This is a genomic window from Streptomyces sp. NPDC002793 (assembly GCF_040295485.1).
Lineage (GTDB): Bacteria > Actinomycetota > Actinomycetes > Streptomycetales > Streptomycetaceae > Streptomyces.
The window spans coordinates 1-115,343 of the sequence record NZ_JBEOVL010000014.1 but is presented as its reverse complement, the minus strand read 5'-3'; the positions used below and the strand labels follow the sequence as shown (position 1 = coordinate 115,343).

At 70.9% G+C, this 115,343-nt stretch carries 95 protein-coding genes and 2 pseudogenes (1 of these 97 running past the window's edge); 65 read left to right on the top strand and 32 right to left on the bottom strand.

The window, feature by feature from the left end:
* Nucleotides 1-1,737, bottom strand: partial view of an FG-GAP-like repeat-containing protein gene (locus tag ABT001_RS16335; protein WP_351277438.1) — the 5' portion only. The gene continues 1,431 nt to the left of window position 1, outside the view; 1,737 of the gene's 3,168 nt are visible here — the first part of the coding sequence; the start codon lies at nucleotides 1,735-1,737; its stop codon lies off the left edge, out of view.
* Nucleotides 1,738-2,262: 525 nt separating this feature from the next.
* Between ABT001_RS16335 and ABT001_RS16330 the strand changes: the two genes are divergently transcribed.
* Both ABT001_RS16330 and ABT001_RS16325 read left to right on the top strand, forming a co-directional pair.
* Nucleotides 2,263-10,017 (top strand): polymorphic toxin-type HINT domain-containing protein, encoded by a 7,755-nt coding sequence (locus ABT001_RS16330; RefSeq protein WP_351277436.1) that lies wholly within the window; start codon nucleotides 2,263-2,265, stop codon nucleotides 10,015-10,017.
* A gap of 11 nt (nucleotides 10,018-10,028) precedes the next feature.
* Nucleotides 10,029-10,667, top strand: coding sequence for a hypothetical protein (locus tag ABT001_RS16325; protein WP_351277434.1), 639 nt, complete (start codon nucleotides 10,029-10,031; stop codon nucleotides 10,665-10,667).
* A gap of 203 nt (nucleotides 10,668-10,870) precedes the next feature.
* Here ABT001_RS16325 and ABT001_RS16320 read toward each other — a convergent pair whose 3' ends face one another.
* The 6 genes from ABT001_RS16320 to ABT001_RS16295 form a co-directional block, all read right to left on the bottom strand.
* Nucleotides 10,871-12,175, bottom strand: coding sequence for a tyrosine-type recombinase/integrase (locus ABT001_RS16320; RefSeq protein ID WP_351277431.1), 1,305 nt, complete (start codon nucleotides 12,173-12,175; stop codon nucleotides 10,871-10,873).
* Nucleotides 12,175-12,399 (bottom strand): helix-turn-helix domain-containing protein, encoded by a 225-nt coding sequence (locus ABT001_RS16315; protein WP_351277429.1) that lies wholly within the window; start codon nucleotides 12,397-12,399, stop codon nucleotides 12,175-12,177. Before ABT001_RS16315 ends, ABT001_RS16320 begins: the two co-directional genes overlap by 1 nt.
* On the bottom strand, nucleotides 12,399-13,844 hold the full coding sequence (locus ABT001_RS16310) for a replication initiator (protein ID WP_351277426.1): 1,446 nt from the start codon (nucleotides 13,842-13,844) through the stop codon (nucleotides 12,399-12,401). The genes ABT001_RS16315 and ABT001_RS16310 overlap by 1 nt, the downstream gene beginning before the upstream one ends.
* Nucleotides 13,845-13,995: 151 nt before the next feature.
* The gene (locus tag ABT001_RS16305; RefSeq protein WP_351277423.1) at nucleotides 13,996-14,754 is read right to left on the bottom strand and encodes a DUF2637 domain-containing protein; all 759 of its coding nucleotides are present in this window, start codon (nucleotides 14,752-14,754) and stop codon (nucleotides 13,996-13,998) included.
* Between the two features lie 36 nt (nucleotides 14,755-14,790).
* Entirely contained in the window at nucleotides 14,791-15,183 is a 393-nt protein-coding gene (locus ABT001_RS16300) for a hypothetical protein (RefSeq protein WP_351277421.1), read from the bottom strand.
* Nucleotides 15,184-15,515: 332 nt separating this feature from the next.
* Nucleotides 15,516-16,718, bottom strand: a complete 1,203-nt coding sequence (locus tag ABT001_RS16295; RefSeq protein ID WP_502967474.1) for an NsdA family TPR-like regulatory protein — start codon at nucleotides 16,716-16,718, stop codon at nucleotides 15,516-15,518.
* Nucleotides 16,719-16,827: 109 nt separating this feature from the next.
* Here ABT001_RS16295 and ABT001_RS16285 point away from each other — a divergent pair, with 109 nt between their 5' ends.
* The 5 genes from ABT001_RS16285 (at nucleotide 16,828) to ABT001_RS16265 (ending at nucleotide 19,904) form a co-directional block, all read left to right on the top strand.
* Nucleotides 16,828-17,169, top strand: coding sequence for a hypothetical protein (locus tag ABT001_RS16285; RefSeq protein WP_351277418.1), 342 nt, complete (start codon nucleotides 16,828-16,830; stop codon nucleotides 17,167-17,169).
* Between the two features lie 483 nt (nucleotides 17,170-17,652).
* A complete protein-coding gene (locus tag ABT001_RS16280) occupies nucleotides 17,653-18,108 on the top strand; it encodes a hypothetical protein (protein ID WP_351277416.1) in 456 nt (151 codons plus the stop codon).
* On the top strand, nucleotides 18,059-18,538 hold the full coding sequence (locus ABT001_RS16275; protein ID WP_351277414.1) for a hypothetical protein: 480 nt from the start codon (nucleotides 18,059-18,061) through the stop codon (nucleotides 18,536-18,538). Before ABT001_RS16280 ends, ABT001_RS16275 begins: the two co-directional genes overlap by 50 nt.
* A 524-nt stretch (nucleotides 18,539-19,062) precedes the next feature.
* Nucleotides 19,063-19,482, top strand: a complete 420-nt coding sequence (locus ABT001_RS16270; protein ID WP_351277412.1) for a hypothetical protein — start codon at nucleotides 19,063-19,065, stop codon at nucleotides 19,480-19,482.
* 2 nt (nucleotides 19,483-19,484) lie between these two features.
* Nucleotides 19,485-19,904, top strand: a complete 420-nt coding sequence (locus tag ABT001_RS16265; protein WP_351277410.1) for an Imm10 family immunity protein — start codon at nucleotides 19,485-19,487, stop codon at nucleotides 19,902-19,904.
* A 115-nt stretch (nucleotides 19,905-20,019) separates the two neighbouring features.
* Here the strand turns inward: ABT001_RS16265 and ABT001_RS16260 are convergent.
* A pseudogene (locus ABT001_RS16260) lies at nucleotides 20,020-21,284 on the bottom strand (tyrosine-type recombinase/integrase).
* Between the two features lie 939 nt (nucleotides 21,285-22,223).
* On the opposite strand from ABT001_RS16260, the gene ABT001_RS16250 reads away from it, so the two are divergent.
* Together ABT001_RS16250 and ABT001_RS16245 are read left to right on the top strand one after the other, a co-directional pair.
* The gene (locus ABT001_RS16250; protein WP_351277407.1) at nucleotides 22,224-22,616 is read left to right on the top strand and encodes a hypothetical protein; all 393 of its coding nucleotides are present in this window, start codon (nucleotides 22,224-22,226) and stop codon (nucleotides 22,614-22,616) included.
* Between the two features lie 504 nt (nucleotides 22,617-23,120).
* Complete coding sequence (locus tag ABT001_RS16245; protein WP_351277405.1) at nucleotides 23,121-24,470, top strand: tetratricopeptide repeat protein; 1,350 nt, start codon at nucleotides 23,121-23,123, stop codon at nucleotides 24,468-24,470.
* Nucleotides 24,471-24,665: 195 nt separating this feature from the next.
* On the opposite strand, the gene ABT001_RS16240 is transcribed toward ABT001_RS16245, so the two are convergent.
* From ABT001_RS16240 to ABT001_RS16230, 3 genes are all read right to left on the bottom strand, one after another.
* The gene (locus tag ABT001_RS16240; protein WP_351277402.1) at nucleotides 24,666-25,844 is read right to left on the bottom strand and encodes a hypothetical protein; all 1,179 of its coding nucleotides are present in this window, start codon (nucleotides 25,842-25,844) and stop codon (nucleotides 24,666-24,668) included.
* A 156-nt stretch (nucleotides 25,845-26,000) separates the two neighbouring features.
* Nucleotides 26,001-26,219, bottom strand: coding sequence for a DUF397 domain-containing protein (locus ABT001_RS16235; RefSeq protein WP_351277399.1), 219 nt, complete (start codon nucleotides 26,217-26,219; stop codon nucleotides 26,001-26,003).
* Nucleotides 26,220-26,233: 14 nt separating this feature from the next.
* Entirely contained in the window at nucleotides 26,234-27,082 is an 849-nt protein-coding gene (locus ABT001_RS16230; RefSeq protein WP_351277595.1) for a helix-turn-helix domain-containing protein, read from the bottom strand.
* A 225-nt stretch (nucleotides 27,083-27,307) separates the two neighbouring features.
* On the opposite strand from ABT001_RS16230, the gene ABT001_RS16225 reads away from it, so the two are divergent.
* The 3 genes from ABT001_RS16225 to ABT001_RS16215 all read left to right on the top strand — a co-directional run bounded on the left by ABT001_RS16225 (nucleotide 27,308) and on the right by ABT001_RS16215 (nucleotide 29,247).
* Nucleotides 27,308-27,787 (top strand): ATP-binding protein, encoded by a 480-nt coding sequence (locus tag ABT001_RS16225; RefSeq protein ID WP_351277396.1) that lies wholly within the window; start codon nucleotides 27,308-27,310, stop codon nucleotides 27,785-27,787.
* Between the two features lie 60 nt (nucleotides 27,788-27,847).
* Nucleotides 27,848-28,255, top strand: a complete 408-nt coding sequence (locus ABT001_RS16220) for a hypothetical protein (protein WP_351277394.1) — start codon at nucleotides 27,848-27,850, stop codon at nucleotides 28,253-28,255.
* Between the two features lie 167 nt (nucleotides 28,256-28,422).
* Nucleotides 28,423-29,247 carry a hypothetical protein gene (locus ABT001_RS16215; protein WP_351277392.1) on the top strand — a complete coding sequence of 275 codons (825 nt, stop codon included), beginning with the start codon at nucleotides 28,423-28,425 and terminating at the stop codon, nucleotides 29,245-29,247.
* A gap of 67 nt (nucleotides 29,248-29,314) precedes the next feature.
* Here ABT001_RS16215 and ABT001_RS16210 read toward each other — a convergent pair whose 3' ends face one another.
* Nucleotides 29,315-29,782 carry an HIT family protein gene (locus tag ABT001_RS16210; RefSeq protein ID WP_351277390.1) on the bottom strand — a complete coding sequence of 156 codons (468 nt, stop codon included), beginning with the start codon at nucleotides 29,780-29,782 and terminating at the stop codon, nucleotides 29,315-29,317.
* 225 nt (nucleotides 29,783-30,007) lie between these two features.
* Between ABT001_RS16210 and glmS the strand changes: the two genes are divergently transcribed.
* From glmS to ABT001_RS16170, 8 genes are all read left to right on the top strand, one after another.
* Nucleotides 30,008-31,855 carry a glutamine--fructose-6-phosphate transaminase (isomerizing) gene (gene glmS / locus ABT001_RS16205; protein ID WP_351277387.1) on the top strand — a complete coding sequence of 616 codons (1,848 nt, stop codon included), beginning with the start codon at nucleotides 30,008-30,010 and terminating at the stop codon, nucleotides 31,853-31,855.
* Nucleotides 31,856-31,897: 42 nt separating this feature from the next.
* The gene (locus ABT001_RS16200) at nucleotides 31,898-32,266 is read left to right on the top strand and encodes a holo-ACP synthase (RefSeq protein WP_327122262.1); all 369 of its coding nucleotides are present in this window, start codon (nucleotides 31,898-31,900) and stop codon (nucleotides 32,264-32,266) included.
* Nucleotides 32,267-32,270: 4 nt separating this feature from the next.
* Nucleotides 32,271-33,716, top strand: a complete 1,446-nt coding sequence (locus tag ABT001_RS16195) for an NAD(P)H-hydrate dehydratase (protein WP_351277385.1) — start codon at nucleotides 32,271-32,273, stop codon at nucleotides 33,714-33,716.
* A 38-nt stretch (nucleotides 33,717-33,754) separates the two neighbouring features.
* Nucleotides 33,755-34,141 carry a DUF488 domain-containing protein gene (locus ABT001_RS16190; protein ID WP_351277383.1) on the top strand — a complete coding sequence of 129 codons (387 nt, stop codon included), beginning with the start codon at nucleotides 33,755-33,757 and terminating at the stop codon, nucleotides 34,139-34,141.
* 60 nt (nucleotides 34,142-34,201) lie between these two features.
* Nucleotides 34,202-35,356 (top strand): alanine racemase, encoded by a 1,155-nt coding sequence (alr, locus tag ABT001_RS16185; RefSeq protein WP_351277380.1) that lies wholly within the window; start codon nucleotides 34,202-34,204, stop codon nucleotides 35,354-35,356.
* Nucleotides 35,357-35,408: 52 nt separating this feature from the next.
* Nucleotides 35,409-36,635, top strand: coding sequence for an alpha/beta fold hydrolase (locus ABT001_RS16180; RefSeq protein WP_351277378.1), 1,227 nt, complete (start codon nucleotides 35,409-35,411; stop codon nucleotides 36,633-36,635).
* A gap of 19 nt (nucleotides 36,636-36,654) precedes the next feature.
* The gene (gene tsaE / locus ABT001_RS16175; RefSeq protein ID WP_351277375.1) at nucleotides 36,655-37,188 is read left to right on the top strand and encodes a tRNA (adenosine(37)-N6)-threonylcarbamoyltransferase complex ATPase subunit type 1 TsaE; all 534 of its coding nucleotides are present in this window, start codon (nucleotides 36,655-36,657) and stop codon (nucleotides 37,186-37,188) included.
* 194 nt (nucleotides 37,189-37,382) lie between these two features.
* On the top strand, nucleotides 37,383-37,568 hold the full coding sequence (locus tag ABT001_RS16170) for a hypothetical protein (RefSeq protein ID WP_351277373.1): 186 nt from the start codon (nucleotides 37,383-37,385) through the stop codon (nucleotides 37,566-37,568).
* Between the two features lie 47 nt (nucleotides 37,569-37,615).
* Here ABT001_RS16170 and ABT001_RS16165 read toward each other — a convergent pair whose 3' ends face one another.
* Entirely contained in the window at nucleotides 37,616-38,155 is a 540-nt protein-coding gene (locus ABT001_RS16165) for a hypothetical protein (RefSeq protein ID WP_351277592.1), read from the bottom strand.
* A 206-nt stretch (nucleotides 38,156-38,361) separates the two neighbouring features.
* On the opposite strand from ABT001_RS16165, the gene tsaB reads away from it, so the two are divergent.
* From tsaB to ABT001_RS16130, 7 genes are all read left to right on the top strand, one after another.
* Complete coding sequence (gene tsaB, locus ABT001_RS16160) at nucleotides 38,362-39,009, top strand: tRNA (adenosine(37)-N6)-threonylcarbamoyltransferase complex dimerization subunit type 1 TsaB (RefSeq protein ID WP_351277590.1); 648 nt, start codon at nucleotides 38,362-38,364, stop codon at nucleotides 39,007-39,009.
* The gene (rimI, locus tag ABT001_RS16155; protein ID WP_351277370.1) at nucleotides 39,006-39,497 is read left to right on the top strand and encodes a ribosomal protein S18-alanine N-acetyltransferase; all 492 of its coding nucleotides are present in this window, start codon (nucleotides 39,006-39,008) and stop codon (nucleotides 39,495-39,497) included. The genes tsaB and rimI overlap by 4 nt, the downstream gene beginning before the upstream one ends.
* A complete protein-coding gene (gene tsaD, locus ABT001_RS16150) occupies nucleotides 39,497-40,597 on the top strand; it encodes a tRNA (adenosine(37)-N6)-threonylcarbamoyltransferase complex transferase subunit TsaD (RefSeq protein WP_351277367.1) in 1,101 nt (366 codons plus the stop codon). The genes rimI and tsaD overlap by 1 nt, the downstream gene beginning before the upstream one ends.
* Nucleotides 40,594-40,863: a hypothetical protein gene (locus tag ABT001_RS16145; RefSeq protein ID WP_351277364.1), complete on the top strand. Its 270-nt coding sequence runs from the start codon at nucleotides 40,594-40,596 to the stop codon at nucleotides 40,861-40,863. Before tsaD ends, ABT001_RS16145 begins: the two co-directional genes overlap by 4 nt.
* Nucleotides 40,864-40,964: 101 nt before the next feature.
* Complete coding sequence (locus ABT001_RS16140; RefSeq protein WP_351277361.1) at nucleotides 40,965-41,426, top strand: VOC family protein; 462 nt, start codon at nucleotides 40,965-40,967, stop codon at nucleotides 41,424-41,426.
* Nucleotides 41,427-41,513: 87 nt separating this feature from the next.
* Nucleotides 41,514-41,786, top strand: coding sequence for a DUF1876 domain-containing protein (locus tag ABT001_RS16135; protein ID WP_351277358.1), 273 nt, complete (start codon nucleotides 41,514-41,516; stop codon nucleotides 41,784-41,786).
* A gap of 58 nt (nucleotides 41,787-41,844) precedes the next feature.
* The gene (locus ABT001_RS16130; protein ID WP_351277356.1) at nucleotides 41,845-42,495 is read left to right on the top strand and encodes a hypothetical protein; all 651 of its coding nucleotides are present in this window, start codon (nucleotides 41,845-41,847) and stop codon (nucleotides 42,493-42,495) included.
* On the opposite strand, the gene ABT001_RS16125 is transcribed toward ABT001_RS16130, so the two are convergent.
* Nucleotides 42,496-43,719: a THUMP-like domain-containing protein gene (locus ABT001_RS16125; RefSeq protein ID WP_351277353.1), complete on the bottom strand. Its 1,224-nt coding sequence runs from the start codon at nucleotides 43,717-43,719 to the stop codon at nucleotides 42,496-42,498.
* 90 nt (nucleotides 43,720-43,809) lie between these two features.
* Between ABT001_RS16125 and ABT001_RS16120 the strand changes: the two genes are divergently transcribed.
* From ABT001_RS16120 to groL, 3 genes are all read left to right on the top strand, one after another.
* On the top strand, nucleotides 43,810-44,769 hold the full coding sequence (locus tag ABT001_RS16120) for a polysaccharide deacetylase family protein (protein WP_351277351.1): 960 nt from the start codon (nucleotides 43,810-43,812) through the stop codon (nucleotides 44,767-44,769).
* 301 nt (nucleotides 44,770-45,070) lie between these two features.
* Nucleotides 45,071-45,379: a co-chaperone GroES gene (groES, locus tag ABT001_RS16115; RefSeq protein WP_003966899.1), complete on the top strand. Its 309-nt coding sequence runs from the start codon at nucleotides 45,071-45,073 to the stop codon at nucleotides 45,377-45,379.
* Nucleotides 45,380-45,476: 97 nt separating this feature from the next.
* On the top strand, nucleotides 45,477-47,102 hold the full coding sequence (groL, locus tag ABT001_RS16110) for a chaperonin GroEL (protein ID WP_351277348.1): 1,626 nt from the start codon (nucleotides 45,477-45,479) through the stop codon (nucleotides 47,100-47,102).
* Between the two features lie 77 nt (nucleotides 47,103-47,179).
* Here groL and ABT001_RS16105 read toward each other — a convergent pair whose 3' ends face one another.
* Both ABT001_RS16105 and ABT001_RS16100 read right to left on the bottom strand, forming a co-directional pair.
* Nucleotides 47,180-47,953, bottom strand: coding sequence for an SDR family NAD(P)-dependent oxidoreductase (locus ABT001_RS16105; RefSeq protein ID WP_351277345.1), 774 nt, complete (start codon nucleotides 47,951-47,953; stop codon nucleotides 47,180-47,182).
* 78 nt (nucleotides 47,954-48,031) lie between these two features.
* Nucleotides 48,032-48,712, bottom strand: coding sequence for an MOSC domain-containing protein (locus ABT001_RS16100; protein WP_351277343.1), 681 nt, complete (start codon nucleotides 48,710-48,712; stop codon nucleotides 48,032-48,034).
* Between the two features lie 82 nt (nucleotides 48,713-48,794).
* Here ABT001_RS16100 and ABT001_RS16095 point away from each other — a divergent pair, with 82 nt between their 5' ends.
* A complete protein-coding gene (locus tag ABT001_RS16095; RefSeq protein WP_351277341.1) occupies nucleotides 48,795-49,685 on the top strand; it encodes a LysR family transcriptional regulator in 891 nt (296 codons plus the stop codon).
* Between the two features lie 96 nt (nucleotides 49,686-49,781).
* Here the strand turns inward: ABT001_RS16095 and ABT001_RS16090 are convergent, their stop codons facing one another.
* Entirely contained in the window at nucleotides 49,782-50,111 is a 330-nt protein-coding gene (locus tag ABT001_RS16090; protein ID WP_351277339.1) for a WhiB family transcriptional regulator, read from the bottom strand.
* 423 nt (nucleotides 50,112-50,534) lie between these two features.
* On the opposite strand from ABT001_RS16090, the gene ABT001_RS16085 reads away from it, so the two are divergent.
* From ABT001_RS16085 to ABT001_RS16070, 4 genes are all read left to right on the top strand, one after another.
* Nucleotides 50,535-51,146: a response regulator transcription factor gene (locus tag ABT001_RS16085; RefSeq protein ID WP_003948568.1), complete on the top strand. Its 612-nt coding sequence runs from the start codon at nucleotides 50,535-50,537 to the stop codon at nucleotides 51,144-51,146.
* 428 nt (nucleotides 51,147-51,574) lie between these two features.
* Nucleotides 51,575-52,150 (top strand): sigma-70 family RNA polymerase sigma factor, encoded by a 576-nt coding sequence (locus tag ABT001_RS16080; RefSeq protein ID WP_103514145.1) that lies wholly within the window; start codon nucleotides 51,575-51,577, stop codon nucleotides 52,148-52,150.
* Nucleotides 52,151-52,275: 125 nt separating this feature from the next.
* On the top strand, nucleotides 52,276-53,778 hold the full coding sequence (gene guaB / locus ABT001_RS16075) for an IMP dehydrogenase (RefSeq protein ID WP_351277336.1): 1,503 nt from the start codon (nucleotides 52,276-52,278) through the stop codon (nucleotides 53,776-53,778).
* Nucleotides 53,779-53,882: 104 nt separating this feature from the next.
* Nucleotides 53,883-55,007: a GuaB3 family IMP dehydrogenase-related protein gene (locus ABT001_RS16070; RefSeq protein WP_351277333.1), complete on the top strand. Its 1,125-nt coding sequence runs from the start codon at nucleotides 53,883-53,885 to the stop codon at nucleotides 55,005-55,007.
* A 69-nt stretch (nucleotides 55,008-55,076) separates the two neighbouring features.
* Here the strand turns inward: ABT001_RS16070 and ABT001_RS16065 are convergent, their stop codons facing one another.
* Nucleotides 55,077-55,712 (bottom strand): hypothetical protein, encoded by a 636-nt coding sequence (locus ABT001_RS16065; protein ID WP_351277330.1) that lies wholly within the window; start codon nucleotides 55,710-55,712, stop codon nucleotides 55,077-55,079.
* Between the two features lie 113 nt (nucleotides 55,713-55,825).
* Nucleotides 55,826-57,088 (bottom strand): nucleotide sugar dehydrogenase, encoded by a 1,263-nt coding sequence (locus tag ABT001_RS16060; protein WP_351277328.1) that lies wholly within the window; start codon nucleotides 57,086-57,088, stop codon nucleotides 55,826-55,828.
* A gap of 253 nt (nucleotides 57,089-57,341) precedes the next feature.
* Here ABT001_RS16060 and ABT001_RS16055 point away from each other — a divergent pair, with 253 nt between their 5' ends.
* The 6 genes from ABT001_RS16055 to ABT001_RS16030 all read left to right on the top strand — a co-directional run bounded on the left by ABT001_RS16055 (nucleotide 57,342) and on the right by ABT001_RS16030 (nucleotide 69,930).
* Nucleotides 57,342-59,048, top strand: coding sequence for a glycerol-3-phosphate dehydrogenase/oxidase (locus ABT001_RS16055; protein WP_351277325.1), 1,707 nt, complete (start codon nucleotides 57,342-57,344; stop codon nucleotides 59,046-59,048).
* Between the two features lie 341 nt (nucleotides 59,049-59,389).
* Entirely contained in the window at nucleotides 59,390-61,486 is a 2,097-nt protein-coding gene (locus ABT001_RS16050) for a protein kinase domain-containing protein (RefSeq protein WP_351277322.1), read from the top strand.
* Between the two features lie 192 nt (nucleotides 61,487-61,678).
* On the top strand, nucleotides 61,679-64,414 hold the full coding sequence (locus ABT001_RS16045; protein ID WP_351277587.1) for a serine/threonine kinase C-terminal domain-containing protein: 2,736 nt from the start codon (nucleotides 61,679-61,681) through the stop codon (nucleotides 64,412-64,414).
* A 117-nt stretch (nucleotides 64,415-64,531) separates the two neighbouring features.
* Nucleotides 64,532-66,214 (top strand): serine/threonine-protein kinase, encoded by a 1,683-nt coding sequence (locus tag ABT001_RS16040; protein WP_351277319.1) that lies wholly within the window; start codon nucleotides 64,532-64,534, stop codon nucleotides 66,212-66,214.
* Nucleotides 66,215-66,407: 193 nt separating this feature from the next.
* Nucleotides 66,408-68,045 carry a succinic semialdehyde dehydrogenase gene (locus ABT001_RS16035; RefSeq protein WP_351277317.1) on the top strand — a complete coding sequence of 546 codons (1,638 nt, stop codon included), beginning with the start codon at nucleotides 66,408-66,410 and terminating at the stop codon, nucleotides 68,043-68,045.
* Nucleotides 68,046-68,091: 46 nt separating this feature from the next.
* A complete protein-coding gene (locus tag ABT001_RS16030; RefSeq protein ID WP_351277315.1) occupies nucleotides 68,092-69,930 on the top strand; it encodes a GMC oxidoreductase in 1,839 nt (612 codons plus the stop codon).
* A 175-nt stretch (nucleotides 69,931-70,105) separates the two neighbouring features.
* On the opposite strand, the gene ABT001_RS16025 is transcribed toward ABT001_RS16030, so the two are convergent.
* Together ABT001_RS16025 and ABT001_RS16020 are read right to left on the bottom strand one after the other, a co-directional pair.
* Nucleotides 70,106-71,125, bottom strand: coding sequence for an LAETG motif-containing sortase-dependent surface protein (locus ABT001_RS16025; protein ID WP_351277312.1), 1,020 nt, complete (start codon nucleotides 71,123-71,125; stop codon nucleotides 70,106-70,108).
* Nucleotides 71,126-71,584: 459 nt separating this feature from the next.
* Nucleotides 71,585-71,887, bottom strand: a complete 303-nt coding sequence (locus tag ABT001_RS16020) for a chorismate mutase (protein WP_351277310.1) — start codon at nucleotides 71,885-71,887, stop codon at nucleotides 71,585-71,587.
* 314 nt (nucleotides 71,888-72,201) lie between these two features.
* Between ABT001_RS16020 and guaA the strand changes: the two genes are divergently transcribed.
* The 5 genes from guaA (at nucleotide 72,202) to ABT001_RS15995 (ending at nucleotide 78,112) form a co-directional block, all read left to right on the top strand.
* Nucleotides 72,202-73,788, top strand: coding sequence for a glutamine-hydrolyzing GMP synthase (gene guaA, locus ABT001_RS16015; RefSeq protein ID WP_351277307.1), 1,587 nt, complete (start codon nucleotides 72,202-72,204; stop codon nucleotides 73,786-73,788).
* Nucleotides 73,789-73,961: 173 nt separating this feature from the next.
* A complete protein-coding gene (locus tag ABT001_RS16010) occupies nucleotides 73,962-74,717 on the top strand; it encodes an SAM-dependent methyltransferase (protein WP_351277305.1) in 756 nt (251 codons plus the stop codon).
* A 129-nt stretch (nucleotides 74,718-74,846) separates the two neighbouring features.
* Complete coding sequence (locus ABT001_RS16005; RefSeq protein WP_351277302.1) at nucleotides 74,847-76,115, top strand: hypothetical protein; 1,269 nt, start codon at nucleotides 74,847-74,849, stop codon at nucleotides 76,113-76,115.
* A gap of 75 nt (nucleotides 76,116-76,190) precedes the next feature.
* On the top strand, nucleotides 76,191-76,697 hold the full coding sequence (locus ABT001_RS16000; RefSeq protein WP_351277299.1) for a DoxX family protein: 507 nt from the start codon (nucleotides 76,191-76,193) through the stop codon (nucleotides 76,695-76,697).
* Between the two features lie 128 nt (nucleotides 76,698-76,825).
* The gene (locus tag ABT001_RS15995; RefSeq protein WP_351277296.1) at nucleotides 76,826-78,112 is read left to right on the top strand and encodes an LPXTG cell wall anchor domain-containing protein; all 1,287 of its coding nucleotides are present in this window, start codon (nucleotides 76,826-76,828) and stop codon (nucleotides 78,110-78,112) included.
* Nucleotides 78,113-78,149: 37 nt separating this feature from the next.
* Here the strand turns inward: ABT001_RS15995 and ABT001_RS15990 are convergent, their stop codons facing one another.
* On the bottom strand, nucleotides 78,150-78,398 hold the full coding sequence (locus ABT001_RS15990; RefSeq protein WP_351277293.1) for a hypothetical protein: 249 nt from the start codon (nucleotides 78,396-78,398) through the stop codon (nucleotides 78,150-78,152).
* A complete protein-coding gene (locus ABT001_RS15985) occupies nucleotides 78,385-79,725 on the bottom strand; it encodes a PspC domain-containing protein (RefSeq protein WP_351277290.1) in 1,341 nt (446 codons plus the stop codon). The genes ABT001_RS15990 and ABT001_RS15985 overlap by 14 nt, the downstream gene beginning before the upstream one ends.
* A gap of 168 nt (nucleotides 79,726-79,893) precedes the next feature.
* Between ABT001_RS15985 and ABT001_RS15980 the strand changes: the two genes are divergently transcribed.
* Entirely contained in the window at nucleotides 79,894-81,180 is a 1,287-nt protein-coding gene (locus ABT001_RS15980) for a PspC domain-containing protein (protein WP_351277287.1), read from the top strand.
* Nucleotides 81,177-81,872: a LuxR C-terminal-related transcriptional regulator gene (locus ABT001_RS15975; protein ID WP_103516958.1), complete on the top strand. Its 696-nt coding sequence runs from the start codon at nucleotides 81,177-81,179 to the stop codon at nucleotides 81,870-81,872. Before ABT001_RS15980 ends, ABT001_RS15975 begins: the two co-directional genes overlap by 4 nt.
* A 47-nt stretch (nucleotides 81,873-81,919) precedes the next feature.
* Here the strand turns inward: ABT001_RS15975 and ABT001_RS15970 are convergent, their stop codons facing one another.
* A complete protein-coding gene (locus ABT001_RS15970) occupies nucleotides 81,920-82,978 on the bottom strand; it encodes a C40 family peptidase (RefSeq protein ID WP_351277284.1) in 1,059 nt (352 codons plus the stop codon).
* A 354-nt stretch (nucleotides 82,979-83,332) separates the two neighbouring features.
* Between ABT001_RS15970 and ABT001_RS15965 the strand changes: the two genes are divergently transcribed.
* On the top strand, nucleotides 83,333-83,686 hold the full coding sequence (locus ABT001_RS15965; protein ID WP_351277281.1) for a hypothetical protein: 354 nt from the start codon (nucleotides 83,333-83,335) through the stop codon (nucleotides 83,684-83,686).
* A gap of 61 nt (nucleotides 83,687-83,747) precedes the next feature.
* Here ABT001_RS15965 and ABT001_RS15960 read toward each other — a convergent pair whose 3' ends face one another.
* Entirely contained in the window at nucleotides 83,748-84,917 is a 1,170-nt protein-coding gene (locus tag ABT001_RS15960; protein WP_351277278.1) for a C40 family peptidase, read from the bottom strand.
* Nucleotides 84,918-85,367: 450 nt separating this feature from the next.
* Here ABT001_RS15960 and pcrA point away from each other — a divergent pair, with 450 nt between their 5' ends.
* On the top strand, nucleotides 85,368-87,806 hold the full coding sequence (pcrA, locus tag ABT001_RS15955) for a DNA helicase PcrA (RefSeq protein ID WP_351277276.1): 2,439 nt from the start codon (nucleotides 85,368-85,370) through the stop codon (nucleotides 87,804-87,806).
* Between the two features lie 66 nt (nucleotides 87,807-87,872).
* Here the strand turns inward: pcrA and ABT001_RS15950 are convergent, their stop codons facing one another.
* Entirely contained in the window at nucleotides 87,873-89,480 is a 1,608-nt protein-coding gene (locus ABT001_RS15950; RefSeq protein WP_351277273.1) for a M23 family metallopeptidase, read from the bottom strand.
* A 218-nt stretch (nucleotides 89,481-89,698) separates the two neighbouring features.
* Nucleotides 89,699-90,604: an esterase/lipase family protein gene (locus ABT001_RS15945; RefSeq protein WP_351277270.1), complete on the bottom strand. Its 906-nt coding sequence runs from the start codon at nucleotides 90,602-90,604 to the stop codon at nucleotides 89,699-89,701.
* Between the two features lie 338 nt (nucleotides 90,605-90,942).
* On the opposite strand from ABT001_RS15945, the gene icmB reads away from it, so the two are divergent.
* On the top strand, nucleotides 90,943-91,356 hold the full coding sequence (gene icmB / locus ABT001_RS15940) for a coenzyme B12-dependent isobutyryl CoA mutase small subunit (RefSeq protein ID WP_351277267.1): 414 nt from the start codon (nucleotides 90,943-90,945) through the stop codon (nucleotides 91,354-91,356).
* A 26-nt stretch (nucleotides 91,357-91,382) separates the two neighbouring features.
* On the opposite strand, the gene ABT001_RS15935 is transcribed toward icmB, so the two are convergent.
* Together ABT001_RS15935 and ABT001_RS15930 are read right to left on the bottom strand one after the other, a co-directional pair.
* Entirely contained in the window at nucleotides 91,383-93,095 is a 1,713-nt protein-coding gene (locus ABT001_RS15935) for a DUF5691 domain-containing protein (RefSeq protein WP_351277264.1), read from the bottom strand.
* 111 nt (nucleotides 93,096-93,206) lie between these two features.
* Complete coding sequence (locus ABT001_RS15930) at nucleotides 93,207-94,277, bottom strand: SWIM zinc finger family protein (RefSeq protein ID WP_502967473.1); 1,071 nt, start codon at nucleotides 94,275-94,277, stop codon at nucleotides 93,207-93,209.
* Nucleotides 94,278-94,626: 349 nt separating this feature from the next.
* On the opposite strand from ABT001_RS15930, the gene ABT001_RS15925 reads away from it, so the two are divergent.
* From ABT001_RS15925 to sucD, 5 genes are all read left to right on the top strand, one after another.
* Nucleotides 94,627-95,739 (top strand): ATP-binding protein, encoded by a 1,113-nt coding sequence (locus tag ABT001_RS15925; protein ID WP_351277259.1) that lies wholly within the window; start codon nucleotides 94,627-94,629, stop codon nucleotides 95,737-95,739.
* Nucleotides 95,736-98,048 carry a DUF5682 family protein gene (locus ABT001_RS15920; RefSeq protein ID WP_351277256.1) on the top strand — a complete coding sequence of 771 codons (2,313 nt, stop codon included), beginning with the start codon at nucleotides 95,736-95,738 and terminating at the stop codon, nucleotides 98,046-98,048. The genes ABT001_RS15925 and ABT001_RS15920 overlap by 4 nt, the downstream gene beginning before the upstream one ends.
* Nucleotides 98,049-98,086: 38 nt before the next feature.
* Nucleotides 98,087-99,355, top strand: a complete 1,269-nt coding sequence (locus ABT001_RS15915) for a VWA domain-containing protein (RefSeq protein WP_351277254.1) — start codon at nucleotides 98,087-98,089, stop codon at nucleotides 99,353-99,355.
* Nucleotides 99,356-99,626: 271 nt separating this feature from the next.
* Nucleotides 99,627-100,808 (top strand): ADP-forming succinate--CoA ligase subunit beta, encoded by a 1,182-nt coding sequence (gene sucC, locus ABT001_RS15910; protein ID WP_351277252.1) that lies wholly within the window; start codon nucleotides 99,627-99,629, stop codon nucleotides 100,806-100,808.
* 21 nt (nucleotides 100,809-100,829) lie between these two features.
* Nucleotides 100,830-101,714 carry a succinate--CoA ligase subunit alpha gene (gene sucD, locus ABT001_RS15905; protein ID WP_351277250.1) on the top strand — a complete coding sequence of 295 codons (885 nt, stop codon included), beginning with the start codon at nucleotides 100,830-100,832 and terminating at the stop codon, nucleotides 101,712-101,714.
* Nucleotides 101,715-101,813: 99 nt separating this feature from the next.
* Here sucD and ABT001_RS15900 read toward each other — a convergent pair whose 3' ends face one another.
* Nucleotides 101,814-103,103 (bottom strand): helix-turn-helix domain-containing protein, encoded by a 1,290-nt coding sequence (locus ABT001_RS15900; protein WP_351277248.1) that lies wholly within the window; start codon nucleotides 103,101-103,103, stop codon nucleotides 101,814-101,816.
* Nucleotides 103,104-103,234: 131 nt separating this feature from the next.
* Here ABT001_RS15900 and ABT001_RS15895 point away from each other — a divergent pair, with 131 nt between their 5' ends.
* Nucleotides 103,235-104,929, top strand: a complete 1,695-nt coding sequence (locus ABT001_RS15895; RefSeq protein WP_351277584.1) for a cell division protein PerM — start codon at nucleotides 103,235-103,237, stop codon at nucleotides 104,927-104,929.
* Nucleotides 104,930-105,002: 73 nt separating this feature from the next.
* Here ABT001_RS15895 and ABT001_RS15890 read toward each other — a convergent pair whose 3' ends face one another.
* A complete protein-coding gene (locus ABT001_RS15890; RefSeq protein WP_351277245.1) occupies nucleotides 105,003-105,950 on the bottom strand; it encodes a hypothetical protein in 948 nt (315 codons plus the stop codon).
* 238 nt (nucleotides 105,951-106,188) lie between these two features.
* Here ABT001_RS15890 and purN point away from each other — a divergent pair, with 238 nt between their 5' ends.
* From purN to ABT001_RS15875, 3 genes are all read left to right on the top strand, one after another.
* A complete protein-coding gene (purN, locus tag ABT001_RS15885; protein ID WP_351277243.1) occupies nucleotides 106,189-106,845 on the top strand; it encodes a phosphoribosylglycinamide formyltransferase in 657 nt (218 codons plus the stop codon).
* Nucleotides 106,832-108,403 carry a bifunctional phosphoribosylaminoimidazolecarboxamide formyltransferase/IMP cyclohydrolase gene (purH, locus tag ABT001_RS15880; protein ID WP_351277241.1) on the top strand — a complete coding sequence of 524 codons (1,572 nt, stop codon included), beginning with the start codon at nucleotides 106,832-106,834 and terminating at the stop codon, nucleotides 108,401-108,403. The genes purN and purH overlap by 14 nt, the downstream gene beginning before the upstream one ends.
* A 94-nt stretch (nucleotides 108,404-108,497) precedes the next feature.
* Complete coding sequence (locus ABT001_RS15875) at nucleotides 108,498-110,045, top strand: DUF2079 domain-containing protein (protein ID WP_351277238.1); 1,548 nt, start codon at nucleotides 108,498-108,500, stop codon at nucleotides 110,043-110,045.
* 64 nt (nucleotides 110,046-110,109) lie between these two features.
* On the opposite strand, the gene ABT001_RS15870 is transcribed toward ABT001_RS15875, so the two are convergent.
* The gene (locus ABT001_RS15870; protein ID WP_351277236.1) at nucleotides 110,110-110,853 is read right to left on the bottom strand and encodes an RDD family protein; all 744 of its coding nucleotides are present in this window, start codon (nucleotides 110,851-110,853) and stop codon (nucleotides 110,110-110,112) included.
* A 238-nt stretch (nucleotides 110,854-111,091) separates the two neighbouring features.
* On the opposite strand from ABT001_RS15870, the gene ABT001_RS15865 reads away from it, so the two are divergent.
* The 5 genes and pseudogenes from ABT001_RS15865 to ABT001_RS15845 form a co-directional block, all read left to right on the top strand.
* Nucleotides 111,092-111,970: a bifunctional methylenetetrahydrofolate dehydrogenase/methenyltetrahydrofolate cyclohydrolase gene (locus ABT001_RS15865; protein WP_351277234.1), complete on the top strand. Its 879-nt coding sequence runs from the start codon at nucleotides 111,092-111,094 to the stop codon at nucleotides 111,968-111,970.
* 23 nt (nucleotides 111,971-111,993) lie between these two features.
* Nucleotides 111,994-112,572, top strand: coding sequence for a DUF3017 domain-containing protein (locus ABT001_RS15860; protein ID WP_351277231.1), 579 nt, complete (start codon nucleotides 111,994-111,996; stop codon nucleotides 112,570-112,572).
* A gap of 422 nt (nucleotides 112,573-112,994) precedes the next feature.
* A complete protein-coding gene (locus ABT001_RS15855; protein ID WP_351277228.1) occupies nucleotides 112,995-114,068 on the top strand; it encodes a helix-turn-helix domain-containing protein in 1,074 nt (357 codons plus the stop codon).
* A gap of 176 nt (nucleotides 114,069-114,244) precedes the next feature.
* Complete coding sequence (locus ABT001_RS15850) at nucleotides 114,245-115,234, top strand: malate dehydrogenase (protein WP_351277227.1); 990 nt, start codon at nucleotides 114,245-114,247, stop codon at nucleotides 115,232-115,234.
* Between the two features lie 22 nt (nucleotides 115,235-115,256).
* Nucleotides 115,257-115,343: pseudogene (locus ABT001_RS15845) on the top strand (DUF5926 family protein); the annotation flags it as partial.

Sequence of the window (115,343 nt, the reverse complement as noted above, 5' to 3'; positions counted from 1 at the left end):
GAAGCGCAGCTTGGAGAGGTTCTTGTCCGGGTCGGTCGCCGTCGCGGAGAGCACGATGTTCGTCTTGGCGACGGGCCGGCTGGACGGCGCGGCCAGGCAGGCGCCGCCAGGGGTGGTGGTGCCCGCGGTGGGCTCGTTCGGCTTGCGGTTGTAGTCCACATCGAGCTCGGCCGATGTGGCGCGGAACTTGCGCCAGGTGTAGGAATCGCCCTCGGCGTCGGCCTGCATTCCCAGGGTGAGCGTCGACGCGCCGGCGTTGGCCGCGTACTGGGCACCGGACTTCACGTTCCACAGTACGTACTCGTCGGAGCAGGTGCTGTTGTAGCCGTGGGCGAACGACTTCGTCTGCAGCAGCGATGACCAGCTCGGCTGCTTCTTCCAGGTGGTGCCCGACGAGATCGCCCCGGTGCGGTACAGGTGGAACTGGCGGGCATCGCACGACCAGGAGTGGTTGTTCAGCACCTTGAAGCTCGCCGAGGTGATGGTGGCGCCCTTCAGACTGCTGGAGAAGCCCATCCGCCAGAAAGACCGGGCCGTGCCTCTGGTCTCGCTCTCGTAACCGACGCGGGCATCGGATGTGCCGGAGCTGAAGTTGGTGCCGTTGTAGAAGCTGCTGTTCGGGTACGGCTTGTACGCGACCGTCCAGGCCGTCCAACCGCGCTGGATCGACGGATCGATGAACAGCGGGTAGCGGGCGTCGTCTCTCTTCAGGAGGCCGGTGGCGCCCATGTCCAGGCTGAGGCGGACGCCGCCTTCCTCCTCGGTCAGGCTGGTCTCCAACGGGCTGCTCCGCGCGCCCGGCTCGACGCCGGTCAGACCCGAAAGCCCCAGCACCTCCTCAGCGCTTCCCACCGAGGTGCGGGCCTCGGTGCCCGGCTCCAGGTCGGGGTCCTTGCCGGAGGAGTCCCAGGCGAACGGGGTCGGCACGGAACCGATCTCCCGGCCCTTCTTCGAGTCGAACACGCGGACCGTGTCGGTGGTGGGGTCATGCTCGAACTCGGCTGTCGCGGAACGCAGTCCGAAGGTCAGCGTCTCCAGGGCCTCGTTCTGTGCCGCCTCGGGCGTCTTGACGATCAGCAGTTGTGCGAAGCCGCCTTCCTCACGGGCGACCAACAGCAGGTCCACGCCCTCGAAGACCTCCTCGTACAGCGCCCGGGCGCCGTCGAGCACCGGCTCGGGCAGAGTGCCGGGCCAGGTGTAGGCCACGGTGTGGCCGCTCAGCTCGACCTCGGCCAGCACGCTGTCCTCGGCCGTCGGCGTGGACCGGGGGGCGTCACGGTCGGCTCGTTCCTTGCGGCTGCCGGCCGAGAAACGGACCGGAACCACGGCGTTCACCGGGACGATGCCGTCCTTGGTACGGCGCAGCTCCGTGTCGATCTCCGCCCACTCGCCGTCGGCGTTCTTCGCCCGCTGCGGGGTGGCATGGATCCGCTGGCGCATTTTCCCGTCGGGCAGCGCCCAGGTGAGCGTGGTGGCGGTGGTGGCCTCCTCGACGAGGACCTTCTTGCCGGTGCGGCGGGCCGCGGCTGCGGCCTCCTCGTGGGTACGGGGGTGATCACCGGCCGGTGACGCCTTCGTGCTGCCCCCCTGGGCCTGCGACGCGGCGTTCTCGTCGCCCGGCCAGCCGATGAACCACGGCAGCAGGGATGCGGTGAGCGCGGCCACGAGCAGGCCGAGGGTGACGGACAGCCGTGCGCGGCTACGCACGAACGGTCTGAGCAGGCGTGGCACGGTCACTGAGCTTCTCCGAGGGGGACCGAACGGATGGGCGGGGGGTCGACAGAGGTCTGGTCCGCGCTCCACCGGCCGCGGACACATGCGCCCGCACGATCGCATGTGCTCGCGGCAACTGCCTAGGTAAAGAAATTTATCGATCCGTGATCGAAGCGCAGCGTAATGAGGCGAGAAGGCCAAACCTTGGACCATGGATGCTTGATTGGGGAGAAAAGCTCTGACATTAAGGAGATTGTGTGAAACTCCCGCTCCTGACCGTCTGGTGGAAACGGTTCCCGTTCATCCCGTGGTGAAGATCACTTCTCGCGCCCGCCGGTCACTCTGTGTTCCTTGATCATTCCCTCTGCGTGTCGCAAGATTCCCGGCGCGTGCGCTCAAGTCGAGCGTGCTGCGCGGCAATTCACAGTTCCGCTGTTCTTTGCGCAAGGTGGGAGTCGACGCATGCGTGCAGCAGGTCCGGGGTCCTGGTGGGGGCTCGGCCGGCCGGCCTCGGCCGGTAGGAGTCGGCAGAGACGCCGCCAACTCCGCATGACGGTGGTCGTCTCGTTGGCGTCGGCGCTCACCTGGAGCAGCCTGTCGCTGGAGGCCGCGGCCATCCCGCCGAAGCCGCGCGAGGAGATGGCGGTCGAGCTCCCCGATCTGCCGGAGAGCGAGCGGACCGAGCAGGACGACAGCGCCGAGACGCGTCTGACGACCGCGCCCGAGGTGCCGACCACCCCCTACGCCCCCGTGGCCGTGGAGGCGTGGACACCGGGCGTGGGCACGGCCGACCTGACGGAGGTGCAGCCGGGGAAGTCGGTCCCGGTCGACAACGTGCCGACGGTCTCCCTCGGAGTGCCCGAGGACGGCGACCCGGCCGCGCTGGCCGGCAAGTGGACCGTCGACCTGAAGGCGCCGGCGGACTCACAGACCGCCGACGTCGACGGGCTGCTGATGGAGATCACCCCGCCCGCCACCGCCGACCCTGCGGCCGAGGTCACCGTCGGGGTCGACTACACCTCGTTCGCCGACCTGTACGGACCGCAGGCAGCCGACCGGTTCGGCGTCGTCCTGCTGCCCAACTGCGTCATCGACGCGCCGACCGAGGGCGAGTGCGCCCCCGAGCCGTCGGCCGAGGAGCCGACGGAGGGCGCGGCGGCGGCGATGCAGCCGCTGGCCAGCGAGATCGAAGTGGTCCACCCGAAGACCACCGCCAAGGCGCGTGCCGCCGAGGGCGGGTCCACGGGGACCCGTCGCGTGGTCTCCGCGGGCATCCCCGTCTCCGAACTCCTGGGCGTGGATGCCGGCTCCGAGGCGTCCGGTCAAGCACGGGCGTCCGCGGCGGACGGGCCCGGCTCCCGTGCGGTCGGCGTGCTGGACACCGGAGCGTCGGCGGCAGGCGACTTCACCGCCACCCCGCTGCAGTCGTCCGGCGCCTGGGCGTCCGGTTCGTCCTCCGGTGCGTTCACCTACGGCTACCAGGTCCAGGTGCCCGAGGCGCCCGGCGGCCTGACCCCGAAGGTGGGACTGTCCTACTCGTCCCAGTCGGTGGACGGCCGGACCTCGTCCACGAACAACCAGGCCTCCTGGATCGGCGACGGCTGGGACTACAACGCCGGCTCCATCACCCGTACCTACGCCTCCTGTCGTGAGGACGCCAAGAAGGCGGGCGCCAACAACGCCACCCACAAGACGGGTGACATGTGTTGGGGTTCGGACAACGCCACGCTGACGCTGGGCGGGGCCACGACGGAGCTCGTCTGGGACGCGGACCAGAAGCAGTGGTTCACGGCCAACGGCGACGGCTCCACGATCCAGGTCGTCAAGGACACCGAGAACACCAAGAGCGCCAACGGCGCTGCCGACGGCGAGTACTGGATCGTCACCACCACGGACGGAACCAAGTACCACTTCGGTATGCACAAGCTGCCGGGCTGGTCCGAGGGCGACGCCGTCACCAACTCGGCCCTCACCGTGCCGGTGTTCGGGAACCACGCCGACGAGCCCTGCTACAAGGCCGGCGACTGGAAGGGCTCCGAGTGCAGGCAGGCCTGGCGGTGGAACCTCGACTACGTCGAGGACGTCCACGAGAACGCCATGTCCCTGTGGTGGAAGAAGGACACCAACTACTACGCGAAGAACTTCAACTGGAAGGCCCCGGTCAAGTACGACCGCGACGGCTACCTCGCCCACATCGACTACGGCCAGCGCAAGGACAGCATCTTCGGCGCCGAGGCTCCCGGCCGCGTCCTCTTCACCGTCGACGAGCGCTGCTACACCGAAGGCTCCCTGGAGTGCAGCGACGCGAACTTCACCTCCAAGGACCCCGGTAAGTACCGCATCTGGTACGACACCCCCGCCGACCTGCGATGCGCGTCCGGCAAGATGTGCTGGAACGCGGCGCCGTCCTTCTGGTCCACCAAGCGCCTGGACTCGATCCAGACGTCCGCGCAGCGGCGCACCGGCACCGACGCCCGCCAGGTCGTGGACCGCTACCAGCTCAAGCAGTCCTTCCCCGTCCTGCGCACCGGTCCGAACACCGCCCTGTGGCTGGAGTCGGTCACCCGCACCGGTTACGCCCAGAAGGGTTCCACCGACGCGAGCGTGACGCTGAACCCGGTCCGGTTCGAACCGAACGTGGACGACATGCCGAACCGCGTGATGCGGGGGGACCAGGACCCGCGCCCGGGCTTCTCCCGGTTGCGCATCGGCCGTGTGATCAGCGAGTACGGCGGCGAGACCGTCGTCACCTACAAGCAGCCGGAAGGCCAGTGCGCCACCGGCCAGGACCTGCCGGGCAAGTCCGAGAAGGACGCGCTGAAGAGCAACACACGCCTGTGCTACCCCTCCTTCTGGCACCCGGACCCGGAGAAGGAGGACATCGACTGGTTCCAGAAGTACGTGGTCCAGGAGATAGAGGAACTCCCCAACGTCGACGGCGCCTACGCGACCAGCACGAAGTACGACTACGGCACCGCCGGCTGGAAGATGGCCGAGCAGGAGTTCACGAAGAAGTCGACGCGGACGTACTCCCAGTTCGCGGGCTTCGACCGGGTCGCCGTGGTCACGGGCGCCGACGACCCGGCGATCGGCAGTAAGCGGACCAAGGCCGTCACACGGTACTTCCGCGGCATGGGCGACAGCGTGTCCGTCAAGGACACGGCCGGCGCGCACATCGCGTACGACCGCGAGCCGTTCGCCGGGCGCATAGCCGAGGAGCTCACCTACGCCGAGGCCACCGACGCCGACACCGCCTGGCTGACCCGCTCAGTCACCGTTCCGGAAGCCACCGAACTGGCCTCCCGTAAACGGGGCGACGGGCTGGACCCGCTGAAGGCCTGGCGGGTCACCGAACCCCGCCAGCTCGCCTACAGCAAGGACGGCGACGGCGACGTCCGGACGTCGGAGACGAAGACCACCTACGAGGCGAAGTACGGCCTGCCGGTCCGGGTCGAGACCCTCGAGGACAAGGCCGACCCGGGCCTCGTCGGCGACGTCTCCTGCACCGCGCTGGAGTACGTCCACCACACGGGCAAGAACCTCATCGGCCTGACCAAGCAGACCCTGAGCACCGCCACCACGTGCGCCACGGCAGACTTCACCTCGACCACGAAGCTCGCCTCCGGCTCCCGTACCGCCTACGACGGAGGTGAGTACGGCGCCGCACTGACCGGCTCCACCCGTGGACTGGTCACCCGGACCTGGTCGCTGAAGGCCGACGGCTCAGGCTTCCAGTCCGACGGGACCGTCGAGTTCGACTCCCGCGGCCGTGTGGTGAAGGCCACCGACCCGGACAACAAGTCGTCGACCACGACCTACCGCATGGAGGGCGGTCAGACGTTCGGCGTCACCGAGACGAACTCCCTCGGACACAGCTCCGTCCAGGAGATCGAGCCCGGCCGTGGCACCGCCACGAAGAGCACCGACGCCAACAACCATGTCACCCAGTCCATGTTCGACCCGTTGGGTCGGCTCGTCGAGTCCTGGGGCCCGGGCCGCAGCTCGTCGTCGTCCTCCGTGCCGGACTTCGCTGCCGAATACCACATCCCCGAGGTCGATCCCGAGGAACCGGACCGCCTCCCGCCCTACGTGGTCACCAAGACGCGCGGGCACGAGAACCGCGTCGAGTCCTCCGTCACCGTCTACGACGGCCTGGGCCGGGAACGGCAGACCCAGGAGGAGGCGACCGGCGGCGGCCGGCTGATCACCGACACCCTGTACAACAGCTCGGGCGAGGTCTGGCAGACCAACAACGCCTACCTGGCAACCGGCGAGCCGAGCGGCCAGCTCTTCACCCCGCTCGCCGAGACCGCCGTGCCGAACGCGACCCGCTACACCTACGACGGTCTGGGCCGCGTACTGAAGGAGCTGCCGGTCCTGAACGGCAGTGCGATGCAGGCGCGTTCGACCAACTACGAGTACGGCGCCGACTGGTCCACGGTCATCAACCCCTCCGGCGCGGCCTCCTACCGCGTCCGGACCGACTCGATGGGCCGCACCACCCAGGTCGACACCTTCACCGACGCCGAACGCACCGAGTACACCTCGGTGAAGTACGAGTTCGACGACCTCGGACAGCTCGTGAAGGCGTACAGCGCACAGGACTCCGCACGCACCTGGACCTGGAAGTACGACCAGCGCGGCCGGATGGTCTCCGCGACCGACCCGGACGCCGGCACCACCACGACGACGTACGACCACCGCGACCGGCCCCTCACCACGACCAACGCGCGCGGGGTCACCGTCTGGACCAAGTACGACGAGCTGTCCCGGCCCACGGAACAGCGTCTCGACGGCTCCGCCGGCGACGTGGTCGCCCGGAGCACGTACGACACGGCGCCGGGTGGCAAGGGCCTGCCGGCCGGCTCGGTACGGGTCACGGACGGCCAGGAGTACACGATGTCGGTCGGCGGATACACCGCCGACTACCAGCCCCGCTCCACCACGCTGTCGCTGCCGGACGCCCTCGCCACCACCTGGGGCCTGCAGAAGTCGTACACCTCCACGTACAACTACAGCGACACCGGCCTCCTCCTGGACGGCACGATCCCCGCGGCGGGGGCGTTCGACAGCGAGAAGCTGGTCGTCCGCTACAACGAGGAGGGCCTGCCGCTCTCCGTCTCCGGCAAGGACTGGTACGGCTCCGAGGCCGCGTACTCCCCGTACGGCCAGCTGCTGCGCTCCACGCTGGGTGCCCAGCCCCACCGGGTGTGGTCCTTCTCCAGCTTCGACGACGCCTCCGGAGCACTCACCGACCAGCAGGTGTACCGCGAGCAGAACGGCGACACCGCGGTGGTCGCCGGCAAACTCGCCTCCCACCGGTCGTACTGGTACGACGACGCGGGCAACGTCACCGGCATCCGGGAGCGCTCGACCGGCATCCAGGAACGCCAGTGCTTCACCTACGACCCGATCGGCCAGCTCACCGAGGCGTGGACCTCCGCCGACCTCGACCACTGCGTCGACGGCCCGGTCAAGGACGACGGCGCCCTCAACGTGACCGCCGGCCCGGACGACTCCGGTTACTGGCAGCAGTACGAGTACGACCTGCTCGGCAACCGCAAGAAGCTCACCGAGAAGGACCTCACCGGCGCCACCGCCAAGGACGCGGTGACGACCTACGCCTACGGCAAGGCGGACGGCTCCCAGCCGCACACCCTGACCAAGGTGACCAAGAAGTACACCACCCCGGCCGGCGCCCAGGTCACCGCGGAGGCGGAGCGGCTCTACGAGCTCACGGGTGAGACCAAGCAGGTGACCTCGCTGGGCAACGGCGACACCCAGGAGCTCAGCTGGACCTGGGACGGCCAGGTGGAACGTCTCAGCGGCGAGGGCGGCGGCGGCAAGTCCTCCTACGTCGGCCTCGCCGACAAGTGCCTGGACCTGAGCGGCGGCAAGGCGGCGGAGAACACGCCGGTCAACCTGCACTCCTGCAACGGTTCGACCGCGCAGAAGTGGTCCTTCCAGGAGGCGCCGGGTCAGTCGGACCCGGACCTGGGCACCATGACCGTCTACGACGAGAAGTGGTGCATCGAGCCCGGCTCGCCCTCGGCGGGCTCCGGCCTCCAGCTCCACGCGTGCGACGGCTCGGCCAACCAGAAGATCAAGCGCAACGCGTCAGGCCAACTGGTCCACGTCGAGACCGCTCTGTGCATCGCGGTCAAGGACGGTGCGACCGCCAACGGCACGTCCACCGTCCTCGCCACCTGCGCGGCCTCCTCGGCGGCGCAGAAGTGGGAGGCGCAGGACGAGACCCGTTACGTCTACGGGCCGGACGGCAGCCGTCTGCTGACCGTGCAGGGCAAGCAGGCCACGCTGCATGTGGGGGAGACCGAGGTCACCACACAGGCGGCGGGCAAGCTGGTCTCCACGCACCGCAGTTACGGTGCGCCGGGCGGCAGTGTGCTGCGTTACCAGTACGGCTACAGCAGCACGAGCACGCTGGTCGCGCAGGTCGGTGACCATCAGGGCAGCACGTATGCCGAGGTCGCGATGACCGACGGCATGCCGGTGCGGATCCGTAAGCAGGACCCGTTCGGCAACGAGCGTGGCGCGTCCACGTCCGGTGCGGGCCGGCAGACGCATGCGGCGTTCCTGGGCATGACCCCGGACGACGCCTCCGGCTACACACAGCTGGGTGCCCGTATGTACGACCCGGCTGTGGGGCGCTTCCTGTCCGCGGACCCGGTGCTGGACCTCGCGGACCCGATGCAGGCCAACGGGTACGCCTACGCCCACAACAACCCGGTGACGCTGTCCGACCCGACGGGTCTGGCGGTCTCCCTGACGGCGTCGGAGACGGCGGCGGCTCTGGCCGGGGCGGGATTGTCGCAGGCCATGGTGGACCAGGCACAGTCGATCATGGGCAAGTCCGTCACCTCTGTGATCCTGTCGGCCGCCGGGGACGCACTGTGGGGCCTGATCGGCGGCGGCGACGTCATGGGCTGCTTCGGAGGCAGCGTGATGTCCTGCATCAACATGGTCATCGGCGCGGTTCCCTTGGGCAAGCTCGCTCGGATTCCCTCCCTCGTCAAGGCCGTTCACCGCACGTTCAACGCCATCCAGGCGCTCAACAAGGCGAAGAAGAAGGCCGAGGCGGTTCTCGCCGCGGCGAAGGCCGCGCAGCAGAAGGCGCTCGCGGCGAAGAAGGCGGCGATCGAGAAGGCCAAGAAGGCGGCACAGGCCGCGAAGAAGAAGGCGGCGGAGAAGAAACAGACAACCAGTAACAAGGCTGTCAACGAGACGAAGAAGACGGGCAGCTCGGTCCAGAAGCAAGCACAGGCCAAGTCCGCTCCGAAGGTCTCCTCGGCTTCGGCCACCCACAAGAGCTCGGGTGGCGCCAAAGCCGGTGCCGGCAAACCTGGTGGCTCTGCCGGTGGTTCCTCACGGAGCAAGGGCGGCAGCAGCGGTGGCGGCGGTTCCGGCAAGCCAGGCGGATCCTGCCCGACCAGCAACAGCTTCGTTCCCGGGACGAAGGTCGTGATGGCCGACGGCTCGACGAAGGCCATCGAGGACGTCAAGGCCGGCGACAAGGTCTTGGCCACCGACCCGGAGACCGGGGAGACGACGGTCGAGACGGTCACGGCCGAGATCAAGGGTGAGGGGCTCAAGCACCTGGTCAAGGTCACCATCGACACCGACGGCGACCGGGGTGACGAGACGGCCTCGGTCACCGCGACCGACGGCCACCCCTTCTGGGTCGAGGAACTCGGCGACTGGATCGACGCCACCGACCTCCACTCCGGCCAATGGCTCAGCACCGGTGCCGGCACCCATGTCCAGATCAGCGCGATCCAACGCTGGACCGCAACCGGCGAAATGGTCCACAACCTCACCGTCAGTGACACCCACACGTACTATGTGCTGGCGGGGGCCACGCCGGTCCTGGTTCACAATTGCGGCGGCGGCGCTCTCGATCTTGACAACCTTCAAGACCGAGCCGACACCCTGCACGCGCTCATCCCGGCGGGGAAGGCGAACGACAGGGCGACCACTGGAGTCATGCACGCGGTAGGCGGTGGACCGGAATCTCTCGACGTTGTGGCCGTTGGAGCACGGAAGAATATCTCTCAGATTCAACGTGCACAGCTCCTCCCTCACGAGCTCGGGATATCGCGCACTGGCGTGGACGCATCAGGTAACTTCCCGCATGCAGAGGTCAAGCTCTGGGAGACAGCAGTCCATCTTGACCTAACGCCGACAGGCCTGGCAGTGAATAGACCGTTCTGCCCAGCATGTCGGGGTTTCCTGCAAGGCAAGGGTGCGACCCTGGTCAGCGATACACAGGCGATTTGGACTCCGTGAGGTGAATTGAGATGGGATTTCTCGAAGACGTCGAAGTCGTCCGTGTGGAGTGCACACGGTTGACCCCACGCCAACGGCTGGCCGTCACGGCTCTGTGTGCGACGAAGGTGCGATCGGTATCCATGGCGTTCCTTCATGATTCAGGAGAGGGAGACTCCTTTTACCGGATCAACAACGGACTGGATGCGGTGTGGCTGGACCTGCGCGGTATCCAGCAGGCCTCGGCGTCGGATCTCACGCGGGTCCGAGAGGAGGCAGAGTGCTGGATCACTCGCCTTGAGGATGTCGGCGGAGAAGCCGCCGGCTTCGCAGCGGATGCCATCTCCGTATCGGTGTCCGCGATGTCAAGCTTCCTTGAGGCAGATCCAGAGTCCGCAGTGAACTCGGCGATCTCGATCGCCGAAATCCGCTCGGAGATCGCCGAATTCCTGGCGGAATATCAGGGTGCCGAAGGGGGGTACTTCCTGAAGGGTGACGAGGCCGGGGAGGCATCCCTAGCCGAAATCAAGGGCGATGTGGATTTCCTTGGGGAGTTTCCCGCTGACGAGTTTCCCGCGACTCGGTTTATGCGTCGGGCTGGGGCTGCGAACCTTGCTCTCGCAGAGCAGATGAAGTTGGTGCTGAAGGTGGATCGGTTGCGTCTGCCCTGAGAGGTTCCGCCGGACTGCCCCTTGATGCCTACTGGCGGTGCGGCAACTGCCGCTGGGGTGCTGCGTCGGTTGGAGGGCGAGGTGCAACCTCGCCATCCGGGGCGACGCAAACCATGTTGGGTAGCAGTCGCAAATTTGAAGCCCCGCCAGGTATGTCCTGGCGGGGCTTCTGCGTGGGATGACGGCAGTAGTTGACGGCAACGTCAGCGGACGAGGGCGGCGCAGGGTGGCGGTTCGTCGCCATCGCCGTTGGTTGTTTCGGTGATCGTGGGGCTTCCGAGCGCGGTGCCGAGGGCGTCGATGGCGTCACGCTGGAGGCGGAGCCTGACGTGGGCGTAGACGGTGGCGGTGACGCCGATGTGGGCGTGGCCGAGAAGTTCCTTGATCACGACAAGTTCGACTCCCTGTTCCAGGAGCAGGGTGGCGGTGGAGTGCCGGAGGTCGTGGAAGCGGATGCGGCGGAGGCCGGCCTTGCGGAGGAGCGTGGTGAAGGCGCGGGTGAGGTTGGTCGGATCGATCGCTCTGCCCTGCGCGGTGGTGAACACGTGCCCGCTGTGCTGCCACGTGGTGCCCGCGGCCTCACGTTCGCGCTGCTGCTGCTCGCGGTGGAGCTTCAGGGACTGGAGACACCGCGTGGGGAGGGCGATACGGCGTTCGGAGGCCCGGGTCTTGGTGGGCAGCGTGGTGAGCCCGCCTGCGGCGGTCCGCTGAAGGGTGCGGCGGATGGCCGCGGTGCCCTGGTCGAGGTCGAGATCTTCCCAGCACAGGCCGAGGAGTTCGCCCTTGCGCAGTCCGGTGTGGAGGGCGAGTTCGAACAGCGCGTGCAGCCGGTGACCTCCTGCGGCTGTGAGGACCTGGCGGGCCTCATCGGCGGTGAGGGGTTCGAACCGTCGGGGCCGGGGTGTGCCGGTGCGGACGTTGCGGGCGACGTTGCGCGGGATCTCCTCCTCGCGGACGCCGTGTTCCAGGGCGGACTTGAGCACGGAGTGGATGTAGGTGAGTGTCAGTGGGGAGAGCAGCTTGCGACAACACTGCCCGACGGCACAGCAACGGGGCTCACGGGCCGTATCGATACCACGCTCGCAGCACTGGCAGGTGGTGCGGAGCTGGTTGAGCCAGGGGCGGACGTCCTTGGCGGAGAGCTTGGCGAGCTTCTTGTTGCCCAGGCCAGGGATGAGGAACCGGTGGACGCAGGCGGTGTAGCGGGTGTGGGTGTTCTCGCGAAGGTGGTGGACGGCGACGTTCTCCAGCCAGTACGTCAGGTACGCGGCCACGCTGCCCTGCGCGGAGGGCACGGGAAGGCCGCGGTTGCTTGCGGCTATCTTCTCCGTGAGCTTGGCCAGGGCGTCTTTGCGGGTGGTGCCGTAGACGCGGACGCGGCGGCGGGTGTTGCCGGGCGCGAGGACGTATCCGGCAGCCTCCCAGCGGCCGTCCTTGCGCTGGTAGACGGTGCCGTCGCCGTTCGCGCGCACGCGGCGGGAGGCGGGGGTGTCGCGGGGCGTGGTCATCAGGCGGCTTCCTGGTCAAGGCGGGTGCGGATGAAGTCGGTGAGCGCGTGGGCGGGGATGCGGCGGGCGCGGCCGAGGGTGATCGAGGCGAGCTGGCGGGTGCGGAGCAGGTTGTAGACGGCCGAGCGGCCGAGCTGGAGACGGGCCATGACCTGCGGAACCGTCAGCAGCTCCCCCGGCGTGCTCGGCCCCTGGTGGGGTGTGGCGGGTGCCTGCATGGTCATCAGCACCCCCCTTCGGCCGCGAACTGCCGTGCGAGTTCTTTGCGGTGCCAGACGGCGGCTGCGAGCAGCGAAGCGCCGGGGCTGTAGCCGGTGCCGAGGTAGGCCCAGTGGCCGACGACGAGGGTGGTGTCCGGGTCGGTCTCGGGCAGGCCGGTGCGGGCGCGGGCCTGTGCGGTGCGCCAGGCGCGGCGGGCGGCGCGCAGCGCGCCGAGGGTGGTGGAGTAGCGGCGGGACTTGGTGGAGAAGTGGCCTCGGAAGCCGAGCATGTGTGCCCACTTCCAGAGCTTGAGGTGGGCGAACTCGGGCAGCCTGCCGAGTTCCCAGCAGGTGCGGATCATCTGCCGCACGTGGCGGGCGACTGCGAGCCGTGGCAGTGGGCGGGCCTGGCCGGTGCCGTCGCAGGCGGTGCAGGGGAGCGGGGTTCCGTGGGGAAGGAGGGTGGCGCCGCGTCCCTGGCAGGGGCGGCAGAACAGGGCGCGGTCGAGGGCGCCGGAGGCGTCGGCGGACTTGGTGGCGTACTTGGCCACGTAGGCGGCCACGGCCTGATCGGTGAATTCGGCGTCAGCGCCGAAGGCGGCGATCTCGCGTACGTCGAGCTGTTCGCCCCAGGCGAGTTCGCGTTCCCCGACCGCATCCGACTCGACCATGACGCGGACCCGGGAGGCAGCGGCGCGGACGGTGTTGGTGAGAATGGCGACGGTGGCGTACGGCGGCGGGGGCTGGCTGGTGCCGTCCGGGCCGTCGAGGCGGATCACGGCGTGGAAGTGGACCAGGCCGCGCTGCTGGTACTCGGCGACCTTGGCGAAGGAGACCCGCAGGGCCGCGTGGGCGGCTTTCTGGGTCATGCCGAGCCGGGCGGCGAGCTCCCGGCGCAGGTAGGTGGTGAAGCGGGCCCACAGGGCGGAAGCGTGAGCGTTGAAGAGGACCGCGCCCGCGTAGTCGTACGTCGCCGGATTCAAGGGCGTCCCGATCAGGGCGTCCGTGGGTTCGTGGAGCTTGCGGCAGCGGCAGGGCCGGATGTCGCCGCCGGGGGTGGTGGGGCGGTTGTGGACGGGGCCGAAGGAGGGAGCAGTGAGGGTGGCGAAGACGCGGGGGTGGGTGCGGACGGTGTCGGGGACGGTCTTGCCGCCGGAGAGGCCGGCGCGGATGAGGTGGTAGGTGTCGGCGGCGTAGAGGCGGGAGCAGGCCGGGCAGCGGGAGGAACGGCGGTTGCCGCACGTGGTCAGCAGGCTGCCGGTGGGCTCGTCGGAGGCGGTGTAGGAGCGCAGCACCTCGCCGGTCGTGGTGTCGACGGTGGTGCTCTGGCCGGTCAGGCGGACGGGTTCGGTGCAGCCGCCGAGGTGTTCGATCTGCTGCTGTACGCGGTCGAAGTCGGGGTGGTTGACGAGGTGGAGCAGGTCCCGCACGGCGGGGCTTGCCACGTGGCGCAGGTCCAGGGTGACCATTCGGGGCGTGTCCCTTCTGTCCGGGTGGGGCCCCGAGCAGCAACCAGCGACGCAGGAAGCCGTGTTGGTGCTGCTCGGGGCATGACGAACCAGGCCCATCGGGCGGGCGTGGGGTTCGGGGAGGGGTGATCCGGCCGGTGGCCGGGGTTGCTCAGAGCTGAGCGAGGGCGGCGGTGGCCACCGGCAGGGCGACGCCCATGCGGGTTGCGAGCTGGGCGGCGGTGACCGGTGTTCCGTGCTCGGCGTGGTGGGTGTCCGCGATGCGCCGAGCCGCGTTCAGCAGTGCTGCGGGCAGTGCCGGGCGAGGGCCGGTGGCAGGAGCCGTGGTGGCGGCCGGGGCGGACTCGGGGACCTCGATCACGGCAGGCACTTCGGCCGGAGGTGGCGCAGGTATCGCGGCGGGGACCGGCTCAGGGGCCGGGGCCGCCGTTTCGGGAGTGTGCGCCGAGGTGGGCACCGGCTCAGCGGTGGGCGCGGGGGTGATGGTTGCGGTGGTGTCCTCCCGGTGTGCGTCCGTGTGGAAGTGGGCGAGGAAGGCGGGGCCGACGTGGCCCCAGCCCAGGAGCAGGAGCGGGGCGACGGTGTCCAGGCAGGCCCGGCCGTAGCGTCCGGTCAGCAGGGGCTCGGCGGTGTTCAGTGCGAGGGTGAGTAGCCCGCACAGGTGCAGCAGCCGGGTGCCGGCCTTCAACTCCGCCTTGGGAACGCCGCGCAGGGCCAGGAACCGGAGCGCTACCAGAAGCCCGATCACGGACAGGTCCACCATGGGCGCGATCAGCGGGGCGATCGGGCGCGGGACGCCGAGCCGCAGGGCGAGTGCCCAGACGTTGCCGAAGGAGAAGACGAAGGCCAGGACCGCGATCACGGCCATGACCACAGTCACGGTGTGCCGGGTGAACCGTTCCTCCGCCATGCGCGGGCCTCCTCTCAAGGCGTGGGACCAGGGCTTTCAGGGCTTGGCCAGGGGGACGGCCGTACCGTCAGGGCCGTCGTCGTCGCCGGGGTTGGTGTGGCCGGTGGTGTCGAGGAGGGCGTCCAGGCACAGGGCGGGGTCGGCGGTCAGGTGCGAGGTGGCTTCCGCGATCCGGGCGGCGTCGGCGTCGGAGACGTAGGGGGTGCGGATGCGGGTGAAGCCGGGGCGGCCCTGCATCGCCATCACCGCGACCCCGACATAGGCGGGATCCTGCAAGGTGACCGGGCTGGCGTCCGGCCAGTTGCGGATGTCGTCGCCCAGCGCGGCCACCGCGGCTTCCACCGTCTTCTGCGCGAACGACAGCCCCACCGGGCACACGTCGCGGATGAACGTCGGGATGGCATCGCCGGTGGTCTTCTCAGCCAGCACAGCAGACCACCTGGGGCGCTGCCCCAGACCCCGGCCCTCTCTCTGAGGGGCAGGGGGTCGAGTTAACGTGCGGCTTCGTCGTGGTGTGGGGTCGTGGGTCGCGGGAGGGGTCCCTCGCCGCCCGGTCACCGGAGGCGTACCAGGAACCCCCGGGGGCCGCCAAGGCCGAGCGCACGCGTCACGGTGTGAGCCTTGGCGGCCCCCGGGGAACCCTGGTCCGGCGAAGCTGCCCGACCGACGAGGGCCCCCTCCCGCTCAGGCCGGCTTCTTGCTGGATGCCTCGGCGCCAGCCAGTGTGCGGTCCCTTCCGTGCCGTGGTGCACCAAGGGCGGTCAGGACACCAGTAGCTCGGCGACTTCGGCCACGTCTCGAAAGGCCCTCAGGCGGTCCAGCACGATCCGCGTGCGCTCTGCCGTGCGTTCGCTGCCGCTCTGCCCAAGAGCGAGCATGCGGCTCGTCGTCTCGGCGGCTGCCTCGGGCTCGTTGGCGTCGGCGTAGGCCACGGCCAGCCACGAGAGATACAAAGCCAACTCCCTTGAGTGGCTGGCATCGTAGCGTTCGAGCACGTCCGTCAGCAGCGGCACGGCACGCAGCGGGCGTCTCAGCTCGGTGTAGACGCGGGCCTCCATGACCTGCAATTCCCCGGCGTTCATCCAGTACAGGTATGACGGCGATTCGGTGCCGGCCGAGTCCTTGGCCAAGGCCTCGGTCGCTTCTCCCAGTGCGGCCATCGCCGGTCGGTCCTGCCCGGCACGGGTATGCGCCCAAGCCACCCGGTCCAGGTACAGCGCACGAGCCTTCGGCGGGGCGTCCAGACCGGCGTCCTCCAGTGCGGCGCGGGCCAGCCCGACCGCGTCGGCAGTCCGCCCGGTGTTGCTCCACTGGTAGGCCAGCGAGCCCGCAACGTTCCCGGACAGTACGCCGTCCCCGGCGGCCCGTGCGGCACTCATGCCGAGCCGGTAGATACGCTCCGCCTCGGCATGCTCTCCCGCGTCGGAAGCGACCCACCCGGCGATCTGTGCCAACTCGCTAATAGTCCGCAGCAGTTCGCGGCCGACCTCTTCGGTATGCACTCCCTCGCGGTAGAGCTTTACCGCCGCTCGCAGCTCGCGCAGGGCGGGTCCGATCAGGTCCTTGCCGTACACCACGTCGTCGGCCAGCCGCAGGCCGTGGACCCGCTGGGCCAGGTCGGCCACCTGCCCGGCCCCGATCCGACGACCCGAACGGGCGGTCAGTGGGGACAGCGGGTCGCCCTCGGGCAGGAAGTCGGCCACGGACCGTACGTGCGCAGCGCACTCGACAGGCGCAGCAGCCTTCGCCGCTTCCAGCATCTCGCGCGGGACCTGAAGCACCCGCGCGAGGAACGGCAGCCACTCGCGTGGGGACCGCTTCCCAATCTCCCAGCGGGACACGTCATTTCGTGTCGGAGGAACACGCCCAGGCGCAGCCTCAGCCAGCGCCTCGGCGAGCCGCCCCTGACTCCACCCTCGCGCCAGACGCAGCCGCCTGACCAGTTCCCCGATCGTCTCTCGCACCCAACCAGCTTGGCAGACAGCAAGGCAGACACGCTGGCTACTCCCAAAGGCTCACACCAGCGAAACCATGATCAATAGTCCCGAGGCGAGTCGAGGAGAGGGAATCAGGATGGCCGAGCGAGCGACACAAGAGCCCGGAGGCATCACGGCGCAGGGGCCGCGACTGCTGCCGTGGACCGCCGAGGGCGGAAACCCCTGTTACCTGAGCACCGACGGCCAGGGCTACCTCACCAACCTCGCCGACAACATCGAAGCCATACAGCTGGGCATGGGTGAGGACCTGCTGGGATACGCCCGAGACGTCATGGCCCCTGACGCGAAGACTTTGTCGGCGACCGAATACCGCTGGCTGGCCCGCCGGCTGACCGAAGCCCTCTCCGACGCGCTCAGGGTCGCCGACTCGCGCGGTCAGCGCCTCACCGACCCGGAAGAGGTGACCGAGGATGTCTGACTCCGCGAACACCGACGCACAGTCCCGCAGCGCCACACGAGGGCGCTACCGATTCCGCGAGTACCACGTGACCACCGTCCCCGACCCCCTGGCTCTGCCGGCCTTCACGGCGCCCTGCATACTCCGGACGAGTTGACGCACTGGATCGCCGAACACTGCGCCACCACCGGCCATGGGCTGTATGAGCAGACCGTCCGAGCCATACTCCGTGCCGAGCCCGGAGCGTGGCAGTAAAGTCCCCCTGCGTCGTCACCGTGCCAGCGGCAGCACTACCATGCGTCCCGCGCTCCTGACGGCAGTAGCGACGGCAACAACCACGGATTCCCCCGCACAACCACGGACACCAGCGGAACCCGAAACCACCGCTGATCTGCGAACATGCAGATAGAGGGGGTCGCGTAGCACACGTACTATGTGCTTGCAGGCGTCACACCGGTACTCGTTCACAACTGTGGTCCTGGCGTTGCAACTGAAGATGATGCAATGCTCGCTCTCGGCCGTGCGGACGAGTTGCAGGCATCCCGCAATGACTACTTCATGGCGGATGTGAAGGGCACCACGGCCGTCATTGGTGTCTTTAACTCAAAAACGAAGGCATTCACCACTCGTATCGGCATCAACGGCGGTGGCGCTATGCCTTCCGGCTGGACACTTCGACCGGTGGAAGAGTTCGTGCAGGCCGCTGGGCATGCAGAACAAGGGATTCTTAGCAGTTTGGGCCCCAATGAGCATGCCGTGTTTGGTGCAGCGTCGAGAAACTTCTGTGTCGCCATCTGTTCACCCATGCTGAATGTTCGTGGGGGTGACAGTGGGTGGTGCAGGGCTACGTGGTCACGCTGCACAGAACTCGCCATTCACGACCTTCTGGGCCACTGGAGACTAGAGAGACATGACGATTTCGCCGGAACTACAGGCAATTTCGAACGCTTCGGACTCTGAACTGGTGCTGATCTGTGCCGCAGCGGCGGAGCGAGGTGCTGCCTTCTGTCGAGCCCTCGGTGGATCGGAGCAGTCTGAGTGGGTCGATGCCTCGCTCGGGCTTGTCTGGGCGGCTGCTGCTGGAGGTTCCACTCAGGACGAGTGTGCTGAGGCGCTGGATGAGCTGGAGATGGAATCTCAGGATGGCGAGGATGATTCCTCTCGACCCGAGTTCTATGTGGCTCAATCCGTGGCGCTGGTCGGAAACGCTCTCGCGGTTTCGTTGAGGCCGTCCGCCGCAAAGACTGAGATGGCTATCAACACCATCAGGTCGTTGCTCTCCATGCTCGACTTCAAAATGGGAGGAGAGAAGCCCGTGATCCTGAGATATGGCGACCCCACCCCCCCCGGCGGGGCCTCTGGTTCAAATGGAGATCGGTGCAGAGCGTGAAGTAATTGACCTTCTAGCTCGCGAGGCAGCAGCTTCTAGTCAAGGCGCGCCTAGCACCTCGTCTGTGAATCAAATCCAGGCATCATCGACCGAATTTGGCGCGAGGCTGACGCCTTCCATCGAAGAGGTTGCCGCGCTTAGCAACTGGGAGCTCTAGCGGTGCGCTGAACCGTCAAAGCCCCGCCGGCAAGGACGCTGGCGGGGCTTTGACGGCAACGCTGACGGCAACGTCAGTGGACGCCTGCGGCGGAAGGTGAGCCGCCAGAGTCATCACCCTCGGCGTCGAGCGCGTCGTTGAGGAGTTGCCGGCCAGCGTACGGCCCCCTGACCATGCCCGACCCCAACCCGAACAGGACACCGGCCAAAGCCCACTCCACCGCCCTCACGCGCGTAGCCGTCTGACGGCAACGCCGACGGCAACAGGGGCGCATAGCACGACACTTCCACGCACACCCACGGACTGGCCGGATTCCGCTGACCTGCGAAAACGCGAATGACAGCACCTCAGCACGCACACGTACTATGTGCTGGCGGGGGCAACTCCGGTCCTCGTTCACAACACTGGCGGCAGCGGCCACATCTGCGATATCACCGCGACAGCTCCTGACGGGAGCACGCGTGTCGATGTGAAGCTGGAGAGCGGAGATATGACTCCGGAGGAGGCTGCTCTCGGCTATCCCAATAATTCCGCTTTCACACACACGGAGCACCGGTTCTCGCGTATGGCAGGTGCCTCCACAGGACCGAAGGTCTCACTTCCGAACGATCCGTTCGCTGGTAAGTACCCGTTGAGTCCTGGTGACGCGGTGACGATGCAAGGCCAGCTTCCGCCCTGCTCAAGGTGCAAGGGGGCGATGAACCGCATGGTCAGGGAATTGGGAGTGTCGGTTACGTATGCATGGGACGGGGTCAAGGGCGCCGGAACATGGAAGGCGAGGGGCTAGCGATGAGACTGACCGCCACAGAGGTCGGGTTCTTTGAGGACTGCGAGGACGAGGAGGCCCTTGAGGTAGGCGTCAGCGGGATCGACGACGCTGGCATTCAGAGATCATTCTCGATCCAGCGATCCACCTATGAGCCAGACGAGCAGGAAGTGCAGTCTGGGATGGACTCCTACAACGTCTCGAACGAGCAGGGGTTCACGGTTTACGGCTGTCTGCGGCGCGTGCATCTTAACGGCACGCTGCTGGCCCTGGAGTTCACAGCTGAAGACGCGGAGATTTTTGAAATCTCAGCTCTCGTGGAAGTGGACCTGCGTGATTCGGGAGTCGATAGCACGAACCTGTCCACGAAGCTGAGTGAGATCTTGGACTGGGGAGCCCCCGAGAAGCGGCCAGAACTGATCGGGCTGAACGTTTCCGAGTAGCCGTCTGGTGAGCGAGTTTCTCGCTATACGCTGACGCTGGCCGTTCAGCTCGATGCGTATGGGCCCCGCCCGGAAGTCTTTCCGGGCGGGGCCCATACGGCGTTTGACGGCAACGTCAGCGGACGATGGCTGCGGCGGGTGGGTCGGGGCCGTCGTCCGCTGAGCCGAGGGTGTTGCCGAGGGTGTCGATGGCTTGGCGTTGGAGTCGGAGTCGTACGTGCGCGTAGACGCCAGCAGTGACGCCGATGTGGGCGTGGCCGAGGAGTTCCTTGATCACGATGAGGTCGACGCCTTGTTCCAGGAGCAGGGTGGCGGTCGAGTGGCGGAGGTCGTGGAAGCGGATTCGGTGGAGTCCGGCCCGGTCGAGGAAGCTGCGGAAGCGGCGGGTGATGTTGGCGGGGTCGAGAGGCCGGCCGATAGGGGTGGTGAAGACGAGGCCGCTGTCCTGCCAGGCTGACCCTGCGGTCCAACGCTCCGTGTCCTGTTGCTGTTTGTGCACCTTGAGGGAGTGGATACATTCGGTGGGGAGGGTGATGCGGCGTTCGGATGCCCGGGTCTTGGTGGGCAAGTGGGTGAGGCCGCCGGTCGGGTGCGCTGGAGCGAGCGCCGGATGCTGGCCGTTCCGGCGTTGAGGTCGAGGTCTTCCCAGTGGAGGCCGAGGAGTTCGCCCTTGCGGAGGCCGGTGCGCAGGGCGAGCTCGTACAGCGCCTGGAGCCGGTCGGCGCGGGCTGCGTCGAGGAACTGACGGGCCTCGGCCGCTGTGAGTGGACGGAAGTGCCTGGGCTGGTGGGTGGTGGTCTTCACGTTGCGGGCGACGTTGCGCGGCAGCTCGTCTTCGCGGACGGCGTGTTCGAAAGCGGACTTGAGCACCGGGTGCACCTAGGTCACGGTCAAGGCGGACAGCCGTTTCTGGCAGCACTCGCCGACCGCGCAGCACCTCTTCCGCTCGGCGTCGAGTCCTTGGTTGCAGCACTGACAGGTGGTGCGGAGCCAGTCGAGGAAGGTGCGTACGTCCTTGGCGGTGAGCCGTGCGACTTTCTTGGTGCCGAGTACGGGGATGAGGTGGAGGCGGACGCAGGCGGCGTAGCGGGCGTGGGTCCTCTCGCGAAGCCGGTGAACGGCGACACTGCCGAGCCAGTACGTCAGGTAGTCACCGAGCATGCTGTCAGCAGTGGCGACCGGCAGCCCGCGGTTGCTGTCGGCGATCTTCTCAGCGAGCTTGTCGGCGGCGTTCTTGCGGGTGGTGCCGCAGACGCGGACGTGTTTGCGGGTGCCGTTGGCGGCGAGGACGTAACCGGCGGCTTCCCAGCGGCCGTCCTTGCGCTGGTAAATGGTTCCTTCGCCGTTGGCGCGGGCCTTCTTGCGCTTGGGGGCGGTCATCGGGCGGCTTCTTCAAGGTGGCGCTGGACGTAGTCAGCGAGGGCGCGGGCGGGGATGCGACGGGCGCGGCCGATGGTCAGGGAGGCGAGGCGGCGGGTGTGCAGGAGGTCGAAGGGTGATGGTAAATGACACCTCAAGAAGGTGACGAAGTCATCGTCTCCTGTGAATCGGCGAGTGCCCGAGTGGTATCAGTGAGTTTACGTGAAATCACGCTCGGATGGCGGGGGGGGGGGAATCGACAACTCATCGAATTTTCGCTGGAATGGTCAATCGGCTCTGCCGCGTGGGGAATCGGCCCTGGATTGAGGGCCTTTCCAGCTCGAACCGGCACCCGCTGAGCTTCGAGTTGGTGACCTCTGCGCGGTGTCCATCCCGCCGACGCATCTGTACGTAGCACACTACGAAGAATATGATGTCCCCAGAAATCTCGGTTAGGCTCCAGCGCCGACGGCGGGAATATACGTAGTGCCACCCATAGTGGGTCGATGCAGTCCCGGTAGCCGTGGAGAGGCTGGCCTCGGCGGTTGCGTCGAACTCGGTGAAGAAGAAGATGGGTATTACGCCGTCGTCGTCAGGGTGGGTGGCGTGCGCAATAATCTATTCGGTGAAATGCTGCACCGGGCGATCGCGGTAGGGTGGGCACATCCTCCTCCAGCGCCGCCGCGACAACGGCCTGTGGGTGCTGTCCGAAGGCGGCATGGACCTCACCGATTTCCTGCCAGGTGTAAAGGGGGGAAATAATGATGGTCTCCGGGATAATAAAACAAATCTGGGACTACGGCTGAAGAAGGCGAACGATTGTCGGCTCTCGAGTGGCACGTTCGGAGAATCTGGGATGGTCAGATTCTGGAGTCCACCCGTTGGGGTGAGGGCCAATGGTGATGGGTGGCCCGCGACCCGCGTAGGTGCCGCCCATGGCAATCGGATAGGAGATGTACGGTGTCGACGATTGAAGTGGATGCGAGGCGGCTCGCAGAGCTGATCAATGTATCTAGTTGCACGTCCATCGGTTTGCTCGAACCGTCTGCACTGCACGCAATGATCGAGGAGTCGCCTGAGATCATCCAGGTCGGCATCGGACACAGATCGACCTTTCGGGGAACTTACGGGGATCGATATTCGATCTCTGATGATTTCCGGAACAATAGGTTCGGCTGGAGCGGATTCTTCGGTGCTCTCGATGAGGACGACTCTCCGATCGGCTTGTTTTCACTGCGAGGCGGAGGATGGAGCCTGATCGGAATCACAGACGAGGACGTCGAATCCGTTGTCGCAGCTCTAGTACGCCCCCCTCTTTCGCATAAATGGCCGCAGGGTGCTGAACGCGCCTGACTGGCTCCAGCCCCGCTGACGGCAACGCAGCCGGACGCCCGCGGCCCCACGAGGTTCTTGGGATCCGGGTGGCGAGGAGTTTGCGCTGGTCGAGGACGGCGGTCAACGAACTCAATGGGTTCTCGTCCAGGACGTAGCGGACGTGCGGCGGATCCGGTGGCGTGCGCTGCACCCGGCCGCCGAGGGTCTCTTAGCGCGAATGGACCACCTGCTCGGCCTCGTGCAGGCCCGCCCCTCCCCACGGGCGTAGCGCCACCCAGACGGGCCGGATCGCCTGCACCCGACGATCGCGCGGCACGTCGGCGTCGACCTCGTGGCGGGTCAGGGTCCTCCAGATGAGCCCACCAGCCGCTCACCGGGCGACCAGCAGAAACGCCAGGGCGCGCGCCCATACGCCCGAGCGTATGTCAGGCGCGGCGCACGGCTCAGCCGCGTCGACCGTGCTGTACGTGAAACCGCCGAGGCGTCAGCAGGTTTCGGAGGCGAGCGCTATGGTGCGGGGCCGTGGACGCTACTGATCTTGACCGCCGGGCCCGTACGCGGTCCGGCTGCATTCCGCCGGAGCATGTCTCACGGCTGCTCGCACGCGGCCACGACGACGTGGTGAAGCTTCAGGCCGGACGCGGGGAGTGGTTCTGCGCGGTGGCTTGGGCGCGGTTGCCGGGTGAGCAGGGTCGGCAGCCCGAAGCGTCGGAGGTGCTCGCCCCGTACCTGGCGACCGGCTGGTGGACGGCCGTCGTAGCCGCAGCCGAGCTGCTGGAGGGCTGGGGTCGCGTCGACGAGGCGATCGAGATCACCCGGGTTCGCATGGAGGCCGGGCACCCGCTGGCGCTGGAGTCCTACACCCGTCTGCTTGCCCGGCACGGCCGCGCCGATGAGGCGTTCACCCTGCTGCGTCCGCACATCGGCGAGCTGTCCCTCGCCGAGGCGCTGGTCGACATCGCAGCCACCGCCGACCACGACGAGGAAGCCGCCGCGCTGCTCACCGCCCGGGCCGAGCACCGGTGTTCAGATTTCCCGTGGTGCTGCCGAGGCCTCGATCGCGGCGCGGCGATCGGGCTGCTCGCCACGATCCGCGAGCGCCAGGGTCGTATCGATGAGGCGATCGCCCTGCTGCGCGCCCGGGGTGCCGCCCCGGTCAACGGCCAGGACCAACTGACCGATCTGTTGGTCCGGCACGGCCGGACAGGGGAACTGCGCGCCTACGCGGCGATCGAGGAGCTGGGGTATGCCGGGCAGTGCCTCGCGGAACTGCTGGAGGAAAGCGGTGACGTGGAGGGCGCGATCGCCGTGTACCGGCAGGCCGGCGACTCATCCGTCGGCAGGGGCAACAGGGCGGTGCGGCTCGCGCAGCTCCTGGCCCGACACGGCCGGGGTGACGAAGCGATCGACGTGATGCGCGTCCAGGCCGACGCCCACCCCGGGGAGGATTGGATCCTCCATGCTCTGTCCGGTCTGTGCCTCGACCAGGGACGCCCCGAGGAGGGCCTGGCGCATCTCGACGTCCTCGCCGCCGCCCGCGGGGGCGAGGAGGAATGGGACCTGTACTGGATACGGCTCCCGCTGATCGCCGCCTGCGACGGCGTCGACGAAGCGATCGCACGGGCTCGTTCCCACCCCGAGGGCGCCACGTCGTACGCGGCGACGCACATCGCCGAGCTGCTCGCCGGTGCCGGACGTACCGAGGAGGCTGTCGCCGTCCTCGAGCAACACGCCTCCGCGAATCGCCATGACCTGGCCGACTACCTCATCGATCTCGACCGCGTCGAGGACGCCCTCGCTGTACTCCAGCGGTGCACCCCCCGGCCGCCCCGGCCGGCGGATGGTCCCTGGCACGACGATCCCCCGTTCTGAGGTCCTGCCCGGGTTCGTCCCTCGGGTGGCGAACCGGCGCCTGAAGCGTGGCCGACCGGTCGCCCGGGGCTGACGGGGCTTGATCCAAGGCCCGCCGTCCCGTCGTGCTCACCGCGCCTTCGGCCGGCGGCCTTGAGGCTTTCCCGTCGGCACGGGCACCGGCTCGGTCATGGAGCGGTGCTGCATGGTCTCGAGTCAGCCGAAGTGCTGGAGCAGTTGCATTGCATCGGAAAGGTCTCGTTCGACGCAGGCTGCCAGGGCCGCGCGGGCGGCTTGAGGGTAGGGGGTATGCGGGCTTTCGAGCTGTTCGGCAAGGGCGTCGTTCCAAGTCGCCATCTGGCGCAACGCCATGTCCAGGGCCCCGGGATCCTCATCGAGCAGGGCAGCCGCGAGGGCGAGTGCGTCGGCGCGGTCGGTGCCCTGGAGCGCCGGGATGTCGGCCAGGCGGGTGCGAACGAGGGACGCGGTCTGCGCTGGGCAGAAGGTGGCGAGTGACACGAGTACGAAGCGAGCGGCGTCGCTCTCGCGGTCCCATAGTGGGACGAGGCTCGGAATCTGTGCCACGGCTGAGTCCCGCAGACGCGTGAAGTGCCGGAGGTCGACTCGGCCGCCCATCGCATTCCAGTCGGCGAAGCGGGTGCTCGCGGCATCGACTTGCGAAGCGAAGCCGAGCAGCACGTGGAGCAGGCTCGTTCGGGCACCTGGCGACAGGGTGTGCGAGCGGGCCAGTTCGGCCAGGTAGGGGGTAATCAGCGCCGCGTCGGCGCCCTGGGCGGGCATGTGGTGTGCCATATCCAGCAGGTCCGCCAAGAGCTCCCGGAGGCCCCCGTCGATTTCCTCGATCTCCTCGAGGAACGCTTCGTCCATGAGGAACTCAAGAAAGTGTGGAGCGGTCCCATGGGTTCCGTACATCCGCTTCGCGACGGCGATCGCCTCACGGATCTCTGTCCTCGGGACCCCGAAGTCCAGGCCTTCCCACTGCGGTGCGCGCGGCAGCAGGGACCGCAAGCTCGGTACCGGACCGGGGAGCACGGAGCGGGCCGTGGCGTCCTCATGAACGAGCCCGTTGTGGGAGAAGACAGGTACACCGCCCGCCGCATTGTAGAAGTACGTGAGCAGGGCACCGCCCCGGCTGCGGGCCAACGCTGCGAGCCTGCGCTTCTCGTGCTGCAGGAGAGGCGCCAGTTGCTCCGGCCCGTCCTCGGGTACCGGGTAGACGGCGATGGAGGCGACGTTCCACAACCTCTCGCCCTTGTTCGTATGAACCGCTACGAATCGGCATCCCGCGTCCGCCAGTTTCCTTGCGACCTCGCGGGCCACCGCCTCTTGAGGGAAGACGAGCACCCTCTGCACACCCATGTCCATGCCCTGCAACCCCCCGGGTCTCCGTGGGACTCACCTGCGCTCCGGCGGCCGAGTGCCCCCTCATCACCGCGCTTCACGAGCGAGCTGTCCGCACCGCGGCTCGGCGTCCCGGGTGCCGAGGGCGTCCTTGCCTCCTCGTGGTGGCGCGTGGGTTCCGCCGACAGCTCAGCCGCTGGTGTGGGTGGCGGACGGCTCGGGCCGTTCGAAGGCGCCGGAGACCACAGCTTTTATGAAGTGCTGCAGTGCGTGGGGGCCTGTGGCGACGATGACCTGGGGGACCTTGCTGTCGCGGAGGCGGATGGTGCCGTCGGGGGCGATGAGGAGGTTGACGCAGTTCGAGGCGTCGCCGCTGTAGGAAGACGTTCGCCATTGGTAGGCGGGCACTTGGGTTCTCCTTGTCAGAGTTGCTGTGCGATCCGGTGGATGAAGTCGCGGGACTCGGAGGAAGGCAGGGCCGCTGGTTCCATGCGGTCCAGGACCGTGCGGTATTTGGTGAGCTGGGACTGCGCGTCCAGGAATTCGCAGCCGTGGTGGGTGTCGAGTTGCACTGTGTCCAGCTGAGGTACGCGGCCGGACAGGTAGTCGATGGACTGGCCGGTGCCGGGGAATCCGCTTCCGAATGGGATGACTCGCACGACGACGTTGTCGTGTTCGCCCATATCGATGAGGTGTTGCAGTTGGGCGCGTGCGACCTCGCGCCCTCCGAACCCCATGCGTAGGGCTGCCTCGTGAATCAAAGCCGTGTAACGGACCGCCCGGCGGCCGTGGAGAACGCCTTGCCGCTTGATGCGGTGGGACAGGCGGTGTTCCACCTCGTAGGGCAGCAGGGGCGGTGCGACTTCCTGGAACAGTGCACGCGCGTGATCGGTGGTCTGGAGGAGGGCGGGGATGTGGATGACGAGGCAGACTCGAAGCTCCACCGCGTGGTGCTCGAGCTCGGCGAGGTCGATCAACGCGGTGGGGAGGTGGTCGCGGTACTCATCCCACCACCCCCGTGTTCGGCCGCCGGTCATCGCGCAGAGCGCTTCGATCAAGGACTCGTCGGCGCAGTCGTAACCGCGGGCGAAGGCGCGTACGCGTTCGGCGCTTACGGCATAGCGGCCTGCCTCGATGCTGCTGATCCTGGCCTGATTGACCCCGAGGAGCTCAGCAGCGGCAGTTGAGGTCAGGCCCGCGTGCTCGCGGAGTTTGCGCAGCTCCGCGCCGAGCCTCTGCTGCCGGAGGGTTGGGGTGGTGCTCGGCGGCACGATTCTCCGTTCTGCGTACATGCGCCCGGCGTGTCACTCACACGAGGGCAATTGAGAAGAATCCCTACGGTTCATTGGTAGCTATATCAGCGTCGGGCATACGGTGAGGCGCAAGCCACTCGACCGGACAAGCCCGTAAGTCGGAAGCGCACCGCGTCCCGCGACACTGCCACCGCACGTTCCGCCACCGAGTGAATCAACTTCACCTCCCCGCAGGAGACTTACGTGAACACCGTATCGCCGCAGGCCCCCTGGTCGTACGTCCTTCAACTCCCGCACGACCAGCGGGCGCCGAGGGTGGCGCGCATGACCCTGCGGGCCGTGCTGACCGGCCATGGGATGGCGGAACTGGTCGACACCGCCGAGCTGCTGGCGTGCGAGCTGGTCACCAACGCATACCGGTACTCCGCCGGGCACGCGACCCTGCGGCTGCGCCCCATGGAAGGGGACCGGCTCAGGGTCAGCGTGTGGGACACCAACCCAGTGATCCCGGCCCCGTTCGACCAACCCCCAGGGGTACGCGCACCACTGCGTGACCCCGCGCCGGACGCCCGCACCGCCGATGGAGGGCGGGGGCTCTTTCTCGTGCAGGGCTGCGCCGACAACTGGGGTGGTTATCCGCTCGGTGACGACCTCTGTGGGTGGCGCGGCAAGCTGTTGTGGTTCGAGCTCGCGCCCCGAGCGGAGCTGGTCCGCGCGGCGTGAACGTGTTGCCCGGCTTAGCGGTTGGGCCGTGTGCGCCGGCCCGGCGGGCAGACTGCGCTCATGCAGCTCCCCGCCGAAGCCGTTGTCGCCACCGCGCTGATCGAGGTCGTAAGGATCTCCGCCCTTCCGGCCGAGCAGGGCTCCCCGTACCCCGGCGAGGTGGTCGCCCTCTGGGCCGGGGACGAGGCTGCCGATGCCTTGGCCTTGATCGAGACCCTGCCCGGCAGCGAACAGCACCGGTGTGGCTTCTCGCCGGGCTGGGGCATCAGGGTGTACGAGGAATCCCTCGACCTGGTGCTGTTCGAGGCGGCATTCTGCTTTAGGTGCCACGAGGTACGCATGCACGGAGCGGCCGTATCACCCGCGCTTGCCACGCAGTTCTTCGACGCGGACGCCTCGTCGGCGCAAGGCCTCCTGGCCCTTTCCGCGCGGCGGCGTGATGTCGGAGCCTCCGTCACGTCGGAATGAGCGTGCGCGTGGCAGACGCCGAGTCCGAGGCGGACACGCATCCCCCGGCTCGGAGTCGGTGGTGATCACCCTGTTGGGCACGCGTGCCCACCCTGTTGGTAATCTGCCGCACCGCCTACGGCCGGTGACTGCCGGTCAGCCGGGCGGATCCCATTCCTGCATGACCCATGAGGTGCGTATTGAAGACTAGTGGCAGAACCGGCGCTGCGGGTGTAGTCATCGGGGCACTGGCCCTCTCGGCGTTCGCGGCTCCCGCGGCACAGGCTGCGGATACCGGGATCACGGTTTCCCGGGTCGTGGTCAACGGTGGCAAGTCCATCATCGTGGGCACCTCGGACGTGAAGGAACCGTCCCTCACCTTCCGGGTCACCCTCCCCCGGGGCTACACCACGGCCGACTGGTCGGCGTGGAGCGCGAGCCCGTTCCTATACCACGACACCACCGCGGCCAAGGGGGCGGTGAGTGGGGGTCTCCGCTCAGGCTTCACCTGTTACGAGACGAGTCTCCAGATCGCGGACTGCGAGGGCAGCCTGTACATCGATCCGCGCTACGACCTCGACTCGAACAACGACGCCACCACCTGGAAGATCGGCGTCCTGACGCAGCTTTGGAAGCCCAGTGGCGGGCTCAAGACGGAGAAGGCCATCACCGTCCCCGGCACCGTGAAGGTCAAGCGTTGGGCCAAGGCCACGGTCAACGCCTCGCCCGAACCGGTGACGAAGGGCAAGACGATCACCATCACCGGCAGCCTCAAGCGGGCGGACTGGGTGAAGCACACGTACACCGGTTACGCCGGTAAGACGGTCAGCCTGCAGTTCCGTAAGAAGGGCAGCTCCGTCTACTCCACCGTCAAGACGGCCACGTCGTCCGGTACGGGCGCGCTGAAGACCACCGTCAAGGCCTCGGTCGACGGCTACTGGCGCTGGACGTTCGGAGGCTCGTCCACCTCCGGCACCGCCACCGCCGCAGGCGACTACGTCGACGTGCGCTGAGCAGGGCCGTGCCGGCGTCCCGCCTCCTGCGGGGCGGGGCGATGGCACGGCAGCCGGGCTCCGGACCTCACACGCCGTCCGGACGCCCGCCGAGCCGGGCCCGGAGCGCAAGGGCCATCCGGTCCGCCTGGTTGGCTGTCACACGCGCGGACTCCGGGGCCCGTAGCAACTCGAAGACTCCCGGCCCCCGTTGCTCCCGCGGCAGCTCCGCCGTGCGCGGCACGATGTGGAAGTGCACATGGGCGAAGCCCTCGGCCTCGGCGAACTGTACGACGTAGGTCTTGTCGCAGCCGGTCACGTCGCGGAGCGCCCGGGAGAGGTGGACCTGCCACGTCCCCAGCGCGGCGGCCTCCGCGTCCGTGAGGTCGTGGACGGCCGTGACGTGGCGGCGCGGCAGCAGCACCAGCCAGCCCGGGAGCGCCGTGCCGAAGGCGTGGGCCACCCGCCAGTACTGGTCGGAGGACACGCGCTCCCGGGGCGGCAGTGCGTCGAACTGTGCTTCCTTTTCGCACGGGTAACACGCGGGTGGCGTCATGGTCCCGGAGCGTAGAACCGTACGGCCGGGCACGCACCGGGTTACGCCTCATCTCCTCCGCCGTCCGAAGGGCGTGCCCAGCCGGACGGGGGCCGCTCGGATCAGGGCTGTCACCCCGGAGCCTTCGCGGCTGACGACACGTTCACGGGCGGGCAGACACTTTTGGCGCAGCGGCAGGCGCCGCCGGGCCGCCCCCACCGAAGGTACCGGCCTTATGGTGGCGATATGTGCGGAATCGTGGGTTACGTCGGTTTGCAGTCGGCGCAGGACGTCGTCGTCGCGGGGCTGAAGCGGCTGGAGTACCGGGGGTATGACTCCGCCGGGGTCGCCGTCCTCGCGGACGGGGGGCTGGCCTCCGCGAAGAAGGCCGGGAAGCTCGTCAATCTGGAGAAGGAGCTCAAGGACCGGCCGCTGCCCGCCGGTAACACAGGCCTCGGACACACCCGTTGGGCCACGCACGGCGCGCCCACCGACGCCAACGCCCACCCGCATCTCGACAACGCGGGCCGGGTCGCCGTCGTGCACAACGGGATCATCGAGAACTTCGCGGCGCTGCGCGAGGAGTTGGCCGGGCGGGGGCATGACCTGGCCTCCGAGACCGACACCGAGGTGGTCGCCCATCTGCTCGCCGAGGCGTACTCCTCGGGCGGGGACCCGGGGGAAGCCATGCGACAGGTGTGCCGTCGGCTGGAGGGCGCGTTCACGCTCGTCGCCGTGCACGCGGACGAGCCGGACGTGGTGGTGGGGGCCCGGCGGAACTCGCCGCTGGTGGTGGGGGTGGGGGACGGGGAGATGTTCCTGGCCTCCGACGTGTCCGCCTTCATCGCGCACACGCGGGACGCGATCGAGCTCGGTCAGGACCAGGTGGTCGAGCTGCGCCGGGACGGGGTGACGGTCACCGGTTTCGACGGCCGGCCCGCCGACGTACGCGAGTACCACGTGGACTGGGACGCTTCGGCCGCCGAGAAGGGCGGTTACGCGTCCTTCATGCTCAAGGAGATCGCCGACCAGCCCAAGGCCGTCGCCGACACGCTCCTCGGCCGCGTCGACGGCTCCGGCTCGCTGCACCTCGACGACGTACGCATTCCGCAGGGCGTGCTCCGCGAGGTCGACAAGGTCGTCGTCGTCGCCTGCGGGACCGCATTCCACGCAGGGATGATCGCCAAGTACGCCATCGAGCACTGGACCAGGCTGCCCTGCGAGACGGAGCTCGCCAGCGAGTTCCGCTACCGCGATCCGATCCTGGACCAGCGCACCCTCGTCGTCGCCATCTCGCAGTCGGGCGAGACGATGGACACGCTGATGGCGGTCCGGCACGCCCGTGAGCAGGGGGCGAAGGTCCTCGCCATCTGCAACACGAACGGGTCGACCATCCCGAGGGAGTCGGACGCCGTCCTCTACACGCACGCCGGACCCGAGGTCGCCGTCGCCTCCACCAAGGCGTTCCTGACCCAGCTCGTCGCCTGCTACCTGGTCGCGCTCTACCTCGGACAGGTGCGCGGCACCAAGTGGGGCGACGAGATCCGCACCGTCGTGCGCCAGCTCTCCGAGATGTCCGGCGCGGTCGAACGCGTGCTGGGGACCATGGAGCCGGTCCGTGAGCTGGCCCGCTCGCTGGCCGCCCACGACACCGTGCTCTTCGTGGGCCGGCACGTCGCTTACCCGGTGGCCATGGAAGGCGCACTGAAGCTCAAGGAGCTCGCCTACATGCACGCCGAAGGTTTCGCCGCGGGGGAGCTCAAGCACGGGCCGATCGCGCTGATCGAGGAGGGGCTGCCGGTCGTCGTCATCGTGCCGTCCCCGCGCGGCCGTTCGGTGCTGCACGACAAGATCGTGTCGAACATCCAGGAGATCAGGGCCCGTGGCGCCCGTACGGTCGTCATCGCCGAGGAGGGCGACGAGGAGGTCGTCCCTTACGCCGATCACCTCATCAGGATCCCGGCAACGCCTACGCTGCTTCAGCCGCTGGTCGCCACCGTGCCGTTGCAGGTCTTCGCCTGCGAACTGGCGACGGCCCGGGGCAACGAGGTGGACCAGCCGCGCAATCTGGCGAAGTCCGTGACCGTCGAGTGAGTGACCGTCGAGTGAGTGACCGTCGAGTGAGTGAGTGAGCGCGTGATCATTGGGGTCGGGATCGATGTGGCGGAGATCGAACGCTTCGGCGCCGCGCTGGGGCGTACGCCGCAGCTCGCCGAGCGGCTCTTCCTGGAGCGGGAGCTGCTGCTACCGGGAGGGGAGCGGCGGGGGATCGCCTCGCTGGCGGCCAGGTTCGCCGCGAAGGAGGCCCTGGCCAAGGCACTCGGCGCACCGGGCGGGCTGCTCTGGACCGACGCCGAGGTGTGCGTCGAGGAGAGCGGCCGGCCCCGGCTGGAGGTGCGCGGCACCGTGGCCGCCCGGGCTGCCGAGCTCGGGGTGCGCAGCTGGCACGTGTCGCTCAGCCATGACGCGGGGGTGGCGTCGGCCGTGGTGATCGCGGAGGGTTGAGCACATGCGACATGCGTACAGCGTCGAGACCGTACGGGCCGCCGAGCGGGCGCTGATGGCACGGCTGCCGGAGGGGGAGCTGATGCGGCGCGCCGCCGCCGGGCTCGCCGTGGCCTGCGGTGACCTGCTGCGGCGCAACGGGCGGGTGTACGGGTCCCGGGTGCTCCTCCTCGTCGGCAGCGGCGACAACGGCGGCGACACCCTGTACGCCGGGGCCCGGCTGGCCCGGCGCGGCGCCGGCGTCCGGGCCCTGCTGACCTCGCCGGACAAGGTCCACGCGGCCGGTCTCGCCGCCCTGCTGGCGGCGGGCGGGCAGCTCCTGGACACCCCAGCAGGGCTGAGCCCCGTCGACCTCGTCGTCGACGGGATCACCGGGATCGGGGGGCGCGGCGGGCTGCGCCCCGAGGCGGCGGAGCTCGTACGGGCGGTCACGGGGGGCCGCGCGCCCGTGCTCGCGGTGGACCTGCCGAGCGGGGTCGAGGCCGACACGGGACAGGTGCTCGGCGAGGCCGTACGGGCCGACGCGACGGTCACCTTCGGGACGTACAAGCCGGGGCTGCTCGTCGACCCGGCCGCCGAGCACGCGGGCGCGCTCCGACTCGTCGACATCGGCCTGACGGCGGAACTGCCCGTACGGCCGGACCTGGAGGCCCTCCAGTACGCCGACGTCGCGGCGCTGCTGCCCGTGCCCGGCGCCGAGAGCGACAAGTACCGGCGCGGGGTTGTCGGGGTGGCCGCCGGCTCGGAGCGGTACCCGGGCGCGGCCGTCCTCGCGGTCGCGGGGGCGCTGCGCGGCGGCGCCGGAGCGGTGCGGTACGCGGGCCCCGGCGCCGACGCGGTGCTCGCCCGCTTCCCGGAGACGCTGGTCCACCCCGGCCGTCCGTCGAAGGCCGGGCGGGTGCAGGCCTGGGTGGCCGGGCCGGGGCTCGGCGACTCCTCGGCCTCGGCGGCGGCGGTGGCCGATGTGGTGACCGCCGGTGTGCCGGTGCTGATCGACGCGGACGGGCTGCGGCTGATGGACGCCGGGGCCGTCCGCGAGCGGACCGCCGCCACCGTCCTCACCCCGCACGCCGGCGAGGCCGCCGCGCTGCTCGGCGTGGAGCGCGAGGAGGTCGAGGCCGGGCGGCTCGCCGCCGTACGGGAACTGGCCGCGCGCTACCGCGCCACGGTGCTGCTGAAGGGCTCGACGACCCTGGTCGCGGAGCCCGGGGACGTGCCCGTACGGGTCAATCCGACCGGCACGTCCTGGCTGGCCACGGCGGGCAGCGGCGATGTGCTGTCCGGGCTGACCGGCTCGCTGCTGGCCGCCGGCCTCGCGCCGCGCGACGCAGCGTCGGTGGGCGCCTATCTGCACGGGCTCGCGGCGCGCCGGGCCTCGGACGGGGCACCGGTCGCCGCGCAGGACGTCGCGGACGCCGTACCGGCGGCATGGCGGGACGTGCGGGCCTGAGCCACGCTGGAAGCCACAGGAACGCGAGGTGATCGGTCGTGGGCAGCGGCAGCAGGATCCGGGTACGCAGGGTGTACGACCCGCCGGAGGACGACGACGGCACCCGCGTGCTGGTCGACCGGCTCTGGCCGCGCGGGATCTCCAAGGAGGACGCCGCGATCGACCTGTGGGCCAAGGACTTGACCCCTTCGAAGGAACTCCGCACCTGGTACCACGAGGACCGCTCCGGCACCCGGTACGACGACTTCGTGGACCGCTACCGCACCGAGCTCGGCGACCCCGCGCACACCGAGGCCGTCGCACAGCTGCTCGCCCTGCTGCGGCAGGGCGGCGCAGTCACCCTCGTCACCGCCGTGAAGGACGTCGAGGCCGGCCATGTCCCGGTCCTCGTCGGGCATCTGGAGCAGGCCCTCGACCACCGCTGACCGCCTCACCGGGCAGAGAGGTCGAGGGCACGGGCGTACGGCTCTGAGACACTGGGCGCGATGAACGAGACAGCGACCCTGAGAGCCCGTGCCGAGATCGACCTCGCCGCGCTGCGCGCCAATGTGCGTACGCTGCGCGCGCGGGCGTCCGGAGCACAGCTCATGGCCGTCGTGAAGGCCGACGCGTACGGGCACGGGGCGGTGCCCTGCGCCAGGGCGGCGCTGGAGGCCGGTGCGACCTGGCTGGGAACCGCCACCCCGCACGAGGCGCTCGCACTGCGGGAGGCGGGGATCGACAGCCGGCTGATGTGCTGGCTGTGGACGCCGGGCGGCCCGTGGCGCGAGGCGGTCGAGGCCGGTATCGACGTCTCGGTGAGCGGGATGTGGGCGCTCCACGAGGTCGTCGCCGCCGCCACGGAGGCCGGTGTGCCGGCCCGGGTCCAGCTCAAGGCCGACACCGGCCTGGGACGCAACGGCTGCCAGCCCGCCGACTGGCCGGAACTCGTCTCGGCGGCCCTCGCCGCCGAGGACGAGGGCGTCCTGGAGGTCACCGGCCTCTGGTCGCACTTCGCCTGCGCCGACGAGCCGGGCCACCCGTCGATCGCGGCCCAGCTGAACGTGTTCCGCGACATGGTCGCGTACGCGGAGAAGGAGGGCGTCCGGCCCGAGGTGCGGCACATCGCCAACTCCCCGGCGACGCTCACGGTGCCCGGGTCCCACTTCGACCTCGTCCGCACGGGGATCGCGATGTACGGCATCTCGCCCAGCCCCGAGCTGGGCACCCCCGCCGACTTCGGGCTGCGCCCCGTGATGACGCTCGCGGCCTCCGTCGCGCTGGTCAAGCAGGTGCCCCCGGGCCACGGCATCAGCTACGGGCACCACTACACGACCCCCGGCGAGACGACGCTGGCGCTGGTGCCGGTCGGCTATGCGGACGGCATCCCACGCCATGCCTCGGGCCGGGGCCCCGTCCTCGTCGGAGGCGCCGTACGCAGGATCGCGGGCCGGGTCGCGATGGACCAGTTCGTGGTCGACCTCGGGGGAGAACCTCTGGAGGCCGGTGCGGAAGCGGTGCTGTTCGGGCCGGGGGACCGGGGCGAGCCGAGCGTCGAGGACTGGGCGCGGGCGGCGGACACGATCGCGTACGAGATCGTGACGCGCATCGGTGCACGCGTCCCCCGCGTCCATCTCCACGAGGACTCCGGCCGGGACTGACAGCCGGGCCCCGGCGGTGTGGTCATGATCTACGACGAAGGAGCGCGGCACGGTGAGTGAGACCGGTGCGCAGGACGTGGTGGCGACGGCGGCCGTCGCGGCGGCCGGCTGGCGCCGGGCGGGTTTCGCCGGGGCGGCGATAGGCGTCCTCGCCGCGGGCGCGGCCGCGGGCGTCGCCGTCGAGCGGCTGACCGTGGGCCGGGGCATGCGCAAGAAGGCCCGCCTCGCGCTCGACGCCTCCGGGCCGTACGGCTCGCTGCGCGGCCTGCCCGGCCGGGCGGTCGCGGACGACGGCACCGAGCTGTACTACGAGGTCGACGAGATCGAACCGGACGGTGGCACGGGCCGGGCGGGCGACGCCTCCGGGGCGCGTGCACCGGCGGGCTCCGGACCTCGTCGGCGCAGGCTCTTCGGCAGCAAGGACCCCGCACCCCTGACCGTCGTCTTCAGCCACGGCTACTGCCTCGGCCAGGACTCCTGGCACTTCCAGCGGGCCGCGCTGCGCGGCTTGGTCCGCACCGTCCACTGGGACCAGCGCAGTCACGGCAGGTCCGAGCGGGGCAGGGCGCAGGCCGGGGGCGTACCGGTCGGCATCGACCAGCTCGGCCGCGACCTCAGGGCGGTCATCGACGCGGCGGCTCCCGACGGCCCGCTGGTGCTGGTCGGGCACTCCATGGGCGGCATGACGATGATGGCGCTCGCCGACCGGTATCCGGAGCTGATCCGCGACCGGGTGGCGGCGGTCGCGTTCGTCGGGACGTCGAGCGGCAAGCTCGGCGAGGTGAGTTTCGGGCTGCCGGTGGCGGGGGTGAACGCGGTGCGCCGGGTGCTGCCCGGGGTGCTGAGGGCGCTCGGCTCGCAGACCGAGCTGGTGGAGCGCGGGCGGCGGGCGACCGCCGACCTGTTCGCGGGGCTGATCAAGCGGTACTCGTTCGGATCGCGGGACGTGGATCCGGCCGTCGCGCGGTTCGCGGAGCGGCTCATCGAGTCGACCCCGATCGACGTGGTGGCGGAGTTCTACCCGGCGTTCACGGAGCACGACAAGAGCGCGGCCCTGCCGGTCTTCCGCGGCCTCCCGGTGCTGATCCTGGCCGGGGACAAGGACCTCGTGACGCCCAGCTCGCACAGCGAGGCCATCGCGGACGAGCTTCCGGACGCGGAGCTGGTCATCGTGCCGGACGCCGGTCATCTGGTGATGCTGGAGCACCCGGAGACCGTGACCGACCGGCTCGCGGACCTGCTGGTGCGGATCGGCGCGGTTCCGGCAGGGACGGGCTGATCCTCTACCGTTGGTCGGCATGGAAGCAGCGCACAACGGCCCGGTGACCGGCACCGCCGCACCGGGCACCGTCACCCTGGACGTCGCCGTGGAGTCCCCCGAAGAGATGAAGGAGCTGGGCCGCCGGATCGCCGGTGTCCTGGCCCCCGGCGACCTGGTGATGCTCACCGGCGAGCTCGGCGCGGGCAAGACGACGCTGACCCGCGGTCTCGGCGAAGGCCTCGGGGTACGCGGCGCCGTCACCTCGCCGACCTTCGTGATCGCCCGGGTCCATCCGCCGCTGGGCGAGGGCCCTGCCTTGGTCCACGTCGACGCGTACCGCCTGGGCGGCGGCCTCGACGAGATGGAGGACCTCGACCTCGACGTGTCGCTGCTGGAGTCGGTGATCGTCGTGGAGTGGGGTGACGGCAAGGTCGAGGAACTGTCGGAGGACCGGCTGCGGGTGGTGATCGACCGTGCCGTCGGTGACACGGACGACGAGCGCCGCACGGTGACGCTGATCGGCATCGGGGCGCGCTGGTCGAGGCTGGGCGCGGAGCTGGCGGCCCTCTGAGCGGGGGTTCGTCGGCGGGCGGCCCGCCCGGTTCCCGCCGTATCCAGGGTGCCGCCGACTCTTTCCGACAGGTCGTCGGTAAAATGTTGCGCGCGGGAGGCCCGGCGTGTTCCCATGGGTGCAGGGATTGGTTAGGTGTACCTAACTAGCGGGCGCGCCTGGCCACGCCCTTGGACGAAGCCCGAGGAGGCAGCATGCCTACGCCCGAGCGTGAAGTGCGGCCGCAGTCGTCGCAGGCGGAGCCGCCGTCGGTGTCCGCGGTGTCGATGAAGGACCTGCTGGCCTCCTGTGCGGCCGCCACGGCGGTGTCGACGCCGCCCCGCGACGAGCGGGCCGACGAGGACGACGACACAGAAGACGTGGGACGCGACGCGGCGTAGGCCTGCCGGCCTTCAGGGTTGGAACGCCCTCGGGGGGTACAACGCCCTCAGGGGACGACGACGACCTTCACGCCGACGGTGGCGAAGGTCCACAGCGCATTGCCGTCGGCCCGCTTCATGCGTACCCCGCCGGTCTTGATCGTGGGGTCGGGGCTGGCCATCGAGTTGTCCTGTGCGGCGCTGAAGCCCACCGACACGTCCTCCACGTTCGCGAAGCGCACCACGTGTTCGATCATGACGCCGTCCGAGCCCTTGATGCTGCCGGAACGCGAGGTCACGGCGTACGCGCCGGGCAGCGGGTTCACGGCGCTCGGCATGACGGTGAAGGTCCGGAGGGCCTTCTCCTGGTCGTCCACGATCCACACCCGGCGGTCCTTGAGCGCGTACACGACGCGGGCCCCCGTGTCGGAGTCCGCCGGGATCGCGAGCGGATCCTTCGTGGGCTTCGGCTTCGGCTCGGGCTTCGGGGAGGCCGAAGCCCCGGAGGGCGCTGCCGAGGGGGCGGCGACCGAGTCGGGCGCGTTCGCCGACGCCTGGTAGGCGAGGAAACAGACCGCGGCCACCGCCGCGGCAGTGAGCCCGGCCACGATTCCCGAGCTGCCCCTTGCCACCGTGAGGTCCCCTTTCACATGCAGTCCGTCTGCGTACCGTCGCATGTCGTACAAGCATTTATGTCGTACACGCGCGTATACCCGGCGACGGTACCAGCAGCGGAAGGGCAGACCGGGACGCTCCACGGGCGGCGATGGCCGAGTCGGCGGAGCCGTAGGCTGTTTGTGTGCTGCTGCTCGCCATGGATACCGCCACCCCCGCCGTCACCGTCGCCCTGCACGACGGGACCTCCGTCGTCGCCGAGACCGGCCAGGTCGACGCCCGGAGGCACGGGGAGCTGCTGCTGCCCGCCGTCGACCGGGTGCTCGCCGAGGCGGGGGTGAAGCTCGCCGCCGTGACCGACGTGGCCGTCGGGGTCGGCCCCGGCCCGTACACCGGGCTGCGTGTCGGCCTGGTCACCGCGGCGACCTTCGGTTCCGCCCTCTCCGTACCGGTGCACGGCGTGTGCACGCTCGACGCCCTCGCGTACGCCGCCGGCCGGGACGGCCTCGAAGGCCCGTTCGCCGTGGCGACCGACGCGCGCCGCAAGGAGGTCTACTGGGCGCGGTACGAGGACTCCCGCACCCGGGACGGCGAGCCCGCCGTCGACCGGCCCGCCGACGTCGCGGAGCGGCTAGCCGGGCTGCCCGTCGTCGGCGCGGGCGCGCTGCTCTATCCCGAGGCGTTCCCGGACGCCCGCGGCCCGGAACACGTCTCCGCCGGTGCGCTCGCCGCCCTGGCCGTCGACCGGCTGGCCTCGGGCGCCGCGCTGCTGCCGCCGCAGCCGCTCTATCTGCGCAGGCCCGACGCCCAGGTCCCGAAGAACTACAAGGTGGTCACCCCCAAGTGACCGCCACTACCGCTGTGCTCCGCGAGATGCGCTGGTGGGACATCGCGCCGGTGCTGGAGCTGGAACACGAACTGTTCCCCGAGGACGCCTGGTCGGCCGGCATGTTCTGGTCCGAACTGGCCCGCGCCCGGGGCCCCCGGGCCACCCACCGCTACGTCGTCGCCGAGGATCCCGCCGACGGCCGGATCGTCGGCTACGCGGGCCTCGCCTCGGCCGGCGACCTCGCCGACGTCCAGACGATCGCGGTCAGCCGCGGCCAGTGGGGCGGCGGCCTCGGCTACGAACTCCTGACCGACCTGCTCCGGCACGCCACCGCCTTCGAGTGCACCGCCGTGCTCCTGGAGGTCCGGGTCGACAACACCCGCGCGCAGAAGCTCTACGAACGCTTCGGGTTCGAACCCATCGGCTTCCGCCGGGGCTACTACCAGCCGGGCAACATCGACGCACTCGTCATGCGCCTGACCGTACAAGGAACAGAGACAGACTGATGGCTGACGAACCGCTCGTACTCGGTATCGAGACCTCCTGCGACGAGACCGGCGTCGGTGTCGTGCGCGGGACGACGCTCCTCGCCGACGCCGTCGCGTCCAGCGTCGACACGCACGCCCGCTTCGGCGGAGTCGTCCCGGAGATCGCCTCCCGCGCCCACCTGGAGGCGATGGTCCCCACCATCGAACGCGCTCTGAAGGACGCCGGGATCAGCGCCCGTGACCTCGACGGCATCGCGGTCACGGCGGGTCCCGGGCTCGCCGGGGCGCTACTCGTCGGCGTATCGGCCGCCAAGGCGTACGCGTACGCGCTGGACAAGCCGCTCTACGGGGTCAACCACCTCGCCTCGCACATCTGCGTCGACCAGCTGGAGCACGGCCCGCTGCCCGAGCCGACGATGGCGCTGCTGGTGAGCGGCGGGCACTCCTCGCTGCTGCTCGCCCCCGACATCACGAACGACGTACGGCCGCTCGGCGCGACCATCGACGACGCGGCGGGCGAGGCCTTCGACAAGATCGCACGGGTGCTGGACCTCGGCTTCCCCGGCGGGCCGGTCATCGACCGGCTGGCCAAGGAGGGGAACCCGAAGGCGATCGCTTTCCCGCGCGGCCTGAGCGGCTCGCGTGACCCCGCGTACGACTTCTCCTTCTCCGGCCTCAAGACGTCCGTGGCGCGCTGGATCGAGGCGAAGCGCGCGGCCGGTGAGGACGTGCCCGTACGGGACGTGGCGGCGTCCTTCCAGGAGGCCGTGGTGGACGTCCTCACCCGCAAGGCCGTCCGGGCCTGCAAGGACGAGGGCGTCGACCACCTGATGATCGGCGGCGGCGTCGCGGCCAACTCGCGGCTGCGGGCGCTCGCCGAGGAGCGGTGCGAGAAGGCGGGCATCCGGCTCCGGGTCCCGAGGCCCGGGCTGTGCACGGACAACGGGGCCATGGTCGCCGCGCTCGGCGCGGAGATGGTGGCGCGCAACCGACCGGTCTCCGACCTGGACCTCTCGGCGGACTCCTCGCTGCCGGTCACGGAGCCGCATGTGCCGGGTGTTCACGCGCACGGCCACGACCACGTGCACGAGATCAGCAAGGACAACCTGTACTCATGACCGTCACCCTGATGTGGGAGGCCCGCGCCACCGAGGGCCGGGGCGCGGAGCTGCTGGAGTGGGCCCGGTCCCGGACGGCCGAGCTGGCCCGGGAGCCGCTGCGCAGCGAGCTGCTGCGCGCCCCGCAGGACCGGGTGCTGGTCCTGACCTGGTGGGAGGCGGCGTACGAGGACGAGCTGCCCGAGCTGCCGGAGCCGGAGGCCGGGCTGACCAGCCGCCCGGTCCACCGGTGGCGTTTCGAGTCCCTGGGTCCGGCGGACGGCTGAGAGGGTCCGTGCCGCCGCGGGTCACGATGAGTTTCCGGCGCGGGGGAGGTCTACCTTTCACAGCGTCCTGAGACGCACCGGACCGTGTGAGGAGAGAGACCATGCAGAAGATCAGGCCCTGTCTCTGGTTCGACCACCAGGCCCAGGAGGCCGCCGAGTTCTACGTCTCGGTCTTCGGCGGTGATTCCCGCATCGTGGACACCACCCGGTGGACCGAGGGGTCGCCGAACGCGGGTTCGGTGCTGACCGTCGACTTCCTCCTGGCCGGCCAGGAGTACATCGCTCTCAACGGTGGCCCGGAGTTCACCTTCTCCGAGGCCGTCTCCCTGTCCGTCGACTGCGGGTCGCAGGAGGAGGTGGACCGGTTCTGGGACGCCCTCACCGAAGGCGGTGAGGAGAGCGTGTGCGGGTGGCTGAAGGACAGGTACGGGATGTCCTGGCAGATCGTCCCGCGGGTGCTGCCCGAGCTGCTCGCGGGCCCCGACACCGCCCGCGCCGGCCGGGTGATGAAGGCGATGACGGGCATGCGGAAGCTCGACGTCAAGGCACTCCAGGAGGCCTGAGCGGGGGCGCCCGGGCCCGTGGCGCACGCCGTGCGCGGGCAGCGGAACGGGCGCACCCTGGAAGCAGGAATCCGGGAGGTGACCGACATGATGGAGACCACGGTCGGATGGCACATCGAGCTGGAATTCGAGGAGGACACCCACCGCACCCGCGCGGCCGCGATGGTGCGGCTGAGTGACGGGACCGAGGTGCGGGCCCACGGATACGCCAGCCGTCACCCCTCCGACGCGGAGCAGCCGAGGGTGGGCGAGGAGATCGCGGGCGCCCGGGCGCTCAACGAGCTCGCGATGAAGCTGCTCACCAAGGCGCACGACGAGATCGACGAGGCGTCCGGCCGCACGTCGTATCCGCTGGCCTGACCCCCGCGGGCCGTACGACCGCCGGAGGGCGGCGCGCGCACTCGATACTGTCTGGGCCATGACCGATCGTTCGCCGCTTCCGCCGCCGCCCCCGCCCGTGGAGATACGTACGTGGCCCGACCGCGACGCCCTGGTACGGGACCGGGCGTCGATCCTGGGCGAGCTGGTGCGGTTGTTCATCGGCCCCGCGAGGCTCGGGGCCCTGTTGATGTGGGCCGGGATCGCGGCGCTCGGCTGGTCGCTCGCGGGTGCGGCGTTCCTGATGTTCGAGGACGCCTACGACGCGCTGGGCATGGTTCCGGGCGTCATCTGCCTCGCCGTCAGCGCCGCCGTACTGATCCCGGCGGCCGTCTTTCTGGCGACCGGCGTGGCCAGGGACGCGCGGGTCCACCGGCTCCTCGTGGAGTGGGGCGGGCTGGACCGCGACCCGGTGGGGGATCTGACGCTGCGCAGGCCGCGGGCGAGCCTGGCCTGGATGCTGACGTCGTCCGTGCTCTGCGCGGTGGGCCTGTTCGGCTGCGTGGCCGTCCCGGCGACCGCCCGCGCGGGCCAGGAGACGTACGGCCTGGTGGCCTGGCTGATGGGGCTCGGGTTCCTCGCCTGGCTGACCGGGCTGACCGGGCTGGTGAAGGCGTTCGCCCACCGGCGCTGGGTGCTGCGGGTGCTCCTCGGGGTGCCGGCGGACCCGCTGGTCCGGGTGGACGGCTGATCAGGGCCGCCGCACCGGCTGTCCGATCAGCATCGTCGGGGCCCCGGCCACCCGGGTCAGGAAGACGGTGGCGGCGTTCGGCCCCTGGAGCTTCATCTTCCTCCGCAGCTCCTCCGGTTCGACCGGCGAGCCACGCTTCTTGACGGTCAGCACGCCAACCTGACGCTCCCTCAGCAGCGCTTTGAGCTTCTTCATGTGGAAGGGCAGCTGATCGGTGATCTCGTACGAGGCCGTGGCATCCGAGGCGTAGGGCGCGTCGCTCGTGACGTACGCGATCGTCTCGTCGACCAGCCTGCCCTCGCAGCTCTCCACGACGAGGGCCACCAGATGGGCGCGGATCACGGCGCCGTCCGGCTCGTGGAGGTAGCGGCCGACGGGGCCGACCGGCGGGGCGGGGAGCGGGCCGTCGGAGACGAGTGTCGTGCGCGACGGGAGCAGCGTGGCCCGGAAGGCGCCGGGGGCGAAGCCCTCGCCGAACCAGAGCACGGCTTCCTTCACGTCGCCGCCGTCCGAGATCCACTCGGCCTCGGCCCGTGGCTCGATCGCCTCGTGCGGAACACCGGGGGCGATCTTCAGCGCGGCCCGGGGGGCCTTCAGCGCCGCCTCGGTCGCCCAGGAGAGCGGTGGTGAATAGGCCTCGGGGTCGAAGATCCTGCCCCGCCCGCCGCGTCGCGCCGGGTCGACGAAGACCGCGTCGTACGGGGAGGTGTCGATCTCCGTGACATCGGCGCACCGCACCTCGACGAGGTCCTGGAGGCCGAGCGCCTCGGCGTTGGCGCGGGCGACCTCGGCGGTGAGCGGGTCGCGGTCCACGGCCAGGACCGAGATGCCCGCCCGTGCCAGGGCGATGGCGTCGCCGCCGATGCCGCAGCACAGGTCGGCCACGCTGCGCACGCCGAGCTCCGCGAACCGTCCGGCGCGGTAGCCGGCGACGGAGGTGCGGGTCGCCTGTTCCACGCCGTCGGGGGTGAAGAACATGCGGTAGGCGTCCGCCGCCCCGAACTTCGCGACCGCGCGCTGCCGCAGCCGTGCCTGGCCGAGCGCCGCCGAGACGAGGGCGGCGGGGTGCGTGCGGCGCAGCCGGGTCGCGGTCGCCAGCTCCCGGGCGGGGTCGTGGTCGCGGAGCTCGTCCAGGAGCGCCGCGCCCTCCGGGGTGCGCAGGGCGGCGAAGGCGGTGAGCGGGTCGGCGGGGTCGGCCTGATCGGCGGGGGGAAGGGCGTTCACGCGTCCATTGTGAGCCAGCCGGGGGACCCGGCGGGCCCGCCGGAGGTGTCGCGGGAGGCGGCCGGTGACCCGGTGGCAGGATGCGGCGCCATGCAGCTAGTACGACAAACAGAAAAATCCACCACGAAGCACCGCGGAACGGTCTGCGCGATCCTGGTGGCCCTGCTCGCCGGAGCCGCCGCGTCCGGATGCGCCGGCGGTGGCGTGGACGACGCCGCCGTGCGCCAGGGACCCGCCGCCGGGCAACCGGGAGCCGCCGCCCCTCCGGGAGCCCCGGCCCCTCCGGCGGGCCCCGCCGCCGCCGCTGCCGAGGCGGAGCGGAAGCAACGGGAGCAGGCGGCCCGTGTCGCCGCCGCGAAGAGATGGGGCCTGGCGAAGGTCCCGCTCACCGCCCCTCCACCGCCCGCCGTGCGGCCCCGCATCACGACCCGGGAGGGGTTCGAGGTGGAGGGCGGGGAGTCGCTCCCGCCGGTCTTCACCACGGTCCCCACCAAGGAGCGCGTCGTCTTCCTGACGATCGACGACGGGGCGGAGAAGGACCCCGAACTGCTGCGGATGATGACGGAGCTGAAGATCCCGTACAGCGCCTTCCTCAGCGACTACGTGGTGAGTGACGACTACGACTACTTCAAGGACATGCAGGCCCGGGGGGTCACCCTCAGCAACCACACGCTCAACCACCGCTACCTCCCGGGGCTTTCGGCGGCCGAGCAGCGGCGGGAGATCTGCGGCGAGCAGGACGTCATCGAGAAGCGCTTCGGGAAGCGGCCCACCCTCTTCCGGCCGCCGTACGGCAACTACAACGGCGACACCCTGCGCGCCGCCAAGTCCTGCGGCATCACGGCGGTGCCCCTGTGGGCCGCCGAGGCGTTCCCCGACCACATGGAGTGGCGCGAGTGGGACCAGGACCTGCACCCGGGCGACATCATCCTCACCCACTTCCGAGGGCGTGAGGACTGGGAGGGATCCATGGCCGACATGGTCCGCCGCGTCATGAAGACGGTCACGGACAAGGGGTACGCCGTGGCCAGGCTGGAGGACTACGTCTGAGCGGAGCGGCCCGCGCGAGGGTGACTCCGTGTCGCCGGAACGGAGCCGGAACACCGCGGCGGTCTCCCGCGTTGTCCGGGCGTGCGCCGGTTCCACGACGCCACGCGAGGGTGGTGAATTGGCACTCCGCTTGACCGAGTGCTAACCGCGGTCATAGTGTCAGTGCTGGCACTCCCCAAGGGAGAGTGCCAGCACCACTGCGCGACAGGGCAGGTCCGGCACCCGCGACGACGGATCGGTCCGGTCGGGCATCCCACAGACTGTTAAACCCCGTGAGATCTCCGAAGGGGGAGACCGGATCGTGTCGACCACCAGCTCCAAGGTTGCGATCAAGCCGCTCGAGGACCGCATTGTGGTCCAGCCGCTCGACGCCGAGCAGACCACGGCTTCCGGCCTGGTCATTCCGGACACCGCCAAGGAGAAGCCCCAGGAGGGCGTCGTCCTGGCCGTGGGCCCGGGCCGCTTCGAGAACGGCGAGCGCCTTCCGCTCGACGTCAAGACCGGCGATGTCGTTCTGTACAGCAAGTACGGCGGCACCGAGGTGAAGTACAACGGCGAGGAGTACCTCGTCCTCTCGGCGCGCGACGTTCTCGCGATCGTCGAGAAGTAATTCACCCACGTTTGCTTCTGTTCTGCGCCCCTGGCCCCCGCGAAATAACTAGCCGGGCGGCGAGGGGCGCAGTTCGTTTGAGAGGACAGCTCAGCCCATGGCGAAGATCCTGAAGTTCGACGAGGACGCCCGTCGCGCCCTTGAGCGCGGCGTCAACAAGCTTGCCGACACGGTGAAGGTGACGATCGGCCCGAAGGGCCGCAACGTCGTCATCGACAAGAAGTTCGGCGCTCCCACCATCACCAACGACGGTGTCACCATCGCGCGCGAGGTCGAGCTCGACGACCCGTACGAGAACCTCGGTGCCCAGCTGGTGAAGGAGGTGGCGACCAAGACCAACGACGTGGCGGGTGACGGCACCACCACCGCCACCGTGCTCGCCCAGGCCCTCGTCCGCGAAGGCCTGCGCAACGTCGCCGCGGGCGCGTCCCCGGCCGCCCTGAAGAAGGGCATCGACGCCGCCGTGAAGGCCGTGTCCGAGGAGCTCCTCGCGACCGCCCGCCCGATCGACGACAAGGCCGACATCGCCGCCGTGGCCGCGCTCTCCGCGCAGGACCCGCAGGTCGGCGAGCTCATCGCGGACGCGATGGACAAGGTCGGCAAGGACGGTGTCATCACCGTCGAGGAGTCCAACACCTTCGGTCTGGACCTCGAGTTCACCGAGGGCATGGCCTTCGACAAGGGGTACCTGTCCCCGTACATGGTGACCGACCAGGAGCGTATGGAGGCCGTCCTCGACGACCCGTACATCCTGATCCACCAGGGCAAGATCGGCTCCATCCAGGAGCTGCTCCCCCTCCTGGAGAAGGTCATCCAGGCCGGTGCCTCCAAGCCGCTCCTGATCATCGCCGAGGACGTCGAGGGCGAGGCGCTCTCCACCCTCGTCGTCAACAAGATCCGTGGCACCTTCAACGCCGTCGCGGTGAAGGCCCCGGGCTTCGGTGACCGCCGCAAGGCCATGCTCGGTGACATCGCCACCCTCACCGGTGCGACCGTCATCGCCGAGGAGGTCGGCCTCAAGCTCGACGGCGCCGGTCTCGACGTGCTGGGCACCGCCCGCCGCGTCACCATCTCCAAGGACGACACGACCATCGTCGACGGCGGCGGCAACTCCGCCGACGTCAAGGGCCGCGTCAACCAGATCAAGGCCGAGATCGAGGCCACGGACTCCGACTGGGACCGCGAGAAGCTCCAGGAGCGCCTCGCGAAGCTGGCCGGCGGCGTGTGCGTGATCCGTGTCGGTGCCGCCACCGAGGTGGAGCTCAAGGAGAAGAAGCACCGTCTGGAGGACGCCATCTCCGCGACCCGCGCCGCGGTCGAGGAGGGCATCGTCTCCGGTGGTGGCTCCGCTCTGGTCCACGCCGTCAAGGTCCTCGAGGGCAACCTCGACAAGACCGGCGACGAGGCCACGGGTGTCGCGGTCGTGCGCCGCGCCGCCGTCGAGCCGCTCCGCTGGATCGCCGAGAACGCGGGCCTCGAGGGCTACGTCATCACCTCGAAGGTTGCCGAGCTCGACAAGGGCCAGGGCTTCAACGCCGCGACCGGCGAGTACGGCGACCTGGTGAAGGCCGGCGTCATCGACCCGGTCAAGGTCACCCGCTCCGCCCTGGAGAACGCCGCGTCCATCGCGTCGCTGCTGCTCACGACCGAGACCCTGGTCGTCGAGAAGCCGGCCGAGGAAGAGGCCGACGCCGGTCACGGCGGCCACGGCCACTCGCACTAGTACGGCTCCGTACGCCACCGAGGCCCGGTACCCCCGTCGCGGGGGCACCGGGCCTCGGTGCGTCCGCCGTGCTCCGCCTACTTCGGGCCGTACGTCCGGCCCGCGCGGGAGGTGACTCCGCCGAGGAGGCCCCGGGGCGTCAGCTTCACCAGTCCCATCAGGGTCTTGTAGCGCGGGTCCGGGATCGACACGGACCTGCCCCGGGCCAGGTCCGCCAGGGCCGCGGCCACCAGCTTGTCCGCGTCGAGCCACATCCAGTCCGGGATGTTGCCCGTCCCCATCCCGGCACGCTCGTGGAACTCGGTCCGAACGAAGCCGGGGCACAGCGCCATCAGCCGCACCCCCGAACCCGCCAGGTCCTTCGCCGCGCCCTGGGTGAACTGGACGACCCACGCCTTCGACGCCCCGTACGTCCCCCGCGGCAGGAACGCCGCGACGGAGGCCACATTGACCACCCCTCCGCGACCACGTTCCCGCATGGAGCCCGCCGCGGCGGAGGTCAGCCGGAGCACCGCCTCGCAGTGGACCTTCAGCATCGTCAGCTCATCGGCCATCGAGACGTCCAGATAACGCCCCTTGTTGCCGAAACCGGCGTTGTTCACCAGCAGGTCGACAGGGCTCACCCGGTCCGTCAGGCGTGCGGCGACCGCCTCGATCCCGGCGTCCGTGGACAGGTCGGCCGTCAGCACCTCGGCCTCGATGCCGTGTCCGTCGTGCAGCTCCGTGGCCTGGGCCCGCAGCCGCTCGGTGTCCCGGGCCACCAGCACCAGATTGTGCCCGTCACTCGCGAGCCGCCGTGCGAAGGCGGCCCCGATCCCCGCCGTCGCGCCCGTAATCAGTGCAGTCGTCATAGGCGGCACGTTAGTGCCCCGCGCGCAGGGCGGCCGACCCGCCTTCTCCGCCGGGCCGGGACACCGCTCTCCGCTCCGTCAGGACGCGGTCGGGGCACCGTGCTCCGCCGCGTACGCCCGAGCCGCGCGCAGGGTCTCCGCGTGCAGCGCGTCACCGGCGTCGAGCAGGCGGGGCAGCAGTTCCCGCCGGGTGGTCGTCGCCCGGAACTCCAGGGCCGCCGTGATGTCGTGATCGGGCACGTGCACCACCTCGACCGGATCACCGGAACGGATCGTCCCCGGCTCGATCACCCGGAGGTACGCGCCCGTGGCCCCCTCCTGGGTGAACCGCTTCACCCAGCCCCGCTCGCCCAGGTGGCCCGCGAACGTACGGCACGGAATGCGGCCCGACGTCACCTCCAGGACCAGCTCGTCACCGATCCGCCAGCGTTCCCCGATCCGGGCGTGGCTCACGGTGACACCGAGGGTCGTCAGGTTCTCGCCGAACGCACCGTTGGGCAGGGGCCGGCCGAGCTGCTTCTCCCAGGCGTCGAGCTCCTCGCGGGCGTACGCGTACACCGCCTGGTCCGTGCCGCCGTGGTGGCGCAGGTCGCACACGGCGTCACCGGCGAGACCGCTGCCGCCGCTGCCCTTGGGGCCGGGGTCGGTCACGTGTACGGGGCCGTCGGACGGCTGCTTGCCGATCCCGGTGAGGCTGTCGGCCGCGTCGGAGTGCGCGGAGGGCGTGGGGCGGCCGAGATTCACGGTGAGCACCTTCATAACGGAACAGGCTAACCGCGAGATCCCCAAAGCCGCTCATGATTATTCGACCGGGGATGCAAGAGTCGCTTATGGTTGATGGGTGATCGAAGCTCGTCATCTCCGTGTCCTGCGCGCCGTGGCCACCACCGGTTCGTTCTCCGCCGCCGCGCGGGAGCTGGGCTGCACCCAGCCTGCCGTCAGTCAGCAGATGAAGGCCCTGGAGGGATCCGCGGGCACTCCGCTGCTGATCCGTACGGGGCGCGAGATGCGGCTCACCCAGGCGGGAGAGGCGCTGGTGCGCCACGCCTCCGGGATCCTCGCGGGGCTGACCGCCGCCGAGGAGGAGGTCGCCGCGATCGCCGGGCTGCGGGCCGGCCGCGTACGGCTCGTGTCGTTTCCGAGCGGGAGCTCCACGCTGGTCCCCGGCGCACTCGCCGCGCTGCGCGCCGCGCACCCCGGCACCCAGGTCTCGCTCGTCGAGGCGGAACCGCCGCGCTCGGTGGAGATGCTGCGCGACGGCGACTGTGACATCGCCCTGGCCTTCCGCTACGGGAACGTCGGCGGGGAGTGGGACGACCTGGTCGTCCGTCCGCTGCTCAAGGACCGGCTCATCGGGCTGGTCCCGGAGGGCCACCGGCTCGCCGGGGCGGAGGCGGTGGGCATCGGGGAGCTGGCCGACGAGCCGTGGATCGCCGGCTGCCCGCGCTGTCGTCGCCAGCTGGTGGAGGTGTGCGAGGAGTCCGGCTTCACTCCGCGCATCGACTTCGCCACGGACGACTACCCGGCGGTGATCGGGCTCGTCGGGGCGGGCCTCGGCGTCGCCGTCCTGCCCGGGCTTGCCCTCGAATCCGTACGTCCCAAGGGGGCGTGCACCGTGATGGTGGAGCCGGCCGTGGAGCGGGAGGTCGTCGCCCTCACCCTGTCCGACCTCGCCCGGGTTCCGGCGGTGGCGGCGACCCTGGACGAGCTGTCACGGGCAGCCGCACGCTGACCGGCCCTCGCGTCCACGGCCGGCCTTCGCCTCGGTGTCCGGCGACGGGCCCGCTGACGAGGAAACGTTTCAGCGCTCGATGGGCCGTGTGAGGTCTCAGGTGTGGTCGGCCTCCGGCGGCGGTCCCGTGTGGGCGGAGATCAGACGGTTGCGGGCGCGGCCCATGAGTTCTTCGCGCTCGTCCTCGGTCAGGCCGCCCCATACGCCGTAGGGCTCCCGTACCGCGAGTGCGTGCGCCGCGCACTCGGCGCGCACCGGGCAGCGCATGCAGACCTCCTTGGCCGAGGTCTCACGGGCGCTCCGGGCTGCTCCACGTTCCCCTTCGGGATGGAAGAACAGCGAGCTGTCGACCCCGCGGCAGGCGGCCAGCAGCTGCCAGTCCCACAGGTCCGCGTTGGGTCCGGGAAGGCGGGAGAAATCTGCCATTGCGTGTCCCCTCGAAACCTTGCTGGTTCGGAAACGGCATCCACGACCGTCGGTGCTCATCGGTGACCGGAGTCCCGACCGTACATCTACGGTGTTAGTAGATGTAAATATGACTGATTGCGAATCTAGCCCCAGACGCCAGCAAAAGGGAAGAAAACCCGCTAAATGGGGCAGGTCACTATGAGGGGATTCGGTTGACGGGTGAATGACCCCGTGTCGCTCTCCTGTGTGAGCGCCCCCTCACTTAGAGTGCCGAACCGGATGCTTTGGCCCGTAACTCTTTCGAGTGACCGTCGTTGTTGAGGGGGAGGCGGTTGACGGAGATCGAGCTCGGGCAGATGTCCGAGGGGGTCAACCGCACAGGTGACGACTTGTATCAGCCTGGAGGCTCAAGGTGACGCGCATCAGCTGCGGAGGACGGTCATGACATCCGTCCTCGTCTGCGACGACTCCCCGCTCGCCCGAGAAGCGCTCCGCCGCGCGGTTGCGACCGTGCCCGGCGTCGAGCGTGTGACGACTGCGGCCAACGGTGAGGAAGTCCTCCGCCGCTGGGGGGCCGACCGTTCGGATTTGATTCTGATGGACGTACGCATGCCCGGGCTGGGGGGTGTGGAGACGGTCCGGCGGCTGCTCTCGGCGGACCCCGGAGCCCGGATCATCATGCTCACCGTCGCCGAGGACCTGGACGGCGTCGCGCTCGCGGTCGCCGCCGGTGCCCGCGGCTACCTGCACAAGGACGCCTCGCGTGCCGAGCTGCGTGCGACCGTGACCCAGGCTCTCGCCGACCCGACCTGGCGGCTCGCGCCGCGCCGGCTGCGGTCCGCCGAGATGGGCGCGGCGCCGACGCTCACCGCGCGGGAGATCCAGGTGCTGGAGGGGATGAGCCACGGGCGTTCCAACGCCGAGATCGGGCGCGAGCTGTTCCTCTCCGAGGACACGGTGAAGACCCACGCGCGGCGCCTGTTCAAGAAGCTCGGCGCCTCGGACCGTGCGCACGCCGTCGCGCTCGGATTCCGCTGGGGTCTGGTCCGATGACGCCGCTACGCGGCCGGTAGCCGTGCGTTCCCGTCCGTGAGCCTGCGGACGGGGCGACGGTGGCGGCGGACCTGCGGCCGGGCCCTCCCTACCAGCGCTGTGTGACGCTTCCTGGCCGATGCCGCATCCTTGGGGTGGTGGAGTTCCTCGGGGAACATTCGGTCGAGCGGAAGGGGAGGGCGCAGGACATGACATCCGGCGCACCCGCTCACAACGCCGGCGACGCACGAGCCGGCGCACACGGTGGTGGTTCCGGCGCAATCGCCGGCCGCCCTGACGCACCCGCTGACCCTGTTCCGGTCGCACCCGCTGACCAAGGTCCGGTCGCACCCGCTGATCGTGCTCCGGTCGCACCCGCTGATAACGCTTCGGTGCACAACCCGGGACGCGGTGCCTCGGATCGGACGGCCTCAGGGCACCATGGTCCGATGCGTGAGGACGGGACGACGGTGATCGGTGCTCTGGTGCACCGCGCCGTCGACGGCGACGCGCAGGCCACCCATGACCTGCTGGCCCACGTACACCCCCTCGCTCTGCGCTACTGCAGGTCCCGGCTGAGCCGACTGCCCGGTGATGCCCGTCACTTCGTGGAGGACCTCGCTCAGGAGGTCTGCGTGGCGGTACTGATGGCGCTGCCGCGCTACAAGGACACCGGCAGACCCTTCGAGGCCTTCGTGTTCGCCATCGCGGGGCACAAGGTCGCAGACCTCCAGCGCGCCGCGATGCGGCACCCCGGATCCACGGCCGTGCCCTCCGACGAGATGCCGGAGCGGCCCGACGACTCACTCGGCCCCGAGGAGCGGGCGCTGCTCAGCAGCGACGCGGCCTGGGCCAAGAAGCTCCTGGCCAATCTGCCGGAGAACCAGCGCGAGCTGCTGGTCCTCCGGGTCGCGGTCGGGCTGACCGCCGAGGAGACCGGGCAGATGCTCGGGATGTCCCCGGGGGCGGTCCGGGTCGCCCAGCACCGTGCACTGAGCAGGCTGCGGGCCCTCGCGGGTCAGTGACGATCTCCCCGGCGGTGTGGAGGAAGCCACAGAACCGCCAGGTGATCTTGTTCGTGGAATGAGACGCCCCGCGAGGCCGTTAGCATGGACATCCGCACCGATCAAGGCCATTTGGGGAAGGTGTCATGACTGCAAACGTCGACGGAGTGCCCGAGAAGTTCGCGACGCTCGGGCTGACATACGACGACGTGCTACTGCTGCCGGGCGCCTCCGCGGTTCTGCCCAACGCGGTCGACACCTCGTCCCTCATCTCGCGCAACGTGCGAGTGAACATCCCGTTGCTGTCGGCCGCCATGGACAAGGTGACCGAGGCTCGGATGGCCATCGCCATGGCCCGCCAGGGCGGCGTGGGCGTGCTGCACCGCAACCTCTCGATCGAGGACCAGGTGAACCAGGTCGACCTGGTCAAGCGGTCCGAGTCCGGGATGGTCACCGACCCGATCACCGTGAACCCCGACGCCACACTCGGCGAGGCGGACGCGCTCTGCGCGAAGTTCCGCATCAGCGGGGTGCCGGTCACCGACCCCGCGGGCAAGCTCCTCGGCATCGTGACCAACCGTGACATGGCCTTCGAGTCGGACCGGGCGCGCCAGGTGCGCGAGGTCATGACGCCGATGCCGCTGGTCACCGGTCGGGTCGGCATCTCCGGCGTGGAGGCCATGGAGCTGCTGCGCCGCCACAAGATCGAGAAGCTGCCGCTGGTCGACGACGCGGGCATCCTCAAGGGCCTCATCACGGTCAAGGACTTCAAGAAGGCCGAGCAGTACCCGAACGCCGCCAAGGACGCCGAAGGCCGTCTGCTGGTCGGCGCCGCGGTCGGGGCCAGCCCCGAGGCGCTGGACCGTGCGCAGGCGCTCGCGTCCGCCGGGGTCGACTTCCTGATCGTCGACACCTCGCACGGACACAACAGCAACGCCCTCGACTGGATGGCGAAGATCAAGTCGAGCGTCGGCATCGACGTCATCGGCGGCAACGTCGCCACCCGCGACGGCGCCCAGGCGCTGATCGACGCCGGTGTCGACGGCGTGAAGGTCGGCGTCGGTCCCGGCTCGATCTGCACCACCCGCGTGGTCGCCGGCATCGGGGTCCCGCAGGTCACCGCGATCTACGAGGCCGCGCTCGCCGCGCGTGCCGCGGGTGTCCCGGTGATCGGTGACGGCGGCCTCCAGTACTCCGGTGACATCGGCAAGGCGCTCTCCGCCGGTGCGGACAGCGTGATGCTGGGCAGCCTCCTCGCGGGCTGCGAGGAGTCGCCGGGCGAGCTGATGTTCATCAACGGCAAGCAGTTCAAGTCGTACCGGGGCATGGGCTCGCTGGGCGCCATGCAGTCCCGCGGACAGGGACGGTCGTACTCCAAGGACCGTTACTTCCAGGCCGAGGTGTCCTCCGACGACAAGCTCGTACCCGAGGGCATCGAGGGCCAGGTGCCCTACCGCGGCCCGCTGGCCAACGTCCTCCACCAGCTGGTCGGCGGCCTCCGTCAGACCATGGGTTACGTCGGTGCGGCGTCCGTGGACGAGATGGAGAGCAAGGGCCGCTTCGTCCGGATCACCTCGGCGGGCCTCAAGGAGAGCCACCCGCACGACATCCAGATGACGGTCGAGGCGCCGAACTACAGCAGGAAGTAACACGTCGACGCAGCTGAGGGGCGGACCGGAGTTCCCGGTACCGCCCCTCATGCACGTGTCGGGGATACTGGTCAGCGCAGACGTAGAGGGAAAGGCCACACATCGTGACTGAGATCGAGATCGGGCGCGGCAAGCGCGGCCGCCGGGCTTACGCATTCGACGACATCGCTGTCGTGCCGAGCCGCCGCACCCGGGACCCGAAGGAGGTCTCGATCGCCTGGCAGATCGACGCCTACCGTTTCGAGCTGCCGTTCCTGGCCGCCCCCATGGACTCGGTGGTCTCCCCGCAGACCGCCATCCGCATCGGTGAGCTGGGCGGCCTCGGCGTCCTCAACCTCGAGGGGCTGTGGACCCGGCACGAGGACCCGCAGTCGCTCCTCGACGAGATCGCCGAGATGCCCGTCGAGGCCGCCACCCCGCGGCTCCAGGAGATCTACTCCGCCCCCATCCAGGAGGAGCTGATCGGCCGGCGCATCAAGGAGGTGCGCGACTCCGGTGTCGTCACCGCCGCCGCGCTGTCGCCGCAGCGCACCGCGCAGTTCTCCAAGGCGGTCGTCGACGCGGGCGTGGACATCTTCGTCATCCGCGGCACGACGGTCTCCGCCGAGCACGTGTCCGGTGCGGCCGAGCCGCTCAACCTGAAGCAGTTCATCTACGAGCTGGACGTCCCGGTCATCGTCGGTGGCTGCGCCACCTACACCGCCGCACTCCACCTGATGCGCACCGGCGCGGCCGGTGTCCTCGTGGGCTTCGGCGGCGGCGCCGCGCACACCACGCGCAACGTCTTCGGCATCCAGGTCCCGATGGCGACCGCGGTCGCCGATGTGGCCGGGGCCCGCCGTGACTACATGGACGAGTCCGGCGGCCGGTACGTGCACGTCATCGCGGACGGTGGCGTCGGCTGGTCCGGCGACATCCCCAAGGCCGTCGCCTGCGGCGCGGACGCCGTGATGATGGGCTCCCCGCTGGCCCGTGCCACGGACGCGCCCGGCCGTGGCCGGCACTGGGGCATGGAGGCCGTCCACGAGGACGTGCCGCGCGGCAAGCTGGTCGACCTGGGCTCCGTCGGCACGACCGAGGAGGTCCTGACCGGTCCCTCGCACAGCCCCGACGGCTCGATGAACATCTTCGGCGCGCTGCGCCGGGCGATGGCCACCACGGGTTACAGCGACCTCAAGGAGTTCCAGCGCGTCGAGGTGACGGTGGCGGACTCGCAGCACCGCCGCTGACCGCCCTCGCCGTACGCGCGACGGCCCGGACCACAGTGGTCCGGGCCGTCGCGCGTGTGCCGTCGGGTGTCAGCCGGCGCGCCTGGCGCCGCCGAAGGCGGCCACCGGGCCCAGGAGGAGGAAGAGGTACGTCATGAAGTCGGCCTCCTCCTTCCAGATGTCGAAGACGTCACCGAAGTGGTCGAAGAAGACCTCGGTGAAGCCGACGCCCAGGCCGTCCGCGAGGATCATCGACATGCCGATGAGCTGGCCGAAGAAGACCGCGACCAGGGAGAAGACGACACCCGCGCCGAGGACGGCGGGGTTGGAGCCGCCGACCTTGCTCCCGACGAAGCCGGTCAGGAAGCCGACGCCGATGGCCGCGTAGCCGACCTCACGCTCGATGGACCCGGCGAGGACGCCGTAGAGGACGGCGGCCACGAGCGCGGCGCCGAGGGCGGCCAGCACACCGAGGCCGACCTTGTTGCCGGCTGCCTGCGGGGCGGGCGGGAACGGGCCGCCGGCGAACTGTCCGCCGCCGAACTGGCCGGGCTGCTGGACCTGCTGGCCGAACGGGTTGCCCGTCGGAGCGCCGGGCTGCTGGCCCTGCTGCTGACCCGCGTAGGGGTTGCCGGGCTGCTGCTGTGCCGCGTACGGGTTGCCGTCGGCGGGCTGACCGCCGTAGGGCTGCTGCGGCGGGTTCGGCGGCTGTACGGGCTGGCTCATGATCGTGTTCCCCCTGGGACGTACGCACTGGTGCGCGAGAAGTGACGCCGCAGGCTAGCAGCCCGCGCCGACAGGGCCCACCGGTAATCCCGGCGGGCCCTCCCCGGCGGGCGTCACAGTCGGTGTGCGGCCCCCGCCGGGGTCGCTCCCCGGGTGTCCAGGAGGAGCTGGGCCTTCACCGCGAGGCCCTGGAGGTCGTACGTCCGGTGGTGCTGGAGGAGCACCGTCAGATCGGCTCCGGCGGCGGCCTCGTAGAGGGAGTCGGCGCGCGGGACCGGCAGGTCGCGCACCCGCCAGTCCAGGACGTGCGGGTCGTGGTAGCCGATCTGGGCACCCATGTCCATCAGCCGGGTCGCGATCTCACGGGCGGGCGAGGCTTCCTGGTCGGCGAGGTCCGGCTTGTACGTGACGCCGAGCAGCAGGACTCTGGCTCCCCGGACGGACTTGCCGTGCTCGTTCAGCAGGGTCGCGCAGCGCTGGATGACGTAGCTGGGCATCCGGTCGTTGATCTCCTTGGCCAGCGAGACCATGCGCAACGGGTGGCCGGGCGTGCGCGAGTTGTACGGGAAGTAGCCGGGGTCCACCGGGGCGCCGTGGCCGCCGACACCGGGGCCGGGGCGGAACGGCTCGAAGCCGAACGGCTTGGTCTCGGCGCACCTGATGACGTCCCAGAGGTCGACGCCGAGGTCGTGGCAGAGCACCGCCATCTCGTTGACCAGGGCGATGTTGACGTGCCGGAAGTTGGTTTCGAGGACCTTCGTCATCTCCGCCTCGCGGGGTCCGCGGGCCCGGACGACCTTGTCGGTGAGGCGCCCGTAGAAGGCGGCGGCCGATTCGGTGCAGGCGGGGGTGAGGCCGCCGATGACCTTCGGGGTGTTGCCGTACACATGGGTGCGGTTGCCGGGGTCGAGGCGGCCGGGGGAGTGGGCCAGGTGGAAGTCCCTCCCGGCGCGCAGCCCGGAGCCCTCCTCCAGCAAGGGGCGCACGACGTTCTCGGTGGTGCCGGGCGGCACGGCCGATTCCACCAGGACGGTGGTGTGCGGCCGCAGCCGGGCGGCGAGGGCCCGTGCCGCGTCGGTCACCGCGCCGAGGTCGAGGGTGCGGTCCGGCCCCAGCGGGGTGGGCGCGCAGATCGCGGCGGTGCGCACCCGGCCCAGTTCGGCCGGGTCGGCGGTGGGCCGGAAGCCGCCCGCGACCATGCGGCGGATGTCGGAGGCGCTGAGGGATCCCTCGACCGGCGTACGGCCCGCGGAGAGTTCGGCGTAGGGGCGTGGGTCGGTGTCGTAACCGACGGTGTGGATTCCCACGCCGACGGCTGCTTGGGCGAGGGGCAGGCCGAGGTGACCGAGTCCGATGACGGCGAGGTCTGCGGGCATGTGGGCCGTCCTTTCCCTAAGGCCAAGAGACAGAAAGCGCAACCGCTGTGGACAGCGCTATGTCAGACTAGGCGTAAATATGACCTATATGTCGGATTCTGTGGCTCCGGTGGGGCGGGTGTTGTCCACAGGCGGTGGCTGAAGTCGCGGACCGCGGACAGAATCGAGGGGTGGGCACGGGCGCCCGGCCCCTCGGCCGGTCCCCGCCCCGTGCCGTACCACCCCGATGCACCGGGACTACCGGGAGGCAGCAGTGAGGACAGCGACACTGGGACCCGCGGAGCGCGCCGAGGCGCTGACCGCGATGGCCGAGCGCGAACTGGACGTGCTGGTCGTGGGAGCGGGCGTGGTCGGCGCCGGGACCGTGCTGGACGCGGCCACCAGAGGACTCTCGACCGGACTGGTCGAGGCGCGCGACTGGGCGTCCGGCACGTCCAGCAGGTCGAGCAAGCTGATCCACGGCGGGCTGCGCTACCTGGAGATGCTGGACTTCGCGCTCGTACGGGAGGCGTTGAAGGAGCGCGGGCTGCTGCTGGAGCGGCTGGCACCGCACCTGGTGAAGCCCGTTCCCTTCCTCTATCCGCTGCGGCACAAGGGCTGGGAGCGGCTGTACGCCGGCTCGGGCGTCGCTCTGTACGACGCGATGTCGGTGTCCTCGGGCCACGGCCGCGGGCTGCCCGTGCACCGGCACCTCTCCCGCCGCCACGCCCTGCGGGTCGCCCCCGCGCTCAAGAAGGACGCCCTGGTCGGAGCCCTGCAGTACTACGACGCACAGATGGACGACGCCCGCTATGTGGCGACCCTGGTGCGCACGGCAGCCGGCTACGGCGCGCACGTCGCCAACAGGGCGCGGGTGACCGGCTTCCTGCGGGAGGGCGAGCGGGTCGTCGGCGCCAGGGTGCGGGACGTCGAGGGTGGCGGGGAGTACGAGGTCAGGGCCAAGCAGGTGGTCAACGCGACCGGGGTGTGGACGGACGACACCCAGGCGCTGATCGGCGAGCGCGGACAGTTCCACGTCCGGGCATCGAAGGGCATCCACCTCGTCGTGCCCAAGGACCGCATCCACTCCTCGACCGGGCTCATCCTGCGGACCGAGAAGTCCGTGCTCTTCGTGATCCCGTGGGGGCGGCACTGGATCATCGGCACGACCGACACCGACTGGGACCTGGACAAGGCCCATCCGGCGGCCTCCAGCGCCGACATCGACTATCTGCTCGAACACGTGAACTCGGTGCTGAACACCCCGCTGGGCCGGGACGACGTCGAGGGTGTCTACGCCGGGCTCCGCCCCCTGCTCGCCGGCGAGTCGGACGCCACGAGCAAGCTCTCGCGGGAGCACACGGTGGCCCATCCTGCGCCCGGGCTCGTCGTCGTCGCGGGCGGCAAGTACACGACGTACCGGGTGATGGCGAAGGACGCCGTCGACGAGGCGGTGCACGCGCTGGACCAGCGGGTGGCGGAATGCGTCACGGAGGACGTCCCGCTGCTGGGCGCCGAGGGCTACCGCGCCCTGTGGAACGCCCGCGCCAGGATCGCCGCCCGCACCGGCCTGCACGTCGCCCGGGTGGAACACCTGCTCAACCGGTACGGCTCGATGACCGAGGAACTCCTGGACCTCGTCCGGGGCGACTCCTCGCTGGGTGAACCGCTGGCGGGCGCCGAGGACTACCTGCGGGCCGAGGTCGTCTACGCCGCCTCCCACGAGGGCGCCCGGCATCTCGACGACGTCCTGACCCGGCGCACCCGGATCTCCATCGAGACCTTCGACCGGGGCACCCGCTGCGCCCGGGAGTGCGCGGACCTGATGGCGACGGTGCTCGGCTGGGACACGGGCCAGGTCGAACGTGAAGTGGAGCACTACCGCAAGCGGGTGGAGGCGGAGCGGGAGTCCCAGCGGCAGCCGGACGACCTGACGGCCGACGCGGCACGGCTGGGGGCGCCGGACATCGCGCCGCTCTGAGGGTGAGGGGTGGTCAAGGGCGGTCCGGCGGGCAGCACTCCGCCGCCGAAGTGGCCGCGGTGGCGTTCGGTGTACGGGGAGTACGCGCCGAACGCCGCTTTTCCACGGGTGAACATTGCCTTCCACGGCACCAGGTGTGGTTCGCTGGGCAGACACACGCTCCGCACGGCGAGCGGAGCCGACGCCGGTGGGCGGCGGGGGCAGCGCCCCGGTCGATCGGCGTGGCGGGGTGTTCCCTCCTCCGGTCACATCACGGCCGACCCGGACCCGGAACCATGACCGGTCCCGGGGTGAGGGACAATGAACGCTCTGCCAGGGCGGGTTGATAGCAGAGGGGACGCATGTCGGAGGCGGAGCAGGCGCGGGAGCCCCAAGGGGACAAGGACGGACGTCTCCTCGCGGGGCGGTACCGGCTCGGGGAGGTGCTCGGCCGGGGCGGCATGGGCACGGTCTGGCGTGCTGCCGACGAGACGTTGGGGCGCACGGTCGCCGTCAAGGAACTGCGGTTCCCGTCGGCCATCGACGAGGAGGAGAAGCGGCGTCTCATCACGCGAACCCTGCGTGAGGCGAAGGCGATCGCGAGGATCCGCAACACCAGTGCGGTGACGGTCTACGACGTGGTCGACGAGGACGACCGGCCATGGATCGTCATGGAACTCATCGAGGGCAAGTCCCTCGCGGAGGTGATCCGTGAGGACGGGACGCTGACGCCGAGGCGTGCGGCGGAGGTCGGCCTCGCCATTCTCGACGTGCTGCGCTCGGCGCACCGCGAGGGCATCCTGCACCGCGATGTGAAGCCGTCCAACGTGCTGATCTCGGAGGACGGCCGTGTCGTCCTGACCGACTTCGGCATCGCCCAGGTCGAGGGCGACCCCTCCGTCACCTCGACGGGCATGCTGGTCGGAGCGCCCTCCTACATCTCGCCCGAGAGGGCCAGGGGCCACAAGCCGGGACCGCCCGCCGACCTGTGGTCGCTGGGCGGGCTGTTGTACGCGAGCGTCGAGGGCCGCCCGCCGTACGACAGGGGCTCGGCCATCGCCACGCTGACGGCGGTGATGACGGAGCCCGTCGAGCAGCCGGCGAACGCCGGGCCGCTGGAGGAGGTCATCTACGGCCTGCTGACCAGGGATCCCGACCAGCGGCTGGACGACGCCGGGGCGCGCGTCCTGCTCAACGCGGTGATCAACGCTCCGGAGGAGCCGGTCGTCCCCGCAGCCGACTCCACCCAGATCATGGCGCTGCCCACGATCGGTGACTCCGGACGCGACAAGAGCGACAGGAGTGACAAGGGCAGGGGCGGAAGGAACGGCAGGAACGGTGGCAAGAAGGCCGCCGCGGCCGCCGCGGCAGCCGCCGCCGTGTCCGCTCCGGCCGCCCGGGGCGGCGGGTCCGGGGCCGTCGCGGGTTCCGCGAGACCGGCCACCGGTGGCTCCGGCGGCGCGGACCGGGCTGCTGGTTCCTCCACCGGTTCCGCTTCCGGCTCGTCGTCGGCGACCACTCCGGTCGGTGCGTCGGGTCTCGCCGACAGCACGCGGGACCGGCTGCGCGGAGCGCTGCGGTCCGTGCGTGACGCGAAGTCACCGGCGGCCGCCGGCGCCGTCTCCACGGCCTCCGCCTCCGGGGCCATGGCACCCGGCCGTCCGGCCGCGCAACGCGCCTCGATCACCGATGTCGTACCGCGTCGCACGCTGGCGGTCATCGCCGGTGTCGTCGTCCTCGCCGTGCTCGGTACGGTGCTGGCGCTGACGCTCGGCGACGACGGAGCGGCCGACGAGGGCGGCGGCTCCAAGGGCGGCCCCGCCGCGTCGTCCGGTGCGACGTCCGGTGGCGACGCCGAACCCGCCACCGGCGGAGGCTCGGGCAAGGGCGCCGACACCACGGACGGCGGCAAGGAGGGGCAGGGGAAGGACAAGGGTCAGGCGACCGGGGACACCTCGGCCTCGCCCGAGGCCGCCGATCCCACCCCGGACCCGGACGCGCTGCCCGCCGGGTACAGGACGGTCACCAACAAGCAGTTCCACTTCTCCATGGCGATGCCCGGGAACTTCACGTTCGACAAGATAGCGGGACAGAACTCGGGAGCCATCTACAACGCGGGCGGTGGCTTCCCCCGCGTCCAGGTCGACTACAACTCCTCCCCGAAGGACGACGCGGCAGCCGCCTGGACCGGGGCGGTCGCGGCCACCAGGAGCCTCAGCAACGGCTACAAGCACATCGGGATCAAGAAGGTCGAGTACAACGGCTACCCGACCGTCGCCGACTGGGAGTTCACACGCGATCAGCAGGGCATGCGGGTCCGGGTGCTCAACCGTGGCTTCAAGGTCGACGCCACCCACGGCTACTCGATCATGATCAGCTGCAAGGCGGACGCCTGGGACGACGAGGAGTGCCGGACGCTGCGTGAGACGGCGCACGCCACCTTCGCTCCGACCGACTGAACCCGGTGACCGGCCGCGGCGGGGCCGTCGGGTTGTCGTGACCGGCCGCGCCGCCGGGACTTGCCACGTATGGTGAGAGGCCGAGGGCCGTACGCAGCCGGAACGATGGGTCAATTGCACAGCAAGTGACCGCGATTGACGGATTCACGCGGTCTCGGTGACCGGGGGAACAGCGCGCTCTGGGGAGGCGTCGTGGACGACTACGCGGGTCGGGTGCTTGCCGACCGCTACCGCCTTCCCCTGCCTCCGTCCGATGCGTACGAACTGGTCGAAACGCGGGCGTTCGATACGTACAGCGGACAAGAAGTCCTGGTGCGTCAGGTGCCGTTGCCGGAGGTCGTGGACGCCGAGGTGCTCGACGGTGACGGCCCGTCCTCGGCGCGGCGCGCCACCGGACGCACGGTGCGGCGGCCCACGGACCCCGCTGTCCGGCGCGCGATCGAGGCCGCGCAGGCGGCGGCCCAGGTGCCCGACCATCCTCGTCTCGACCAGGTCTTCGACGTGTTCGCCGAGGCGGGATCGCTCTGGATAGTGAGCGAACTGGTCGCCGCCCGGCCGCTCGCCGCACTTCTCGCGGAGCGGCCCCTCAACCCCTACCGGGCCGCCGAGATCGGCTCCGACGTCCTCACCGCGCTGCGGGTGCTCCACGCGCACGGCTGGACCCACCGCAACATCACGGTCCGCACGGTGCTGGTCTGTGACGACGGCCGTGTCGTGCTGACGGGTCTCGCGGCGGGTGCCGCCGAGGAGGCGCTGTGCGGCTACGTCCCGGCGCCGCAGCCGGTCGACGAGGACACCTACGGGCCCCCGGCCGTCGAATCCGGCCCCACCGGGCCGTACGACCCGCCGGTGGTCGAGTCCGGGCCGTACGAGCCGGGCGTGGCCGTCACCGGGCCCGGTGAGCTGTCCGCACCGGAGGCCCTGCCCGCCCCCAGGGCGTCCACCGACGGCGTGCCCGCCCCCGGCGGCCACGCCGAGATCGAGGTGGCACAGCTCGCGCCGCCCACCACGGAGCCCGTGGAGGGGAGCGCGGCCCAGCTGCGTGCCGCACGCGCGGGGGCCATCGCGGCCTACCGGGCGGGGGCCCGCGCCGCGATCCGCGCGGGCGAGGACGGCAATCGCGTGGAGCACGGCCCCGACGCGGACGAGACCGAGGAGACCGGTGAGCGGTCCGCCGCGCCTCCCGCCCTCGGGCCGCCGCAGCCGACCAGCACCTGGGGCACGGTGGCCGACACCCCCTACCCCTTCGAGGACGACGAGGACGACGAGGACGACGACGGCGGCCCGGAGGGCCCCGGTGCTCCCGGACGGCGTGTCCACCTCGCCGGCACCTGGGGCGACGGTCCCGGCGCGGGCCGCCCCGTGCCCGCGGGCGGCTCCGGGGGGCCCGGCGGTTCCGGTGAGGACGCGCTGCGCGCCGACGCCCGGCGCCTCGGCAGCGGACCGGCCGAGCGCACGGAGCGGCTGCCGCAGCCCGTGCCCGCCCGCGGACCCGCCGGAGGGTGGGACGAGGTCGTCGCCGGAAGCCCCACCACCCCCGTCTACCGGGGCCCGGCCACCCCCCTCGCCGCCGAGCGCGCCCGGCAGGCCCGTATCGCCGTGGTGGGTGCCGTCACCGAGCGGTGGGCGCCCGAGCAGGCGGGACCGGTCCACGACAACTGGCAGCTCGCCCCGCCCATCGGCCCCTCCACCGACCTGTGGGCACTCGGCGCGCTGCTCTACCGCGCCGTGCAGGGCCACGCCCCGTATCCGGAGGAGAACGCCGCCGAGCTCGTCCAGATGGTCTGCGGCGAGCCGCCGGCCTTTGCGGAGGAGTGCGGTGCGCTGCGCCCCGTCGTGGAGTCGCTGCTGCGTCAGGACCCCACGGAGCGACCCGACTTCGAGGAACTGCGGGGCTGGCTGCGCTCCCTCGTGCGCTCGGCCCCGGAGCCCGAGGCCGGCGCGGACATCGTCGCGCTGCCGCCCGTCGACGCCGCCCGACTGCCGGTCGTACGCCGCAGGGGTGAGCTGGTGCGCCGCCGCCGGGGCCGTGGCGGAGCGGGCAGGCACCGCCAGGGCAAGCCGCAGCGCCGCGACAAGCAGCAGACCTACGAGCAGCGGCCACAGGGGTACGAGCAGCAGCCGCCGACGCACGAGCCGCCACCGGCGTACGAGAAGCCGCCGCGCGCCCCTCGGGAGCCCAAGGGGCCCAAGGTGCTGCGCCAGCCGCAGCCCGGTGGCCGGGCGCCGCGACGGCTCGGACGGCTGCTGCTGGTGCTGATACTGCTGGCGATGGCCGCTGCCGTCGCCTACGCCGTGCTGTTCATGCCGAAGGAGGGCTCGGAGACGGGGGCGGCCCCCGCGGAATCCGTCGCACCGGCGGGCCCGGGGCCCGGCACGAGCCCGTCCACCGAGGCGTCGGAACCCGCCGACGAGGCCTCCGAGGGGTCCTCCGGCTCGCAGAAGCCGCAGACCAGCCGCTCCGCCGCCGCCCTCGCGCCGGGCTACGAACTGCGCAAGGACGCCGAAGGCTTCGAGCTCGCCGTGCCGGAGGACTGGCAGCGCAGTCCGGCCGACGCCGACCGGCGGGTCCGGTACGGCAGCGACGGGTTCAGCGTGCTCGTCGTGCCAGGCAGGGACACGGTCAAGGCCAACGGGGACGACCCGTTGGACTACCAGCGGGACAAGGAACCGGAGTTGCAGCCCTTCCGGGAGTCCAGCTGGGCCACGTCCAGCGGCCTGCGCCGTGTCGACGTCGGACGACAGGCCATGGCGGAGGGGCAGTTCACCTGGCAGGAGAGCGACGGCCGCGAGGTGTACGTCCGCAACCTGGTGATGATCGTGGACGGCAGGTACCACGTCGTCCAGGCCATCGGCCCGGAGAGCGAACGGGACAAGGTCTCCGACATCTACGAGCAGGCCATCTCCGCGTATCGCGCGACCTCCTGACGAGACGACAGCCAAACGCGACATGCGTCACAGTGCGGTCTCGTGAGCGGTGCGAGGTTACGCCGCACCGCTTCTCCTCCGTAACCTGTCGTCCCGAGGAACGGGGCGAGGACACACGTGGAACACGCGCAGGGAACGGACGCGGAAATCGTACTGGCCGGGCGTTACCGGCTGGGTGATGTCCTGGGCCGCGGCGGCATGGGCAAGGTATGGCGTGCGCACGACGAGGTGCTGCACCGGACCGTCGCGGTCAAGGAGCTGACCGCCGGACTGTACGTCGCCGAGGCGGACCGGGCCGTGCTGCACGCCCGGACGCAGAAGGAGGCGCGCGCGGCGGCCCGGATCACGCACCCCGGGGTCGTCACCGTCCATGACGTCATCGAGTACGACAACCGCCCCTGGATCGTCATGCAGTACGTCGACGGGCCCTCGCTGGCCGACGCGACGAAGGAGTCGGGGGAGGTCGAACCGCGCGAGGCGGCCAGGATCGGGCTCCATGTGCTGAGCGCCCTGCGGGCGGCGCACAGCGCCGGTGTCCTGCACCGGGACGTGAAGCCGGGCAACGTCCTGCTCGCCAGGGACGGACAGGTCCTGCTGACCGACTTCGGGATCGCCGCGATAGAGGGCGACTCCACCATCACCAGGACAGGCGAACTGGTGGGCTCCATCGACTACCTCGCGCCCGAGCGGGTGCGTGGCGGCGACCCGGGACCCGCGTCCGATCTCTGGTCGCTGGGTGCGACGCTCTACACGGCCGTCGAGGGGTCCTCGCCCTTCCGCCGTACGTCGCCGATCTCCACCATGCAGGCCGTCGTGGCGGAGGAACCGCCGCCCCCGATGCGGGGCGGCGCGCTGACGCCGGTGATCATCGCCCTGCTGCGCAAGGACCCCGCGGACCGTCCGACGGCCGAGGAGACCGAGCGGATGCTGCTGGACGCGATGGAGGGGCGCAAGCCCCGTGCCGCGCAGGCCCACGTGCCGACGCAGCGGGTCTCCGAGGAAGACCTGCGCGCCTCCTTCGCCCCGGACGGCGCCACCACCCGCCTGCCCCAGCCGCCGCCCGTGTCCCCGCAGACCTCGGAGCCCGCCACCCGGCGCGGCCGGGGCCGGTGGCGCGCCGTCGTACTGGTCGTCGCGGCGGCAGCCCTGATCGGCGGGGTGGCCGGCCTGGTCGGGATGTACGCGGGGGGCGACGAGGGCGCGGCGGACCATCACAGCGCGGGTCCGCTCCAGGACCGCGCCGCCGACACCTCGGAGGAGCCGGTCCAGGAGGAACCGGCCTCGGAGGAGCCGGTCCAGGAGAAGGAGAAGAAGGAGGCCGAGCCGGTGCGGAGCGAGATACCCGACGGCTGGCACCGGGTCACCGACCCCGAGGGCTTCAGCCTCGCCGTACCCGAAGGCTGGGAGCGGCAGGTGAACCAGGGCCAGATCGACTACACCCCGGACGACGGCGGGACCCGCATCCGGATCAGCCTCGACCCGCAGCCCGACTTCGCCCACTCGTACGCCCACATGCAGAGCATCGAGAAGGACCTGGCCGCGCGTCTGCCGGACTACCGGCGCCTGCTGCTGGAGGAGAACGTCTTCCGCGACCGGCCCGGCTCCCGCTGGGAGTTCACCTGGGTCGAGTCCCAGGACCACCCGGGCCCGCGCCACGGCATCGACCAGATGTACTTCGCCGAGGCGGGCGGCCCGGAGTACGCGCTCTACCTGACCGGGCCCGACGGGGACCGGGACAGGACCCGGCAGCTCTTCGAGACGATGCTCCGCAGCTGGGAACCGCCGGAGTCGACGGGCTGAGGTGTGATCCCGAAGATTCACGATTCCTGACCGCCCGATCCCGTGAAGGGCAGTGGATCGGCCCTGATCAGCAGTTATGTCGCCAGTGATCACTGGCTACGTGGCGGGGTGCGGCGGGAGTCTCTGGCGGGGTCTGTGAAAACCTGTTACCCACGGGTACCCAAAGTGGGCGGGTGGACATACTCTCGCCCTCATGACGGACTCGCAGGCCTCCACGACCACCCCCGCCGCCTCCGGCACCCGCGTCGGCACCAATCCGGTGGCCGCCGCCCCGGCGGGGGCGCGTACCGCCGCCGACGTGGTCACCCCCGAGGTGATCGCCCAGCTGACCCGTGGAGTCGTCGGCTCCGGCCGCACGGCCAACCACAGCCCCTTCACCGGGGAGAAGCTGGCCGACCTGCCCGAGTCCACCCCCGAGGACGTCGAGACCGCCTTCGAGCGTGCCCGTGCCGCCCAGTCCGCCTGGGCCGCGACGCCCGTCCGGGCCAGGGCCGCCGTGCTGCTCCGCTTCCACGACCTGGTCCTGCAGCGCCAGTCCGAGGTCCTCGACCTCATCCAGCTGGAGACGGGCAAGGCCCGGCTGCACGCCCACGAAGAGGTGCTGGCCGTCGCGGTCTCCGCCCGGCACTACGGGCGCAAGGCCGCTTCCTACCTGAAGCCGAAGCGGCACACCGGGGTCGTCCCGACCCTCACCAAGGTCACCGAGCTGCGTCAGCCGCGCGGGGTCATCGGCCAGATCGCCCCCTGGAACTACCCGCTCGAACTCTCCGTCGGCGACGCGCTGCCCGCCTTCGTCTCCGGCAACGCGGTCGTGATGAAGCCCGACACGGAGACCGCGCTGACCGCCCTGTGGGCCCGTGACCTCCTCGTCGAGGCAGGACTGCCCGCCGGGGTGTTCCAGGTCGTCCTCGGCGAGGGGCCCGTCATCGGCCCCGAGATCGTCAGCCGCGCCGACTACGTCTCCTTCACCGGCTCCACCCGCACCGGACGTGAGGTGGCTCAGGGCGCCGCCGCCCGGCTCGTCGGCGTGTCCCTCGAACTCGGCGGCAAGAACGCCATGCTCGTCCTGGAGGACGCCGATGTGGAGAAGGCCGCCGCGGGCGCCGTCCGCGCCTGCTTCTCCTCCGCGGGACAGCTGTGCATCTCCATCGAGCGGCTGTACGTCCACGAGTCCGTCGCCGACGACTTCGTGGAGCGCTTCGCCGCCCGTACGAAGGCCATGCGGCTCGGCAACTCCCTCGCGTACGGCGCCGACATGGGTTCCCTCGTCGGCGAGCGGCAGTTGGAGACCGTCAGCCGTCATGTGGCCGAAGCCGTCGAGAAGGGTGCCACGCTCGTCGCGGGCGGTGTCGCCCGCCCCGACATCGGCCCGCTGTTCTACGAGCCGACCATCCTCGACGGTGTCGAGGCGCCCATGACGGTCTGCGGCGAGGAGACCTTCGGCCCCGTCGTCTCCATCTACCGCTTCAGCGACGACGACGAGGCCGTCTCCCTCGCCAACGCCACTCCGTACGGCCTCAACTCCAGTGTCTGGACGAAGAACTCCGGGCGCGGCCACCGCGTCGCCGCCCGGCTGCGGACCGGCACCGTCAACATCAACGAGGGGTACGCACCCGCGTACGGCAGCGTCCAGTCACCCATGGGCGGCATGAAGGACTCCGGCCTCGGCCGGCGGCACGGCTCCGAGGGCATCCTGAAGTACACCGAGGCCCAGACGGTCGCCCAGCAGCGGCTGATCCCTCTCGCCCCGGCCTTCGGGATGGACGACGAGAAGTACGCCGCCTTCATGAGCGGCAGCCTCAAGGTGATGAAGGCCTTCCGGCTGCGCTGAGCCCTCCAGCCACCCCCTACCTGCCCTTTTCGTACCGAGGAGTGCCATGTCCCAGGACAGCCCTGCCCAGAACCAGGCCGGACAGGCCGTTCCGGCGGCGGACGACGACGCGTACGACTACGACGTCCTCGTCGTCGGCTCGGGCTTCGGCGGCGCGGTCTCGGCCCTGCGGCTGAGCGAGAAGGGATACCGGGTCGGTGTCCTGGAGGCGGGCCGCCGCTTCACGCGCGAGACCCTGCCCAAGAACTCCTGGGACATCAGGAACTACCTGTGGGCCCCCGCCCTCGGCCTGTTCGGCATCCAGCGGGTGCACCTGCTGGGCAAGGTGATGGTGCTGGCCGGCGCGGGGGTCGGCGGGGGCTCCCTCAACTACGCCAACACGCTGTACGTACCGCCCGCGCCGTTCTTCGAGGACCGCCAGTGGGCCGGCATCACCGACTGGAAGGACGAGCTGGCGCCGTACTACGACCAGGCGAAGCGGATGCTCGGGGTGCGGCTCAACCCGACCGTGACCCCGGCGGACGTCCACCTCAAGGCCGTGGCCGAGACCATGGGCGTCGGCGACACCTTCCACCTCGCCCCGGTGGGCGTCTTCTTCGGCGACGGGCAGGACGCCGACGGCACGGCGCGCACGAAGCCCGGCGGAGAGTCGGCCGACCCCTACTTCGGCGGAGCCGGACCCGCTCGTAAGGCCTGTTCCCAGTGCGGCGAGTGCATGACCGGGTGCCGGCACGGCGCGAAGAACACCCTCAACGAGAACTACCTGTACCTGGCGGAGAAGGCCGGTGCCGTCATCCACCCGATGACGTCCGTCGTCGCGGTCACGGACGGCCCGGACGGCGGCTACCACGTGTCGACCGTACCCACCCACCGGCGCCGCAAGGCCGCACCGTCCGTGCTGCGGGCCCGGAAGGTGGTCATCGCCGCGGGCACGTACGGCACGCAGACCCTGCTGCACACGATGAAGGACGAAGGGCTGCTGCCCCGGCTGTCCTCCCGGCTCGGCGAGCTGACCCGCACCAACTCCGAGGGTCTGGTGGGGGCGCAGACCAGCGACCGCCGCTACCGCAGGAAGCACGGCACCGCCAAGGCCGACTTCACCCGAGGTGTCGCCATCACCTCGTCGATCCACCCCGACGAGAACACCCACATCGAGCCGGTGCGTTACGGCAAGGGCTCCAACGCCATGGGCGCGCTGACCATCCTCCAGGTGCCCTACAGCACCCACCGGGTGCTGAGCTGGTTCGGCAACGCGGCCCGGCACCCGTGGCTCCTGATGCGCTCGCTGTCCAACCGGCGCTGGTCGGAGCGGACCATCATCGGCCTCGTCATGCAGTCCCTGGACAACTCACTGGTCGCGTACCGCAAGCCCGGCGGCGTCGGCAAGGGCCTGCTCACCGCCCGGCAGGGCCACGGTGCGCCCAACCCGACGCAGATCGCCGAGGCGACCCAGGGCGCGACGCTGCTCGCCCAGGAGATCAACGGCTTCGCCGGATCGAACGTCGGCGAGCTGATGGGCACCCCGCTCACCGCGCACTTCCTCGGCGGCTGCCCGATCGGGGCGAGCACGGAGGAGGGCGTCCTCGATCCGTACCACCGGCTGTACGGGCACCCGGGCATATCCGTGGTCGACGGCTCCGCGGTCTCCGCCAACCTCGGCGTCAACCCGTCGCTGACCATCACGGCGCAGGCGGAGCGCGCCATGTCCTTCTGGCCCAACAAGGGCGAGGCCGACCCGCGTCCGGCGCAGGGCACGGCGTACGAGCGGCTGGCGGCGGTCGAGCCGAAGGCACCCGCCGTGCCGGAGGAGGCGTTCGGTGCGCTGAAGCTGCCGTTCCTCGGGATGCCGGTGGTACCGCCGAAGCCTGCGGCGGACGACGCCTGAGCAGGGGAGCGCGCGGGGAACGCCGCGCGCGTCGAGGCGGAGGGCCGACGCAGGGGGCGACGCAAAGGTGCGACGCAAAGAGGTGACGCAGGGGGGCGACGCAAAGAGGCGACGCAAAGGGGCTGCACCCCCCTCCGAGTGCAGCCCCTTCACGTACTCCTCCCGGTGACCCGCGTTACGCGGTGGCGTCACCGTTCTTGCGGCGCCGCACGAGGAACATCGCGCCCGCGCCCAGCACCAGGGCCGCGCCGCCCGCGAAAGCGATCACCGACGTGCTGGAGGACGAACCGGTCTCGGCGAGGCTGCCGGTGACCTTGCTGGTGCCGCCGGTCGGCTTCGTGACGGGCACGGGGACCTTGCCGCCCTCCTGGGGCTTCGTGCCGTCGTCGCCACCGGCCTTGACGATCTGGAACTTGTAGGCGACGTCCGAGAAGCACGGGACGGCCTCCAGCTCCTCGCCGAAGACGAGCCCGCCGCCGAGGCTGAAGCCGGCGCCCACCGGGGCGCTCGCCTCGACCTTGAGCCGCAGGTCGATGTCGACCTCGTAGCCGGGCTTGATCTCGTCGGTCTCGCCGACGTAACCGGACGACGTGCCCAGGTCCTCCAGGTCCTCCCAGGTGCCCTCCGCCTCGTTGAGGGCCTGGAGCCGGACCTGCTCGGTCGTGAAGAGCTGCGCGCCCGCCTTGTCGGCGGCGGCGCCCGCGAAGAACGCGACGTTCTTCACGGTCCTGTCCGAGTCGTTGTAGACGTTGAAGGTGAACCGGTCCCAGCCGCTGCCCCGGACGATCTTTCCGGAGAGGCCGCTGATGGAGAGTTCGAGCGGGTTCGGCTCGCACTGGCCGAGCTCCTCGTCGTCCTCCCCCTCCTCGTCCTCGGACTCCGAAGCGGTGGGCGTCGGCGTCGCGGACGCCGTCTCGGACTCGGTGGCGGTCGGGGTCGGGGAGGCCGTTCCGGGCGGGGTCTCGGACGACTCCGTGGCCTCCGGAGTGACCGTCGCGGACGGCGCGGCGGATTCGGTGTTCTCGGGGGTCGCCGTCGCGGACGGAGTCTCGCTCACCGTCTCGGTCGGCGTGGCCGAAGGGCTCTCGGTCGTCGTGGTCTCGGGGTCCGCGTACGCGGCGGGCGCCGAGAGCAGGACGGCCGGGCCTATGACGGCGGTGGCGGCAGCGAGTGCCAGGGTGCGGCGCAGTTTCATCTGGGGCCTCAGCGGGTCCGTGGTACCGCATGGGCCGCGGTACCTGAAAGGAGTGAACCGGGCCTGCCGTTGTGGGGACGGAACGAGCCGTTGTGTTCGCCATGCATGACCGGTGAGGCGGCGTAACGGTTGTCCCAGGTTTCACAGAATCTTTATGTGGTGCACACCACATCCCCGGAGTGTCCGAAGGCGGCCGGACCCGGGCGTCCCCGGGTCCGGCCGCACATGGGGTGACCGGCCCGCTGTCCCCTGCCGACCGGTCACACACGCCGGGTCGTGGTCCCACGACGCACCTGGGGTGCGTCACACGTCCCGGCGGAGCCACGCGTGGTTCCCTGCCGCTGCCGCCCCTGGCTGGCACGGACATCAGGACCAACGAAGCCGCCCGGGACCCGGTCACGCGCCGTACGGGTGAGACGGGGCCCGAACGCGGGTACGGCCGTACAGCCTTCCCGTACGTCACACCCGGCCGCGGCAGAGTTCCAGCAGCGTCATGGCCAGGGCCGTGCCCGGCTTGCCCAGGGCATCGCTGTAGTGGCTGAGGACGTCCATCTCCCGGGAGAGGTTCACCCGGCGGCCCCCGGACGTGATCCTCGCCTCCTGGATGACCGCCGAGACGGCCATCCGTTCCTGGACGAGGCCGATGATCCGGTCGTCCAGCGCGTCGATGCGCTCCCGGGCGCCGCCGATCAGGGCGGCGGCCTCGTCGGTGTGCGCGCCGGTCCGCTCGGCGGCGGTCTTCGTGGCGGCGGTGCTGTTCATCCGTGACTCCTGGTGGGGTGCGGCCCCCCGGAGCGACAGGCCCGGAACGCCAGAACGCCCCGGGCCTGTCGGCCCGGGGCGCCTGGAACGTTGCTTGTCAGTTGCTCAAGCAGCACGACCATGGCAGCCGGCGGGCCGGGTGCCATAGGTAAAGACGAAGGTCGTGTGCTGACGCATGGGGCAAGTATGGACCCGGCTCCGGGCCCGGGTCCACGCCGGGCCCGGATGGTGAGACGGGAGCCCGGCGAGGCGATGTCCCACGGCCGGTAGAATTGGGAGGACCGACCCCCTCTCCACCGCCGGAAGGCCGCCCCGTGCCCGCAGCACCCCCCGCCGCCCCCGACACCACGACCGACGTCGTCCTGGTTGTCGACTTCGGCGCGCAGTACGCCCAGCTCATCGCCCGACGCGTCCGTGAGGCCCGGGTCTACAGCGAGATCGTCCCGTCCACGATGCCGGTGGCCGAGATGCTGGCCAAGAACCCCCGGGCGATCATCCTGTCCGGCGGTCCGTCCTCGGTGTACGCGGAGAACGCGCCCAGCCTCGACCGTTCACTGTTCGAGGCCGGGGTCCCGGTCTTCGGCATGTGCTACGGCTTCCAGCTGATGGCCACGACGCTCGGCGGCACGGTCGACGACAACGGCGCCCGCGAGTACGGCCGCACCCCGCTCGCCGTCTCCAAGGCCGGCTCCACCCTTTTCGAGGGCACGCCCACCGAGCAGTCGGTCTGGATGTCGCACGGCGACGCCTGCTCCGCCGCCCCCGAGGGCTTCACCGTGACCGCGTCCACGGACGTCGTGCCGGTCGCCGCCTTCGAGAACGACGAGAAGAAGCTCTACGGCGTCCAGTACCACCCGGAGGTCATGCACTCGACCCACGGCCAGCAGGTCCTGGAGCACTTCCTCTACCGGGGCGCGGGCATCGAGCCGACCTGGACGACCACCAACGTCGTGGAGGAGCAGGTCGCCCTGATCCGCGAGCAGGTCGGCACCAAGCGCGCCATCTGCGGCCTCTCCGGTGGCGTGGACTCCGCGGTCGCCGCGGCCCTCGTGCAGAAGGCCATCGGCTCCCAGCTCACCTGCGTCTACGTCGACCACGGCCTGATGCGCAAGGGCGAGACCGAGCAGGTCGAGAAGGACTTCGTGGCCGCGACCGGCGCGAAGCTGAAGGTCGTCGACGCGGAGAAGCGCTTCCTCGACGCCCTGGCCGGTGTGTCCGACCCGGAGCAGAAGCGGAAGATCATCGGCCGCGAGTTCATCCGTGTCTTCGAGCAGGCCCAGCTGGAGATCCTCCAGGAGGACGGGCCCGAGGTCGCCTTCCTCGTCCAGGGCACCCTCTACCCGGACGTCGTCGAGTCCGGCGGCGGCACCGGCACCGCCAACATCAAGTCCCACCACAACGTGGGCGGCCTCCCCGACGACATCGAGTTCGAGCTCATCGAGCCGCTGCGCCAGCTGTTCAAGGACGAGGTCCGGATGGTCGGCCAGGAGCTCGGCCTGCCGGAGGAGATCGTCCAGCGCCAGCCGTTCCCCGGCCCCGGCCTCGGGATCCGCATCGTCGGCGACGTCACCAAGGAGCGGCTCGACCTGCTGCGCGAGGCCGACGCCATCGCCCGCGAGGAGCTGACCGCGGCCGGCCTGGACCGCGACATCTGGCAGTGCCCCGTGGTCCTGCTCGCGGACGTCCGGAGCGTCGGAGTCCAGGGCGACGGCCGCACCTACGGCCACCCGATCGTGCTGCGCCCGGTGTCCTCCGAGGACGCGATGACGGCCGACTGGTCGCGCCTGCCGTACGAGACGCTGGCGAAGATCTCCACCCGCATCACCAACGAGGTCGCGGACGTCAACCGTGTGGTGCTCGACGTGACGAGCAAGCCGCCGGGGACGATCGAGTGGGAGTGATCCCCGCCCCCTGAGGCCCTCCGGGGCCCTCCGGGGTTCTCGGAGGCCCCCGAGTTCAACGCTGCTGCCGTCGCTCATTCGCTTGGGCGGCGGCAGCGGCGTCTCGGCGGTCAACCGGCCCCCGCGCTAATTTCGGTGGCTCCGCCTCTCGGCCCGTGGCATGGTGCACCACCATGTATGACGAAGAAGTCCGCGACCTCATGTCCGCCCCCGGCAACGACGGCCTCACCTGGAACACCCCGCTGTCCGAGGAGCACGCGGCCCACCTGATCGCGGCCTGCGCACCCGCCCCCGGGGCGCGGATCGCCGACTTCGGCAGCGGTTGGGGCGAGCTGCTGATGCGCCTGGTCGAGACGGCGCCCGGCTCCACGGGGGACGGCATCGAGACCGACCCGGGAGCCGTGGCGCGAGGGCTCCGGCTGGCAGAGGCGCGTGGGCTCACCGGCCGGGTGCGGTTCCATGAGGTGCCCGCCGCCGAGTACGCGGGGGACGGTTACGACCTCGCCGTCTCCGTCGGTGCCGCGCACGCCTGGCCCGGCGGCGCCCCGGAGGCACTGGAGGCCCTGCGCGCCGCCGTACGCCCCGGTGGCCGGGTGCTGTTCGGGGACGGGTTCTGGGAGCGTGAGCCCTCGCCGGCCGCGCTGGAGGGCCTCGGCGCGGAGCCGGACGACTTCGGGCCGCTCCTGGACCTGATCCGGAAGGCGGAGGCGGCCGGGCTCCGGCCGCTCCAGGTGACCGTGGCCGATCAGCGCGAGTGGGACCTCTTCGAGTCCGCCGCCAACATCGGCCGGGGCGAGCGCTGGGCACTGGCCCATCCCGGTCACCGGCTGCACGCCCCGGTGACCGCGGCCGTCGATGCCCGCCGCACCGGTTACTACGGCGGATACCGGGGGACGCTGGGCCTCGCCTACCTCGTGCTCAGCGCCTGACAATCGCACTTTTGTACAAGAGGTGCCCCCGGGCCGCCCCGATGAGGGGCGGAGTCGCCCCGTACGGCACAATTCGCAGAATTAAGAGGCGAGTTGGTTGTACCGGGGCGGGAAAGGGCGGCGTTCTCCGTGGCGTTGGACGAGGCGAGGGCGATGAGTGCGCACGGCGGTGGCTGTACGTGCGGCGACTGCCCGCACGGAGCACGTGAAGGACACCGGCGCGCGGTGGCGGCCTTCCTCACCAAGCGGGACGAACTCGCTTCCGGGCAGGGGCTGCCCGCCGGGGTCGCCCAGTCCGTGTCCGCCTCCCGGCAGTGGGTGTCGGACGAGCTGACCGAGTCGGCCCGTGCCGTCGCCGAGCGCAGCCGCGAGGCCGGTGACGCCTGGCTCCACACCCTCTGGGTGCGCACCCTCGTGGTCGTCTGGGGTGGCGTCGCCCTGCTCGTCATCGGCGAGTCCGTCACCGCCATCGGCGTCGGCTGGTCCACGGCCCGCACCGCGGGTCTCGTCGCCGGGCTCGTCACGGCGGGCCTGCTGACCGGCGCCGCCCGCCTCCACCGGGAGCGCGGCGGCCTCCTCGCCCCGCTGATCGGCGAGGACAACAGGCTCTCCACCTCACGCACCGTCGCCGCCTCCTGGGTGCTGCTCGCCGTCTTCGCCGTGCTCGTCCTCGCCCTGCAACTGGCCGGGGCGTCCGACCCCGCCGACCGTGACGCCCTGATCGAGGGCCTGGACCTGGTCCGCTCGGCCGGCGTGCTGACCGTGCTCGCGCTGGTGTGCGCCGTCGCCGTCGTCGTACGCCGGGTGGTGACCGTGCGCGTGCTGGGCCAGCGACTCCAGAAGCTGCGCGCGGACCGGCCGCGGGCCGCGGATCTGCTGACCGACGACTCCGGGCGCGGCAGCTTCACCGATGTGCAGTACGTCCTCATCAGCGCCGTCGCCGTGCTGTTCGCCGCTGTCCGGCTGGCCCGCCGCCCCGAGCAACTGCCGGATCTGCCGTGGGGCCTGGCGGTCCTGGTGGCCGTCTCCACGGCGACGTACTTCGCCGGGAAGTACGCGGAGGGCGGCCGACCGGTCATCCTCTCGGTCGTCCGTGCCCGGGAGGCGGGGGATCTGGACGCTTCGATCCGGACCGGTGACGACATCGAGATCCGTGGCGCCGGATTCGTCCCGCCCGGCGCGGGCAGCCCCGACCGGCTGGCACGGGTGGTCGTCAGAATCGGCCCGGTGCACGTGCACGTACCCCTGATCCCGGTCACCGGAGGCTTCGCCAATCCGGCGGACACCGTGCTCACCGTGCCCGTTCCCGTCGAGGTGGAACCCGGCTCGGTGGAGGTGCAGGTCGTCACGGCGGCGGGCGTGGAGACGAATTCCTGCCTCATCGATGTCACGGACTGACCCCGGGCCCTGGTGGGCGGTCCCGAACCGGCGTACGTATGGTCTGTTGAAAGGCCAACGGAAGGCGGGACAGCGATGCACGGGTACGGCGGTGGTTCCTACGGACCGGAGGAGCCGAGGGGTGTCCGGGACCGGGCGCGGCAGTACGCGCTCCTTCCCCTGCGGATCTTCCTCGGTGTCACGTTCGTCTACGCGGGGCTCGACAAGCTGACCGACAGCGCGTTCCTGTCGGCGAGCGGTGCCGGATCCCTCGGCGAGGTGATGAACGCCGTACGCGACAGCGCGGCCGTGCCGGGCCTCGTGGACCTGGCGCTGGAGAGCCCCGAAGGCTTCGGCTACGCCATCGCGATCGGTGAACTCCTCGTGGGCCTCGGCACCCTGGCGGGCCTGTGGACGCGGCTCGCGGCGCTCGGCGGGGCGCTGATCTCGCTGAGTCTGTGGCTGACCGTGAGCTGGCAGACCGAGCCGTACTACTACGGCAACGACCTGGTCTACCTCATCGCCTGGCTGCCGCTGTTGATGGCGGGAGCACCCCACTGGTCACTGGACGCGCTGCGGGGCGGCCGGCGCGGGCGGTTCTAGGGACGTCCCGCCGGCCTCTGCGGCCCTTGCTCGCGCAACCGATCGGTGCCCACAGGTGTCTTGGACGGTGAAGGACTGTTCCCCCATAGGACATCATCCGTTCACCCGCGTTCCGCAGAGGTTCTCTCATGCTGATTTTCCCTCACATCCGCCGCACCTCCCGTACCGCCGTCGCCGCGCTGGGCGCCGCCGGACTCCTCGCGCTGGGCGCGACGCCTGCCGCCGCCGATGAGGCCGCCGCCGAACTGGTCGTGGGAGACATCGCGCCGATCGACGGCGTGCAGCCCGGCAGCAGCTTCGACCAGCCGGTCACAGTCGCGAACAAGGGCACGAAGGCCGCGGACAAGGCGTGGGTCGTCCACTCCGTCACCCGGGGCCTCGACTACGCGGACATACCGTCCAACTGCCAAGCGTACGAGGTCCCGTCCTACGACGAGATGACAGCGAAGTCGAACGTGGTGTGCGCGTTCGACCAGGCGCTGGAGCCCGGTGTCGCCTACACGCCCGAGAAGCCCCTCGCCGTCAAGGTGCTGGACCGCGCGCTCGAGGACGACCTGCGCGTGAGCGTGTGGGACACCGAGCCGGCGCCGGACGACGCCGCCACGCCTCCGGTGGCCGGGACCGCGCCGGCGGTGGCGCTCGTCGAGCAGCCGGACGGGGGCGAGGCCACCGAGGACGCCGTCGATGTGTCGGTCTCCACCGTCAACACGGCCGACTACCAGGTGACGGGCGCCGACCTGAAGGGCCGCGTCGGAGACACGGTGACGCTGAAGGCGAAGTTCACCAACGCCGGGCCCGCCTGGACGCTGACCAGGGAGGGGGACCCGCTCGTCGAGGTCCGGATCACACCGCCCGCAGGGACGTCGGTCGTCAAGCCCCACGGGTACTGCGAGGCCGAGGGCGAGGCGTACGTCTGCGGCACCGGCCAGCGGTGGGTCCACGAGGGCGGCGGCGAGACCTACACCTTCCAGTTGAAGATCGACAAGAAGGTGGAGGGTGCCGTGGGCTCCGTGGCCCTGAGCACCGAGGCGCGGCCGTTCGACCCCGACAAGGGCAATGACAGGGCCGACATCACGCTGGACGTCACGGACGGCGGGTCGGCGGGGACGACGGCCGGATCGACGGCCTCCACGGGCTCGACGGGCTCCACGGGCTCGGCCGGCGGCAGCCCGGCCGGCGGGGACGACGGCGGAACCTCGTCCACGGGTGCCGGCTCCTCCTCATCCACCACCACCGGCGGCAACGGCGCCTCCACGACCGGTGGTGCCGGATCGTCGACGACCGGCGGCAGCCTGGCGGCCACCGGCTCCTCGTCGACGACCCTGGCGCTCGGTGGCGCGGCTGCCGCAGCGGTGGCCGTGGGCGCGGGCACCCTCATCGCCGTACGCCGTCGGCGGGCCCAGGGCCTGGGCTGAGCCTCCCGTCGTCGCGCCGCCCGCCGCCCGCCGCCCGTTACGGGAGGGGGGCGGCCCGCGTCGCCGCCGAGTCCTCCGCCGGTGCCTTACGCGTGTGGCGCCGCCGCAGCCGGTAGCTCACCCAGGTCACCGTCACCGCGAGCCAGAGGCCGCCGAAGAACACGGCGGCGACGAACGACCACGGGATGTTCCACGCCCCCGCCGCGTCCGCCGCGTAGCCGCCCGCCAGGGTCAGCATGACGAGGCCCGCCACCGCGCGGCCCGGCCGGAACTCATGACGCGGCACGGGTGACCTCCAACTGTCCGATGCCGATGCCCATGCCCAGCTCCACGGTGCCGGCGGGCTTGCTGTCCCCGGAGGGCTCGATGGTCCGCTCCGTCTTCCGGCCGGGGGCGATGTCCACGTCCTTGCGCCGGTCGGACGGGAACTGGATGTCGCCGAGACCGGCCTCGGCGACCACCTTCACCGTCACACCCTCCGGTACGACGACGAGCGCGCGGCCCACGGCGACCTGGACACGGGTACGCACGGTGTCGCCCTTCGCCACGGTGATCCGGGACAGGTCGAGCTCGGCTATCCCGGTGCTCAGCTTGTACTGCGGCTGGACCGACGCGACCGAGGCCGGACGCCATTCCTTCCGGACCCAGTCGGTGCCGATCTCCTCGGGTACGGCGGAGGCTCCCGCCAGCAGCCCCGCCGTGATCACGGCCAGCACGATCGTGCCGAAGCCGGTCCTGCCGACGAAGGAGGCGGTCACCAGGCCCAGGGCGAACACCCCGAGCGCCGCCGTGAGACCGATCTGCAGGCTCGTCCCCAGCGGATGGGTGTCCCAGCTCAGTCCCGTGCCCAGGCCGCCCGCGAGCAGGGCGAGCAGGAAGACGATCCCGCCGATCGACCGAGGGCCCCCGGTGCCCGGTGCGCGGTAGGGCGGGCGGTACGGGGCGTCAGGCGTCGGACCGCTCCTGCCGAACTCCGCCGCCTGCGGCGACGCGTTCGCGGGGCCCCACAGATAGCCGGTCCCCGGCGGGCCCGTGGTGCCGTCCTTGACGATCGGGTCCCGCCACCAGGACGGGCTGCCCGGCGTGGGCGGTGCCTTCACCTCGGGTGGGGCAGCCCCGTGGCCTGCGGTGTGCGCCGGGCTCCCGGCGGTCTGCTTGGCCGCCGTACCCGGGGCGTGCTCGGGCGGGACCGCCCTGCGGTGCTGTGTCCAGACCGAGAAGCCGATGACGCTCAGCGACAGCATCGCGGCGAAGGCGAGCATCCCGCGGTTGTGCAGCATCGACAGCAGCAGCCCGCAGCCCACCAGGGCCAGCAGCAGCGCGATCAGGGAGGCGCCCTCGACCCGGCCCGACAGCAGCCGGCGCGCCTCGTTCTCGTCCTCGCCCTCCACGGGGAGAAGCAGCCACGCGAAGCCGTAGAAGATCAGGCCGACGCCGCCCGTGACCGCGAGGACGCCGAGCACGATCCGGAAGATCACCGGGTCCACGTCGCAGTACCGGCCGAGCCCGCCGCACACACCGGCCACGACCTTCTGCCGTGGGCTGCGCCGCAGCTGCGGTGCCGGCTCGGGAGGCGGAGTGACGCCGGGGGAGGCGTCCTGGGGAACGGTCATGGCTCCATGGTGACGGGCCGTACGCCTTCGTGGGACCCGCGACGACCCTGGCCGATCCCTGATATTGCGTGTCAGGGCCCCGGGGCCGGCCCGTACGTCCTCGGCCTCAGGGTCGCGTCCGGGCAGACCCTGATGCCACGACCCGCCGGAACGTGTGACGATCGGTGCATGCCAGCAGCCACGACCAGAGCCCCGAGCTCGCACGCCCCGGAACCGGAGGAGCCGGCGCCGCGCAAGCTGTACCGCAGCGCCGACGGACGGATGCTCGGCGGCGTCGCGCGCGGGCTCGCGGGGCATCTGGGGCTGCCCGTCGCCTGGGTCCGGTTCGTGTTCCTCGGTCTGTTCTTCGCGGACGGCCTCGGCGCCCTGCTCTACGCGGTGTTCTGGATCGTCGTGCCGCTCGGCGTCGGCGGGGTCGAGACATCTCGCTCCTTCTTCGAGACCGCCCCGGACGGCCGGCGCAGACTCCGTAAGCCGGACCAGGGCCAGGTGTTCGCCCTGGTGGCGCTGCTCTTCGGCGCGGTGATCTTCGTCGGCAGTGTCGACATGGGCAGCGAGGCCGACCGTTACGTCTGGCCAGCGCTGCTGATCGGCGGCGGCTCGGTCCTGGTGTGGCGCCAGGCGGACAACGCGCGCCGCGCCCGCTGGATGGAGGCCGGACGCCACCGCCGGGTGCTGCACCTGGCCCGGGGGCTGGCCGGCGTCGCGCTCGTCGGCCTCGGGCTCGCCGCCTTCATGGTGGTGCGGGGATCGGCGGCCCAGCTCGGCACCGCGCTGACCGCCGCCGTCGCCGTACTCACCGGCATCGCGCTGCTCGCGGGCCCCTATCTCGTACGGATGACGCAGGACCTCTCCGAGGAACGCCTGATGCGCATCCGGGCCCAGGAGCGCGCCGAAGTCGCCGCCCATGTCCATGACTCCGTCCTGCACACGCTCACACTGATCCAGCGCAACGCGGACGACGGCGGCGAGGTGCGGAGGCTCGCCCGCGCCCAGGAGCGGGAGCTGCGGAACTGGCTGTACAACCCGGAGGGCACCGGCAAGGAGGAGGCCGAGGAGCCGACGAGCCTCGCCGACGCCGTCAAGCGCGCCGCCGCCGAGGTGGAGGACAAGCACGGCGTTCCGCTGGAGGTCGTCGTCGTCGGGGACTGCCCGCTCGACGAGAAGCTGGCGGCCCAGATGCAGGCAGCGCGCGAGGCGATGGTCAACGCCGCCAAGTACGGTGGCGAGGGCGGTGCCGTCCAGGTGTACGCGGAGGTAGAGGGCCGCACGGTCTTCGTCTCCGTACGGGACCGGGGGCCGGGCTTCGACCTGGACGCCGTCCCGGACGACAGGATGGGCGTACGGGAATCGATCATCGGCCGGATGCAGCGCAACGGCGGTACGGCACGGCTGCGTTCGGTGCCCGACGGGGGCACGGAAGTCGAGCTGGAGATGGAGAGGGCGAGCGAATGACCGAGAACACCGAAGCGACCGGAGGCCCGGAGCGCCGGGTACGGGTCGTGCTCGTCGACGACCACCGGATGTTCCGCACCGGGGTCCAGGCCGAGATCGGCCGCACGGAGGAGACCGGGGTCGAGGTCGTCGGCGAGGCCGCCGACGTCGACCAGGCGGTCACCGTCATCACCGCGACCCGCCCCGAGGTCGTCCTCCTCGACGTCCACCTCCCGGGCGGCGGCGGTGTCGAGGTGCTGCGGCGCTGCGCCCCGATGATGGGCGCGGTCGAGAACCCGGTGCGCTTCCTGGCGCTGTCCGTCTCGGACGCCGCCGAGGACGTCATCGGCGTCATCCGCGGCGGCGCCCGCGGCTACGTCACCAAGACCATCACCGGCGCCGACCTGGTCGACTCCGTCTTCCGGGTCCAGGACGGCGACGCGGTGTTCTCGCCGCGGCTGGCCGGCTTCGTCCTCGACGCCTTCGCCTCGACGGACGCGCCGCCGGTCGACGAGGACCTGGACCGGCTGACGCAGCGCGAGCGCGAGGTGCTGCGGCTGATCGCGCGCGGGTACGCGTACAAGGAGATCGCCAAGCAGCTGTTCATCTCGGTGAAGACGGTCGAGTCCCATGTCTCGGCCGTGCTGCGCAAGCTCCAGCTCTCCAACCGGCACGAGCTGACCCGGTGGGCGACTGCGCGACGGCTGGTCTGAGCCCTCTGCGTTATGGCAGTTACGGCAGTGGCCGAAGGCCATGGAGCCTAAGCGACACGGGTCGCTCCCGCGAAGGGCATTTCGCTGATCGGCGCGATGCGGACCGGGGCTCCCGGGCGCGGGGCGTGGATCATCTGGCCGCCGCCGATGTAGAGCCCGACGTGGGTGACGCCGGGGTAGAAGAACACCAGGTCCCCGGGGGCGAGTTCGGAGCGGGAGACCCGTTGGCCGGCGTTGATCTGCGTGTACGTGGTGCGGGGCAGGGACACGCCCGCGTCCCGCCAGGCGGCCTGGGTGAGACCGGAGCAGTCGAAGGAGGCGGGGCCGGTGGCTCCCCAGACGTACGGCTTGCCGAGGGCCCCGTACGCGAAGGCGACGGCCTGCGCCGCACGGGCGTTGGGGGCGGCGACGGAGCCGCGCGGAACGCCCCGGTCGGCCCGGACGGCGCTGCCGCCGGCCGAGCGTTCGTAGGCGGCGCGCTGGTCGGCGGTGAGGGTGGCCAGGAGTTTCCGGGCGTCGGCGAGCTTGGCGTGGACCGCGTCCTTGTGCTCCTTCAGCTCCGCCCGGCGGGAGGTGAGGGCCGCCAGCTCGTCCTGGGCCCGGGCGCGGAGCTGCGCGAGGTCGCTGATCTGCCGGCGCACGCCGTTGAGCGCGCCGGCCTGGCGGTCGCCTGCCCGGTCCTCGTAGGAGGCACGCTCCAGGTACTCGTCGGGGTCGGAGGAGAGGATCAGCCGGACAGCGGGGTCGATGCCCGCGCTGCGGTACTGCGCGGTGGCGTACGCGCCGAGGGCGTCGCGGGCGGTGTTGAGGCGTTCGGTCCTGCGGGCGGCCTCGTCGCGCAGGGTGTCGAGGGCCTTCTCGGAGGCGGTCGCCTTCTCCTTCGCACCGTTGTACTTCTCGGTCGCCACCTCGGCGTCGTGGTACAGCCGGTCGACCTTGCCCTCCACCTGGGCCGGGGTGAGCTGGGGGTCGGCCTGGGCGGCGCCTTCGAGGGCGGTCGCGGTCGCCGCCCCCGCCAGGGCGAGGGTGGCTGCGGTGCGGGCAGCAGGCCCGTTGAACAGGCGCTGCTTGGGCTTGCGGTGAGCGGCTTTCCGATCGGCGGCCACGGGAGCGGTGCGTCCTTCCGTTCGACTGCCTGCCGGGGGGTACCGGCCGGCCCGCCGGGTCCGGGGCGGGCCGTCACAGGGGGAGTGGCCCGCCGCCGGATTCCTGGCGGGGCGACCGGGCACCGCCCGGTACGGGGGCGGTGGGTGTGGAACCGGTCACCTGGGAGGGACGCTAAACCCGGCGCACGAGGAAGAGGTGTAATGACAGCTATTGCCCTCATGTGCTGTTTCGTTTCCCTCGAATGACCGGAAAAAACAGCCGGAGTCCGGCAATTCGTGCAGTCCCGGAGTGCATTCATCGGTAAGTCGTACCTGGCCGAAGAGTGGTGGTATGGGCGCGGTTAGGCTGCGGCCATGGACGTACTCATCAATGTCTTCGTGGCCCTGCACATCATCGGTATCGCCTGCCTGCTGGGCGGCTTCCTGACACAGATGAAGGCCATGGGCGAGGGCACGGCGCGCTTCGTCCCGGCCATGCTGCACGGTGCGCTCACCATGCTCGTCACGGGTGTCGCGCTGGTCGGGCTCAACCAGGCCGACGACCAGAGCGTGAACAACGTCAAGATCGGCATCAAGCTGTTGGTCCTGATCGTGATCCTGGCGCTCGTCTACGTGAAGCGGGACGAGGAGAAGGCGGGCAAGGGCGCGTTCGCCGCGGTCGGCGGGCTGACGGTCGCCAACATCTTCATCGCCACGCTCTGGACCTGAGCGGGCGCGTACGACGGACGAGGGGGAGGGGGCGGCCCGTCGGCCGCCCCCTCCCGCCGGGTCAGGCCGGGCGCACGCTGCCGTAGATCGGCATGTAGTAGATCGACTCCTCGCGGACGTTCGCACCCGGCTTCGGTGCGTGGATCATCATGCCGTCGCCCTTGTAGATGCCGACGTGGCTGATGTCGTCGTAGAAGAAGACCAGGTCCCCCGGCCGCAGATCCGCCGTGGCCACCCGGGTGCCGACCTCGACCTGGTCCCAGGTGGTGCGCGGCAGATCGACGCCCGCCTCCTTCCAGGCGGCCTGGGTGAGCCCGGAGCAGTCGTACGAGGACGGGCCCGTCGCCCCCCAGACGTACGGCTTGCCGATCTGGGCGGCGGCGAAGGCCAGGACCTTCTCGGCCTTCGTGGCGTAGCCGCTGTCGGAGCCACTGCCTGAGCCGCCCGTGTCGCCTGTCCCGGTGCCCGTGCCGGGCTCCTCCTGCGCGGCCTCCTCCTTGGCGGCCTCCTCGGCCTTCTCCTCCGCGGCGGCCTGCTGCCGGGCCAGCTCCTCGGCCTTGCGCCGGGCCTCGGCCTCCTTCTCGCGTTCCAGCTCCGCGAGCCGTGCCTTCTCCTCGGCGGTCAGCTTCGACAGCAGGGAGCGTGCCTCGGTGAGCTTCGCCTGCACCTGCTGCTTGCTGGTGCGCAGCGATTCCTGCGACGCGGTGAGCGCTTCGAGGCTCTTCGTCGCCTCGACGCGCTTCGCCGCCGCTTCCTTCTGCTGCGTACGGAAGTCGGCGACCGCCTTCTGCTGCCGGCTGGTCATCCGGGCCATCAGCTGGTCCTGGTCGAAGTACGCCTGGGGGTCGTCCGCGAGGAAGAACGTCGCGGTCGGGGCGATCGAGCCGCTGCGGTACTGCGCGGCGGCGTAGCTGCCCAGCTCCCGGCGCGTCTCGTTGAGTTTGTCGGCCCGCTTTGCCGCGGCCTCCAGGAGGGCGTCGACCTCGGAGCGCTGCTCGGCCGACGCGGTCTTCGCCTTGTTGTAGTGCTGAGTCGCGGTGCCGGCCTGCCGGTAGAGGTCGTCGACCTTCTTCTGTACTTCCTCGATACCGGGCTTGGGCTCGCTGGGGGCGGCCGTCGCGCTCTGCGTGGAGAGCAGGGTGACGGAGGCGAGCGCCGCCGTCGTGAGACCGACGGCAGGGGTGGTACGCACCCGGGTACGGGGCTTGCGATGCGACGCCAAGGCCGGCATCTCCTTCCGTGGACCGCCTATTGGGTCAGCGATGGGGGTCCCTCCCCAGGCCGTTCAGGGACTGGGGGAGGGGGCGGGCGGAACGGAAGGCTGCCCTACGGTCCGGTGGAGGCGGACCGATTCACCCCGGTGCTGCGTGTGGGTCCCCGGTTCCGGGTCCCGTCGGGGAAGTACGGATTCGGCGGGGGCGCCCGTGCGGCGCGGTTCGCCTCAAGGGGGTACGGGGCACCCGCCGGAGACGCTAGCCAATGCGTGGTGCCCCTGTGAAGGTTGATGTTCGATTTGCCCGATACATTTTCGTGACCTTTGCCGGGTGGTGGTCCGTGCGGCCGGAAGGGCACCCGGATTCTCACGCATCGTGGCGGGTCCGTTCCGTTACGCGCACGGTCCCGGGCTCTTGTGGCCGATGCGGCCCGGGCTGTCGGTGCGGCCGCCTAGACTCGTGAAGCGATGAGCAGCCTCTTTGACGACAGTTTCCTGACCGGCCTCCAGCAAGCGGAGGAAGGCCCCCCGCCGCCCCCCGAGGAGCACGCACCCGACGCGGTGCCGGAGGGTCTCTTCGGGGACGTCTTCGACGCGCCTCCGCCGCCGCGTGACACCCATTACCGCGACGGCGCACCGAGGCCCGTCATCGATCCCGCCGCGCTGCTCGACGGGCTGAACACCGAGCAGCGCGCCGCCGTCGTGCACGCCGGTTCCCCGCTGCTCATCGTCGCCGGGGCCGGCTCGGGCAAGACCAGGGTGCTCACCCACCGGATCGCGCACCTCCTGGCCGAGCGCGGGGTGCACCCGGGACAGATCCTGGCGATCACCTTCACCAACAAGGCCGCCGGCGAGATGAAGGAGCGCGTCGAGGACCTCGTCGGCCCGCGCGCCAACGCCATGTGGGTCATGACCTTCCACAGCGCCTGCGTGCGGATCCTGCGCCGCGAGTCGAAGCGCCTGGGCTTCACCTCGTCGTTCTCGATCTACGACGCCGCCGACTCCAAGCGGCTGATGGCCCTGGTCTGCCGTGATCTGGACCTCGACCCGAAGCGGTACCCGCCGAAGTCGTTCACGGCGAAGGTGTCGAACCTCAAGAACGAGCTCATCGACGAGGAGACGTTCGCGGGGCAGGCCGCGGACGGGTTCGAGAAGACGCTGGCGCAGGCCTACGCGCTGTACCAGGCGCGGCTCCGCGAGGCCAACGCCCTGGACTTCGACGACATCATCATGACGACGGTCCACCTGTTGCAGGCGTTCCCCGACGTCGCCGAGCACTACCGCCGCCGCTTCCGGCACGTCATGGTCGACGAGTACCAGGACACCAACCACGCGCAGTACACGCTCGTGCGCGAACTGGTCGGCCCGTCCGGCGAGGCCGAGGCCCCGGGCGAGCTCTGCGTCGTCGGTGACGCGGACCAGTCGATCTACGCCTTCCGCGGCGCGACGATCCGCAACATCCTCCAGTTCGAGGAGGACTATCCGGACGCGACCACGATCATGCTGGAGCAGAACTACCGCTCCACGCAGACGATCCTCTCCGCGGCCAACGCCGTCATCGAGCGCAACGAGAGCCGTCGCCCCAAGAACCTCTGGACGAACGCGGGCACGGGGGCCCGGATCGCGGGTTACGTCGCGGACACCGAGCACGACGAGGCGCAGTTCGTCGCCGACGAGATCGACCGACTGACGGACGCCGGGGACGCGAAGGCGGGCGACGTCGCCGTCTTCTACCGCACGAACGCCCAGTCCCGTGTCTTCGAAGAGATCTTCATCCGCGTCGGACTGCCCTACAAGGTCGTCGGCGGAGTGCGCTTCTACGAGCGCAAGGAGGTCAGGGACGTCCTGGCCTACCTCCGGGTCCTCTCCAACCCCGAGGACACCGTCCCGCTGCGCCGCATCCTCAATGTGCCCAAGCGGGGCATCGGCGACCGGGCCGAGGCGATGATCGACGCGTTGTCGATGCGCGAGAAGATCTCCTTCCCGCAGGCGCTGCGCCGTGTCGACGAGGCGTACGGCATGGCGGCCCGCTCGTCCAACGCCGTGAAGCGCTTCAACACGCTCATGGAGGAGCTCCGCACGATCGTGGAGTCCGGTGCGGGGCCCGCCGTCGTGCTGGAGGCGGTGATGGAGCGGACCGGCTACCTCGCCGAGCTCCAGGCCTCCACCGACCCGCAGGACGAGACCCGTATCGAGAACCTCCAGGAACTCGCCGCCGTGGCGCTCGAATTCGAGCAGGAGCGTGCGGAGGAGGAGGGCGCCGGGACGCTCGCCGAGTTCCTGGAGAAGGTCGCGCTCGTCGCCGACGCCGACCAGATCCCCGACGAGGACGAGGACGGCTCCGGTGTCGTCACACTGATGACGCTGCACACCGCCAAGGGCCTCGAATTCCCCGTGGTGTTCCTGACGGGCATGGAGGACGGTGTCTTCCCGCACATGCGCGCGCTGGGGCAGGTGAAGGAGCTGGAGGAGGAGCGTCGGCTCGCCTATGTGGGCATCACGCGTGCCCGCGAGCGCCTGTACCTGACCCGGGCGGCGATGCGCAGTGCGTGGGGCCAGCCCTCGTACAACCCGCCGTCGCGGTTCCTGGAGGAGATCCCGGACCAGCACCTGGACTGGAAGCGCAAGGGGCCGATGGCCGCCGCGGCGGGACCGACGTCCGGCATCACGTCGTCGCTGTCCTCGTCGCGTTCGAAGTCCGGGCCCTCGGGATTCGCGACGCGGCGTACCTCGGAGAAGCCGGTGGTCACCCTGGTGGCCGGGGACCGGGTCACGCACGACCAGTTCGGGCTGGGCACGGTGACGGCGGTCGAGGGGTTCGGCGACCAGGCGAAGGCGACGGTCGACTTCGGCGACGAGCGGCCCAAGAAACTGCTGCTGCGGTACGCGCCGGTCGAGAAGCTCTGACCCGGGCGGGCCGGTGGCGGAGGAGCGGCGTCACCGCTTCCCGGCCACCGGTCGGCCCGGTAGGTCTCAGTTCGGGCTGACGCCGTGGCTGCGGAGCCAGGGTGTCGGGTCGATCGCCGAACCGCCGCCGGGCCGTACCTCGAAGTGCAGGTGCGGGCCGGTGGAGTTGCCGGAGTTCCCCGAGTAGGCGATGACGTCGCCGGCCTTGACCGAGCCGGAGCGGATCTTCGTCGTGCTGAGGTGGCAGTACCACGTCTCGGTGCCGTCGGCCGCGGTGACGATGGCCATGTTCCCGTAGGCGCTGTTGTACTGGGTGCGGACGGTGCCGTCCGTCGCCGCCATCACGGGAGTGCCGTAGGCCACGGGGAAGTCGATGCCCGTGTGCATGGACATCCAGTTCACCCCGGCCTGGCCGTAGGAGGCGCTGAGTCCGTGCTGTGCCACGGGCAGGACGAACTTGGGACGCTCGGCTTCGATGCGCGCGGCCTCCGCGTCGCGCCTCCTCTTGTCGGCGGCCTGACGCTCCTTCAGGTCGATGCGTTCCTGGGTGCGGCTGGCGCGGTCGGCGAAGTTCTCGGCGTCGGCGCTGAGGTTGGCGAGCTGGGTGTCCAGCTTGTTGTTCGCCACCGCGGGCTTCACCGTTTCGGCGGCTGCCATGGACGTGGTGTCGTCCTTCGTCTCCTCGCCGCTACCGGCGCCGCTGACCGAGGCGGCGGCGATGCCCGCAACGCTCATGACGCAGGCGGAGGGGACGGCGACGGTGAGGAGGGCGGAACGCTTCGCGGGGGTGCGGCGCCGGCCCCGGCTGCCGCCGCGGGGGGCGGCGGAACGGCTCACGGGGCGCGGCACGGAGGCGGATTCCGCGGTGGCGTCGGTCGGATCGATGATGTCGGTGACGTCCTGCGCCGGTTCCTGGGACTCGAACCCGGTGGCCTCGTCGTACGCGGCCGGGTACGTGTCCGTCCGCGCGTGGTCCGCCTCGGCCGTTCCGACGCTTGCGGAGTGGTCGTGGGAGTCGATGCCCCCGGAGGAGGCGAACTCGGCCGTCTCGTACGGATCGTAGGACGCCGACTGGTGTTCGTACGGTGCATACGACGTCTGTTCGGTCGCGTACGCGGCGTTCTCGGGCGTGGCGCCGGTGTTCCAGGCGGTGGCGTCGTACGTGCCGGTCTCGGCGGCCGCGTAGCCGTCGTGCCCCACGGCCCCGAAGTCGGGAGCGGTGAAGGTGCCGGTCGCGTAGGCCGTGGTGTCGAAGGTGGTGGTGGGGAAGGCGCCGGTGTCGCCCGTCGCCCACTGGTCGGCCTGGCCGGTGTGGTCCCAGCCCGTCGTGTCCCACTGACCCGTGACGTCCTGGGCCGGAACGGCGGCCTGGGCCGGGATGCCGGCCTCGGGTGTCCAGGTGGCGGTCGTGTCGTAGCCCTGGGAGGTCTGCGGATGGGCCTGGGCGGCGCCGTAGGCGTCGTACGCGGCCTGCTGATGAGCTCCGGTGTCCCACTGGCCGCTGTCGTAGCCGTTGTAGCCACCGTCGTACGCCGGGGCGTAACCGCCGCCGTACGTCGTGTCGTGGCTGCTGTGGTCCTGACCTGGCAGGGAGCCGAAGAGCGGGTCGGTGTTGAAGCTGCCGGTGGGGCTGTCGTATCCGGCATACCCGGCGTGGGGGTGCTGGTCGTTCACCAACTTCTCTCTCGCCTCGGCAGCAGGACCTGTTCCGGGGTCCGGTGGGGGGATCCCAGGGGTGAGCAGTGGCCGCGACTGTACCCGGCGGTAGACGAGGACGACAATCTTCGGCGGCCTCAAGTACTTCAGGAAACGGGCAATCGGCCGCCTTTCGGTGGAGCGAGGCGTCAGGCTTGGTTTTATGTTCGAAATCAGTTCTATTTTTCTGGGGGAAATCAGGCGACGGAGGCGGATCCCTCGGCGCCGACGGCCGGACCGTGGGAATCGAGCGCCTGACGGATGGCGGACGCGACCGCGGGGTGCACCGGGAGCGCGAGGTGGCCGACGCCGGTGACGCGCACGTTCACCACGTCGAGATCGGGGTGGTCGACACAGGCGGTCTCGACCGGCACCATCACCCGGTCCAGCTCGCTCCAGAAGCTGATGAACCGTGTCCGGCAGCCAGGGGCGGGGCGGCGCAGCTCCTCGATCAGGCCGGATCCCGGGCGCATCTGGCGGACGATCGGGTGTGCCCCGGCCAACGGGGCGGCGGCGGTGCCACCGTGCGGCGTACCGAGGGTGACGAGTGTGCGGACCCGGCGGTCCCCGCCGAGCCGCTGCACGTAGTACCGCGCGATCAGGCCGCCGAGGCTGTGTCCGACGATGTCGATCTCGCGGTGCCCGGTGCGGGCGCAGATTTCCTCCACATGGCGGTCGAGCAGCTCGGCCGCGGTGCGGATGTCGCACGTCAGGGGCGAGTAGTTGAGCGACTCCAGGTGGTGCCAGCCGTGCCGGGCCAGGGAGCGGCGCAGCAGGACGAAGACGGAGCGGTTGTCGATGAAGCCGTGCAGGAGGACGACGGGCGGGCGGTCGTCCGAGGGGTTCGGCAGTGTGTGGGGCGTGTCGGCCGAACGGGTGGTCCGGACGGGGTCCGAGCCAGGGTCGGTGCCGGTGCCGGTGCCGGTGTCGGGGGTGGGTGCGGGGGCCCGGCGCTCCGGAGCGATGCCGGACGGGTAGATCAGCACGTGCCCCGCGAGGATGACCAGCTCCAGCGCGGTCGCTCCGATCACCGTCGACGACAGCCGGAGGGGACGCGGGCACGCCCTGCGCAGCAGTGGGGGTAGGAAAGGCGGGATCTTCATGGCCGACCTCCTGCACCGGCGTGCGGGGAGGCGGCTCCCTTCCCGCACGCCCTCACGGGGAGCGCTGAAGGTGACCGGGCCCTGATGCGGCCGGGGGCCGTGTCACCGTGCCGTGCGGCTGACGGCGCGGTGACACGGCGACCTCGTTGCGGCTCCCCTGGCGGCGCTCCCCGCGCGGCCGGTGGCCGCCCGGTGCCGGGAACGACGCCGGCGAACATGTCCCATGTGTGATTTCCCCCTCCTGGTCCACCGTGAAACGACACCGTGCGGGATGCTGTGGATAACGTTCGTTCACATCACCGGCCCTCCGGGCACGGGAGACGCATGTGGAGGCATTGATGGGTGTGACCGGTCCGATCCGTGTGGTGGTGGCCAAGCCGGGCCTCGACGGCCATGACCGCGGGGCCAAGGTGATCGCGCGGGCACTGCGCGACGCGGGCATGGAGGTCATCTACACGGGGCTTCACCAGACTCCTGAGCAGATCGTGGACACGGCGATCCAGGAGGACGCCGACGCCATCGGCCTCTCGATCCTCTCCGGTGCGCACAACACGCTCTTCGCCAAGGTCATCGAGCTGCTGAAGGAACGCGAGGCGGAGGACATCAAGGTGTTCGGTGGCGGCATCATTCCCGAGGCGGACATCGCTCCGCTGAAGGAGCAGGGTGTGGCGGAGATCTTCACCCCGGGTGCGACGACGGCCTCGATCGTCGACTGGGTGAACGCGCACGTCCGTCAGGCCGCGGAGGCCTGAGAGCCGCCCATGTACTGATGTCCTGCTCAGTCCGGTCGGTCCGTGCCGTGTGCCGGGTCCGTGCCGTGTGTGCCGCCCGTTCCCCGTGCGCCGTCAGTGTCGGTCCGGACCAGCTCCGCGTCCATGGCGGCGCGTAGGCGAAGGGTGGAGACCAGGCGCTGGAACGCCTCCGACCAGTAACCACCGGCACCCGGTGAAGCGCCTTCCGGCTCGTCGGGTGTGGTGGTGAGCACGGCGAGCCGGTCGGCCTCGGCCGGATTCAGGCAGCGCTCGGCGAGGCCCATCACCCCGCTGAAGCTCCAGGGGTAACTCCCCGCGTCCCGGGCGATGTCGAGTGCGTCGACCACCGACCGGCCGAGCGGGCCGTCCCAGGGCACGGAGCAGACGCCGAGCAGCTGGAAGGCCTCGGACAGACCGTGCGCGGCTATGAAACCGGCGACCCAGAGCGCCCGTTCGGGTGGCGGCAGGGTCGCGAGGAGCTGTGACCGCTCGGCCAGCGACGCCGTTCCTGGACCGTTCGCCGGAGGTGTCGAGGGAGCTCCGAGGAGTGCCCGCGCCCAGTCGGGATTCCGCTGCCGGACCGCGGCCCGGCACCAGGCGGCGTGCAGCTCACCGGCCCAGCCGTCGGCGACCGGAAGCGTCACGAGCTCCTGGGCCGTCCGGCCGCCGAACCTCTCATGCCAGGCACCGAGCGGGGTCGCCTCCACCAACTGGCCCAGCCACCAGGACCGTTCACCACGTCCCGAGGGCGGAACGGGCACCACTCCGTCACGCTGCATCGCGGCGTCGCACTCGTGCGGCGCCTCCACGGCGATGGATTCGGCACCCCCGGTACGGTCGGGGTTCACGCAGGACGTGGCACGATCCGCCATCCGCCGGGCGAGCGCCGAACCGGGCAGCGCGGACAGCAACTCCGCCGCCGTCGAGCGGACGTTGCGGCTACGGTCCGCCAGCGCCTCCTCCAGGAAGGCCTCGTCCGCCCCGCAGAGACCGGACCGCAGTGAATCGAGGAACATCAGCCGGTCCTCGGCCCGCTCGGTGGACCACGTGGTCGCGAGCAGGGACCGGGCCGCGTCGGGATCCCGCCCGCGCACGGCGCCGAGCAGCGCGACCCGCTCGGCGAAGAGTCCCTCAGCCCAGAGCCGGCGCACGGCCTCCGGATCCGCTGTCTGCGGCTGCTGGGCGCCGCGTGAGGACGCACGCAGCGCGAACCTCCACTCCGGATTCAGCGCGGCCAGCCATAGCCCGCGCGGCCCGGCGAACGTCAGCACGTGCGGGCGCAGATCCGTACGCGCCCTCGCCGCGTCCAACAGCGCGGGCAGCAGCTCCGACGGCGCCCGGTAGCCGTGCGCACCGGCGGAGGCCAGCCACTGGGGGATCAGCTCGGTGAGGTCGGGAGCCGTACCACGGCGCCCGCCGCTGGGGGGTGCCGAGCGGTCGGCGAGCAACTGGGCGAGCCGACGGCGGGCGGCGGCAGGCAGCGGCGGACGCGGATCGGCGGGGGCGGGCACCGGCAGGCCGGCCCCGGTCGCCGGCCGCAGAGCTGCCCGCCGCCGCACGGTGTGCACCGCCGCTGTGCCGAGCAGCGCCGCCGGACCGGCCGCGGCACCGCTCGCACCGACCTCCGGCCGGAGGGGGCGCCGGTCGGTGCCGAGCAGGGCCGAGGTGACGAGTTCTTCCCACGAGGCGCTCACGGGCGTGCCGGTGGTCGAGCCGGTGAGCGTGACGGTGGTGGGCATCGGGTCCCTTCCGTTGGTCCGGGGAACGCGGGTCGAGCAAGCAGCGGGCGGAGAGGACGGCGGGACGGAGCGGGACGGCGGGGCGGCACGACGGCACGACGGGGCGAGGCGTCAGACGAGCGCCACGGCCGCGCTCACCCCGATGTCGTCCTGGGCCTCGGGGCACCAGGCCGCGAGCGGGTCGAAGCCCCGGTGCCCGCACTCGCCGAACACCGTCACGGGGCCGCCGCCGGAGAGCGCCACGAGCTTCCACAGACCCGGCCGGGACAGCGCCGAGGACGCGACCGGTAGGGCGGAGCCGTCCGCCGCGCCGACCAGCTGCCAACCGTCTCCGGAGGGCGCGGGTATGACATCGCGCAGGGTGGCAGGCCAGGCGTCGAGCCAGGGGTCGTCCCGCAGCGCGCGGCCGTACGCTGCGAGGGCATCGGCCGTCGTGCCGCCGGGCGGCGGTGCGGTCGTGACGACAGGCTCGCCGAACCGCTCCCCCAGCTCGGCCCGCAGCCCCCCGCCGCCCGGATATGTCGTCACCTCGGCGTCGATCACCGTGCCCACCGGCAGCGCATGGGCGGGAGCGCGCCCTGGTGCCCCGTAGGACAGCAGCAGCGCGGTGCGCCCCGACTCCCGTCCGTGCAGCCAGATGCGGCGGGTCACGATCCGGCCGTCCGGTGTGTCGTACTGGGCGAGGACCAGCCAGTGGTCACGGACGGCCGGCCCTTCGGCCGAAGCCGTGAGGCCCACTCGCGAACGGACGGTCGCCGCCAGCGGACCGGGCAGCCGGTCGAGCCCGAGCCAGGCCGAGTCCAGCAGATGCAGCAGCGCGCACTCCTCGAGCAGCCGGGCCGGCCAGCCGGACCCCGAGGCCGGAATCGTCCCCAGCTCCCGGACCCGGTGGGCGAGTCCGGGGGCCTGGGCGTCGACCATGCGGGCCGCAGTCTCCTCCCACAGCCCGTAATCCGGCCGGTCCGTCCCCGCGAGCCCGCCCCGCAGCAGGTCCGCGAGCCGCTGCTCCAGCTCGCGCGCGCCACTTGTGATGCGAGCGTGTCTGCGGTCCGCGCGGCGGGCCGCCGCCAGGCCGGCCGCGCATGACGCGTCGTCAAGGGCGGGGTCCGGCCCCTGCTCCCTCGTCCGGCGCTCCACCGGGCCGGTGGAGCGCCAGGGTTCTCCCCCGTGAGATAGCACCATGGAACCGACGGTAGAGCGCGCCACTGACAATCGGCTCCGACCTGCGATTCCGCCTGTCCCGCAGCCGCCTTGACCACCTCGTGCGCTTCCCCGCGAAGGAGAGAGTTCGGCGAACCACACCGGGGGAGGCCGTCGAGGAGATGAAGGGCGAGGCGCTCCTCACGAGCCGCGGATGCGTCGCGGTCTCGCCCGTCGCGGTCTCGCCCGTCGCGGTCTCGCCCGTCACGGGCTGAACCGCGGCGTCGCGTACCGCTCCACGACCGGTCCCGGCCGAAGTGCCGGGACCGATTGTCAGTGCCGTGGTGCACGGTGGGAACCACATCGGATCGACCGATCCGGAGGGGGATCCATGACCGTGTCCGTACAGACCGACGCAGCCGGCGGCGAGGCTCTGAGGCCGCACGCCGAGCATGCGTTCGCCGATGAACTCAGGGCGCTCGCCGCCGCCGACGACCGTCCCAGGCCCGCCCGTTGGAAGCTCTCGCCGTGGGCCGTCTCCACCTATCTGCTCGGCGGGACGCTCCAGGACGGCACACTGATCACACCGAAGTACGTCGGCCCGCGCCGCCTCGTCGAGGTCGCCGTGAGCACGCTCGCCACCGACCGGGCCCTGCTCCTCCTCGGCGTTCCGGGGACCGCCAAGACCTGGGTGTCCGAGCACCTCGCCGCAGCGGTCAGCGGGGACTCGACCCTGCTCGTCCAGGGCACCGCGGGCACCCCCGAGGAGGCCGTCCGCTACGGGTGGAACTACGCGCAGTTGCTGGCTCACGGTCCGAGCCGGGAGGCGCTGGTGCCGAGCCCCGTCATGCGGGCCATGGCCGAGGGCATGACCGCCCGGGTCGAGGAGCTCACGCGCATCCCCGCCGATGTGCAGGACGCCCTCATCACGATCCTGTCGGAGAAGACGCTCCCCGTCCCCGAGCTGGGGCAAGAGGTCCAGGCCGTCCGGGGGTTCAACCTCGTCGCCACGGCCAACGACCGTGACCGGGGGGTCAACGAGCTCTCCAGCGCACTGCGCCGCCGGTTCAACACCGTCGTGCTGCCGCTGCCCGCGACACCCGAGGCCGAGGTGGACATCGTGGCCCGGCGGGTGGCACAGATCGGACGCTCGCTCGACCTGCCCCCGGCGCCCGACGGCATGACCGAGATCCGGCGTGTCGTCACGGTCTTCCGCGAACTGCGCAACGGCATCACCACGGACGGCCGCACGAAGCTCAAGTCGCCGTCCGGGACGCTCTCCACGGCCGAGGCCATCTCCGTCGTCACCGGAGGCCTCGCGCTGGCCGCCCACTTCGGCGACGGCGTCCTGCGGCCGGGTGACGTGGCGGCGGGCATACTCGGGGCCGTCGTCCGCGACCCCACGGCCGACCGGTTGGTCTGGCAGGAATACGTGGAGACAGTCGTCCGGGAGCGGGACGGCTGGAAGGACTTCTACCGCGCCTGCCGCGAGGCCGCCGAATGACACCCCGCGCCGGAGGAGCCACCGCTCCCGCCGGGGGGCCGTTGCTGTTGGGGGTGCGCCACCACGGGCCGGGCTCCGCCCGCGCGGTCCTGGCCGCGCTGGAATCGGCCCGGCCGAGTGCCGTGCTCGTCGAAGGACCGCCCGAGGGCGACGCCCTGCTGCCGCTCGCGGGGCACCGCCGGATGCGCCCGCCGGTCGCGCTCCTCGCGCACGCCGTGGACGATCCGGGGCGTGCCGCCTTCTGGCCCCTGGCCGACTTCTCGCCCGAATGGGTGGCGATCCGCTGGGCGTCGACGCACGCGGTCCCCGTGCGCTTCATCGATCTGCCCGCCGCACACTCCCTGGCCCTGGTGGACGAGCGGGAGACCCGGCCGGCGGAGGGCGGACCGGGCATCGACCCGATCGGCGTCCTCGCCGAGGCCGCCGGATACGACGACCCCGAGCGCTGGTGGGAGGACGTCGTCGAGCACCGAGCCGCGGACGGACGGCCCGCCGACCCGCTGGCCCCGTTCGACGCGCTCGCCGAGGCGATGACGGCGCTCCGTGAGGCGTACGACGACGGCGGACATCCGCTGGACGCGGTCCGGGAGGCGTGCATGCGACTTCAGCTGCGCGCCGCCCGCAAGGAGTTCGGCGACGGCGTCGCCGTGGTCTGCGGCGCGTGGCACGTCCCCGCGCTCACCGCGAGGACGACGGTCGCCGCCGATCGGGCGCTCCTCAAGGGGATGCCCAAGGTCAAGGCGGAGCTGACCTGGGTCCCCTGGACCCATCGCAGGCTCGCCCGGCACAGCGGATACGGCGCGGGGATCGAATCCCCCGGCTGGTACGGGCACCTCTTCGGCGCCCCCGACCGGCCGGTCGAGCGCTGGATGACGAAGGTCGCCGGAGTGCTGCGCGACATGGACAGGGCCGTGTCATCGGCGGACGTCATCGAGGCCGTCCGGCTCGCCGGGACACTGGCAGCCCTGCGCGGCCGCCCGGCCGTCGGCCTGGCCGAAGCCACCGACGCGGTCAGGTCCGTCATGTGCGACGGCTCCGAGGTGCCGCTCGCCCTCGTGCGGGACCGGCTCGTCATCGGCGAGGTCCTCGGTGAGGTCCCCGACACCGCCCCCGCCGTCCCGCTCCAGCGCGACCTGGACAGACAGCAGCGCACCCTGAGGCTCAGGCCCGAGGCGGAGAGGCGTGAGCTGGAGCTCGATCTGCGCAAGGACACCGACGCGGCCCGCAGCAGACTGCTGCACCGGCTGCGGCTCCTCGGGGTTGACTGGGGCGAACGTGCCGCGGGCCGGGGCAGTACGGGCACGTTCCGGGAGAGCTGGCGGCTGCACTGGGAGCCCGAGCTGTTCGTCCGGATAGCCGAGGCCGGGGTGTGGGGCACCACCGTGCTCGGCGCCGCGACCGCCAGGACCGAGTCGGACGCGGTGTCGGCGCAGTCACTCGCTGAGGTCACCGCGCTCGCCGAGCGGTGCCTCCTGGCCGGACTGCCCGACGCCCTGTCCGTCGTGATGAGCGCCCTCGCCGACCGGGCGGCCCTCGACGCGGATGTCGGCCACCTCGCCGACGCACTGCCCGCCCTGGCCCGCTCCCTGCGGTACGGGGACGTGCGGTCCACCGGCACCGCGGCCCTGGGGGAGGTGGCCGTCGGGCTCGCCGAGCGGGTCTGTGTGGGCCTGCCACCCGCCTGCACCGGCCTCGACGAGGCCGCGGCGGAGGAGGCGTACCGCCGGGTGGACGGTGTGCACGGCGCGATCGGGTTGCTCGCCGAGGCGGCCGGGGCGGACGGTCTGCCCGAGCGGTGGGCCGGCGTCCTGCGCAAACTGTCCGGCAGGGACGCGGTCGCCGGGGTGATCCGGGGCCGTGCCACGCGTCTGCTCCTGGACGACGGACGGTTGGCCGGGAGCGAGGCCGCGCGCCTGATGGGCCTGGCCCTCTCGCGCGGCACCGCACCGGCGGAAGCGGCTGCCTGGATCGAGGGATTCGTCGGCGGAGCGGCCGGCGGAGGACTGCTGCTCGTCCACGACGACCGGCTCCTCGGGCTCGTCGACACCTGGCTGACGGGCATATCGGCCGACGCGTTCACCGAAGTGCTCCCGCTGCTGCGCCGCACGTTCTCGGCCTACGAACCGGGCGTACGGCGCACCCTGGGCGAGCTCGTCCGTCGCGGGCCGGATCCCGGTGGGGAGCGCGCTGGGGGGACACCCGTGACGCCGGGCTTCGGTGAGGGACTCGACGAGGAGCGGGCGGACGCGGTGGTTCCGGTGCTGCGGCTGCTGCTCGGCGTCGACGCGCCGACAGGGGCGGACGGATGAGCGCGGGCCGAGTGGAATCGAGGAAGAGGGAACGAGCGATGCACGTGACTCCTGCCGGGACCGGGACCGAGACCGAGACCGGGACCCGCCCCCGGAGCGAGCAGGCCGGGAGCAAGACCGGGAGCAAGGCCGGGAGCAGGACCGGGGACGAGCGGCTGCGGCGCTGGCGCCTGGTGCTCGGTGCCGACGGCGCCGAGAGCACGGGACACGAGCTCGCCGGACGCGACGTGGCGATGGACGGAGCGCTGACCGCGCTGTACGGCGGTTCGAAGAAGCCGGGCGGCCGCGGCGCGGCCGAGCGCTCCGCGGGCCTCGGGGCGTCCGCCCCGTCCGTGGCCCGCTGGCTCGGCGACATCCGGACGTACTTCCCTGCATCTGTCGTCCAGGTCATGCAGCGCGACGCCATCGACCGCCTCGGGCTCGCCACCCTGCTGCTGGAGCCGGAGATGCTGGAGGCCGTCGAACCCGACGTCCACCTGGTCGGCACCCTGCTCTCGCTCGGCAAGGCCATGCCGGAGACGACGAAGGAGACGGCCCGCGCCGTCGTACGCAAGGTCGTCGAGGACCTGGAGCGCCGATTGGCCACCCGTACCAGGGCGACGCTGACCGGCGCCCTGGACCGCTCGGCCAGGACAGGCCGGCCGCGCCACGGCGACATCGACTGGGACCGCACGGTCCGGGCCAACCTGAAGAACTACGTGCCCCTTCCCGGGGCGGACGGCGTGGGCACGGTGATCCCCGAGCGCCTCATCGGCTACGGGCGTACCGACCGGTCCGTGAAGAAGGACGTCATCCTCTGCGTCGACCAGTCGGGCTCCATGGCCGCCTCGGTCGTCCACGCTTCGGTCTTCGGCGCGGTGCTCGCCTCGATGCGGACCCTGGCGACCCGGTTCGTGGTGTTCGACACGTCCGTCGTCGATCTCACCGATCGGCTCGACGATCCGGTCGACGTCCTGTTCGGCACACAGCTCGGCGGAGGCACGGACATCAACCGGGCCCTCGCGTACTGCCAGTCGAGGATCACCCGTCCGGCGGACACGGTCGTCGTCCTCATCAGTGATCTCCACGAAGGAGGGATACGGGACGAGATGGTCGAGCGGGCTGCCGCGATGAAGGCCGCAGGCGTGCAGTTCGTCACTCTGCTCGCCCTCTCCGACGAGGGCACGCCCTCCTACGACCGGGAGCACGCAGCCGCGCTGGGGGCACTCGGCTCCCCGGCCTTCGCCTGCACTCCCGACCTGTTTCCCGAGATCATGGCCGCGGCGATCGAGAAACGCCCCCTGCCGATACCGGACACGGGCCGGTGACCGGAGGGGCTCTCGCCATGCCCGGCCGACCGGCCGGAGGCGGCGTTTTGTCCCTCGTACGTCGGCTACCAGCGCGATCTGTGACCGTTATCACCGCCCAGGTGTGATCTGCAATTTAGGGTCCGGCGCGGCACGGGGGATAACCTGCCGGATGGACATGCCGCGTACTCGGTCACCGTGTGCGCCTCCCTAGTGACTGCGCAGTCACGTTGCCCTCGCGGCACGCCCACGCAGAAAACCAACCGCGAGACCATAAAAGGGACGGACGCGCGTGGACCTGTTCGAGTACCAGGCGAGGGACCTCTTCGCCAAGCACGGTGTACCGGTGCTGGCCGGTGAAGTCATCGACACGCCTGAGGCAGCCCGCGAGGCGACCGAGCGGCTGGGCGGCAAGTCCGTCGTCAAGGCGCAGGTGAAGGTCGGTGGCCGAGGCAAGGCCGGCGGCGTGAAGCTGGCGGCAGACCCGGATGAGGCGGTCGCTCGCGCGACCGACATCCTCGGCATGGACATCAAGGGCCACACGGTCCACAAGGTGATGATCGCCGAGCTCTCTCCGGAGATCGAGGCGGAGTACTACGTCTCGTACCTCCTCGACCGAACCAACCGCACCTTCCTCGCCATGGCGTCGGTGCAGGGCGGCATGGACATCGAGGAGGTCGCGGAGAAGACCCCCGAGGCCCTCGCGAAGGTCCCGGTCAACGCCGTGGACGGCGTCGACATCGAGAAGGCCCGCGAGATCGTGGCCCAGGCGAAGTTCCCGGCCGAGGTGGCCGAGGGTGTCGCCGAGGCGATGGTGACCCTGTGGGACACCTTCGTCGCCGAGGACGCGCTCCTCGTCGAGGTCAACCCGCTGGTGAAGACCAAGGACGGCCGCATCCTCGCGCTGGACGGAAAGGTGTCCCTCGACGAGAACGCCGACTTCCGTCAGCCGGATCACGCCGCTCTCGAGGACAAGGCCGCGGCCAACCCGCTCGAGGCCGCCGCCAAGGCCAAGAACCTCAACTACGTCAAGCTCGAGGGCGAGGTCGGCATCATCGGTAACGGTGCCGGTCTGGTCATGTCGACCCTGGACGTCGTCGCGTACGCCGGTGAGAACCACGGCAACGTGAAGCCCGCCAACTTCCTCGACATCGGTGGCGGCGCCTCCGCCGAGGTCATGGCGAACGGCCTGGAGATCATCCTCGGCGACCCGGACGTCAAGTCCGTCTTCGTCAACGTCTTCGGTGGCATCACCGCCTGCGACGAGGTAGCCAACGGCATCGTCCAGGCCCTGGAGCTGCTCAAGTCCAAGGGTGAGGACGTCACCAAGCCGCTCGTCGTGCGCCTCGACGGCAACAACGCGGAGCTGGGTCGCAAGATCCTCTCCGACGCCAACCACCCGCTCGTGCAGCGCGTGGACACCATGGACGGCGCGGCCGACAAGGCCGCCGAGCTCGCCGCGGCTGCGAAGTAAGGGACGAGGGACTCCAACACCATGGCTATCTTCCTCACCAAGGACAGCAAGGTCATCGTCCAGGGGATGACCGGCGCCACGGGCATGAAGCACACCAAGCTCATGCTGGCCGACGGCACCAACATCGTCGGTGGCGTGAACCCGCGTAAGGCGGGCACGTCCGTCGACTTCGACGGCACCGAGGTACCGGTATTCGGTTCCGTCAAGGAAGCGATGGAGAAGACGGGCGCCGACGTGTCGGTCCTCTTCGTGCCGCCGGCCTTCGCGAAGGCCGCCGTCGTCGAGGCGATCGACGCCGAGATCCCGCTGGCCGTCGTGATCACCGAGGGCATCGCCGTCCACGACTCGGCCGCCTTCTGGGCGTACGCCGGTTCGAAGGGCAACAAGACCCGGATCATCGGCCCGAACTGCCCCGGCCTGATCACCCCCGGCCAGTCCAACGCCGGCATCATCCCGGGCGACATCACCAAGCCCGGCCGCATCGGCCTCGTGTCCAAGTCCGGCACGCTGACCTACCAGATGATGTACGAGCTCCGTGACATCGGCTTCTCGTCCGCCGTCGGTATCGGTGGCGACCCGGTCATCGGCACGACGCACATCGACGCCCTCGCGGCGTTCGAGGCGGACCCGGAGACCGACCTCATCGTGATGATCGGCGAGATCGGTGGCGACGCCGAGGAGCGTGCCGCCGACTACATCGCGAAGAACGTCACGAAGCCGGTCGTCGGCTACGTCGCGGGCTTCACCGCCCCGGAGGGCAAGACCATGGGCCACGCCGGCGCCATCGTCTCCGGCTCCTCCGGCACCGCCGCGGCCAAGCAGGAGGCCCTCGAGGCCGCCGGCGTGAAGGTCGGCAAGACGCCGACCGAGACCGCCAAGCTGGCGCGCGAGATCCTCGGCGGCTGACCGCCGCCCCGCTTCACCGCCGAAACAGGCGTGGGCCCGCGCCCCCTTCGATCAAGGGGGGCGCGGGCCCACGCCCGTTTCCGTCCGAGGCAGAGCGTTTCAGGGGATGCGCGGAATTAGGCGTTCCGGGCCGTGCATGAGCTCGCCCCGCAACGACTTCTGCAGTTTCAGGTCCTGCGGCGTCAGCTTCTCCGGCCCGCCCCGTGGGGGGACACCGGCGACCCGCTCGGCGGGCGCCAGCGGCTGCTCGTAGTGGGTGGGCGCCGTGTGCAGGGTGAGGGCGGTCGTGCCGATGAGCAGCGCCCCGAAGCAGAGCGCCGCCCGGGTCCAGAGTTCCGCGACGCGCTCGCCGCCCGCGCGGACGACGGGGGCCGGCGGCGGCGCGGGCACCACCTCCAGGAGGGCGAGTTCGCCGAGCCGCTCGCGGAGCGGCGCGGGCCGTCGGCCACCGGTCCCCGCGGCTTCCGTCGGTTCGGGCAGCCGCTCGGCGACGGCGGCACGTGCGTTGACCAGTCTGCTCGCCGCGGCCGGTGTGCTCGCCTCCGTCTCCGCGGCCGTCTCGGGCAGCCCCAGGCCGACACCGTCGTGGAGCAGCAGGGTGCGGCGGTACGACGGCGGTAGGTCGAGCAGCGCGTCGAGCAACGCCCCCCGTACCGGGTCCTCCGGCAGTGCGTCGGCCTGGCGGAGGGAGCGGCGCAGCCGGTGCCAGGGCGACATCGCGTACTCGTACGAGACCGCCCGCACCCAGCCGGCCGGATCGCGGTCCGTGGCCACCTCGGGCCAGCGCTGCCAAGCGGTCCTGAAGGCGTGCTCGACGGCTTCCCCTGCGAGCTTCCGGCGACCTGTCAGCAGGTACATCTGACGGACGAGGCCGGGGGCGGTGCGGCCGTACAGGACGTCGTACGCCTCCTCGGCCGTGATGCATTGCCGGGGCTGCGGGACGGGCTCGGCCCGCGTCTCCCGGTCCGATACGGGGCGGTCCGGAGCCGGGGCGTCAGGGACCCGGACGTCAGGGCCCCGGACGTCAGGTACTCGGATGTCAGGGACCCGGACGTCAGCTGTCGAGGGGCCAGATGTCGGCACGTCAGCTGTCGGGGCGTCAGATGCCCGGGTGTCAGGCGCCGGGGCGTCAGTGGCGGGTACGCTCCGGGCAGGCGCTTCCGGCGCGGGGCGGTGTTCGGCGTAGCCGATCAGTTTGGCGTAGGCCGCGCGGCGGCGGCCCCGCGGGCTGATGCGTCCTGTCTCCCACGCACGGACGGTGGCGGGCGTGACGCCCACGGCTTTCGCCACCTGCTCCTCACTCAGTCCCCTGGCCTCGCGCAGCCTGCGGCGCTTTTTGGGGGAGGGCAACGAGGTGGCGGGAGCCGGACCTTTGCTGTTCCGCGTCATGCCCGGCCTCCGTTCTCGGTGACACTGCACTGGGTGAAAAAGTACATAAACGTATATTGGGCGACACAACGGCCATTCGCCCGTTACACGGAATAAGCGCGTGTCGTTGGCAGCATGGCCGCGTGACCCAAGTGACTGAGCGCAGCCCGATGTTGCCGACCGAGCTGAGTAGGTCCACCGCCCTGGCCTCCGCCTTCGTGCGCGGAGTGCTCGCCGCGGGGCTCGGGCTCGGCGCCCTGGCGGTCCTGGTCATGCTGCTGTGGATCAGCTCCCCGTACCCCGACAGCGGGCCCGGCGAGGCCTTCCGTGTGGCCACCGGGCTCTGGCTGCTCGCCCACGGCGCCGAACTGGTCAGGGCCGACACCGTCGGAGGGCATCCCGCGCCCGTGGGGACGGTCCCGCTGCTGCTCGTCGTGCTGCCGGTGTGGCTGTTGCACCGGTCCGCCAGGGATTCGGCGGAGACCGGTGGGAAGGCCCCGGGCGGCCATTCGGCGGTCGGTGCGTTCTGCGCGGTGAGCGCCGGATACCTGTTGGTCGTGCTGGCCGCGGCGGCGTACGCGCGAGACGGCGGGCTGCCCGCCGACCGGGCTTCGATCGCCTTTCCCGTCACCGTGGTGGTGGCCGGTGCCGCCGCCGCGGGGGTGTGGACGGCCCGTGGGCGACCGCTGACCCCGTTGCTGGTCCGGGCGCCACTGAGGCTGCAGGAGGCGGCCGCCCGCTCCCGGTTCCGGGCCGGGGCCGGTGTGGCCCTGCGCTCGGCTGCCGCCGGTGTGCTCATGCTGATCGGCGGCGGTGCGCTGCTGGTCGCGGTGGCGCTGGCGTGGCACGCGGGGGCGGCCAGGGAGTCGTTCCTGGGCCTGTCGGGTGACTGGGCGGGCCGGATCTCCGTCCTTCTGCTGGCCACGGTGCTCGTGCCGAACGCCGCGGTGTGGGGTGCCGCCTACGGTCTCGGGCCAGGGTTCGCCCTCGGGACGGATTCCCTGGCCACCCCGCTCGCCTTCACCGGGCCTCCCGCGCTGCCGGACTTCCCGCTGCTGGCCGCTGTGCCGTCGCACGGCACAGGAACGGTGGCGAACTGGGCGGCGGTCGCGGTGCCGACCGTGGCCGCCCTGACCGTAGCCCGGTTCGTCGCACGGGGGGCGGTTCCGGTGCCCGGGGAGCGCGAGGAGGCGTGGGGTCAGGGCCGGACGGCGCTGGCGGCAGGGCTTGCGGCCCTGGGCTGCGGTGCCGGTGCGGCGGTGCTTGCGGCGGCGTCGGGTGGCCCGCTGGGGGCAGGGGCTCTGGCGGAGTTCGGCCCGGTGTGGTGGCTGGTGGGCCCGGCCGCTCTCGCGTGGACGGCGGTGATCGGCGTACCGATGGCGCTGCTGGCCAGGGCGTGGCGGCTGCGGGAGCAGCGGTGGGGCTGGCGGAGGGACGCGGCCAAGGCCGAGCTGGTGGAGGAGGTGCCGGAGGGGCGAGCCGAAGAGCGGCCCGGAGGCGCGGGCGGGGAGCCGTACGACTTCCTGTCGGCCGACTCGTGGCACGAGGACGGGGCGAGGGAGGCGCGCTGGGCCGCGCTCAAGAAGAACTCGGGCGGGCTGATGGCCGACTTCCCGCCGGAGGAGACCCCGACTCCGGCACCGACCTCGACTTCGGCACCGACTTCGGCGACACCCGCGCCGACTCCGACGACGCCCGCCCCGGCCGTGGCACCCGCACCGGCTCCGACGACGACACCGGCCACCGAGCCCCCGCCCGCACCGGACGCCGAGCCCACGCCCACGCCCCCTGCCGACGCCCTCCCGTCCGGTCCGGATGAGCCGGCCGGCCGGGAGGAGACCTCGTAGTGGGGAGTTCCGCTACGGCCTACTGCGGGCCTGCGAGCAGGGAGCGGGACTTCTCACCTCTCCTGGCTGACCACTACTTCTGCACGCCGAAGAAGGGCTCCAGCGGGTCCGGCAGCCTGTCGTTGCAGGAGAGCGCGCCGGTCTTGGTCAGGGCGTCGTTCACGCAGGTGTAGTAGTCGCGGTAGACCAGCTGGACCGTGTAGCCGGTGGCCACGATCGACAGGGCCAGCAGTGCCGTCACCAGACCGCTGACGGCAGCCGTCGTCTGCTGTCGGCTGCTGCCTTGTGCGGCTCCGGGCGCGGCCCCGGGGAGCGGGGGCGTGGTGGTCCGGTCCGCGTGACCCGTGCCGGTTGCCGCAGTGGGTCCCGTGCCGGTGGCACCGGCCGCCGGGGGCTTACGCGGACCCCCGCGCAGGGCGCTGATCGACCAGTACACGGCGAGGGCGCCGAGGAGCATCGCGATCTCGGGGAAGTCGAAGAGGGCGAAGAAGAAGGCCCACATGCCGCCCAGCACGGCATAGCGTGCGCGCCGCTGAGCGGGGTCGGTCGGGTCCCAGCGCAGCCCGCCGGGCTTGCCCTCGGGGCCACCTCCCTGGCCGCTCGGGCCGCCGGGGCGGCCGCCGAATCCGCTGTCCTGACGGCCCGGCTGCTGGTCGCTCCACTGGCTGCCCCAGGCCGGTCGGTTGCCGGAGGAGCCTTCGCCGCTGTCGCCGTTCCCGCCGTTCCCCGGCGTGTGGGAGGGATGGCGGGGCTGCCAGGGCTGGTCGGGCCGGTCCTCGGGCGGTGCCGCGAACGGGTTGTCGTCGGACGACCCGGACGACCCGGACGACCCGGACGACCCGGACGAAGAGCCCGACGGCGACCCGGACGACGAGCCCGACGATGACCCGGAGGACCCTGACTTCGACGGGGATCCCGAGCCCGACGAGGAGTCCGGCGATGAGGACTGGCGTTCCCGCATCAGCGTGGATGCCCGCTCGGGCAGCGGGTGGCCAAGGGCGGTGCGGAGGCGGTCCGGCATGTGGTGAACGTCTTCCCCATCTCGTCATGTCCGCCCGGGGGCGGTTCCCTGTCCCCTGACGCTACCTCCCGGTCGCGCCCCCGTCCCGTGGGGGCCGCCGGGTGTGCCGGTATCGTTGCTGACGGTCGGACCGTTCGTAGAGTTCCCCGTATCGCGGGACGAACTTCTTTCGTACGACCATACAAACGCACCTCCTGCACATCGCGTACCGCTGTACGACGCGAGAAAGGGCCCTGCCGTGGCCTCCCCGCCCCCCTCCGCCGCTCCGGCCCGTGTGGTCGTGCTCGTCTCCGGCTCAGGCACGAACCTCCAGGCGCTCCTCGACGCGATCGGCGATGACCCGGAGGGCTACGGCGCCCGGATCGTCGCGGTCGGCGCGGACCGCTACGGCACCGTCGGCCTGGAGCGCGCCGAACGTGCCGGGCTTCCCACCTTCGTGTGCAAACTCGGCGAGTACGCGGACCGTGACGCGTGGGACGCGGCCCTGACCGCGGCCGTGGCGGAACACCGCCCGGACCTCGTCGTGTCCGCGGGGTTCATGAAGATCGTGGGCAAGGGCTTCCTCGCCGCGTACGGCGGCCGTGTCGTCAACACCCACCCCGCCCTGCTCCCCAGCTTTCCCGGTGCCCACGGCGTGCGCGACGCGCTCGCGTACGGCGTGAAGGTCACCGGGTGCACCGTCCACTTCGTCGACGACGGTGTCGACACCGGTCCGATCATCGCGCAGGGCGTGGTCGAGGTGACCGAAGAGGAAACGGTGGAGGGCGAAGCCGCCCTCCACGAACGCATCAAGGAAGTCGAGCGCAAGCTGCTCGTCGAGGCCGTGGGGCGGCTCGCCCGTGACGGCTATCGCATTGAGGGACGAAAGGTTCATCTCGGTCATGTCGGTGAATAACCCCACCACGGTGAATAAGCCCATCCGCCGCGCCCTGGTCAGCGTCTACGACAAGACGGGGCTCGAAGACCTCGCCCGCGGTCTGCACGAGGCGGGCGTGGAGCTGGTCTCCACCGGCTCCACCGCAGGGAAGATCGCCGCCGCCGGTGTGCCGGTCACCAAGGTCGAGGAGCTCACCGGCTTCCCCGAGTGCCTCGACGGCCGCGTCAAGACGCTGCACCCCCGCGTGCACGCCGGCATCCTCGCCGACCTGCGGCTGGACACCCACCGTGAGCAGCTCGCCGAGCTCGGTGTGGAGCCGTTCGACCTGGTGGTCGTCAACCTGTACCCGTTCACGCAGACCGTCGAATCCGGCGCGTCCGACGACGAGTGCGTGGAGCAGATCGACATCGGCGGTCCGTCGATGGTCCGCGCCGCCGCCAAGAATCACCCGTCCGTGGCGGTCGTGACGAGCCCGGAGCGCTACGCCGACGTCCTCGCGGCGGTCGAGGCGGGCGGCTTCGACCTGGGTGCCCGCAAGCGGCTCGCCGCCGAGGCGTTCCGGCACACCGCCGCCTACGACGTGGCCGTCGCCTCCTGGTTCGCGGCCGACTACGCGGCCTCCGACGACTCCGGCCTGCCGGAGTTCCTCGGTGACACCTTCACGCGCAAGAACGTCCTGCGCTACGGCGAGAACCCGCACCAGTCCGCCGCCCTCTACACCGAGGGCGCGGGCGGCCTCGCCGAGGCCGAGCAGCTGCACGGCAAGGAGATGTCCTACAACAACTACACGGACACCGACGCCGCCCGCCGCGCCGCCTACGACCACGCCGAGCCGTGCGTCGCGATCATCAAGCACGCCAACCCGTGCGGCATCGCGATCGCCGACGACGTCGCCACGGCGCACCGCAACGCGCACGCCTGTGACCCGCTGTCCGCGTTCGGCGGGGTCATCGCCGTCAACCGGCCGGTGACCGTCGAGATGGCCGAGCAGGTCGCCGAGATCTTCACCGAGGTCATCGTCGCCCCGGCGTACGAGGACGGCGCCGTGGAGGTGCTCGCCCGCAAGAAGAACATCCGCGTGCTGCGCTGCCCCGACGCCCCGGCCTCCGCATTCGAGGTCAAGCCGATCGACGGCGGTGCGCTGCTCCAGGTCACCGACCGGCTCCAGGCCGAGGGCGACGACCCGGCCAACTGGACCCTCGCCACCGGCGAGGCGCTCACGGCCGACGAGCTCAGGGAGCTCGCCTTCGCGTGGAAGGCGTCCCGTGCGGTCAAGTCCAACGCCATCCTGCTCGCCAAGGACGGCGCCTCGGTCGGCGTCGGCATGGGACAGGTCAACCGTGTCGACTCCGCGAAGCTCGCGGTCGAGCGTGCGGGGGAGGAGCGGGCCCAGGGCGCGTACGCCGCGTCCGACGCCTTCTTCCCCTTCCCCGACGGCCTGGAGATCCTGACCGCCGCCGGCATCAAGGCCGTCGCCCAGCCGGGCGGCTCGGTCCGTGACGAGCTGGTCATCGAGGCCGCGAAGAAGGCGGGCGTGACCATGTACTTCACGGGCACGCGCCACTTCTTCCACTGACGACGCCCGCGGTGACCACGCGCAGGCCGTACCCCCTCCGGGTGCGGCCTGCGGTGCGTCCCGGCGTGCGGGGATCAGTCGTCCCTCTGTTCTAATGAATGGCCTTGTCGGGCCGCGGCGGGTGGTCCCGTGCGGCCGGGCAGTGACCAGTGAGGGACTCCGTTGCGGGGGCATCGTGCGTGACCTGAACCAGAGCGGAACCGACGTGCCCGGGGAGCAGGTCCCGCAGGCCGTCGCGGACACGTCGCACCCGGCGCCGCTGAGGCCCTACCTGATCGCCGCCGTGGTCCTGTGCGCGCTGTACTTCCTCTACGGGTACCTGCGGTTCAGCCACTTCCAGTCGCCCTCCTGGGACCTGGGCATCTTCGAGCAGGAGGTGCGCGCGTACGCCGGGTTCGACGCGCCGGTCGTCGACATCAAGGGCCCGGGCTATCTGATACTCGGCGACCACTTCAGTCCGGTGGTGGCGCTCCTCGCCCCGCTCTACTGGATCTGGCCGTCCGCCCTCGCCCTGCTCTTCGCCCAGTCCGCCCTGTTCGCCGCCTCCGCGGTCATCGTCGGGCGCACCGCTCAGCAGATCCTCGGCGGCCGTGCCGGCCTCTGCGTCACCGTCGCGTACGGGCTGTCCTGGGGGCTCCAGGAAGCGGTGAAGGCCGACTTCCACGAGATAGCCCTCGCCGTCCCGCTGCTCGCCCTGGTCTGCCGCGCCCTCCTCCTGGAGCGTTGGCGGGCCGCCGTCCTGTGGTCGCTGCCGCTGGTCCTGGTCAAGGAGGATCTCGGCGTCACCGTCGCCGTCGTCGGCGTGCTCCTGGTGCTGTGCGGCCGGCGGATCCAGGGCCTCCTGCTGGCGGCCTTCGGCGTGGCCGCGTTCGCGCTCACCGTGCTGGTGCTCATACCGGCGGCCAGCAGCGCCGGAACGTACGACTACTGGAAGAAGATCGAGGAGAACGGCGGGCAGGAGGTCTCCCTGCTCGACTCCGTGCTCGGAGTTCTCGACTCCTCCGTCAAGCTGGAGATGCTGGTCTTCCTCGTCGGCATCACTGCCTTCATGGCGCTCCGCTCGCCCCTGATCCTGCTGGTCCTGCCGACGATCGGCTGGCGTCTGCTCTCCCAGGACTCCAACCACTGGGGCATGGTCTGGCACTACAGCGCCATCCTGATGCCCGTGGTCTTTCTGGCGATGGCCGACGGCATCCGCCGCAGCCGGTCATCGAGGCGGCCCTGGCTCGTCTCGTACGCGAACGTCGCCGCCCCCGTGGCCGCGGCGATCGCGATCGCCCTCACCCAGCACCTGCCGCTCCGCGACCTCGCGCGCCCGGAGACGTACAGGACCGACGCGCGCACCCGGGCGGCCGAAGAGGCGCTGGAGGCCATCCCCGTGGGCTCCAGGGTGGAGACGGACATCACGCTGATGGCGCACCTGACGGCGGACCGCACGGTCTACTGGATCGGCGGTGCGCCGGGCACCGCGCCGGATGTGGTCGCGATCAACCTGGACTTCGGCTGGTCACGGCCGATCGACGACCCGGTGGAATACGCCGAGCAGCTCCATCCGGAGGCGCGCTACCGGATCACCCGGGAGGCCGGTTCCTTCGTCGTCATGCAGCGGACCACCCCGGCGCCCGCCGCCTTCCGGTCCTGATCGGCGTTCCCGCACAGCACTGAGGGCCGGAGCGGTGCTCCGGCCCTCAGTGCGTTCGACGGTGTTACTTCTTGACCACCAGCGTGCCGGAGGCACGGTCGTGCCAGCCCTGCAGCTTGCCGGAGTTGTCGAAGAACGGCGACAGGTAGACGAGGAGCTGACCGATGCCGCAGACGAACGCGCCGACCATGGGGATGATCCAGCGGATGAAGCCGCCACCGAGACCGGGGTTCTGGCCGGTGTTCTCCTTGACGACCTTCAGGCCGAGCGCCATCTTGCCGAGCGTGGCGCCGACGAAGGCGATCATCAGCCACTCGTAGAGCAGCGTGATCAGGCCGAAGATCAGGATGGCGCCGAACATCGTGGCGACGATGCTGGCGCTCGCGTCCTCGATGCAGGCGTTGTAGCCGGGGTCCATGGCGCTGCCGCAGTTCTCGGCGGTCTCCGCTATGCCCAGCGCGCCGGCGATGCCGACCGCGCTGAGGATGCCGTACACCACACCGATGGCCAGGGCGTCGATGACGCGCGCGCCCAGGCGGCGTCCCATCGTGGCCACCTGGACGGTGCCGAGGACGGGGATGTTGATGTAGCCGTTGTTGGCCTGGAGCGTGCCGGGCTGCTGCGGGTAGGCACCGTACTGCTGTCCGGGCTGCTGACCCGGCTGCTGCGGGTAACCGTATCCCTGCTGGGGGACCCCCTGAGGCGCCTGCTGCGGGTAGCCGTAACCGGGCTGGCCCTGCTGCGGCGGCTGTCCGGGCTGCTGGCCCGGCTGCTGGCCGTACGGGTTGTTCGGGTCGCCGAAACTCATGCGGGGTCTTCCTCCAACGATGTGCGGGGACGATCGTGCCGCGCGGAGGACACACGGAGGTAAGGCTGTCAGCGATCCGCCCCCCGTCAAAAACCTGCGGCACTGCGGGAATCATCGTTATAAACGTGAAGTAAGTTTGTCCAGTCCAGCGCCTCAGGTGTTGTGCAAGTGCAATCTCGCGTCCACGTGGCGGGCCCGGATTGGTATGCGGGCGGGGTCATCCGGGAGGATGGGTGACATGACTGCCCAGATTCTCGATGGCAAGGCCACCGCAGCTGCGATCAAGTCCGATCTGACCGTCCGCGTGGCGGCCCTCAAGGCACAGGGCATCACACCCGGCCTGGGAACCCTGCTGGTCGGCGACGATCCGGGCAGCCGGTGGTACGTGAACGGCAAGCACCGTGACTGCGCCCAGGTCGGCATGGGCTCCATCCAGCGCGAACTCCCCGACACCGCCACGCAGGAGGAGATCGAGGAGGTCGTACGGGAGCTCAACGCCAACCCGGAGTGCACGGGTTACATCGTGCAGCTCCCCCTCCCCAAGGGGATCGACACCAACCGCATCCTGGAGCTGATGGACCCGGCGAAGGACGCGGACGGGCTGCACCCGATGAACCTGGGCAAGCTCGTGCTGAACGAGAGCGGCCCGCTGCCCTGCACCCCGCAGGGCGTCGTCACCCTGCTCCGCCGTCACGGCGTGGAGATCAACGGCGCCCATGTGGTCGTCGTCGGCCGGGGCGTCACCATCGGCCGCCCCCTCCCGCTGCTGCTGACGCGCAGGTCCGAGAACGCGACCGTCACCCAGTGCCACACCGGCACCCGTGACCTCTCCGCGCACCTCAGGCAGGCCGACATCATCGTCGCCGCCGCCGGTGTGCCCCACCTGATCAAGCCCGAGGACGTGAAGCCGGGCGCGGCCGTGCTCGACGTCGGTGTCAGCCGGGACGAGAACGGCAAGATCGTCGGCGACGTCCACCCGGGCGTGGCCGAGGTCGCCGCCTGGGTCGCCCCGAATCCAGGGGGCGTCGGCCCCATGACCCGGGCCCAGTTGCTCGTCAACGTGGTCGAGGCCGCCGAGCGCGCTGCCGCCGAGGCCTCCGCCGTTTCCGCCGGCTGACCCGGACCGACCGGAGGAACGTCATGGGCGCTGGTACGAGTCCGGTGGACGGTACGCACGCGAAGCGGTCGGCCGATGAGGCGGCGGGAGTGTCCGAGGAAACCGCCGGGGCACCCGTCGTCGAGGCCGACGAGACGGGCGTGGCAGCCGGGACGCAAGAGGCAGAAGAGACGGAAGAGGCTGCCGGGGGCGGTGGTTCGACCTGGGAGCCCTCGAGTCGCTTCTCGCTGACCCGTGACACCGCGCGCCCCGAGGGAGGCGGCCGGGCGGCCCCCGGGGACGCCCCCGCGCCCGCCCGGCAGTGGCCGCTGCTCACGGTGCTCTGCACCGCGGGCCTCGGTCTGTTGATCGTGGGGACCGACCCCTTCGACCAGGCGTTCAGGATCGGTGTGATGCTGATGGGCTTCGCGCTGCTCGCCGGTGCGGTGCTGCGCTGGGTGGTCCCCTCCGTCGGCATGCTGGCCGTGCGGTCACGGTTCACCGATCTGGTCACGTACGGCCTGATGGGCACGCTGATCGTGCTGCTGGCCCTGATGGCGCAGCCCAAACCGTGGCTGAACGTCCCTTTCCTTCAGGACGTGGTCCGCTTCACCGTCCGCTGAGGGGTGTCCGTCCCCTCCCCCGAGGAGGGACGGACACCGGGACAGGGCGCCGACGCGACAAGCCCCGGAATGCGGTGACTTGAGCGGCCTTGCTCTGTCCTGTGACCAGAGTCATGGACATGAGGTGCTGGTTCAAGGGGCGCCTGGTGCCTGTGGCACGGAAGTGACCATTCCGCCACCGTGTGATCGTCACGCAACAGTGGGAGACCAGCACGGCATGCGCTACGGCGCGCAACGGGGTCCGCGCTCATGCCGAATGCACCCGTGCGCCCCTTTGTCCGGAACTGGCATCCTGGGTCCGTGCATCCTTCTGGGTAGTCCGGAGCGCGGGTCAACCGCTCCGACGGCAGGGGGGAAGGACCCGGCGCCGGGGGACGGGGGCGCGCCGGGAACGTCCGGGGGACTCGACTGGGGGGAAGGCAATGCCTCGTTGGAAGGCACTACCGGAGGAACTCGATCCGCAGTTGCGGGAGTTCGCGGGCCAGTTGCGCGGGCTGGTGGACCGCAGCGGGCTGAGCCTGGCCGCGGTCGCAGACCGCACGGGCTACAGCAAGACGTCGTGGGAGCGCTATCTCAACGGCAGACTGCTCGCACCCAAGGGGGCGATCGTCGCGCTGGCCGAGGTGACGGGCACGCAGCAGCACCATCTGACGACCATGTGGGAACTGGCCGAGCGGGCCTGGAGCCGCTCGGAGATGCGCCACGACATGACGATGGAGGCCATCAGGATCTCCCAGGCGCGTGCGGCGCTCGGAGAGGCAGGTGTGGCCGCGGCTCCCGTGGCGAGCGGAGGGGCTGGCCGCCCGGGCGGCGGTACGGGGGTGTCCACCGCCCCTGGTCCCGGACGGGAAGGGCACGACGCCGGCCTGCCGGTGTCCGTCCCCGTCCAGCGAGGCTCTGTTCCGCGCATTCCCCGGCAGCCGCAGCCGGGTGGCGCGCCGGAGTCCGGTGGAGGCGGTCACCGCAAGGGCGGCGCTCCTGCCGGAGGGCGGCCGGAGGGCGGAAGCCGCAGGGTGACGCTGTTCCTCGCGGGTCTCGTGGGCGCGCTCCTGCTGATAGCCGGGGCCGTGCTGCTCACCGATCTCGGCGGGGACGGTGAAGCCGCCGTGGCGACGCCGTCCGCCGATCCACGTGCCGAGGCGCCCCGGTTGCCCGCCGGCGTCGGGTGCAGCGGTGCGGACTGCACCGGCGAGGACCCGGAAGCCATGGGCTGTGGCGGCCAGTTCGCCGGCACCGTCGCCAGGGAGACCGTCGGAGACGGCCTCGTCGAGGTCCGCTACAGCGAGACGTGCGGGGCCGCCTGGGCCCGTATCACCCAGGCGTCGCCGGGGGACACCGTGCGGATCGCCGCCGGCTCGTCGGAGCAGGACGGCACGGTGGAGGCCGATGCGGACGCCGACGCCTACACCCCGATGGTCGCCGTGGGGAAGGCGTCCGACGCGAAGGCCTGTGTGACCCTCGCCTCCGGCGCGACCGGCTGTACCACCCCGGAGTGACGTGAGGGCCGGCTGCGCTGCGTGACCGACTGTGCGCGGTGCCACAGGGGGGCGGGCGGCCCCGGCGGCGAGGGTCGGATAGCCTGATCGCTGGATATCTCTTCACATCAAGATTCAGAGGTATCCAGCACCAGGGGCAGGGACCCACCACCGCCAGCTGTCTAACGGAGATCGCCATGACCCGCACTCCCGTGAATGTCACCGTGACCGGCGCAGCCGGCCAGATCGGCTACGCGCTGCTCTTCCGCATCGCCTCCGGCCACCTGCTCGGCCCGGACGTGCCGGTCAACCTGCGACTCCTCGAGATCCCGCAGGGCCTGAAGGCCGCCGAGGGCACCGCCATGGAGCTCGACGACTGCGCCTTCCCGCTGCTGCGCGGCATCGAGATCACGGACGACGCCAACGTCGGCTTCGCCGGAGCCAACGTCGCCCTCCTGGTCGGCGCCCGCCCGCGTACGAAGGGCATGGAGCGCGGCGACCTGCTGTCCGCCAACGGCGGCATCTTCAAGCCGCAGGGCAAGGCCATCAACGACAACGCCGCGGACGACATCAAGGTGCTCGTCGTCGGCAACCCGGCCAACACCAACGCCCTCATCGCGCAGGCCGCCGCTCCGGACGTACCGGCCGAGCGCTTCACCGCGATGACGCGTCTGGACCACAACCGCGCCATCTCGCAGCTTGCCGCCAAGACCGGTGCGGCCGTCTCCGACATCAAGCGGCTGACGATCTGGGGCAACCACTCGGCGACCCAGTACCCGGACATCTTCCACGCGGAGATCGCCGGCAAGAACGCCGCCGAGCTCGTCGACGACGAGGCATGGCTGGCCGACACCTTCATCCCGACCGTCGCCAAGCGCGGCGCGGCGATCATCGAGGCCCGTGGCGCGTCCTCCGCCGCCTCCGCCGCCAACGCCGCCATCGACCACGTGCACACCTGGGTCAACGGCACCGCGGCGGGCGACTGGACCTCGATGGGCATCCCGTCGGACGGCTCCTACGGCGTCCCCGAGGGCATCATCTCCTCCTTCCCGGTCATCACGAAGGACGGGAAGTACGAGATCGTCCAGGGTCTGGACATCAACGACTTCTCCCGTGCGCGCATCGACGCGTCGGTGAAGGAGCTCACCGAGGAGCGCGACGCGGTCCGCGAGCTCGGCCTGATCTGACCGGCGTCCGGCCACCGGCCGCGAGCACCTCGCCGAAGCCCTCGCCTCGGACGTCCCGCTGACGAGTGACGAGCGCCGGGCCCGCAGTGGGCTCACCAACCGCCAAGTG

Coding starts and splice junctions, on each gene's coding strand:
- ABT001_RS15960 (WP_351277278.1), bottom strand. CDS start 84,917: ATGCCGGCCTTGGCGTCGCATCGCAAGCCCCGTACCCGGGTGCGTACC.
- ABT001_RS16215 (WP_351277392.1), top strand. CDS start 28,423: ATGAGGTGCGTATTGAAGACTAGTGGCAGAACCGGCGCTGCGGGTGTA.
- pcrA (WP_351277276.1), top strand. CDS start 85,368: ATGAGCAGCCTCTTTGACGACAGTTTCCTGACCGGCCTCCAGCAAGCG.
- ABT001_RS16220 (WP_351277394.1), top strand. CDS start 27,848: ATGCAGCTCCCCGCCGAAGCCGTTGTCGCCACCGCGCTGATCGAGGTC.
- tsaB (WP_351277590.1), top strand. CDS start 38,362: ATGGATACCGCCACCCCCGCCGTCACCGTCGCCCTGCACGACGGGACC.
- ABT001_RS15930 (WP_502967473.1), bottom strand. CDS start 94,277: ATGGTGCTATCTCACGGGGGAGAACCCTGGCGCTCCACCGGCCCGGTG.
- ABT001_RS16010 (WP_351277305.1), top strand. CDS start 73,962: ATGTATGACGAAGAAGTCCGCGACCTCATGTCCGCCCCCGGCAACGAC.
- ABT001_RS16105 (WP_351277345.1), bottom strand. CDS start 47,953: ATGACGACTGCACTGATTACGGGCGCGACGGCGGGGATCGGGGCCGCC.
- ABT001_RS16050 (WP_351277322.1), top strand. CDS start 59,390: ATGTCGGAGGCGGAGCAGGCGCGGGAGCCCCAAGGGGACAAGGACGGA.
- ABT001_RS15980 (WP_351277287.1), top strand. CDS start 79,894: ATGCCAGCAGCCACGACCAGAGCCCCGAGCTCGCACGCCCCGGAACCG.
- ABT001_RS16145 (WP_351277364.1), top strand. CDS start 40,594: ATGACCGTCACCCTGATGTGGGAGGCCCGCGCCACCGAGGGCCGGGGC.
- ABT001_RS16130 (WP_351277356.1), top strand. CDS start 41,845: ATGACCGATCGTTCGCCGCTTCCGCCGCCGCCCCCGCCCGTGGAGATA.
- alr (WP_351277380.1), top strand. CDS start 34,202: ATGAACGAGACAGCGACCCTGAGAGCCCGTGCCGAGATCGACCTCGCC.
- ABT001_RS16285 (WP_351277418.1), top strand. CDS start 16,828: ATGGCCGAGCGAGCGACACAAGAGCCCGGAGGCATCACGGCGCAGGGG.
- ABT001_RS15925 (WP_351277259.1), top strand. CDS start 94,627: ATGACCGTGTCCGTACAGACCGACGCAGCCGGCGGCGAGGCTCTGAGG.
- ABT001_RS15875 (WP_351277238.1), top strand. CDS start 108,498: ATGAATGGCCTTGTCGGGCCGCGGCGGGTGGTCCCGTGCGGCCGGGCA.
- ABT001_RS16020 (WP_351277310.1), bottom strand. CDS start 71,887: ATGAACAGCACCGCCGCCACGAAGACCGCCGCCGAGCGGACCGGCGCG.
- ABT001_RS15975 (WP_103516958.1), top strand. CDS start 81,177: ATGACCGAGAACACCGAAGCGACCGGAGGCCCGGAGCGCCGGGTACGG.
- ABT001_RS16305 (WP_351277423.1), bottom strand. CDS start 14,754: ATGGCGGAGGAACGGTTCACCCGGCACACCGTGACTGTGGTCATGGCC.
- purH (WP_351277241.1), top strand. CDS start 106,832: ATGTCGGTGAATAACCCCACCACGGTGAATAAGCCCATCCGCCGCGCC.
- ABT001_RS16100 (WP_351277343.1), bottom strand. CDS start 48,712: ATGAAGGTGCTCACCGTGAATCTCGGCCGCCCCACGCCCTCCGCGCAC.
- ABT001_RS16315 (WP_351277429.1), bottom strand. CDS start 12,399: ATGACCATGCAGGCACCCGCCACACCCCACCAGGGGCCGAGCACGCCG.
- ABT001_RS16085 (WP_003948568.1), top strand. CDS start 50,535: ATGACATCCGTCCTCGTCTGCGACGACTCCCCGCTCGCCCGAGAAGCG.
- glmS (WP_351277387.1), top strand. CDS start 30,008: ATGTGCGGAATCGTGGGTTACGTCGGTTTGCAGTCGGCGCAGGACGTC.
- guaB (WP_351277336.1), top strand. CDS start 52,276: ATGACTGCAAACGTCGACGGAGTGCCCGAGAAGTTCGCGACGCTCGGG.
- ABT001_RS16090 (WP_351277339.1), bottom strand. CDS start 50,111: ATGGCAGATTTCTCCCGCCTTCCCGGACCCAACGCGGACCTGTGGGAC.
- ABT001_RS16265 (WP_351277410.1), top strand. CDS start 19,485: ATGAGACTGACCGCCACAGAGGTCGGGTTCTTTGAGGACTGCGAGGAC.
- ABT001_RS15985 (WP_351277290.1), bottom strand. CDS start 79,725: ATGACCGTTCCCCAGGACGCCTCCCCCGGCGTCACTCCGCCTCCCGAG.
- ABT001_RS15935 (WP_351277264.1), bottom strand. CDS start 93,095: ATGCCCACCACCGTCACGCTCACCGGCTCGACCACCGGCACGCCCGTG.
- ABT001_RS16320 (WP_351277431.1), bottom strand. CDS start 12,175: ATGACCACGCCCCGCGACACCCCCGCCTCCCGCCGCGTGCGCGCGAAC.
- ABT001_RS16120 (WP_351277351.1), top strand. CDS start 43,810: ATGCAGCTAGTACGACAAACAGAAAAATCCACCACGAAGCACCGCGGA.
- ABT001_RS15870 (WP_351277236.1), bottom strand. CDS start 110,853: ATGAGTTTCGGCGACCCGAACAACCCGTACGGCCAGCAGCCGGGCCAG.
- ABT001_RS15890 (WP_351277245.1), bottom strand. CDS start 105,950: ATGCCGGACCGCCTCCGCACCGCCCTTGGCCACCCGCTGCCCGAGCGG.
- ABT001_RS16035 (WP_351277317.1), top strand. CDS start 66,408: ATGACGGACTCGCAGGCCTCCACGACCACCCCCGCCGCCTCCGGCACC.
- ABT001_RS15855 (WP_351277228.1), top strand. CDS start 112,995: ATGCCTCGTTGGAAGGCACTACCGGAGGAACTCGATCCGCAGTTGCGG.
- ABT001_RS16065 (WP_351277330.1), bottom strand. CDS start 55,712: ATGAGCCAGCCCGTACAGCCGCCGAACCCGCCGCAGCAGCCCTACGGC.
- icmB (WP_351277267.1), top strand. CDS start 90,943: ATGGGTGTGACCGGTCCGATCCGTGTGGTGGTGGCCAAGCCGGGCCTC.
- tsaD (WP_351277367.1), top strand. CDS start 39,497: ATGGCTGACGAACCGCTCGTACTCGGTATCGAGACCTCCTGCGACGAG.
- ABT001_RS16195 (WP_351277385.1), top strand. CDS start 32,271: ATGCGACATGCGTACAGCGTCGAGACCGTACGGGCCGCCGAGCGGGCG.
- ABT001_RS16170 (WP_351277373.1), top strand. CDS start 37,383: ATGCCTACGCCCGAGCGTGAAGTGCGGCCGCAGTCGTCGCAGGCGGAG.
- ABT001_RS16080 (WP_103514145.1), top strand. CDS start 51,575: ATGCGTGAGGACGGGACGACGGTGATCGGTGCTCTGGTGCACCGCGCC.
- ABT001_RS15850 (WP_351277227.1), top strand. CDS start 114,245: ATGACCCGCACTCCCGTGAATGTCACCGTGACCGGCGCAGCCGGCCAG.
- ABT001_RS15900 (WP_351277248.1), bottom strand. CDS start 103,103: ATGACGCGGAACAGCAAAGGTCCGGCTCCCGCCACCTCGTTGCCCTCC.
- ABT001_RS15865 (WP_351277234.1), top strand. CDS start 111,092: ATGACTGCCCAGATTCTCGATGGCAAGGCCACCGCAGCTGCGATCAAG.
- ABT001_RS16325 (WP_351277434.1), top strand. CDS start 10,029: ATGGGATTTCTCGAAGACGTCGAAGTCGTCCGTGTGGAGTGCACACGG.
- ABT001_RS15945 (WP_351277270.1), bottom strand. CDS start 90,604: ATGAAGATCCCGCCTTTCCTACCCCCACTGCTGCGCAGGGCGTGCCCG.
- ABT001_RS16060 (WP_351277328.1), bottom strand. CDS start 57,088: ATGCCCGCAGACCTCGCCGTCATCGGACTCGGTCACCTCGGCCTGCCC.
- groL (WP_351277348.1), top strand. CDS start 45,477: ATGGCGAAGATCCTGAAGTTCGACGAGGACGCCCGTCGCGCCCTTGAG.
- ABT001_RS16280 (WP_351277416.1), top strand. CDS start 17,653: ATGCTCGCTCTCGGCCGTGCGGACGAGTTGCAGGCATCCCGCAATGAC.
- ABT001_RS15915 (WP_351277254.1), top strand. CDS start 98,087: ATGCACGTGACTCCTGCCGGGACCGGGACCGAGACCGAGACCGGGACC.
- ABT001_RS16275 (WP_351277414.1), top strand. CDS start 18,059: ATGACGATTTCGCCGGAACTACAGGCAATTTCGAACGCTTCGGACTCT.
- ABT001_RS15920 (WP_351277256.1), top strand. CDS start 95,736: ATGACACCCCGCGCCGGAGGAGCCACCGCTCCCGCCGGGGGGCCGTTG.
- ABT001_RS15995 (WP_351277296.1), top strand. CDS start 76,826: ATGCTGATTTTCCCTCACATCCGCCGCACCTCCCGTACCGCCGTCGCC.
- ABT001_RS16140 (WP_351277361.1), top strand. CDS start 40,965: ATGCAGAAGATCAGGCCCTGTCTCTGGTTCGACCACCAGGCCCAGGAG.
- ABT001_RS16135 (WP_351277358.1), top strand. CDS start 41,514: ATGATGGAGACCACGGTCGGATGGCACATCGAGCTGGAATTCGAGGAG.
- ABT001_RS16210 (WP_351277390.1), bottom strand. CDS start 29,782: ATGACGCCACCCGCGTGTTACCCGTGCGAAAAGGAAGCACAGTTCGAC.
- ABT001_RS15860 (WP_351277231.1), top strand. CDS start 111,994: ATGGGCGCTGGTACGAGTCCGGTGGACGGTACGCACGCGAAGCGGTCG.
- ABT001_RS16330 (WP_351277436.1), top strand. CDS start 2,263: ATGACGGTGGTCGTCTCGTTGGCGTCGGCGCTCACCTGGAGCAGCCTG.
- ABT001_RS16310 (WP_351277426.1), bottom strand. CDS start 13,844: ATGGTCACCCTGGACCTGCGCCACGTGGCAAGCCCCGCCGTGCGGGAC.
- ABT001_RS16030 (WP_351277315.1), top strand. CDS start 68,092: ATGTCCCAGGACAGCCCTGCCCAGAACCAGGCCGGACAGGCCGTTCCG.
- ABT001_RS16000 (WP_351277299.1), top strand. CDS start 76,191: ATGCACGGGTACGGCGGTGGTTCCTACGGACCGGAGGAGCCGAGGGGT.
- ABT001_RS15965 (WP_351277281.1), top strand. CDS start 83,333: ATGGACGTACTCATCAATGTCTTCGTGGCCCTGCACATCATCGGTATC.
- sucD (WP_351277250.1), top strand. CDS start 100,830: ATGGCTATCTTCCTCACCAAGGACAGCAAGGTCATCGTCCAGGGGATG.
- tsaE (WP_351277375.1), top strand. CDS start 36,655: ATGGAAGCAGCGCACAACGGCCCGGTGACCGGCACCGCCGCACCGGGC.
- ABT001_RS16025 (WP_351277312.1), bottom strand. CDS start 71,125: ATGAAACTGCGCCGCACCCTGGCACTCGCTGCCGCCACCGCCGTCATA.